Below are 115,343 nucleotides of genomic sequence, written 5' to 3' on the forward strand. Positions count from 1 at the left end.
AAACGAATCGCTGCAGCAGCTTAACAAACTGAAAAGGATGCAGAAAACCGATGAAGATCCCGATTATCACCTGCAGAACATGGTAGCCGACAATGCGGCTCCTGATGCGGAAGACATTCAGATCCTTCTTCAGAAAGCCATACACTCACTGCCCGAAAAGCAGAAATTGGTTTTTACGATGAGGTATTATGATGACCTGCCGTATGAGGAATTATCGAAGATATTGGATATGTCTGTCGGCACACTTAAGACAAACTATCACTATGCAAAGCAGAAGGTAGAAGATTTTATAAAACAGAATTACAACGAGAATCCGTAAAGCGGAAATCTCAGAACAGAAGTAGAAAATGAAAGATTTTGATATAGAAAAACTGGAGCGTAAGAACATTTACCGGACACCCGACAATTTCTTTGCGGATGTGCAGGCCAATGTATTGCGTGAAGCGGCGCCTGCTCCCCAGGCGAAAGTAATAAGTCTCAACTGGGCTTATGCAGCGGCAGCAGCGGTTGCTACAATATTTGGAGTGACCTTCATGATGAACCAGGATGAGGCAGAACCACAGATAGTGCAAAACGATCAGCAAGTATCACCCCCGCCATCTGCACCTATTATTGAAGAAACCGTACCGGAAGCAACCCTTGCTTACCAAACATTTGAAGAAGATTTAACTTCAGTGGAAACAGATAATCAAAAAGATGTAGCGGCTCCGACAATGATAGCCGCGAAACAGAAAAGCGAAAAGATTGAAGTGGCGAAAAGCACCGCGGTAAGCCCGGAAGTTCAGGTAGACCAGATTTTAGCCAACATTTCAATGGCAGAACTCGCAGATCTGGGGAAAAATGCAGAGCAGGATGTATATCTCGATTTGTATTATTAAAATGAAAACAGAAATGAAAAAGAGGTTATTAACACTCGCAGCCATAGCCATCGTAACATTGGGTAGCGCACAGGAACTGAGATATGACTGGAAAACAATGAAGCCAGAGCAGCGCAAAGAACTCATCCAACAGATGAAGCCTGAGCAGCGAATGATGCTTCTGAAGCAGTTTCGCGAGAATATGATGATCTCAGAACTGGAGGTTCCGCAAGATGATCAGGCAGAGTTCAAGAACCTTTATTCAGAATATCAGGAAAAGCAAAATGCCATAAAAAGCAAGTTCAAACCGGCCGAAGATTATGATAAGATGAGTGATGATGAAGCCCGGAAACAGGTAAATGAAAGTTTCGAGATCGGCCAGCAGCTTTTAGACAACCGCAGGCAATACGCAGAAAAATTCATGAAAGTCATCAAGCCACAGCAGGTACTGCAGATGTTCCAGACAGAAGGCAAGATGCGGACAAAAATATTAGACAAAAAAGACGGGCAACAGAGCCCGCAGCGCAGGCGACCATAATAGTTTATTTTTTTAATGTTTGAGCGACCTCTACAATTTATTTTGCAGAGGTCGTTCTTTTTTATGGCGATCCGCTTGCAGCCGCATTTTCCCGCGCTGGCGGCCGGGCTATCCACTGCAACTCCTCGGCGCAGACTGGCGTCCGCCCCTGCGGGGTTTCCGTTTCTATCCCTATCGCGGTACACCGCAATTAATCAACAAATTCCAGCAAAAAAACACTAAATTTGCGCACTATTCTCCTATTTTAAATGAAAAACATACGAAACTTCTGCATCATCGCACATATAGACCATGGAAAGTCCACGCTCGCTGACCGTCTGCTCGAATATACCGGCACCGTAACGCAGCGCGAACTTCAGTCTCAGACCCTAGATGATATGGACCTCGAGAAAGAACGCGGAATCACCATCAAATCTCACGCGATCCAGATGGATTACGAACTCGATGGCGAAAAATATATTCTGAACCTTATCGATACACCGGGACATGTAGATTTCTCTTACGAAGTGTCGCGCTCCATCGCGGCCTGTGAAGGTGCGCTTCTCATTGTGGATGCCGCGCAAAGCATTCAGGCACAGACGATAAGCAATCTTTATCTTGCGCTTGAAAATGACCTTACGATTATACCGATTCTTAATAAAATCGATCTTCCTTCGGCAAACCCTGAGGAAGTAACGGATGAGATCATGAACCTTATCGGATGTGATTATGAAGACGTACTTCGCGTTTCAGGCAAGACCGGCGAAGGCGTTCACGATCTTTTAGAACAGATCGTAAAGCGGATTCCTGCCCCACAGGGCGATCCTGATGCACCGCTACAGGCTTTGGTTTTTGACTCGGTGTACAATCCGTTCCGCGGCATTGAGGCTTATTTCAAAGTGGTGAATGGCAGCATCAAAAAAGGTCAGCGTATCAAATTTATGGCAACAGAAAAGATGTACGAAGCCGATGAGGTAGGTACATTGAAACTGAAACAGGCTCCAAAAACCGAAATAAAGACCGGCGACGTAGGTTACATCATTTCCGGCATCAAAGATGCGCGTGAAGTAAAGGTAGGAGATACCATTACGAGTTTTGAGAATGGCGCGCCAAGCCCCATCGAAGGATTTGAAGAAGTAAAACCAATGGTTTTCGCGGGCATTTATCCGATTGAATCTGAGGATTTTGAGGAACTCCGTTTTTCACTCGAGAAACTTCGTCTGAATGACGCATCACTTGTTTTCGAACCGGAATCTTCGGCCGCACTTGGTTTCGGCTTCCGTTGTGGTTTCCTCGGCATGCTGCACATGGAAATCGTGCAGGAAAGACTTGACCGTGAGTTCGATATGAATGTAATCACCACTGTGCCAAACGTTTCCTATCACGGCTACTCCAAACGGGAGCCTGAAACACCGATCCTGATCAACAATCCATCCGAAATGATGGATCCAACCACGATGGATCGGGTAGAGGAACCATTCATCAAGGCGTCGATCATCACGAAATCCGATTTCGTAGGTCCGGTGATGACCCTCTGCATTGAAAAGCGCGGCGAAATTGTAACTCAGAATTATCTCACTGCCGACCGTGTAGAAATGGTCTTCAACATGCCTTTGGCGGAAGTTGTGTTCGACTTTTATGACCGCCTGAAATCAATTTCAAAAGGATATGCCTCATTCGATTACCATCCGATCGGTTTCCGCGCGTCCAAATTGGTGAAGATGGACATCCTGATCAACGGTGACATGGTAGATGCGCTTTCCTCGCTTATTCACGAGAGCAATGCGTACTATATAGGTAAAAGAATGTGTGAGAAGCTGCGTGAACTTATCCCGCGCCAGCAGTTTGACATTGCAGTACAGGCGGCTTTGGGAACGAAGGTTATTGCACGTGAAACCATTAAAGCCTTAAGAAAAGACGTCACGGCGAAGTGTTACGGCGGTGATATTTCACGTAAGCGTAAACTACTTGAGAAACAGAAAGAAGGAAAGAAAAAGATGAAGCAGATCGGCAGGGTAGAAGTGCCACAATCAGCGTTCATGGCAGTATTGAAGCTGAATGATTAAGATTATTTGGGCTCCTTTTCCACCCTCCACTCCCGCTTTTTTTCTCCTCGTTCCTCGGCGAAAAAGAGCTCCGTTCAGGGTGGGGCGCGGATTCATTTTTAAGAACATGATAATATATTACACATATTCCCGGTTTCGGCCGGGAATTTTTTATTTTCGTCAAAATTTACCGCAATGATCTACAGATTTTTGTTTCTAATAGTATTCTCAGCTCAGTTTTCAGCGCAGCAGAAATTTCCAACACCCTACGAGAAAGGAAACGGCAACCAAAGCGTTACTTACCTCGAAATGGTGAAATATTATGAACAACTCGATAAAAAATTTAAAAATATCTCCGTTCATAATTTTGGTCAGGACGATAATGGTGAACCCATAAAAGTGGTGGTCTTTAATCCAAATAAAAAGAAAAACACACCTTCAATCCTTATCAACAACGGGATCCACCCCGGAGAACCCGACGGAATCGACGCGACTATGATGTTGATGAGAGACTTGGCTACCGGTAAAATTTCATCAGGAGGATTACAGATTGCTGCTGTGCAGGCTTACAATATATCGGGGATGCTACGCCGCGGAAAGTATAGTCGTGCCAACCAGAACGGACCGGAAGAATACGGTTTCCGTGGCAACGCGCGAAACTTCGATCTGAACCGTGATTTCATTAAAAACGATACCGAAAACGCTAAAGCTTTCCAACAGATTTTCCATCATTACAAGCCGGTTTACTTCATCGACAATCATGTTAGCAATGGTGCTGATTACCAGTATCTATTTACCTATATTTCGACGAACAAAGAGCGTTTAGGCAAGAAACTGGGCGATTATTTCAACCAGAAAATGCAGCCGGAAATCCTGCAAAACATCGAAAAAAACAGCGTACTGTCAACACCTTACGTAAATATCCACGGTGATTCTCCAGATGATGGTTTTCCCGCATTTATGGATTCGCCACGCTATGCGACCGGCTATACAACCTTGTTCAATACGCTCGGAACTGTGGCCGAAACGCACATGCTGAAGCCGTATCCTGAACGGGTTCGTGCGACTTATGACTATATTTTAGCTTCGATTAATTATGTTGCACAAAACACAGCAGAAATTCAACAGTTGATGTCTTCAAGTTTGGTTGAATTAAAACCCGGAAACAAGTACTCAATCCAATGGAAACTCGATAGTGCTCAGTTTCAGCTTCTTGATTTCAAAGGGTATGAAGCCGGCAAAAGACCTAGCGAAGTCTCTGGAAAACCGCGGCTTTACTATGACCGCACTAAACCTTTCAGCCGCAAAGTGAAGTTCTTTGACAGCTATAGATCAACTAAAGACATTACAATCCCCAAATATTACGTGGTACCAAAATCAGAGCGAAAAGTCCTGGAACACCTAAGACGGAACCGGATTCAAATGAAAGAACTCGGGCGTGATTCCGCAGCAACGGTAGAAATGTATCGGATTGTGGACTTTAAGACAGTAAATAATCCGTACGAAGGCCACTATCTGCATTATGAAACTACCGTAAGACCGGAAACTAAAAACGTTAACCTGACGAAAGGCGATTTCCTTATTCATACCACTCAGCCGGGCGTTAAATATCTGCTCGAAACCCTGGAACCCGAAGCGACGGATTCGTTCTTCAACTGGAATTTCTTTGACGCTGTTTTAGGCCAGAAAGAATATTATTCAGATTATGTTTTTGAGGATACAGCGGCCGAACTGTTACGGACCAATACCGCTTTGAGGACTGCTTTCGAACTGCAGAAAACCGCCGATGCGGCTTTTGCGAAAGACGGCGACAGGCAATTGGAATGGATCTACCGAAACTCATCGTATTATGAGGGTACAGTCAGTTTATATCCGATTTTCCGAATTTTATAATACTTTCCAAAACCAAAAAACCCTTTCAGTCCACAAGAACCGGAAGGGTTATTTATTTTAAATGGCAGATTATTATCTTGGCAATCCTTTTCTCAGTGCATATTCTGCTCTTTCCACGGCAATTTTCTCTTTCCAGTCCATATAACGTTTTTTGAATCTCGCCTTCATGAAATTGTCGAAATTCCGCTGTACCGTAAGATTCCATAGAGAATGCGCTTTCACTGCAAAAGATTTGTCCCAAGCACGGAGGGAAATAGAGAAACTGCCGTCCAGATACTTCATCCAGTGCCACCAGCCGGTTGGCATGAAGAGTGTATCACCGTGCTCGAGGAAACATTCTACGCCTTCTACTCCTTCAAGCGCGGGAAACTTTTCGAAATCGGGATCCGAAATATTGTAATCTTCCAGCGCATAAGTAGCGTACGGAATTCGGTATAGACGCTCTTTCCATTTGTAATCGAACAGCAGGATATGTTTGCGGCCGTTAAAATGCGTGTGGAAGATATGCGCCATATCGATGTCATAATGCAGGAATGTCTCCGAGCCTTTCCCGCCAAAAAACATATTGGGATATTTGTCCAGAAAGCCGCCCATCAGCTCTTTTGGTGCCAGATAATCTTCCAGAAGTTTTGGTGCAGATTTTATCGGATCGAACAGAAAAATGCGCAAATCCGTGGGTTCGCGCTGTATAAGATCAACATAATCGCCGAATTTCATTTTTGCCGCTGCCGAATTGATAGGTGCAGACGGATCAGCTTTTGAGGAATCGTAGAGTGGAACTTCCACATCACCCACAACCTCCTTCATGTACTCCAAAGTCCATTTTTGGTAGGCCGGCCAGTTTTTTGCCATGTTGCGGATGACCACAGGTTTACGCGGCTTTAGGTACTTGTCGCGGAAGTCTTCCTGCGAAATGTCTTCTACCACATCAATCGGAGTTAAATGAAGTCCCATAATTTTATTTTGCTTAAACAAATTTAATAAAAAACATTCCTTCGAGTCTAAATTTCACGTGCAGATCCCGCACTAATAAGCCGGATTGTAACAATTGATGCCGCACCTTTACTAATACTTAAAAATAGTCCTAATGAAACAAGTTCTGCTCTTCTTTTTTGGTTTAATGATGTCAATTGCCGCAAACGCGCAAACCACGGTTTCCGGTAAGATTACCGATGCCGATGGTCAGCCGGTTCCCAGCGCCAGTGTCACAATAGAAGAGCCGGGAAAAGACGCAATCATGGCGTTTTCTATCTCTAACGCAAAAGGTGAATATAAGGTCACTTTCACGTCCGCCGGCGAAACCGTGGACCTTAAAATTAAAGCATTTAACCAAAAGCCGGTATTCAGAAATATTAAAAATCAGAACCAAACGCTCAATTTCAGTCTTGAATCTGACGCGACAGAAATTCAGGAAGTAAAGCTGAAAACCCGCATGATTACAAAGAAAGGTGACACGATCACTTATGATTTAAAGGCTTTTGAAAGCAAGGCAGACCGTACGCTGGCGGATGTCTTAAAGAAAATTCCGGGCATTGAGGTGAATGGTGACGGTTCTGTACTTTATCAGGGTGAACCGATCAATAAATTTTATGTGAACGGAAAAGACCTGATGGAAGGCGGCTACGGCACGGTGAACAATTCTTTACCTAAAGATGCCGTTCAGAAAGTGGAAGTCCTTGAAAACCATCAGCCGGTAAAGATCCTGCAGGATAAAGTGCCCTCTGAAAACGCAGGTTTAAATGTGGTTTTAAAGAAATCTGTTACCATGACGGGCCGCGGCGAAGTAGGGCTTGGCATGGATCCGCTGCTTTGGAATGTAAAACTCACACCGATGTTTTTCGGACAGAAAAACCAGTGGGTGGTGAATTATAAAGCCAATAATAACGGTGAAAGTGTCGAAAAAGAAGGCAATCTTTTGGGCTTCGGAAACCGCTGGGAGGGCAGGAGAGGCCAGGCCGGCCAAAAAAGCTGGCTGAATGTGGAAACCGCCGCCACGCCGGATATTCCGGAGAAACGTTACCTGATGAACAATGTACATTTCTTTTCTGCAAATGTGCTCACTACACCATTCAAAAGCAAAGAATGGGAACTGAAAGCCAGCGCCAGCTATACAAACAACGCTATCGAACGCAGCGACCGCAATACGGATACTTACGAAGCCGGTTCTACCACGGTGCCGAACGGCGGAATTTACATCTCGGAAAGCGCAAATAACTTCTACACCAACGCCACAAAAGGTGAATTGATCGTGACCAAAAATGCGAAGAAGGGCTTCTTTAAAAACACCACCACCTGGAACGGCTACTGGAATGAAACGAATGCCGCAATCGATAATGTTTTGCCGGTTTTCGGGACTGATAATGTCAATTATATCTCCGGTGACCAGTTCCTGAATTCACCATCAGGAGTTTTTCAGAACTCACTCAGCACCATTTTGCCGTGGAAGGAAAAACTCTTCAACGTGATGAGCTATATCAGCTACCAGAAAGACCGTCAGACCCTGGATATTCTGCCCGGCAGCTACGTAAATTCTACGGGTAATTTTCCTGCGGCGGCGCTTTATGACCGTTTGAGACAAAACGCATCTTCAGAAAGTTTCAATGCAAATCATTCTGCATCCGTAGGTTTCAGTTACAAAAAATGGACTTTCACTCCGGAACTGGGATTGAATTTAAGCTTCAATAAATTACAGTCGAATCTTGCCGGCGCAAACGGATCTGCATTTACCGATTTTGGAATTGATTACCGCAATGATAATGAATGGAACGAAGTGATTCCATACACTCAGGTAGGTGTGAATTTTAAATCAAACCGTCTTAATCTGAGCATGAATCTTCCGCTGAATTTCTATGACATCACTTATCAGGACAATTTCCGCAACTCCTATCAGGAAACCAGAAAGGCGGTGCTGGAGCCAAACCTTTTTGCGACCCTGGATTTTGCGTCATTCTTCAAGATTTGGGCTTTTGCAGGCCAGTCTTATGATTTTGGCAACTTTGGGTCTTTTTATGAGGGCCAGATTTTCACTTCCCCGGTTTCACTTCGCGAACGTTACAACCGGATGCCGGAAAACCTGAACCGAAATATCGGTACTCGCCTTGAATACCGCAATCCGCTGAACAATCTGTTTTTCAATGTGCGTTACGGCTACAATACCAACCGCAGAAATCTCATCGAGCAGTTTAGCGGAGATGCATTTAATTCAACACTCAGTTTGATTGAGCTCGAAAATACCACTTCATCACAGACAGAAAGTGCTGAAATTGGTAAATATTTCCCGAAGTTCAAGACTAATGCGTCCCTGAACTTTTCAAATACCGATTCGAACGGATTTTCTTATTTTAATGCGTTGCAGGAATCTAAAGTGAGCCGTCAGAATTTCGGATTTAAGTTTAATAACACCTATTTTTCATTCTTAAGTGTAGACTATAACATCTCGATGAACTGGTCTGCGCAGAAAAATGCGAGCCAGAATCGCGTGACGAAAAGTTCAGGCTGGAACCACAACCTGGCCGCTTATATTTACCCAATTGAAAATCACACCATAGGATTTTTCTGGGACGAACTGCACACCAGCGTACGCGAGCAGAACTTCAGCAATGCCTTCTTTGATCTTTCGTACCAGTACACTTGGGCAAAGAAGAAGATCGATTTTGAAGTGAAGTGGCTGAATATCGCCAATACAGATGTCTTCGAGCGAATCAGCTACGACCCAACACTTTTATTGACCTCGGTAAACAGTGTCCGAATCCGCCCGAGCCAGGTGATGTTTACGGTTAAATTTAATTTTAAATAAAATGAAAAAGATTACCGCACTGTTTTTATTGTTCGGGCTGATGGTTTCGGCACAGAACAACAGAGTGATTTACGAATATACATTCCGGCCCGATTCTTCGAAGACCGACAGTCTGAAAACCGAATGGATGTATCTTGACATCTCTAAGAACGGTTCGAAATATTACAGTAAAAAAGCCTTCGAAAACGATTCTATTGTCGCCGAAAGCATTAAAAAACAAATGGCATCCGGCAGCCGAAACATAGCCGTCTCACGCCAGCGCAACGGCATCGAGATCAGTTATGAAGTGGAGAAGCTGTATCCCGGATATCAAACTTTTCTCACTGCGTCCATTGGCAATGACAGCTATAAAGTTGCCGAAGACAGAACACCTGTTTGGAAAATTCAGCCTGAAAAGAAAAAAATCGGGGAGTTCATGGCTCAGAAAGCGGTGACCGATTTTGCCGGCAGAAGTTGGGAAGCGTGGTTCACGCCCGATGTTCCTATTCAGGACGGTCCTTACAAATTTTCGGGATTGCCGGGTTTAATTGTTTCTGTAGCAGACCGCAGCGGCAGCCACAGCATTGAATTGAAAGGTCTAAAGAAAATAACGCAAACTTCCTCCACCGAAGTTGACACGCAGGGTCGCGATTTACCGTTTACTCGGCGCAAACCCATTGAAGTAAACCGTAAACAATATGCCCAAAAGCTTAAGCAGTACGAAAACGATCCCGTACAGGGAATGCGCGAACTTCTTGCGAGACCGAATTCGAAGGTGAAAATCAATATGAACGGCAAGGAAATTTCAGATCCTGCCGAGATTCTGCGCACAATGGAACGAAACGCGCGCGAAGAAATAGCCCGCAACAACAATAAGATAGAATTGGAACCTTAAAAAAATAAATCCCACCTTTTGGCGGGATTTATTATTAATAATCTGAAGTATCAGCACTTGGGCCGTAACTTGGCGGCACCGGAATGTTCTTTAGCCGGTAATAGACGCCGAGCTGGGCTCGGTGATGGGTGATCTGGTCTAATGCGTGGCGCATCGCGCTGTATTTGGTAAAATCTGCCAGGATTTGTTCCCCCATAGACATACTCCACTTTCCGTCAAGTTCTGCTTCCTGCATTGCTTTGAACACAGTTTTGGTCTTGCTGTAATCTTCCTCAAATTTTTGCTGAAGTTCTTCTTTGGTGTCCAAAAAGGTAGGCTTGTAATCTCCGGCAGAAAAATCGAGGTTTTCGGTTTTCATGATGATTTCAGGCCAGCCGAAAATCTCGGCGATGTGCGTGGCGAGCGGCATCATTTTCATGCTTTTTTCGTGTGGTGCATAGTCATTCAGGCTGTCGTCGTACAATTCAAAAAACTGTTTGGTAATCTGGTACTCATTTTCAAATTCTTTTCTGAGGTTAGGTAAAGTTTCCATCGGTTTTTAAAATTTTGTATAAAGTTACGCAAGCGCACAATTCTGCAATAAAATTTTAACATTAAAATATCCTTTAAAACTGTAACAATTATTTCAGCTTCTTTACTAATCATTAAAATATTAAATATGAAAAAGTTTTTCGCCCTGTTTCTGCTTACGGCCTTCATGGCAGTAAACGCACAGGAAACTGCCAACAGGTTTTTCTACGAACTTTCTTACAAACCGCGAAAAGATTCGGCCAAAGTAGAGAAAGTGATGATGATTCTGGATGTGACAAAAGACAAATCCATTTACCGGGATTATACTATGGTAGCGCAGGATTCTATCCTTAAAATACAGTTTGAGCAGATGATGAAATCGGGCGTGTACAAAGATTTTTCGAAAATGGTTACAATGCCAAAATTTTCGGAAAAGGTGTACAAATTCTATCCTGATATGAAAATTCAGTACGTGGAGCGCATCTCAAGCGGCTTCACGCCGGTGAACATCGGGTATGATGATGAATCAAAAATGAACTGGAATATATCTGCCGAAAAGGCGAAGATCGGAAGTTATAATACCCAAAAAGCGACCACCGAATTTGGCGGGCGACAGTGGGTAGCGTGGTTTGCAGCAGATATTCCGCTTCAGGACGGACCTTACAAGTTTCACGGTTTGCCTGGCCTGATCGTAAAGGTAGAAGATGCAGAAAAAAATTATTCGTGGGAATTGAAAGGTAACCGCAAAGTGCCGAACTTTTCTGAAACGACGTATATGGAAACCATCGCTCCCGGTGGAAATGGTGGAAAAGTGCAGGTAGTTTCACGCGAGAAATTCGAAAAAACCTTTGCAGATTACAAAAAAGACCCGTTCGCCTCGATGCGTCCGATGCTGAAGCCGGAAATGCTTTCTCAGAAAATGCCGGGTAGCGATGCTACAATCGGTGAAACATTGAAGCAGCAGGAAAAAATGGTGAAAGAATTTTATGGGGCGAACAGTAACCCAATAGAAATCACTATGCCGCTGGTAAAACCTAAGAAATAACATTCACTACACTAACTTATATTTGGAAACCTTAAGGCCTTTGGCTTAAAGGTTTTTTTGTAAGTCTTAAGAGAGAACTTTCCTTATTTAGATTAAATTTAAATAACGTATATTTGTGCTGAAAATTTTTAGAGTTGAGAAAATTAAAATCAGATAAGTTGTGCTGCTTTCCCAAATCAGAAATTGGCAGAATAGTAGGTTACCAAAATGACGACCTGAACATGCCCAACAAGATAATAGAAATGGGTTTATTGCCGGACACGGTTTTCAGGATTCTGTATCAGGCACCGTTCCGCGGACCGCTTTACGTAGAGTTTGGCGATGAAAAAAGCCGAATCGCTTTGCGCGAAGAAGAAGCGAGATTCATTATCGTAGAAACAGCGGTGTAGAAGACAAGGTGAAGTTGGGTATAAATAAGAGGAGGTGAAGATGCAGAACGTATCAAAAAGCAAACAGATTTTATTGGTCGGAAATCCCAATGTGGGAAAATCCACTATTTTCAACCTGCTGTGCAACAGACAGCAAAAAACCGGAAACTACGCCGGTGTCACGGTAGCGAGCCATTCGGGTACCTACGAATATCAGGGTGAAACCGTTGAAGTTATCGATTTACCCGGCTCTTACAGCATTTATCCGGGCTCCGAAGACGAAGCCATTTTTTCAAAATTTCTTATTGATGAACAGCAGAACTATGCCGGCGTGGTGTACATTCTGGAAGCACTGAGCATCAAACGCGGGCTTTTGCTTTTCCAGCAAATCCAGGATCTTGGGATTCCGGTTCTGGTAGTGGTCAATCAAATAGATCAGGCCGAAAGACGCGGAATTAATATTGACGTCAATACCCTGTCAGCCGCGCTTGGCGTTCCTGTGCTACAGTCGAATGCGAAGAAAAATCTTGGTATTGAAGATATTCGCGGCGCCGTTTTTAATAATAGTTTTAAAGTTTCTGAGAATATCACATTTGAAATTCCCGTAGAACAGAAAGGGCTGGTATTTAAGATACTTCAGGAAACCAAAGAAAACAATCAGTACCGGATCTGGACACTGCTTGCTTCTGAAACCTACCTTGGCAAGCTCGAAAGCGTACACGAGCAACTGAACGCCGATGAGGTAAAATGTCTGGTCCCCAAAAGACTTCAGACGCAGGAAACCGTTCGGAGATACCAGAATATTGACCGGATCATTGGCAAAGTGATCGCCAAAAAACCTCAGTTTAAAGAACTTCTTACCGAAAAACTCGATAAAATATTGGTGCACCAGTTTTGGGGATACATCGTTTTTGGTTTGGTACTGCTGATGATTTTTCAAAGTGTCTTCTGGCTCGCGGAATATCCGATGAACTGGATTGCGGACGCTTTCTTCTGGCTGTCTACATTTGTCGGAACACATATGCCCGGAGGTCCGCTCAACTCCCTGATAGCGAACGGAATAATTCCCGGAATCGGTGGAATAGCGATGTTCGCGCCCCAAATTGGTATACTCCTTTATTTTCTCTACTTACTCGAAGATTCCGGCTACATGGCGCGTGTCATTTTCCTGATGGACCGCTTCCTGAAACCTTTCGGGCTGAATGGGAAAAGTATCGTCCCACTTGTTTCCGGTACCGCGTGTGCCATTCCGGCGGTGATGTCTACCCGGAACATTGAAAATGTGAAAGAAAGACTCATCACCATTCTGGTAACGCCGTTTATGACCTGTTCTGCACGGCTGCCGGTTTACAGCATCATTATTTCACTTGTAATCCCAGACGGATCTTTTGGCGGTATCAGTTACAAGGCATTGACGCTGATGGCGATGTACTTTCTGGGCTTCTTTGCTGCGCTTGCTACTGCACTCTTACTTAAGACAATCATTAAGAATAAATCCAAATCTTTCCTCGTAATGGATTTACCGGCGTATAAAACACCGCTTTTCGGTTACGATTTTAAACTGGTCTTGGGTAAAGTCTGGGAGTTTATCACGGGTGCGGGTAAAATAATCTTCTTTTTCAGTATCATCATTTGGCTTTTCAGCTACTTTGGACCAAAAACTGAAACAGATCAGTATGTCGCAACGGACGTGAAATTAGAAAACTCCTATCTGGCAAAGATGGGTAAGGCTATAGAACCGGCAATAGCACCACTGGGATATGACTGGAAGATGGGCGTCGGCGTACTGACGAGTTTTGTAGCGCGCGAGGTGTTCGTAGGCACGCTTTCTACGCTTTACAGCCTTGACGAGGAAGCACCCGAAGACCGGATTATCGATAAGATGCGGAACGATGTAAAGCCAAATGGCCAGAAAGTCTTCAGCTTCGCGACCGGAATTTCTATCCTGGTGTTTTATGCCTTTGCGATGCAGTGCGCATCTACACTAGCGGTGGTTTACAAAGAGACTAAATCATGGAAATGGACGGTGGCGCAGCTATTCGGGATGACAGGTTTGGCGTACGTGGCGGCACTGTTTGCCTTTCAAATTCTTCAATAATGGAAAATTCAGCACTTATTCAATATTTAATTGTTGCACTCCTCGTGGGTTTCGCGGTGTGGTATCTCATCCGGATTCTGCGCAAAACCTTTTCACCGGGCAAATTTAAGAATGGTAAGCCAGGCTGTGATTCAGACTGTGGCTGCGGATGATGTCATCCACTGGCTTCGTTTGTCAATAGCTTCCAATACTGGTTTAATTTTAAACCTTCAGTTTAAGGGTTTTCAGTCATTTACCGCCATCTTAATTTTCCGTAAATTTGCCGCATCAAAAAAAAAGGTAAACACTTGTTTAATTTGTATTTAAGAAAGTATGGCTCTAATTAAAAGTATTTCCGGAATCCGCGGAACCATCGGTGGAAAAGTTGATGACAACCTGACGCCGATTGATATTGTAAAATTCACATCCGCTTTCGGATACTGGCTCCAAAAAACAGAAAACCGCAAAGATTTAACACTTGTAATCGGGCGTGATGCCAGGATTTCAGGTAAGATGGTCAACTCGCTTGTTACCGCCACTTTGCAGGGTTTGGGGATCAATGTTATCGATCTCGGACTTTCTACCACGCCAACCGTGGAGGTGATGGTGCCAGAACTTAATACTGATGGCGGCATAATTCTTACGGCGTCACACAACCCGAAACAATGGAATGCCTTGAAACTGCTCAACCGAAAAGGTGAGTTTATCAGCGGAGAAGACGGCACAGAAGTTCTTAAAATTGCCGAAACTGCCGACTTTAATTTTGCTGAAGTGGATGAACTCGGAACTTACACTACGCAGGAAGACGGTTTTGACATCCACATCCAGAAAATTCTGGATTTGCCGATGGTAGATGCTGAAGCCATCAAACAGAAAAAATTTAAAATAGTAGTAGACGCGGTGAATTCTACGGGTGGAATCGCCGTACCGATGCTTCTCGAAAAACTCGGTTGCGAAGTGGTAGAACTCTATTGCGAACCAAACGGTCATTTTCCACACAATCCGGAGCCTTTAAAGGAACATCTGGGAGATATTTGTGAGCTCGTGAAGAGTGAAAAAGCTGATATGGGAATTGTAGTAGATCCTGATGTAGACCGTCTTGCCCTCGTGGATGAAAACGGTGATCTGTTCGGCGAAGAATACACACTGGTGGCGGTTGCCGATTATATCCTGAAAAATAAGCCTGGCGTTGCAGTTTCGAATCTTTCTTCGAGTCGTGCTCTTCGCGATGTAGCCACAAGACACGAATCTACTTATTTTGCGAGTGCAGTAGGCGAGGTGAACGTGGTAAATGTAATGAAAGAAAAAAACGCGGTGATCGGAGGAGAAGGAAACGGTGGAATTATCTATCCTGAACTGCACTACGGGCGTGATTCACTGGTTGGGATTGCCTTGTTCCTGAGTCATCTGGCGCTTGAAAACAAGACGGTTTCTGAGTTGCGGGCAAGCTATCCGGATTATTTCATGGGGAAAAAGAAAATCGAGCTTACGCCGGATATTGATGTAGACGGAATTTTAATAAAGATGAAAGATTTGTATCCAAATGATAAGGTTTCTATTGTAGACGGTGTAAAAATTGATTTCAAGGAGAACTGGGTTCATTTAAGAAAATCGAATACTGAGCCGATTATCCGGATCTACACGGAAGCGTTTTCACAGACCGAAGCGGATGGTCTGGGAGATGAGATGATACTTAAAATTAAAAGTCTGCAATAAAAATGCGGATTACTGATGTGCAATTCCGCCGGATTTGCGAACTTTAGTAAAATTATTTTTTAAATATCATTATTAAATGCGTCAGATGGTTGATTAAAACACATAAAGGCGCGAAACTGGATTTAAAACCGCACAAATTTTATTAAAAAGTTTTTTCGGGGTTTGTAAGTAAAATTCAAACATTGGAAATAACACTGAGAAAATATATTGGAAGAATTTTTTGAAAACGAGCTTGTTAAGAAGTTCGAAGAAATGGTGGAAAACAATGATGAACTCTACTTCGAAACTGAAGAGTACGAGGAAATCATCATTCACTACCTTGAAATGGGCGACATTACCTTTGCGGAAATGGCGACCAATTTTGCAATGAAGTTGCACCCCAATTCACTGGAACTGAAGATAAAGAAATTCGAGGTTTATCTGGAACTGGAAAATTATGCGCCTGCAAAGGAACTTATGATGGAGTTGAAGGAAGCTTCAATGGAAAGCACTGATTTTCTTGTGTGCTGCGCAAAATATTATTCTAATCTTGGAAACCCGCGCCGGGCAATTGAATATTGCGAAAAAGCGCTGGAACTGGAAGAAGAAGAAAATTTCCTGCACAATTTCATCGCTGATGAGTTTGTGAACCTTGAAGATCCTTTTAATGCGCTGAAACACTATAAATTGGCACTCACATTCGATCAGCAGGACGAATATTCGCTGGAGAACATTATGTTTTGCTACAATCAGCTCAAACGTACGGATGAAGCCATCGAATTCTTGAACGGTTATCTTGATAAATTCGCCTTTTCGGAAACCGCATGGTATGAATACGGACAGTTTTATTTCAACCGCAAGAACTACGATGAAGCGATCCGTGGTTTCGATTATCTGCTCGCAATCAATCCGCAATCCGTGGGCGTTTATGCCAACAAAGCTGCGTGCTATGAAGCGATGGGCGAGTGGCTGAAAGCGGTAGAGGTTTATGAGGAAATGCTGGTGCTTGAATATACCAAATCTTTTACCTACTACAAGATTGGTCTGTGTTATAAGGAGAACAAGCAGCTTGCGCTGGCTCTGCAGGCTTTCCAGAAATCTTTGCGGGACGATCCTCAGTTCTATCTTTCGATGATGGAGCAATCTTACATTTATGAAGAGATGGGCGGCATGAAAGAGGCGCTGCACTTTGCGCGTGAAGCGGTACTGATGAATGATTCAAACCTCGATTACCAAAAGAGGCTGGCTTATTTATATATCGATTCCGGCCGTTTTGATGAGAGTTTGGTTGCGCTGAAGAAACTGGTAGATACAGAACCAACGCGTTTTTACAACTGGTATGCGTATGCAGAAGTTTTAATGCTTACGGGCGATTTTGATGAAGCTGTCGTTGTGTTGAATAATGCCACAAAGCTCCATAACCGTGCAGAAATCTTCTATCAGCTGAGCAACTGCTATTTCCATATAAACAATCCCAAAAGCGGCCGTTCAGCACTTGCGAAAGCCCTTAAGCTGGATCCGCAGCTACTGGAAGATATGAAACAGAAGTATCCTTTCCTGCGTGAAGAAGTTGAACGCGAAAAGACTAAGAAGAAATAAAGCAAATAAAAAACCCTGTCAGTTTCGACAGGGTTTTTTGTGAGTAATGATAGTTTAAACGCTTTGCTTTTTCTTCGCAGGTTCGCCTACAAGGCCGTCACGGTTTTCATTTACAGTGAGGACCAGCGTTCCGCCTTCTGCAAGCTGTTTGTTTACCAGCATTTCGGCAAGCAAATCTTCGATATATTTCTGGATGGCACGCTTCAGCGGTCTTGCGCCGAAATCTTTATCCCAGCCTTTCTCTGCAATGAAGTCTTTCGCATCCTGCGTAAGCTCAACCTTATAGTTAAGTTTTTCAAGTCTTTGATACAACTTATTAAGTTCAAGATCGATAATTTTCGAAATATGATCTTTTTCAAGATTGTTGAATATCACGATATCATCGATACGGTTCAAAAATTCTGGCGCAAAAGCTTTCTTCAATGCATTTTCTATCGTGCTTCTCGCACGTGCATCGCTGGTGGACTTTTTGGCAGATGTACCGAAACCTACACCATCACCGAAATCTTTAAGGTCACGTGTACCGATATTCGACGTAAGGATAATGATCGTATTTCTGAAATCAATCTTTCTACCGAGTGAATCTGTGACGAAACCTTCATCTAAGATCTGAAGCAGGATATTAAATACATCCGGATGCGCTTTCTCGATCTCATCTAAAAGCACCACTGCATAAGGCTTTCTGCGAATCGCTTCGGTTAGCTGGCCACCTTCTTCATAACCTACATATCCCGGAGGCGCACCTACGAGCCTTGACACTGCAAATTTTTCCATGTATTCGCTCATATCGATTCTAATGAGTGCTTCATCGGAATCAAATAATTCGCGCGCCATCACTTTTGCAAGTTCGGTTTTACCTACACCGGTAGTTCCAAGGAAAATGAAGGTTCCGATTGGTCGGTTCGGATCTTTAAGGCCCGCACGGTTTCGCTGTATGGCTTTCACCACTTTCCGCACCGCTTCTTCCTGACCGATGACTTTTCCGTTCATCATTTCATCCATATTCGAAAGTTTGTCGAGCTCATTTTTGCCCACTTTCGTCACCGGAATTCCGCTCATCATAGACACTACTTCTGCCACGCTTTCTTCCGTTACTTCCTCTTTTTTTTCCTTTACATTTTTATCCCAGTTTTCCTGCGCGATGTTCAGTTCTATCTGTAACCTTTCTTCCTCATCTTTCAGTTTTCTTGCTTCAAGGTAATCCTGACGTTTTACCGCTTTCTGCTTTTGATCTTTAATGAGTTCAATCTGTTTTTCATGCTCAATGATTTCAGTCGGAACTTTCATGTTCTTGATGTAGACACGGGATCCGGCCTCATCCATCGCGTCGATCGCTTTATCCGGTAAAAAACGGTCTGTGATATATCTCGCCGTGAGATTTACACAGGCATTGATGGCTTCGTCGGTATACGTTACATTGTGGTGATCTTCGTATTTGTCTTTAATCTGATTGAGTATCTGCACGGTCTCCTCCACCGAAGTAGGTTCTACCATCACTTTTTGGAAACGTCTCTCCAGCGCGCCGTCTTTCTCGATGTACTGGCGATATTCATCCAGCGTTGTAGCACCGATGCATTGAATCTCGCCGCGTGCGAGCGCAGGTTTGAACATATTTGAGGCATCAAGGCTTCCGGTAGAACTGCCGGCACCCACGATGGTGTGAAGCTCGTCTATAAATAAGATCACATCGCGGTTTTTCTCAAGTTCTGTCATGATGGCTTTCATGCGTTCCTCAAACTGTCCGCGGTATTTTGTACCGGCAACAAGACTCGCCAGATCAAGTGTGATGACACGTTTTCCGTAAAGAACACGTGAAACCTTTTTCTGCTGGATTCGTAAAGCCAAACCTTCTGCAATAGCAGATTTACCAACTCCCGGTTCACCGATTAAGAGTGGATTGTTCTTTTTTCTTCGCGACAGGATCTGTGAAACACGTTCAATCTCTTTTTCACGGCCGATAACGGGATCAAGTTTCCCGTCTTTTGCAAGAGAGGTAAGGTCACGCCCAAAATTATCGAGGGTGGGCGTCTTGCTTTTACCAGATCCGATGTTTCCGGTAGGTTTACGCATTTGGCTGTATTCTTCGCGCTCTTCATCATCGTCATAGGCGCTCATTTTTGGGTCCTGACCTGAGTTTTTCAGCAGCAATCTGTATTCTGCAGTTACGCGCTCATAATCAATGTCATAAGAACTTAAAATGCTAGTAGTAGGGTCGTCTGCTTTATAAAGCATACCCAAAAGCAGGTGTACTGTGTTGATCTCTGAACTTTGGTATTGTCTGCACTCCAGTTCAGAACGTTTCACGGCTTGGTCAGCCATTTTAGTAAATGAAATCTTCCCTGTATCAGCTGCAAACGGATTGATTCCTGCGGCTGACATATTTTCTATTTTTCGGCGGATCTGCGTAAGATCTGCGCCTAAACTTTGCAGAATTTCCTTTGCGGAATTCTCGGTTTTTATCATGCCCAGCAGAAAGTGTTCGGTATTAAGGAACTCGCTTTGTAAGCGTTTTGCCTCGCTTTTACTTTGCTGGAAGACCTGATCTAAACCGTTTGAAAATTTATGGTCCATATAATTGCTCAATATTTGTGAAAAATTTAGTGAAAATCACTCTTGATTTCCAGTGCCAATCAAAGTTACAAATACTTGACCAAAATCATTTAATGACGTATTGGCAGGAAAAAGTTTTCGCATCTCATTGAAAATATGTAGGTTTGTGCCCTTTTAATTTACATTTATGACCCCGGAAATTACAAATTTTGTTGGCTATGGCGCTTCGCTTTTTATCGTGCTGAGTTTTGTACTTAAAGATATTACCAAAATCCGCATTGTGAACCTTATCGGCTGCATCCTGTTTGTAGTTTATGGTGTTTTCAGCGACTATCTTTGGCCAATCATTATTCCGAATGCCATTTTGTGCTTTATCCAGGTGTACCATCTGCTGAAGAAATCATAAGACCGAAATGAAAGTTGTAGTCTCTGCGTTCAGCAATCTGTATACCGATCAAAGGATCGAGAAAGTGTGCGATACACTGTGCAATGCAGGCTACAAGGTGATCTTAATCGGTAATGATTATGGAGGTAGCGGCGAGATCAGCCGGCCATATCCGGTGAAAATCATTAAACAAAAATCTTTATCGCTTAGACTTGCCTATCCGGAATTTAACTGGAAGCTCTTTTTTGAATTAAAGAAACACGTTGACAGCGAAACCATCTTTCTCGCAAATGATCTCGATGCACTTTTGCCGAATTATTTAGTTTCAAAATCATTAAAAATACCTCTGGTTTTCGACAGCCACGAGATTTTCACCGAAATGCCCGCTATTCAGGGCCGTTTTACACAGAAAGTCTGGCGCCAACTGGAATCTTTCCTGCTGCCGAAAATTGAGTATATGATGACCGAAAGCGAGAGTTATGCGCAGTGGTTTTCGGAAAAATATGGTGTGAATCCTGTCGTCATCCGAAATATTCCGAAAAAATTAAAGCAACCCGAAACATTCCCCGAAAATCAGCCGAAAATCGTGTTGTATCAGGGAGCTATCAATCAGTCGCGCGGAATTAGGCAGGCAATCTTAGCCATGAAACATCTTGAAGGTGTGATCTTTAAAATTGCCGGTGACGGACCTAAAATTAATGAATATAAAGCGTTGGTTATCAGTGAAAATCTATCAAACAAAGTAAAATTTTTAGGCAAGCTGATTCCTACAGAACTCCGAAAAGTGACTCGAACAGCAGATGTAGCCGTAAGTCTTGAAGAAAACGGTGGTGTGAGTTATCTCTACTCGCTGCCGAATAAAGTTGCCGACTGCATTCAGGCGCGCGTACCCTTGGTTATGATTAATTTTCCTGAGATGATGCGCGTTTACAGTGATTTTAAAATTGGAGAAATCGTACAAAACCACGAACCTGAAACGATTGCCGCTGCAATAAAAACCATTCTTCAAAACGGACGTGCCCATTACCAACCCGAACTTGAGCGTGCCGCCGCTGAACTTTGCTGGGAAAACGAGGAAGACAAAATCACAGATTTGTTCGCAAAAGTAACTGCCGAAAATTTCTAAAACCGAAATCGTTATCTTTGTGCAAATTGAAGCGAGCAGATGACAATCAAGGAAAAACAGCAGGAAATTGTAGAAGAATTCGCCTTTCTGGAAGATTGGGAACAGAAATACGAGTACATAATCGATCTCGGAAAAGAGCTGAAAGGTTTGCCCGAAGACCGGAAAACCGATTCAAATCTTATCAAAGGATGCCAGTCTCAGGTATGGATTGATGCCGATTTCCGCGACGGAAAGCTATATTTCGATGCCGATTCAGACGGTATTTTGCCTAAAGGCATTGTTTCGCTGCTCGTTTCCATCTACAGCGGACACAGCACACAGGAAATCCTGGATTCTGATTTTGATTTTATCTCTGAAATTGGTCTGCAGGAATTTTTATCGCCATCACGGGCCAACGGCCTTATGGCGATGACCAAGCAAATAAAGTTCTATGCCGTGGCTTTCCAACTGAAAAAATGACGACCATCTTAGCTTACCGTTTCTCAGCGTTTGGTGACGTGGCCATGACGGTGCCCGTTTTCACAGAATTTCTGGAACAGAATCCTCACGTACAGATCGTTTTTCTCTCTCGCGCTAACTTTCGGGATCTTTTCACGGGATTGCCCAACTTTATATTTAAAGGCGTCGACATCAACGATTATAAAGGTTTTCTGGGAATGCGGAAGCTCGCAAAAGAGCTTAATGCCGAATTCACACCTGATTACGTTGCGGATTTTCACGATGTGATCCGAACGAAGATTTTGAGTCGCGCCTTCCGCCGCAAAGGCTTTCCCGTGCATATAATCGACAAGGGCAAAGACGCGAAAGATCATCTCACAGACATTTGGAACATCGAAAAAGGGCCGCTGAAACCTAACACCGAGCGGTATGCCGATGTTTTCCGTAAAATGGGTTTTACCGTTGAGCTTTCGCACACCTACCGAACTCTGTCGGACAACAAAGCCGGAATTGGTTTCGCGCCTTTCGCGCAGCATACGGGTAAAATGTTACCGCTCGAGAAATCATTTGAACTCGCCAGATTGCTTGCACAAAAAGACAAAGTTTATTTTTTTGGAGGTGGCAGTACGGAGATTGAAGTACTCGATAAATGGGTTTCGCAAATCCCAAATTCCGTGAATATGGCCGGAAAACTATCGTTAACCGAAGAGCTCGACCAAATTGCCCGTCTGAAAGTAATGATTTCGATGGATTCCGCGAATATGCATTTAGCAAGTTTAGTAGGTACGCGCTGTATCTCCGTGTGGGGTTCCACTCATCCCTATGCGGGTTTTTTGGGGTACGGACAGGCGGAGGCAGATGTGGTGCAGGTAAAGGACCTTACTTGCCGGCCATGTTCGGTCTTCGGAGATAAACCCTGCTATCGTGGGGACTGGGCGTGTCTGCATGAGATTGATATTCAGCAGATAACCTCGAAAATTTAAAATTAATCCCTAAATTCTTTTTAGAGGAATTTGTCGCCTTTTTTAATGCTTTTCAAATCGTGGATGTATTCTTTGATGCGCTGGTCATTCTTACGCGGGCAGATTAGCAGAGCCTTATCAGTATCCACAATGATGTAATCTTTAAGTCCGTCGATTATTGCTGCTTTATTCTTGTTTTTAATCTGTATAATGTTGCCCTGCGTGTGATAGGTCAACACATTTTTGGACTGAATTGCGTTCTTATTCTCGTCCTTTTTAGAGTTTTCAAAAACTGAAGTCCAGGTGCCAAGGTCACTCCAACCCAAATCTGCGGGTATTACATAAACATTTTGGGCCTTCTCTAGAATTCCGTTATCAATGGATATTTTTGCAACTTTCGGGTAAATGGTTTCGATGCATGTTGCTTCCTCATCCGTATTGTATTCACAACTGATAAACTGCTGCGACATGTCTTGCAGATACTCTTCAAATGCGGCTAAAATCGATTTTGTGTTCCAGATAAAAATGCCTGCATTCCATAGAAAATCACCACTTTCGAGGAAACTTTCTGCAATTTCGAGATCAGGTTTTTCGGTAAAGGTTTTTACTTTAAAATAATCTGAATTCTCTGTTTCGAGGAACTGAATATAGCCGAAGCCGGTATCCGGACGAGTTGGTGTGATACCAAGCGTGATGAGAAAATCGTTTTGGGATGCCAGATTGAAAGCCAATTCCACCTTTTCAAGAAATGTTTTTTCTTTAAGGATCAAATGATCTGCGGGCAGCACGATCATATTAGCATTCGGGTTTTTGGCTGCAATTTTCTTCGCCATGTAAATATTACATGCTGCCGTGTTTTTCATCATCGGTTCACCTACAATATTCGCCTGATTAATCTCCGGCAGCTGTTGTTCGGTGAGCGAAACATATTCGCTGTTAGTGATGACGTAGATGTTTTCTGCCGGTACGATCTGGCTGATACGGTCATAGGTCTGCTGTATCATGGTTCGGCCGGTGCCTAAAATGTCCTGAAACTGTTTGGGGTATTTTTGTGTACTCAGAGGCCAGAATCTGCTGCCGATTCCTCCGGCCATTATCACGCAGTAATTATTTGATTGGGACATATTTAACTGATTTTTTCTACCCTCGCCAACGGCCTGAAAATATACTTTTTCGTGTTTTCGAGGTTGGTGCAAAGATAGTTCTTTTTCCGCTTTCCATCGAGGGAGTACCGTTCATTGCGGTAGATGAATAGGTCACCATCAGCCAAATCTTCGATGTATAAACTCTCGTCTTCGCAATCTTCTATGTGGAAATATTTTACAAGGTCCGGGCTGGACATAAAGTTAGCTTTCGGCGCTTTGGCAAATTTTAATATGATGGGCTTCAGATCATTGGCATACACCGAAATGCTGCCCACAAGCATCATTCGGAACGTTTGCTTCCACTCCTGGCCGTGCGGCGAAATGCGGTAACCGAATTCCTGAAATGCAAGAAGGTGCGCCAGTTCGTGCGTGAGGACAAAGAAGAAAAGTTCAGGTTGTAGGGTGCCGTTCACCGTAATCTGATGTGAACCGTCCGGCATTTTCCGGTAATCCCCAAGCTTTGATTGTCGCTTGCGCGTAATTTTGATGTGAATAATGTGCTCACCAAACCAGGTTTTCAGAAAAGGCAGCGTGCCTTCAGGCAAAAACCTTTCAAGATTAGTGATCGACATTCAATGATTATTTAAAGACTTAAAGGTATCCCTGCATAAAAATTAAGCAGTTTCAGGCTGAAAAGATAGTTGTATTTTGCCTGAGCTACAGATCCCTGCGCATTGGCATAATTGTTTCGGGCTGCATTAAGGTCATACACGGTAGAACGGCCTGCTGCAAAGCTTTTCTCGGCAAAATTGAGTGCAAGTTCCGCACTGCGTTCAGCCTCACGGGCCGCTGAAAAAGCCGCGAAATTACTTTCGGCGTCAAACTGCGCCTGCTGAACATTCTGCAGCACCTGCTGCCGCTGCTGCCGGAAGGTCGTTTTTGCAATATCTTCGTTTATTTTAGCCTGCTCCACTTGCAGTTTTGTAATTCCTTTGTTGAAAATCGGGATGTTGGCCGATAACCCGAGCTGCTGCCCGAAATTATCTTTGTACTGCTTGAAAAAGCCACTTTCACGAATTGGGTTTCCATTGATGTCGGCACCTGCGTAATTGGTTACCAATGAATTAAAATACGATGTCCCAATACCCGCGCTGGCACTTACCACCGGCCAGAATGCAGTTTCGGTAACTTGGGTTTGTGCCTCCGCGGCCTGTACTCGGCTCTCAGCCGCTTTTATTTGAGGTTGGTTTTCGTATGCTTTTTCAATGATATTTTCAGCTGTGAAAAGTGGCGCTCCCAGTGTATCGTCCACCGGAACATCCTGAATGTCAAAGTTTTTGTATTCTTCGAGCTGAAGTAGCATTGCCAGTGCAAAAAGACTTCTGTTTGTATTGATGCGCGCTGTTTCCACGTTCTGTTTTTCACGCGCGAGTGCTGCTTCTGCTTCAGCTAATACCGTTCGGGCAGTTGTTCCGACGTCGGTGGTGATCTTTGCACGCTGATAAAGTCTTTCTGCATTTTCGAGCGCGCTGGCCGAAATCTTGGCGATCTCACGGTTGAGAAGCACAGACAGATATTGCTGCGCAATCTGAAGCGAGATATCGTTTTTTATTCTTTCGGTATCGTATTTTGTAGCCGCGACTTCAAATTCCGTACGGCGGATATTTTTTTCAAGACGTCCGTTATTGAAAAGAAGGATGTCTGCGCCCACGCTTGCATTGTTGTTGAAATTATCATTCCGGTCCGTGGTCCCAAAAATATCTCGGCCCTGACCAAAACTAGCGCTGTTGCTGATGTTTCCGGAAACTGATGGTAAATATTCGCGCTTCGCAATTTCGAGCGATTTATCCTGGATCCGCGTGTTTAAAGTATTCTGAATTACGGTCAGATTATTCTCCAACGCATAATTTACACATTCCTGCAGCGTCCATTTTTTCTGCGAAAAAGCGGTGACAGAGAACAAAACCAGTAAAACTGCAGCAGATTTCTTCATTATTAATTTTAATTAATAAGACGGCAATTTTTTTTAAATGTTACACGTTGGCTTTCAGTTCGCTGATCCGCGAAACAATCGGCATAGAAAAGATACCGCTCTTTTGAAGGAACAGTTCATAAAATACAATTGACTTTTCAGCAAAACCGGGCGTTTCCTCTTCCTTAAATTTAAAGTAAAAAAGGTGCCCAAGAAGTTCGTAAAAAGCAACTTGGTGTGCGGGCTCTTTCGCTTCGATGAGTCCAGTGATTTTCGCCGTGTCTTTTTCGGCAAGCTTTTCAAAAGTCATCTTGAACGTGTCATTCATATTTGTATCAAAGATGCGCTGAAGTTCTGTGGAGTCGCCGTCATTTTTGCCGCCCAGAATCATTTTGCCTAAAAATTCAGAAAACTGTTTTACGATTCTTATGATGTAATCTTTGTCGTGGATCATGGGTTTATTTAAATGGGTTCAAAGGGTTCAATGTTCAAGTTGTTAAAAGGGTTTGATTGTTCAAAAATAATTAGAACTAAAATTATTTAAGCAAAGAAAATATACGCCAAAATAACCGAAGTGATGATGCCCACGAGGTCCGCAAGTAACATGGCCGTGACGGTGTAGCGTGTGTTTCTGATACCCACCGCGCCGAAATATACCGCGATGACGTAGAATGTAGTATCGGAACTTCCCTGGAGCACCGCTGCCAGCCTGCCCTGGAAACTGTCGGCACCAAAGGTCTGCATCGTATCCACCATCATCCCGCGTGCGCCTGATCCGGACAGCGGTTTGATGAGCGCCGTAGGTAAACCATCCACAAATCTGGTGTCAAAGCCGGCAACCGCAGCAAACCATTTCATTCCATCAATCAGCACATCAAAAACGCCGGAAGTCCGCAGCAATGAGATGGCGATCAACATCCCAACCAGATACGGAATGATTTTCACACAAGTCCAGAACCCTTCTTTCGCGCCCTCGATAAAGGCGTCGAACACATTTATTTTTTTATAAACACCGCCCAGAACAATCGCAAAGAAAATCAGCAAGATAATTCCGTTGCTGAGGAGCATAGAGAAATTATCAATGCCTTCTTTAGATAAATTTACCAGGTAAACGACTAATAACCCGACGATTGCGGAGATGCCGCCAACGTAAGCAATTACCGCCGGCTGAAGCAAATTGATCTTTTGATAAAGCGAAACGATGATCATCGCGGCCATCGTGGCCGCAAAAGTGGCGATCATGCACGGCAGGAAAATGTCTGTAGGCGTTTCTGAACCCATCGATGCCCGAATTGCAATGATAGAAACCGGAATCAGTGTGAGACCGCCGGCATGAAGGCACAGAAACATGATCTGCGAGTTGCTGGCGCGGTCTTTATCAACGTTAAGTGTCTGCAGACTTTCCATCGCTTTCAATCCGAAAGGCGTCGCAGCGTTATCAAGACCAAGGAGGTTCGCTGAAAAATTCAGCAGCATATGCCCGAATGACGGATGATTTTTCGGAATCTCGGGGAAAAGGCGCGAAAAAAACGGCTGGATCATCCGCGACAGCAGATTGATGCCACCGGCTTTTTCAGCAATGCTCATAAAGCCCATAAACAGCGTCATGATACCGATAAGACCTAGACATATCTTCACAGCGGTTTCCGAAGTGCCGATCACACCGTCGCTGCCCTGTACGCGGTAAACGTTCACGTTGCTTGTCGCGGAATCTTTGCGGTAATGAATCCGGTTTTCCTCGGTTTCGGGTTTTAGCAACAATGTTTTTTGCACATTGGTAGAGAGTTCGCCTGTAGTTTTGGTCGCAATCTGAATGGTGTCACCGCTTTTGCCGACCACCATATCATTGTAAATCGCTTTGTAATGATCAGAGAATAAATATTTGAAACTTGCTACCAGAATGGCCACAATAATAAAGGCACTCCATATTCTGCTTAAAACCATCGAAAAAAATTTTGTTAAAAGTAATCAAAAACTTGCTTCCAAAATATTTTGAATCTAAGCGAATGTGCGGGTAACTTTAAAACAACCGAAGCTGCTGCGCGCGGGTTCCGGTGAAATTTTCGGCATTCAGAACGGGCATTTCCCGGTCCGCAAAATACTTGCGCTCTGCAAGAGCGAAAGTGTTGCGGATGAGTTTGGCGATGTTTCCTTCACCTTTGTAGCGCTCATGAAATCTTTTTTCGCCTAGGTTTCCGCCGTGCATCGAACGGATGAGATTCAGCACTTTCTGTGCGCGGTCAGGGAAATGAGCGTTGATCCAGTTCACAAAAACCGGTTCCACCGTGTCGTTCAGCCTTACAATGACGTAGCTGAAACTTTTCGCACCAGCGTCTGCAACGGCTTTTACAATCGGGAGACTTTCATCACTCGTAAGACCGGGAATTACCGGCGCTACCATCACACCAACGGGAATTCCGTTCTGCGACAGGGTTTCAATGGCTTTAAGTTTATTATTTACAGAAGAAGTGCGCGGTTCCATTTTCCGTCTGATTTCTTCATTAATGGTGGGAATGCTGAAGGAAACTGACACGAGATCTTGTTCGGCCAATGATTTTAAAATGTCGAGATCGCGCAATACCAACGCATTTTTGGTGAGAATGGAAACAGGATGACGGTAATCTAGACAAAGCTGAAGCAGCTTACGGGTGATTTCAAATTTACGCTCGGCAGGTTGGTAGCAATCTGTATTGCCGGACAGCGAAATCGTTTTTGGCATGTAGCCTTTTTTCCGGAAAAATTTCTCCAAAAGTTCGGGCGCGTTTTTCTTGACCATAATCTTGCGTTCAAAGTCAACTCCCGCAGAGTAACCCCAGAACTCATGCGTCGGCCGCGCGAAACAATAGGAGCAGCCGTGCTCGCAACCCTGATACGGATTGAGTGAATAATCCATCCGCATATCCGGGCTGTTTACCGCATTTACTATGGTTTTAGGAAAAACTTCGGTAAAAGTGACCTTTAGAGATTCAGGCTCCTCATCTTCAGGTTCCCAGCTGAAACGGTCGAAACGGTTGTGTTCGTTCCGCTGCGCGCCCTGTCCTTTGATAAAGTTTTTGTCCATATTTATTCAACGGTAAAACCGCATTTTTAGCTCGCCAGCATTAAATATTTAAACAAAAAAAATCCTGTCTTCAAATGAACACAGGAAAGAAAATGTATAATTTTTCAGAGTTATTGCATGGCATACAGCTCTACGCCGTGGTGATCATCATAGGAACCGTCATCAAAATGGCGGTGATAATCTCCGTAATACGCTTTATAATCTGTATCTTTTTTATTCAAGAATAACTTAAAACCATATACTCCCAATCCAACAAGCAAGCCCAAACTGCTTGCAACTAAAATTCCGGTTTCTCTTTTCATAATAATATAGTTAGAACAAAAAGATTTTAGCAAAATGCGTACCTTAAAATCTAAATCAAAGTTTAAAGTTTGTTAATATTAAAGGTTTAGGGTACCGACTGATTATAATTTAATAAATTTGAAAAAAACAGATTTTTAATGAAAGCGAACGGACTTATCTTGACCGGTGCTGTTTTTCTTGCAGCCTGCTCACCTCAAAAAATGACACAAAACCGCATCTATCCCGAAACAAAGAAAATTGCCCACACCGATGAATATTTCGGCCAGAAAGTAGAGGATCCGTACCGCTGGCTCGAAGATGACCGGGCAGAAGCTACCAAAGACTGGGTGCAGCGTGAGGTAGCTTTTACCAATAATTATCTGGAGCAGATCCCGTTTCGCGAAGAAATCCGTTCGCAGCTAAAAAATATTTGGAATTACGAGAAGATTGGCGCACCTTTCAAGGAAGGAAACTATACCTATTTCTACAAGAATGATGGCCTTCAGGCACAATCTGTACTCTACAGGACCGATAAAAACGGGAAGACGGAGGTGTTTTTAGATCCAAATAAATTTTCAGAAAAAGGAACAACGTCCCTCGCAGGTATTTCATTCAACAAAAAAGGCAATTTGCTTACCTATTCTATTTCAGAAGGCGGCAGCGACTGGAACAAAATCATCATCATGGATGCCGAAACCAAGCACATCATCGATGAGACCATTAAAGACGTGAAATTCTCAGGCGTTTCGTGGTCCGGCGATGAAGGTTTTTATTATTCAAGCTACGACAAACCTACCGGCAGCGAACTTTCAGCAAAAACAGATACGCACAAGGTGTATTTCCATAAGCTCGGTACCAAACAGTCTCAGGACAGGCTTGTGATCGGTGGCGACAGTTTCAAGCGCCGCTACATGGGTGTTGGTGTGTCTGATGACCAGCGTTACGAGATTCTCAGCGCGTCTGAAGCGACTAACGGAAATGAGCTTTATATTAAAGATTTAAAAAATAAGTCAGATTTTATCCCCATCCAGAAAGGGTATAGCCACAACACCGATTTCATAGATTCAAAAGGTGATATCATCTACGCCCTCACAGACCGCGATGCGCCGAATATGCGTTTGGTGAAGTTCGACATCAAAAATCCTTCGGTGTGGACGGACGTGATTCCGGAGTCTGAAGAAGTGCTCAGCGTTTCCACAGGAGGCGGATACATCTTTGCCAAATACATGAAAGATGCAGTGACTTCTGTCCGCCAAATGGATTATGACGGAAAACTCGTCCGCACCATCGAACTTCCGGGTGTTGGTACAGCGTCTGGATTTAGCGGAAAAGACGGTGACAAGGATCTTTATTTCTCTTACACGAATTACATTACGCCGGGAACAATTTATAAATACAATTTGGAAAGCGGTAAATCTGAAATTTACCAGAAACCGAACGTAAAATTCAGTGCTGAAGATTATGTCTCAGAACAGGTTTTTTACACATCAAAAGACGGCACGAAGATCCCGATGATGATCAATTACAAAAAAGGGATCAAGCTTGACGGTAAAAACCCGACCATCCTTTATTCTTACGGTGGTTTCAATATCAGCCTGCAGCCAGGTTTCTCGGTTGTGAATGCTATCTGGATGGAAAATGGTGGAATCTACGCCGTGCCGAACATCCGCGGTGGTGGCGAATACGGCAAAAAATGGCACGATGCGGGTACGAAAATGCAGAAGAAAAATGTATTTGATGACTTCATCGCAGCCGGTGAATATCTGCAGCAAAAAGGATATACTTCTCCTGAGTACATGGCGCTTTCCGGCCGATCGAATGGTGGTCTGCTCGTAGGAGCTACGATGACGATGCGTCCGGATCTGGCTAAAGTTGCCTTCCCGGGTGTAGGCGTTCTGGATATGCTGAGGTATAACAAATTTACGGCGGGTGCAGGCTGGAGCTACGATTACGGAACTGCCGAGGACAGCCGCGAAATGTTCGATTATCTGAAATCTTACTCGCCTGTACACAATGTGAGAAAAGGAGTTTGCTATCCTTCGACGATGATCATCACCAGCGATCATGATGACCGTGTAGTTCCCGCGCATTCATTCAAGTTTGGGGCTGAACTTCAGGAAAAACAGTCGTGCAGCAATCCGGTGCTGGTTAGAATTGAGGTAAATGCCGGCCATGGCGCAGGGCGCAGTACCGAGCAGGTAATCGGAGAAAATGCTGATCTTTTAAGTTTTGCGCTCTATGAAATGGGCTTTAAGACTTTGAAGAAATAAATATGTTGTCATAATTAAAAGCTTTCCGGCTTTAGTCGGGAAGCTTTTTTGTTGCGATGCTTATCAACCTCATGTGTTTGTCTAAACTTTTAAAAGCAATTCATTAAATATTTAATCCCAAATCTAATCGTTATTTTTGTGCCATTGTAGATTTTTAGATGTCAGATATAATTAAACTTTTGCCCGATCACGTTGCGAACCAGATTGCCGCCGGCGAAGTGGTGCAGCGGCCTGCCTCCATTGTAAAAGAACTGATGGAGAACGCCATCGATGCGCACGCCACGAAGATTGAGCTTATCATCCGTGATGCAGGTAAAAACCTTATTCAGGTGGTAGATAACGGCAGCGGCATGAGCGACACCGATGCGCGTCTGGCATTTGAGCGTCATGCAACCTCAAAGATTCACTGCACTGAGGATATTTTCCGGATATCAACCAAAGGTTTCCGCGGCGAAGCATTAGCTTCAATTGCTGCGGTAGCACAGGTTGAGCTCCGCACCAAAACCGCAGAATCACTTACGGGCACCAATATCTACATCGAAGGCGGCGGTTTTCAGTTTCAGGAACCTATACAGACGGCTGTTGGATCTAATTTTTTAGTCAAAAACCTTTTTTATAATGTACCTGCACGCCGCAAATTCCTTAAAAATAACAATGTTGAATTCCGGCATATCATTGATGAATTCCAGCGTGTTGCGCTCGCGCATGAAAACGTAGATTTCGAACTGTTCCATAACGATGACTTGATTTTCAGATTACGCAAATCGGGATTGCTACAACGGATCGTGGAGATTTTCGGACGGAAACTGCATCCGCTTCTTGTGCCGATTAAGGAAGATTTAGGTTGGGTGAAACTCAGCGGATTTGCCGCCAAACCCGAAGGTGCCAAGAAAGTCCGTGGTGAGCAGTTTTTCTTCGTGAATGGCCGCTATTTCCGCAGTCCGTATTATAATAAAGCTGTTCAGGAAGCTTTTGAGGGACTTCTGTTGCCTGGTTATATTCCGACTTTTTTCCTTTTTCTGGAACTCGATCCGGAGAAGGTGGACGTCAATATTCATCCACAAAAAACTGAAGTAAAATTTGAGGATGAAAACCTGATCTTTGCGTTGCTGCGTTCCACCATTAAGAAAGCTTTAGGCATTTACAACGTGGCGCCTAGCCTTGATTTTGAGAAAGATATGAGTCTTGAAGCCTTTGTGCAGCAAAAAAATGGAAGCAGCGCCATTTTCCGCGCGCCGGAAATAACGGTTGACAGAGATTATAATCCTTTTCTTGAGGAGCGCATTGTGCCGAGCGAGCAGGCCGCACTGCTAGAAATGTATCAGCCAACTGCTTCTGCAGAACCCTCAAAAATCAATCTTTTTGAAGAAGAAGATTTTGATGAGGACCTTATGCGCTTGCCCAATGGATACTGGCTTTACAATAAGAACGGCAAGACGCTGATGCTCGATTTGGGACGGATGCACCGGTTGGTCGTCTCGGAACGCAACCAAAAATTCACTAAGAATACCGAGCGGCACACGTTGCTGTTTTCACTGGAGTATCACATGAACGAAACCGAGAAAAATAAGTTCCGTTCGATAAAGAAGTTTCTGCCCGCGCTGGGTTTTGAAATGATAATTGCCAATGACAATGTGCTGCGGATAGATGCCGTACCGGAAGGCCTTAAGGAATCTCAGGTGATGAAATTTATGGAGCAACTCTTTGAGATTCTGGAGTACAGGACGGAAGACGAATTCATGCAGTTCTACCAAAACCAATGGAACAAAATTCACAGCAAATCGCGATTTGATTTCCTGTACAAAGCAGATGCTGAGCAGCTTATCAAAGACTTTTCGGCGCTCGGTTTTCCGGAGTATCTACCGTCTGGAAAGCGTTGCTATATAGAACTTCCGCTGGATGACCTTAAAAATAAATTTTAAAAAATGTTCAACACCATACCGCCGCTTACCCGCAATATCATCATACTGAATGTTGTAGTCTTTTTGCTCGTGCAGCTTTTGCAAAACGATCAGCTTACGATGAACTTGGCGGCCTTTTATCCGTTTTCGCCTTATTTCCATTCGTGGCAAGTCATTACACACATGTTTATGCACGGAAGCTTTTTTCATATTCTGTTTAATATGATGACGCTTTTCAGTTTCGGACCGGTGCTGGAGCAGGTTTTGGGCGACAAAAAATATTTGCTCCTTTATTTCCTTAGTGGTTTGGGTGCATTTATCCTCTTTAATCTCTGGAATTTCATTGAAATTGAACAAATAAAGTCTTCACTTACCGCGTTTGGCTTTGATCTGGACGGGTTTTTGTCCGGCGAAAGCGTCTCTTTTCCCGGCAACGCGGCTGCAGTGGCTGAACAGCAAGTGCTCGTAAATTCATTGCGAAACATCATCACCATCCCGATGGTGGGCGCGTCTGGCGCAATTTTCGGGGTCATCGCGGCATTCGCTACGCTTTATCCGGATGCGAAAATCGGGTTGATGTTCATTCCGGTTCCTATCAAAGTAAAGTATTTGCTTCCCATCGTCATCATTGTCTCCGTTTACCTCGGAGTGTCTGGCAACGTAGGTGGAATCGCGCATTTGGCGCACGTTGGTGGAGCGTTGGTAGGTTTTATATTGGCGAGGATCTGGCGAAAGCATTTGTACAGGTTCAATTAACCCGTGACCGTGAAAATCATCCGATCTTTACTCGTTCTTGCCCACGTTTTTGTGCTCACGCTGCTGGCCGGCGCGACACTTAATTCTGTAGTTTCCCCGCAAACTTTTCCCTGGCTCAATATTCTGTCGCTTACTTTTCCGGCGCTAATGATTGTCAATGCAATACTGATTATCATTTGGATCGTATTGCGCAAAAAGCGCGCAATCTTGTTTATTGCGCTTACGCTGTTGATGATAAATCCTATCCGGCGGTGGGTGAATTTTAGTCCTGAAAGCTTAGAGAAAGCCAACCTGAAAGTGCTGACAATGAACATAAAAGGCGGGAAATATGGGCGCGAAGAAGTATACAATTATTTAAAGGACAGCGGTGCGGATGTTATTTTCGCACAGGAATATGCCAGTGAGTTCAATGTGCCCGGATATCCACACCGGACGAATACCTATTATATTACTGCTTTGAATTCCCGAACCGAACTGATTCATCATGAAAAGATTCCGACGACACAGAATGGCGAAGCGTTTTTTGCGGATATTAAAATCAACGGAAAGATGATCCGCTTTATCAATGTATACCTGAATCCTTTCATGTTTGAAAAATCAAAGGTGAAGCCGGCGGACGACCTGAACAAGAACAAACAGAAACTCCGCTACATCGCTGCGACCCTGATTCCGACTTTCAAAGCGCATCAAAGTGAAGTTGAAATCATTAAAAACACCATCAAAAAATCGCCTTATCCGGTGATTTTGGCTGGTGACTTTAATTCCGTCCCGAATTCTTACGAATATTATCAACTGTCAGACGGACTTCAAGACGCGTTTGTGGAAGTCGGCCGCGGCACATCGACGAGTTTTCACGATTACAAAGTACCGATCCGCATTGATTATATTTTCTGTTCACCTGAAATTATTCCCGTTTCTTACCGTGTGGACCGGCGAAAAAAACTGTCTGATCATTACCCGGTGATTGCGGAATTTAAAATTGAATAATATGAAATATCTACTCTTATTCCTTTTGGTTTTAAATATTTCCTGTGGTGATAAAAAGCTCGCCGAGCAGCAAACTGAGCGCGAAATTTCGGAGGCTGCTCCGTATGACACCATTGCGGTAGACTCGTTTTCAACGGGCGCTACGTCAGTTGATATTGCTGCACAGATCCGAAGATCATCATTAAAATATCAGGATTCATTAAATAAGGCAAAGAACGAGGCTGCGCATGCCGAACAGCTTAAAAAAGCTAAGGAAGCAGAAGCCAAATCAGCAGAGAAAAAGAAGGCGGCGCAAAATGAAACTAAAACAGAGCAGAAAAACGAAGAGCAAAAACAACCTTAAATAGTGGAAATCAATGTTTTAAACGGATGTGTTTTAAGGAAGATTTTGAATTATGCTTAATGGATAGATGAACATATCATCGAAATCATTCATCGCGTTAATGATTTGAAAGTGAGAGAATTCCCGCAGATTTTGAACTGTAATTTCCGCTTCTTTTATTTTTTTAGTCTTTAAAAGATGCTGGCGCTGCACGCCATTGAGCAGGAAAGTAGAAGGCGTGTACCATGTTTTACCCTTTTTAAACAGTAAGTTCGAGAACGAAGTATCGGTGATACGATTGTTTTTTACAATGATTATCTCATCACTTTTTGCCTCGCGCCGCATGTTTTCGAGGGTTGTCCGGTCGGCGAATTTAAAAGCATAATCGTACAGATTATTTTCCACAAGACGCACAGAGTGCAGTTCCGAAATCGCGTAAGGAATTAGCTGAGTCTGTAAAACCTTTTCAAAATCGTAAACGATCCGAAGCTTGAACAGCCCTTCGCCATCATGATGAAGGTCCCTGTAAATTTTCGAAATATCTATTGGGTTTTCTTTCCCAAAATGCTCGAATGTGCGGATCACGCGCTGCTGGTGCAGGTCGGGCAGGTGAAGTTTGCGGTCTTCAACCCTGATGCTTTCAATAAATTGGGACATAAATCTTGTTTTTCATCTCTTCGTATTCATCGGCCAATTTACTTAAATGTGTGATGCCGCCACCACTTTTAAAAAACATTTTTTCGTCCTGCAGTTCGATGAAGCGGATCATCACGCAGGAATCGAGGTTTTTCCCGTCGAAATAGCCGCAAACGCCCGTGTAGAATCCTCGCTTATGGTTTTCAGCTTCGAGGATAATCTCTAAAGTTTTCTTTTTCGGCGCGCCTAAAATTGATCCTGCCGGTAAAAGCGTGCGCATGATACTGCCAACTTTTCCCCGAAATTCCGGTTTCAGTGTTCCTGAAATCTCAGAACTCATCGCATAGAGATTTTTTTTGTTGGTTTTTATAAGATCAATGCGCTGGAATTCATCTACACGAACGCCATCTGAAACCATGCTGAGGTCATTCCGAAGCAAATCGACCACGGTGTAATGTTCCGCCTGCTCTTTGGGGTCTTTTCTCAGAAGTTCAGCCCCATTTTCTACCGCTGCATCGATCGTTCCCTTCATCGGGTGCGTTTTAATCTTATTCCCGTCTGTTTCCACAAAGGTCTCAGGTGAGAAGAATACAAACTTTCCAGGGTAAAATACTTTGTATTTGACTTCTGCACGCGCAAATATCTCTTCCGCAGAAAGGTTGGTTTCAATTTCTGTGCTGCAGGTATAATTTGCGAGGTAGCTGTAGCCTTCTTTCAGGTGTTTCTGTATATGTTGAAAGCCCTTTTCATAATCTTCAAGACTTGCCAGGTTTGATTTGAATTTAAAGTTTCGCGCCAAATCAAGTCGTGGTTTGGGTGTTTTAATGTATTCAAAGTCAATCATTAAGCCTGAAAATAGCAATTCATCTTCACGAAATATTTCAATATTTTCAACCTCAAAATCAATGATATAGAAAAACGGAATCTGCTGTTGTGACAGTTGATCCATTTTATCGAATTGAGCATGTGCAGCGGGAAACATCGGCACAAAAATACTGAAAACGCGGCCAGCACGAAATTGTACTTCTGCTTTTATACTTAAAGTCCTATTTTTGCGCATGCAAAATTCTAAAAGGCCCGACAACGGCCTGTCTTACACACTTCGCACAGCATTCAGCTATTGGAACCGCACGCTCCTGTATCAGCTGATGTTCAGTTTTTGGTATTTCCTGCTTTTTTTCGTGGGCTACTGGTATCTTTTGCAGCATTTTGGTTTATGGGACCTTTTTATGGAACACAAAGAATTGGTTCAGACCGATATTGCAGCATTCAACAAAAAAGTGGAAGAGATCTCACGTTTGCCTCAGGCGCGTAATTTCGGACTTGCATTTCTGTTTCTGATGGCGCTTATCAATCCGCTGGCGGTGGGGTTGTATGCCATTTACCGTAAGATTGATCTTAAGGAAAAAATCAATTTTACAGATGTGTTCGCAGGTTATCAGGGATTTGCTTTCTTCAATTTTTTTGCGTTCCACCTTTTTTGGATTATCATTTTCACTTATGCGAACGCGCTTCTGCTACTGGGAATAGTGTGGTATTTTGTAACACTGTTCAGTATTCCGCTTATGTTTTTCATGCAAATTCGGGCTTTTGAAGGGATTTCTCTGACGTTCAAAGTTTTGAAGAAAAATTTCGCGGTTATTTTCATCTCTATGGCGGTGGCGCTCATCTTCGGACTGAGCGGGTTCCTGCTGTGCGGTTTTGGGATATTCTTCACTTTCCCGTTCATACATGCGATGATCTACACGCTTTACCGACAATATTTCAATGAAGTGAAGTAACTGTTGTTTTTTTTAAATGTGATATTCTCCTTTTTACTTTAAATTTGAGTTACATTAAAAAAACTAAACTTATGAGCACATTTCAGGAATTCAGCGAGACAAACCGATCCAAGAACTGGAGCGATATCATTTCTCACGCGTTCGATCTTTATAAGGGAATCTTTCTGTACGGTATATTGGCGATGATTATATATTTCGGCGTATCGATGGTGCTGCAGCCGGTCACCGGTTTCAGTTCACAGACACTTTCAGATGAAATAATAAGCGCCGACGGAGATTTTGGTGACATAGATGTATGGTCTGTACCCGGTTTCCGGCTTTACTACGGACTTTCGGGAATATTGAGTCTGTTGCTTGCACCGCTTTATGTAGGAATTTTATACCTCGCAAACCGCTACCATTATAACCAACCGCTGCGCGTGAATGACCTGTTCATCGGCTACCGCCAAAATTTTGTAAACATCGTGATTTACACCTTAATAAGTACGGTGATCATGGCCATTTCGTTTGCGTTATGTTTTCTTCCGGCATTTTTTGTGATGCCTTTGTTCCTGTTGGGTTATCCCATCCTGTTGTTTGAGAATGCAAGCTTCACGGATGCGATCAGCAAATCATTTAAAATCGCAAAAGACAATTACGGTACATTTTTGTTGGTATCCTTCATCGGATTCTTAATCAGCATTGCGGGTATTTTGCTCTGCGGAATTGGCGTTATAGCATCATTTCCGTTTTATATGACAGTGATGTATGCGGCGTATTGCGCATTCTGCGGCGCTCCAAGACAATTGGGCCTTAATGCCTGATGATATTGGCTTCATATTTTCATTAGGGCGAGCATTAATAAAAATTAAAGAAAACCAATGCCAAATAAAAAAGAACAGATCAGCGAGGTAAAAATCAAACAGATCTTCCTGCTCGCGGTCATCCTGATTTTGGCGGGTTTGATCTGTTATAATCTTTCTCTGTTTATTCCGTCGCTGCTCGGCGCGATCACACTATACATCATATCCCGCAAATACAATCTGTATCTGCAGGAAGAACGCGAATGGAAACCATGGCAGGCATCGGCAGTCATCATTTTTGCGACGCTCGTTATCCTTATTCTGCCGGTATATTTCATCGCAGATTTACTGCTGGAGAAACTCGGAAATGCGTCGGTATACATGCAGAAATTCAATGTTTTTGTAGATAAGATTCACGATTTCGTTTATGCCAAAACCAAAGTGGATTTGCTGAGCAAAGAAAACCTTGATAAACTGAAAGATTCTGTCGGTAAATATTCCACATCGGCGCTGAGCGGTACTTTCAATACACTTACCGTCGTGCTGTCGATGTATTTTATCCTCTATTTCATGCTCGAAAGACCGCGATTTTTCGAAAAGTTGGTAAAAAGTTCAGCCCCTTTGAAAAAATCGAATGTCAATCTTTTGGGTGATAAATTCAGGAATATGGTGATTGCAAACGCTATCGGAATACCGGTGGTTGCGCTGGGTCAGGGAATCGTAGCATTGATCGGTTATTTTATTTTCGATGCGCCAAGTCCGGTTCTTTTATTTGCACTTACCGCAGTGACGTCGATGATCCCGATTGTGGGCGGCGCAATCGTTTTTGTACCGGTCTGCATTTTCATGATCGCCGAGGGTAATTTAGGCCCGGGACTGGGTTTAGCGGCCTATTGCCTGATTGCTGTAGGACTTACTGACAATCTTTTACGCTTTACACTTTTGAAACGGCTCGAAAACATTCATCCTCTGAACACCGTTTTCGGCATCATTGCCGGGATGAATATCTTTGGGTTTATGGGTCTTATTTTCGGGCCGATAATGGTTTCCATCACTGTAATGCTGATTCAGGTTTACCGCGATGAGTTTTCGGATGAAGACAATGAACTCATTATGCCTGAACCAAAAGAAATTGAAGAAAAAATAGACCTAACTATCTGATGATGGACATGATGAATCCGCAGATCCTGGAGGAAATCTGCATCCAGAAAATGCCTTTTGGCAAGTATAAAGACGTTGTAATCGCCGATATTCCGGTGCATTACCTGGAGTGGATGCACCGCCAGGGAATGCCAAAAGGTAAGCTGGGCATGCAGCTGAGTACGATTTATGAGATTAAAGTAAACGGGTTGATGGATTTGCTTATCCCTATTCGCGGAAAGGTGAATTATGGCACTTCAAAAAATAAGGTTTATAAGTTTTAGATCTAAATTTCATTCCCGCAACAATAACCTTAATCCCAACTGATTAAGTTCCAAAGAATCAGTTCTGAATTATTGATCACGCCTTCAGCGCAGCGATTTCGTCCCTCAATTTAGCTGCTTTTATAAAATCAAGATTCCGCGCAGCCGCTTCCATTGCTTTTTGTTTTTCTGCAATCAGAACGGTGGCATCTTTGCCAAAATTGGCTTTATCTTCGGCAACCTGTTTAAGGATTTCCTTTTGCGTGTATTTAGGATCCGGAAAATCTTTGCTGCGGCCAACCAAAACTTCGGAAATTTTCTTGTTTAAAGAGGTCGGAACCAATCCGTTCTTCTCATTATACTCCATCTGTTTCTGACGTCTGTAGTTGGTTTCATCAATCGCGCGCTGCATGGAACCGGTCATTTTATCAGCGTAAAGTATGGCTTTTCCGTTCACATTTCTTGCCGCACGCCCAATCGTTTGAACTAATGAGCGGCGTGAACGCAACATTCCTTCCTTATCAGCATCCAAAATCGCAACCAGTGAAACTTCAGGTAAATCGAGACCCTCACGGAGAAGGTTGACGCCCACCAACACATCAAAAAGCCCTACACGAAGATCCTGCATAATCTGGATTCGCTCCAGCGTTTCCACATCGGAGTGAATGTATCTCGTGCGGATGCCAAACCGTGTGAAATATTTGGTCAGTTCCTCGGCCATTTTTTTGGTTAAAGTGGTCACCAAAACCCTTTCGTCCAGTTCCGTACGCTTTTGGATCTCCTCGATGAGGTCATCAATCTGATTGATCGTCGGTCTGATGTCGATAACGGGATCCAAAAGTCCGGTCGGCCGTATGATCTGTTCTACATATTCGCCGCCACTTTTTTCAAGTTCATAGTCTGCCGGCGTGGCTGAGACATAAATCACCTGATTTTGCATCGCCTCAAACTCCTCAAATTTCAGCGGACGGTTATCCATGGCGGCGGGAAGCCGGAAACCGTGTTCTACCAACACTTCTTTACGGCTGCGGTCTCCGCCGTACATTGCGTGGACCTGCGGCACCGTAACGTGACTTTCATCAATCACCATTAGGAAATCCTTCGGAAAATAATCTAACAAACAGAAAGGTCTGGTACCGGGCAATCTGCGGTCAAAATAACGCGAATAGTTTTCAATTCCGCTGCAGTAGCCGAGTTCTTTCATCATTTCGAGGTCAAGTTCGGTTCTTTCCTGCAGTCGTTTTGCTTCAAATGGTTTTTCAATCGAATTAAAAAAGTCGACCTGCTTCACCATATCGTCCTGAATCTCCCGGATGGCGCTGTGCTGGGTTTCTTTCGAGGTCACAAAAAGGTTGGCGGGATAGATATTCATTTCGTCAAACTCCGACATCACATTTCCGGTAAGCGGATTGAAACTGTGGATTTTCTCTATTTCGTCACCGAAAAACTGCACGCGCACCGCATTATCAGCATATGCCGGATACACATCGATCACGTCGCCTTTCACCCTGAAAGTACCGCGTGTAAACTCATTTAATGTCCTTGCATACAGTGCATTGACTAATTTGTGTAAAAAATCTGTCCGTGTAATCTTGCTGCTTTTCTTCAGCTCGATTAAAGATTTATTGAATTCTGTCGGGTTACCGATACCATAGATACAGGAAACCGAGGCTACGATTAGTACATCACGTCTGCCCGAAAGCAAACTCGCAGAGGCCGAAAGTCTTAGTTTCTCAACTTCTTCATTGATGGATAAATCTTTTTCAATGTAGGTATTTGTGGACGCGATAAATGCCTCGGGCTGGTAATAATCATAGTAGCTCACAAAGTACTCTACCGCATTTTCGGGGAAGAATTCTTTGAATTCCATAAAAAGCTGGGCAGCAAGCGTCTTGTTATGAGCCAAAACCAAAGTAGGTTTTTGAACTTCATTCACAACATTAGCTACAGTAAAGGTTTTACCCGAACCGGTAACGCCGAGTAATGTTTGATATTTTTCGCCGATTTCAAGACCTTTCACCAGTTTCTCAATGGCTTGTGGCTGGTCACCGGTGGGTTTGAATTCAGATTTTAATTTAAATTTCATAATATATCTCAAGAAAGAACAAATATTCTTCCAATCTGCAAAAATACAAAAATTGGTGCCGAATAACTGTACCACTTTCATTATCAGCACGAAAAAGTATAATTGCGTCTTGTTCATATTTAAAGAAATAACTTAAACTTTCCAGATGTTTCACGGAACAATTATTGCATTCCGAAGGGCAAAAAATTATATCATGATTACTTATTTATTGAAAGTATTACCTGTTTGCGGTCTCGTTTTTCTAAGTTCTTGTGGTGGTACCAACCACAATTCCTATCAGGAACCTAAAACGCAGCCAAACGGAACCCTGAGCAATCCCGAAACCGCCGCTAAAAATTCACCGGAATATCAGCCTGCATTTGAAGGTCAGACGCGCATTGCCGGCGTGAAAACCAATACACCTTACAAAGTGGAAGTAATCAATTCAAGCCTTGAAAAGCCGTGGGGTATGACCACATTGCCGGATGGCCGTTTGCTGATCACTTCAAAAACCGGTTACATGAGTATCGTTTCAGCTGACGGACAGAACGTAATGAAAGTTGAAGGTTTGCCTAAAGTGGATTCAAAAGGGCAGGGCGGACTCCTCGACGTGGCGCTGGACCCGAATTTTGCATCAAACCGAATGATCTACTGGTCCTTTTCTGAACCTGTTTCCGGTGGAAATCATACTGCTGTTGCGAAAGGAAAACTTTCAATGGACGAAAAAAATATCGAGAATGCAACCGTAATTTTCCGCGCCACACCTACTTATGATGGCGATAAACATTTTGGCAGCCGCCTCGTATTCGATCGTGACGGACATCTTTTTGTAAGTACCGGTGAACGGTCAGATATGGAAATGCGGCCGTATGCTCAGCGTCAGGATGCGTATTTAGGTAAAGTTCTTAAGATCACTACCGATGGTAAACCTGCGCCTGGTAATCCAAAAATTTCAGGCTGGAAACCGGAGATTTACGCGACGGGGATTCGTAATCCTCAAGGGTTGGCGCTCGATCATAAAGGCCAGCTTTGGGACGGGGAGATGGGGCCGAAAGGTGGCGATGAAATCAACCTGATTCAACCTGGAAAGAATTATGGTTGGGGCGATGTAACCTACGGCATAGAGTACAGCGGAAAAAAAATCAATAATGGAACCACACAGAAGGCGGGCACTGAGCAGCCAGTGTATTATTGGGATCCTTCGATTTCAATGAGTGGAATGGATTTCTACAAAGGAAACATCGATGAATGGAAGAATAATCTGATGGTGGGTTGCCTGAGCGGACAGAAAATTATCCGACTCGTCATTGAGAATAATAAAGTAGTAGGCGAAGAATGGCTAATGACTGATCAGAATGACAGGATCCGCGATGTGCACAGTGCTAAAGACGGAAACCTGTATGCTATCTCAGACAGTGGTAAACTTTACAGAATTAAGAAAAACTAAGCGCCACTATTTTTTAAGATAAACCAAATTTCCACTATAGTCACCGCCAGGATCTGAAAGGATTTTGGCGGTTTTTATTTTTACCAAAAGCTTCTCGATAAAAAAACTGCTCTCGAAAAACTGACGGTGAATGCCCGGCAAAAGTTCCATGAAAAGCTGCATTCCAATCTCATTGTTATGCAGGTCCATTTGTCTTTCCAGTGGCTCATTCGGAAATAGTTCTTCGTGCAGATCGGTAAGTTTTTTACAGAAACTCAGCGCTTTTTCAGGCGATGTGATCTTGCAGCAGTACATCATGATAAGGCAGCACCAAAGTGCATGGCGAAACGCATTCCCGACGCCATTAGTTGAACTGGTCTTTGGGAAAAACTTCTGTGCCAGTACAAAGCTCCTCAGCGTAGCGTAAGTCGCAAGTATAGTGAGTAACGGATTAGGAAGGCACAACTTGAGAATCCGCAGCAACTTGGTGAAGCTCAGGGTTTTCAGAGTATTGTAAAAAACGCGTAAAGTTTTTCTCATAAAGAAATCTCTCCTTTAGAAAAGGAGAGACTGTAAATTTTAATGGTTTGTTAGTGAACCAAAAGCCGCACGGTTTTCGATACCTTTTCTTTGATTTCTGTTCGTTTTACAATGAAATCTACGAAACCTTTTTCCTGAAGGAATTCAGATGTCTGGAAACCTTCCGGCAGATCTTTACCAATCGTTTCACGGATCACCCTCGGTCCCGCAAATCCGATCAGCGCGCCCGGCTCAGCCATGATGATGTCTGCGGTCATCGCGAAGGAAGCCGTGATTCCGCCGAAAGTTGGATCGCACAGATACGCGACGTAAAGCAAGCCTGCTTCTGAAAGTTGGGCAAGTTTTGCCTGAACTTTGGCAAGCTGCATCAGCGAGTAAGTGGCTTCCTGCATACGCGCACCACCAGATTGGCAAATGATCATGTACGGAAGTTTATTGGCAATACAGTAATCTACTGCGCGGCGAATTTTTTCGCCCATCACCGAGCCGAGAGACCCGCCGATAAATGCAAAATCCATACACGAAATCACTATTTTTTCGCCGTTCACCGTTCCTACAGCATTTCGTATAGAATCTGTGAGTTTCGTTTTGGTTTTCACCTCCTTCAGACGGTCTGTGTAAGATTTGGTGTCTTTAAAGTTCAGCATATCAACGCTCTCTACATTAGCGTCGAGCTCTGTGTACTTGTTGTCATCAAAAAGGATTGAGAAAAATTCGCGGCTTCCAATCCTTACATGGAATCCGTCTTCAGGCGAAACATAGTTGTTTGCTTTCAGTTCCTCATGCTCGATGATCTTGCCTGTCGGTGTCTGGTGCCAGAGCCCACGCGGGACATCTTTTTTGTCCTCTGTTGAAGTGGTTATGTTTTTAGCTTTTCTTTTAAACCAGTCAAATGCCATTCGTATAATTTTAGGTTTTCAGGTTCCAGATTTAAATTTAAAAACGGCAACTTTTGCAGCTTAAATTTAATTCAGAAACTTAAAAAGTATATTTTAAAGTGTATTTACGTTGTTCAGATCCTCAAAAGCCTGAACCAGTCTCGTCATGAAAGTTTCTTCGCCTTTTCTTACCCAAACCCTTGGGTCATAGAACTTTTTGTTCGGTTTATCGTCACCGTCAGGATTCCCGATCTGACTTTTGAGGTACTCGATATTTCCGGTCATGTAATCTCTGATTCCTTCGGTATAAGCAAACTGAAGATCAGTATCAATATTCATTTTAATGGCACCATAGCCAATGGCTTCACGAATTTCTTCAACAGTAGAGCCCGATCCGCCATGGAAAACAAAGTTTACCGGCTTATCTGATGTTACGAATTTTTCCTGAACATATTTCTGTGAATTATCGAGAATCTTAGGAGTAAGTTTCACATTACCAGGCTTGTACACGCCGTGAACATTACCGAAAGCTGCCGCGATGGTAAAATTCGGAGATATTGCATTCAGTCTTTCATAGGCATAAGCCACCTCGTCAGGCTGCGTATAAAGTTTAGATGAATCCACACCGGAGTTGTCTACGCCGTCTTCTTCTCCACCAGTTACACCGAGTTCGATCTCAAGCGTCATGCCCATTTTGGCCATTCTTTCGAAATATTTGCAAGAAATATCAAGGTTTTCCTCAATCGGTTCTTCAGACAAATCAAGCATGTGTGATGAATAGAGCGATTTTCCTGTTTGAGCATAGAATTCTTCGTTCGCGTCCATCAAACCGTCAATCCATGGTAAAAGTTTTTTTGCGCAGTGATCTGTATGCAAAATCACAGTTGCGCCATACGCTTCGGCTAAAGTATGGATATGTTTAGCACCCGCAACCGCACCCGCAATTGCTGCTTTCTGGCCATCGTTGCTAAGGCCTTTTCCTGCATTGTAAGCCGCGCCACCATTAGAAAACTGAATGATGACAGGTGAGTTCAGCTTCGCGGCCGTTTCCAGAACCGCGTTCACATTACTTGAACCGATTACATTTACCGCCGGAAGAGCGAAATTGTTTTGCTTCGCATATTCGAAGATTTCGGTCACTAAATCGCCTGTGGCAACACCTGCCGGGAAACGTCTGCTCATAATTTGTTTTTTTAGGAATAATTGTACTTAAAAAAGGTCTGTAAAGTTAAGAATTTTATGCTAAAGCTTTAGTTTCTCTTGTCCTTGCCCCAAAGCAGTTTTTGCCGAATGGTTTCGTAAAAACTCAGGTCTTTCGGGTGTATCAGCAAAATCTCGAATCGGGCTTTACGAAGCACGATTTCTACGTCGGTCTGCATATGAACCAGCCTCGAATCCAAAGACAGCGAGTATTGCGGAACACGGCTTTCAACCTTCAGGCGGATTTCCACATCATCATTCACGATAAGCGGACGCACATTCAGGTTGTGCGGTGCTATCGGCGTGATGACAAAAGTATTATTGTTCGGTGTAATGATGGGTCCGCCGCAACTCAGCGAGTAGGCCGTAGAACCTGTTGGTGTAGAAATAATGACACCATCGCCCCAAAAAATATTCAGAAATTCACCGTCGATATAAGAATCTACCGTGATCATCGCGGTGGTTTCCTTGCGTGAGATCGTGATGTCATTCAGTGCAAACGGAAAAAACATCGATTTCCCCGGCGAAATGATTTCGATTACTGAACGCCGGCTAACGTTTACATTGCCTTTTATGATATCATCGAGTTTAAGGAAAACTTCTTCCTTTGTAAAACTCGAAAGAAATCCGAGACGACCGGTGTTCACACCAACGACAGGTATCTCGAGATCCTGCACGAAAAGAAGTGAATTTACGATGGTTCCGTCACCACCGAAGGTAAAAAACCAGTCCACTTTCTGTTCCTGAAGATCTTCCTTCCGCGAAAAAGTTTCGAAGATCTTCGAAAATTCCATCGCACTCGCCATTTCTTCGAACAAAATAGACTGTATGCCGCGTTTTTCAAGCTCAGACACAAATCTGCTCAGGTATAGAAAGGTGTCCAGATCACTTTTTTGAGAATAGATCGCTGCCTTCATGCGCTTAAAATTGAAGATATTTCCCTAAGAAACCAAATCTGTCTTTCAGTAGGTCTTCTTTTTCATCATCATAGAATTTTTGCACAACGCTGTAGCCGTACCGCTCGAAGGTTTCATCTATCGAGCTGGTGTTTTCGGCATTGAATTTTAAAGTAATCTGAATATAATCATCACTCACCGCGCTGATGAAGCAGCCGTAAATCTTTCCGTTGTTCGATTCTACAATTCGGCAAACTTCAGACAAAGAATAGTGCCGCCCGCTCGTCTGAACGATCATCACCGCGCCATTTTCCGAGAAAAGTGGATACTTTGAAAATTCATTGAAAATATCGTCACACGATAGGTAACCCAAATATTTTTCAGTTGTATTGATGACCGGAACTACATTGGAATTAAACGTGTGAAAAAGCTTTATAGAATCAAGCAGATTGCTGTCTTCAGTGATCGCAAATTTTTCATAATGAATGGCTAATGAGGCTAAAGTGCCGTCCGGGCTTTCCTCCAGAAACGGTTGACTCAGTGCACCCTGATAGATGCCTTTTTTCTTGATGAAGACGTGTGAATAGCCAAATTCTTTTGCGACTTCATTAGCTTCCTCTATAGAATCGCCCGTGTTGAAGGCGGGGTAATCTTTGGAAATGTAGTCTGTAATAAACATTAGGCTAATTTAGGAAATATTAAAAAAAGAAAAAGCGGGTAATATTTAAAAATAATTACGCTTGGCAACCTATTTTGAGCTGTTTTACTTTTTTAATGCTGTCACGCTCGATTTTTGTCTTAAAAATATCAGTCCGGCCAGGATAATCAGCGCGCCGATGCATTGCAATAAAGTAAGTGTCTCGCCATCTATTACGCCCCAGATTATGGCGACCACGGGCATCAGCAAGGTCACGGTAGATGCGAAAAGCGGTGTGGAAATATTTAAAAGTCTGTAATTCAGCATCATCGCCAGGCCTGTGCCGAAAATGGAGAGTAAACTCACAAAGCCGAGACCTGCCCAAAGATTGACGTCATTTTTAAAATCATTAAAAAAGCCAGCGAAAACAAGTGAGACAGCTGATGGAATGATCAACACAAATGAAAATACAAATGCTGAAAGGATTTTCGCGGGAATATTGCCGAGTTTTGATTTCACTGTGGTGGTGCTGATTGCGTAGCAAAACGTGGCAAGCAATAGCAATAAAATAGGAATGAGTTTGAATTCGCCGCCCTCACCGCCCGAAAATGCCAGGATGCACGCGCCCGTAAAACTGATCATCACGCCGATGATTTGTCGTTTTGTCGTCTCAAATTTCCATACTAATGCTCCAACAACGATTACAAAGATGGGCATCATAGAATTAATGATGCCAGCGATACTACTGCTGATGGCGGTTTCGGCGATTGGGAAAAGGAACATCGGAATGAAATTTCCGGTCACTGCAGCCAGAATAAGCCATTTCAGATGTTTGCGCGGGAATTTCTTGATATTCAGAACGGCAACCGGAAGCAACAATAAGCCCGCGATCAGAACACGTAATGCGCCAACCTCGTATGGATTGAAGTGCTCCAGCGATTTTTTGATGAGTATAAATGAAGAACCCCAAATGACAGAGAGGACCACCAGTAAAATCCATTTTTCTTTTTCAGGATTCATTGTTCTGTTTTAAAATTTTTAAAAATTCGTGTTTTGAAATCATTTTTGCGCCCAGGCTCTCAAGATGGTCTGAATGTACCTGGCAATCAATAAGTTCGATATTCGGATCATTTAGTGCAAAATTCAGGAAACCGGCTTTGGAGGCGTTGCTCACTTTCGAAAACATACTTTCACCGCAAAAAACACGTCCGATCTGGATCCCATAAAATCCACCGACCAAGTCTTCATCTTGCCACACTTCAAAACTTTTCGCGTAACCGAATTTATGCAGGATACTGAATGACCTGATGAGTTCTTCGGAAATCCACGTGCCCTCCTGATCTTTACGGTAAACGCTTTGGCACTGTCGCATCACCTCTTCAAAACACTTGTTTTGTGTAAATACAAACTGCGCGGAATTTAGGATTTTCCGCATAGATTTGCTGACTTTCACTTCAGACGGAAACAGCACAAACCGCGGGTCAGGGCACCACCAAAGAATTTCTTCACCTTCATTGAACCACGGAAACAGCCCCAGCTGATACGCAAAAAGGAGCCGCTCAGGTGACAAATCGCCGCCAATTGCCATTAAGCCACTTTCAGAATCTAAAAGTTCAGGGTCCGGAAACGAAATTTCGTCGGCACTGAGGTAAATCATAGGCTCAAATTTAAAAATCCTGCTTTCTGAAAGCAGGATTTTGTTTTATCTGTCAGCCAAAAATTAGAATGGCAAATCATCATCATCTTCCGCGAAAACGTCTGTTCCCGCTGAAGGTGTGCTCTGTGAAGCGTTTTGCTGAGGTCTGGCCTGTACAGGTTCATTCTCGAAACCACCTTCTGCAAGTTTCTCCACTCTCCAACCAACGATTGAGTTGAAATATTTCACTTCATTTTGTGGAGAAGTCCACTCGCGGCCACGAATATTGATGCTTACTTTCACTTTATCGCCCTCGCTGTAGTTATTCAGAAGGTCTGCTTTGTCCTGCAAAAATTCCACGCTTATCGGCTGTGGATACTGCTCTTCAGTAAGGATGATCATTTCTCTTTTCTGAAAACCGCTCGCAAATGTCTGTACGTCAGTTATTTTCTTTATTGTTCCCTGTAGTTCCATTGTCTTATATTATTAAAATGTAAAAGTAATAAATTAAAGGAGTAAAAGAAATGGCAGGCCTGAAAAAATTAGAAATAAAAAAAATTCGAAATTTCTTTTGCACCAAATGTAAAAAGTCTATATATTTGCACTCACCAAAAAAAAAGAAAAGAAGTTCTTAATTAATGCGGATGTGGTGTAATTGGTAGCCACGCCAGACTTAGGATCTGGTGCCGTGAGGCGTGGGGGTTCGAGTCCCTTCATCCGCACTATATTGCGAAAATAGCTCAGCTGGTAGAGCACGACCTTGCCAAGGTCGGGGTCGCGGGTTCGAATCCCGTTTTTCGCTCAGATTTATCTACCTGCCTTGGTGGTGGAACTGGTAGACACGCAGGACTTAAAATCCTGTATCCGCAAGGATGTACGGGTTCAAGTCCCGTCCGAGGTACTTAAAAAAAACGCTGAAATTTTTTCCAGCGTTTTTTTTGTGCTTTATGGCGGTGTTTTTCGGCTCTTCTGAAACAAAAGGGAACACGATTGCACAATATTTGTTGTTACAGCAAAAAAATAAATTATGCAACCGAAACCAATGCTTACGCTAAGCCAGGTACTGGCCAAACTCGCCGCAAAAGACGTGACGCGCGAATTCTGTATGAATGAGGCGGGTGAAATGAAACTGATGGATAATGGCGAAACTTATCAGCCACAAGATTTAAAAATACTGCGCTCATACCGCTTTGAGGCGGACAGTAGCCCTGAAGACAATGCTGTGCTTTATGTAGCTCAGGCTACAGACGGAAATATTGGGATTATTATCGATTCTTACGGTGCGCAAAGTAATTATGAAGGTGCCGACTTTGATAATTTTATCCGTGAAATCCCTGTGGAGGAGGACGAAAGGTATAATTTTGATAACTAAAATAAAAAAAATCCGGTTTTCTTAATCGGATTTTTTTCTGAACAGATTTTTGAGTCCTTTGGTTTTCCCGGAGACTTTTTCTTTTGTATCCTGCACTTTTTCTGAAACCGCTTCCTTGCTTTTCTTCAGGTCGTCCTTGTTTTCTTCGAGCGCGTTTTTCGTATTCTGAACGGTGTTTTTCATGGCCTGCTCGGTTTTTTCGGCATTGTTGCCGAGCAGCGTTTTCTTCAGACCTTGTTCAATGCCCTTCCAGAACATATTAAAGAATGATTTGGTTTGGTCCCGAACCACGTTTTCTACCTGTACCGACTCCGGATATTTCCCTGAATCTGACCGCACGAATATATTCGCTACCGCACTTAAAAGTTTGTTTTTTTCACCGTCTTCTTTCAGCAGTGCGACTTTCAGGTCGTGATGTTTAAGATTTAATGTGCCGTCAAGGCCATTGTAATTCCCTTTAAAATTAAAAATCAAATCGGAAATCAATCCCGTTGCGCGCACTTTCAGATAAGGTTCGATGAACGGATTCACCCGTGATGCCGGCAGGTCCGCTACGTTTCCTGCGATGGAGAACGCGTCAGTTTTATTCAAAACATCAAAATTCCATTTTACATTCATCGGTGAGGCGTTCATAAACCGGCAGTTTATCGTGATTAAAACCTGCGTCGGTTTTCCCTTCATCTTGCCGGAATTTATGTTTTTCACGTTCATATTGAAGTTTCCGAACGTAAGTTTTCCCGGCCCATCGCTCTTTTTCGTGTCTTCTTCATACTCGAGCACCGAATTTTTCACCTCCAGATTCTGTACATACATCGGCAGTTTCATATTTCGAAGTAATGAAGAGTACAATAATTTTTCGGTCAGGTCATCTTTTGGAATCTTACTGCGGAAAATGTTGGCATTCACCCCGTTTAAAGTGATTTGTGAAGCGTCCATAAATTTATTTTCAGACAGAAAATCCCACGTTCCGCTTGCTGAAACCTGCTTTACTTTAATATCATACAAGTCTTTTTCGGCGGGAATTCGGCGGATGAACTGTGCGCGTGAAAGCTTGGGCGTTGCGGCAAAATTCGACATCTGTACGGATTTGTTAGTGAATTTGAACCGGTCACCTTTAATATTATAGAACTCTGTATTGTAAACAAAGTGCTGCGTTGTAACATCGTAGGCACCGAATTTAAATGGAAAACGGTTTTTTACCGTCGAAGAATTCATTTCAATATTCCTGATATTGGCATTTAAAGACCTGAAATCAACCGGTGATTTTCCGTCATCGATGATGATGTTGCTGTTGCGTAGTGCTACATTGCCGATTTTCAGCGGAAACTGTATGCCGGAATATCCGTTCTTTTTGTCTTGATTTTTAGCGGTTAATATTTTTCCCTTCACCGAATTTACAAGCACATTGCCGACATCGAGTTTAAGTTTTTGTTCGATGAATTTCAGTTCATTTATTTTTACTTGAATCCTTTCCGCATCAAGGTCCATTACGGTTTTCGAACGGTTGGCAGAAACCGGACTCAGACGGATATTTCTTACGTCCGCAGATTTCGGGTTTAAAGCTAACGCTGCGAGCGTGATATTTTGATTTTCGGAAACGAAGCTGATTTGCCGTCCCGCCACACTGAAATCTGCATACTCGAATGGCAGCGTAGACTTTGAAGTCTCGCTGTTCATTAGAAACTTATTGATGTTGACGTTGAGGTTTCCTGCGCTCAGTTTTGGTGTGCCATTGGGCTGCAGAACGCTGATTTTTGCATTTTTAAACTGAACATCTTCCATATTTACCGTAAGGTTGAAATTTTTCTTTTTCGCGACGGCTTTAGAGTTTGTGGTGAAAATCTGAAGGTCAGGACTGTCGAAATTTGCATTGCTCAAAGCAATTTTCTCTTCGCTAAGTGCGATATCTTTGAAAGTCATTTCAGCAGCCTTGAAACGGTAAAGATTTTTTTGGTTTGGATGCGTTCGGGCAAAATTTGGGAATGAAATAAGCGGCGTCACAGCGAAATTCCTCACGCTCATTTTAGCATTTTCCGTAGTGATTGTTTCCGCCGTTATTGCGTAAACTTCCGTTGGACTGAAAAAAAACTCTTTTCCACGTATGTCGTAACGGTCGAAGATAAGCGGCAGCATTCGTTCGACGCTTTCCTCGCTCATCTGTATGTTTTCTACATTCAGCGCAAGATCTTTTACCGAAATAAACTTTTGGCCGGAATGCCGGGTCACTGCAATATTTCCGTTTTGGATATTTAAGTTTTCAATGGAGACCGGATTTCGCTTTTTACCTGTTTTATCGTCGACAGGTTTCGCAAGTCTTATCTGCAAATCCGGATTGACAAGCAAAAGGTTATCTGAACTGATAACTTTTTTGAAAAGTGCGCTGTAGATGCCCAGGCGGCTGATTGAAAGGGTATCGACCTTTCCTTTAATCCCGATGACATTGAGGTCAGCGCTTTTTTTGTTTTCGATTTCTACTTCGGTCGCAAGAATATCACCGCTGAAAAGGTCGACGTTGAGCGACTTATAGGCTATCTGGTAATCCGATTTTTTTTTAATGTAACCCCCAAGATTATTTCGGAGCCAGAAATTAGCACCAAAATTGATGATTAGCGTAATAAGAACTATTACCGCGAGGATTATGGAAGCAAGCCGAAAGTATTTTTTTTTCATCAGCTTGCTGATTAAAATACTATGCCAACGTCTCTTTTGGCTTTGTAATCGAAATTTCCACTACATAACCCTCATGTGCTCTCACATTGATGAAATTTCCGCCCTCAAAACTTAAATACTGGCCTTTGATCCCTCTCAGGATCCCTCCTACCTCCGGATTTTTGTCAAGGGTGCAGGACGAAATTTTTTCCGGCGCTTCATAAGGATAGTCAAGACGCTGCATTTCGCGCTCCATCGTATAAAAATTCTGAAAATTTTCGGGAAAATGATGTTTTATGCGTTCGCGGAAATCCACCAGATCGAGATCGTCCTCGAAATCGTCTTCGAGCATCTTTTTCCAGTTGGTTTTGTCGGCGATATGTTCTTTCAGCGCAACTTCGATCATTCCGGCTTCGTATCGGTTCGTTGTTTTGGCAATCGGAAGTGCGAATGTAGCACCTTGGTCGATCCAGCGCGTCGGCAGTTGTGATTCACGCGTGACGCCAACTTTTACTTCGCCTGTATAAGCCAGATACACGATGTGCGGCGCCAGCTGAATTTGCTGTTCAACCTCCAGATCCCGCTCCCCGATGCCGAGATGCGCAGTAGAAAGTTCAGGCCGGATGATGGTGTCGCTGGCGTAGGGACTTTCGAAAAAGCAGCGTTTGCAGAAGCCCATGCGGTATATTTTTTCGTCGCTGCGGCACGATACACACTCATATCCAACATGTTTTATCGTTAGGTTTTTTCCTATAACCTGATTCAGGTTGATGAGGTCATGTGAAAGATTTAGGAAATATTGTATCGGTTTTCCGTTCTGCGTGAACATCTTTAGGAGTTGGCCGCTAAACTGCATAACATTATTGTTTCAGTAAAAATAATGATTTGCTTTTAATTAAATTTGTCTGTCACAAAAAACAGTAGATGAATTATCTGATCACCGGCGGCAGCGGTTTCATAGGGTCGCATTTAGTAGAGTGTCTTTTACATAGCGGACATTCTGTCATTAATGTTGACAACTTTGATGATTTTTATAATTATCGAATCAAAATCCGCAACACACTGGAGTCTGTGGGTAAAAGTTTCGAATTCCCGTTTAATGAAAAGGAACATGATATTCAGAAACTCATTTTCGAAACCGAATCAGACCGCTACCGGCTTTATTATCAGGACATTCGCGATGCTGAAGGACTTGGGAAGATTTTCCGGAAACATAAAATAGATATGGTAGTACATCTGGCGGCACTAGCCGGTGTAAGACCATCAATCGAACAGCCCGGCAGATATGGTGAGGTCAATGTAAACGGAAGTATAAATCTGTGGGAAATCTGTGCTGAATTTAATGTAAATAAAGTGATATGCGCTTCAAGCTCAAGCGTTTACGGAAATAATGAAAAAATTCCCTTTACCGAAACGGATTCTGTGGATCAGCCGGTTTCACCTTACGCTGCCACTAAGAGATCTGCCGAAATTTTAGGTCATGTTTATCATCATCTTTATCATATAGATATGATTCATCTTAGATTCTTCACAGTTTACGGTCCGCGGCAAAGACCTGATCTTGCAATTCATAAGTTCGCAAAACTCATAAGCAGCAGAGAGTCAGTACCATTTTTTGGGGACGGCACTACAGCGCGGGATTATACTTATATAGATGACATCATTGCCGGAGTGACTGGCGCAATGCATTATCTGGAGCGCAATACCGGTGTTTATGAGATCGTTAACCTGGGGGAGAGCCGCATGGTCTCTTTAAATGAAATGCTTTCTACCATTGAGGAAAATCTGAGCATCAATGCGAAAAGAGAGTTGCTTCCGATGCAGCCTGGCGATGTGTTGCGAACCAATGCAGATATCGCCAAAGCACGCGCACTTTTCCACTATCGGCCGACCACAGATTTCCATTTTGGCATAAAAAAGTTTGTGGAATGGTTTTTGAGAAACGGATCGTGAAAAATTAATAAAAACCACGCAAATATTATTGGAAATCAGCGACAAAAACTTTTTTATGTCGCGTATTTTTTTACTTTTGCAAAAAATTATTTGATATGTATTGGACATTAGAACTGGCTTCATACCTGAGCGATGCGCCCTGGCCGATGACCAAAGCGGAATTGATTGATTATGCAATCCGCACAGGTGCACCTATGGAAGTGGTGGAAAATCTTCAGGCGATTGAAGACGAGGGTGAAATCTATGAATCCATAGAAGAAGTATGGAGTGATTACCCTACCGATGACGATTTCCTCTGGAATGAAGACGAATACTAAATTTTCTCAGGGCTTTAGGCAATTACTATAGCCCTATTTTATTAACATGAGGCACTGCGGTGCCACCATTTTTGCCAGGTTTGGCAGACACAAAGCGACAGACATATGGGTTTTATAGATACAGTTCTGAAAGGTTTTCTCGGCGATAAGAATGCAACTGACCTTAAAGAAGTAAAAAAAGTTGTTCAAAAGATAAAGCTGGTTGAACCAAAGATTCAGGAACTTACCGATGACGGGTTACGTGGAAAGACGGCAGAATTCAAAGAAAAAATTAAGACAGCTACAGCTTCCATCGCCACTCAGATTGAGCAGGTACAGGAGCAGATTAAGAATTCTTCCAATGTAGATGAGAAAGAAGAACTGTTCACGAAGGTTGAACAACTCAAGAAAGATTCATATCAGATCGAAGAAAAGATTTTAAATGAGATTCTTCCTGAGGCTTTTGCATTGGTGAAAGAAACCTCAAGAAGACTTGCTCAGAACGGCGAGATCCGAGTAAGTGCAACCGAACTTGACCGTGAACTTGCGGCAACTAAAGATTTCGTCGTACTGGAGGGTGAGACCGCTGTTTGGAAGAACAAATGGGATGCTGCCGGGACTCCGGTAGTTTGGGATATGGTTCATTATGATGTTCAGTTCATCGGTGGAGTAGTGCTGCACAGCGGAAAAATTGCCGAAATGGCTACCGGTGAAGGTAAAACGCTTGTCGGAACTTTACCTATTTATCTTAATGCACTTACCGGCCGTGGGGTTCACGTAGTAACCGTGAATGACTACCTAGCTAAACGTGACTCCGCATGGATGGGTCCACTATATCAGTTCCACGGCATGACGATCGACTGTATTGACCGTCATCAACCTAATTCTGATGCACGCCGAAAAGCATATCAGTGCAGCATCACCTATGGAACCAATAACGAATTTGGGTTCGATTACCTGCGGGACAATATGGTGACTTCACCTACAGAACTCGTTCAGGGTGAGCTGAATTTTGCAATTGTGGATGAGGTAGACTCCGTTTTGGTAGATGATGCGCGTACACCGCTTATTATTTCAGGTCCGGTTCCTCAGGGAGACCGTCAGGAATATGATGTGCTGAAGCCTTCTGTAGACAGAATTGTAGAAATCCAGAAGAAAACAGTATCTGCTATATTTAATGAGGCCAAAAAATTAATCGCGAACGGAAACACCAAAGAAGGTGGTTTCAAATTACTTCAGGCGTATCGCGGTTTACCAAAATCACGTCCTCTGATCAAATTTCTTTCTGAAAGCGGAAACAAAGCACTTCTTCAGAAAACCGAAGGCCAATACATGGCCGACAACAACAAAGAAATGCCGAAGGTTGACAAAGATCTATACTTTGTAATCGACGAAAAAAATAACCAAATCGACCTTACCGACAGAGGTGTGGAATATATGTCAGCAGGCAACGAAGACAAAGATTTCTTCGTCCTTAATGACATCGCCACCGAAATCGCTGAACTGGAGGCTAAAAATTTAACTAAAGAAGAAGAATTTGAAGCTAAGGAAAAACTTTTCAGCGATTTTGCCGTAAAATCTGAACGCGTACATACATTAAGCCAGCTTCTGAAAGCTTATACACTCTTCGAAAAAGACGATGAGTATGTGGTGATCGACGGAGAGGTGAAAATTGTAGATGAGCAGACGGGCCGTATCATGGAAGGTCGAAGATATTCTGATGGTTTACATCAGGCTATTGAAGCGAAGGAGAATGTGAAGATAGAAGCTGCGACGCAGACTTTCGCTACGATCACACTTCAGAACTACTTCCGTATGTACAACAAGCTTGCGGGTATGACGGGTACTGCGGAAACAGAAGCAAGCGAACTTTGGCAGATTTACAAACTTGATGTAGTGGTAATTCCGACCAACAAGCCGATTATCCGTGATGACAGACAGGATTTGGTTTTCAAAACCAACCGTGAAAAATATAACGCTGTAATTGAGGAAATTGAAAGGCTTACAGCTGCCGGAAGACCGGTTCTTGTAGGAACTACCTCGGTTGAAATTTCGCAGTTGCTTTCCAGAGCTTTACAGTTAAGAAAGATTCAGCATAACGTACTGAACGCGAAACTCCATGCAAAGGAAGCGGAAATCGTAGCAATGGCCGGTGGACCTGGCGTTGTGACAATCGCAACCAACATGGCAGGACGTGGTACAGACATCAAGCTTCAGGGCGAGGTGAAAGCCAACGGTGGTCTGGCGATCATCGGTACTGAAAGACACGATTCCCGTCGTGTTGACCGTCAGCTTCGTGGTAGAGCTGGAAGACAGGGAGACCCAGGTAGTTCGCAGTTTTACGTGTCGCTTGAAGATAATTTGATGCGTCTTTTCGGTTCCGAAAGAATTGCGAAAATGATGGACAGAATGGGTCATAAGGAAGGCGAGGTCATCCAGCACAGCATGATTTCTAAATCCATTGAGCGCGCGCAGAAAAAAGTAGAAGAGAACAACTTCGGGATCCGTAAGAGACTTTTGGAGTATGATGATGTGATGAACAAGCAGCGCGACGTGATCTACAAGCGAAGAAAGAATGCACTTTTTGGTGATCATCTTAAATATGACATCTCCAATATGATCTTTGATGTGTCACAATCCATCGTTACAAAGACAAAACTGGAGAACGACTACAAAGAGTTTGAATATGAGATCATCAAACATTTCACCATGGAAGCGCCGGTTTCTGAAAACGACTTTAAGACAAAACAGGTTCCGGAACTTGCAAACATCGTATTCAAGGCAGCTACAGAAGATTACCGGATGAAACTGGATCTGTTGAAAGAAAAATCGTTCCCGATCATTGAGAATGTATACCAAAATCAGGGATCACTCTTCAAGATGATTCAGGTACCGTTTTCAGACGGAATAAAGACGATGACCGTGGTTACAGACCTGAAAGAAGCATTCGAAACTAAATGTGAATCGCTGATTAACGATTTCGAGAAAAATATTTCATTGGCGATCATTGACGAAAACTGGAAACTTCACCTCAGAGAAATGGACGACCTGAGACGTTCTTCACAAGGTGCCGTTTATGAGCAAAAAGATCCTTTGGTTATTTACAAGCAAGAGTCTTTCTACCTCTTCAGCGAAATGGTAGAAAAAGTGAATAAGGAAATTGTTTCGTTCCTTTACAAAGGCGAAATTCCCGCGTAAATTCAGTACATAACGACTAATTTAAACGACTTCATCATGCATTGCATGGTGAAGTTTTTTTAAACATAATATGAATTTTTCGTATTTTTAGCGTCTTAATAATTATTGGATGGCATTAGTAGATTTGTCGAAGCAAGTAGCATTAGGCGTTGATATTGGCGGTACAAACACCAAATTCGGCATCGTAAACCATCGTGGCGAAATCCTTGAGAAAGGGAGGATGCGCACGGACAGTTTCGAACATCCCGAAGACTTTATCGAAGCGCTGTATGAGGCTGTAAGCCCTCATCTTGCGAAACATTCCAGCCAAAAGCAATTTGACGGCATTGGCGTGGGTGCTCCGAATGCCAATTATTATAGAGGAACGATCGAGCAGGCACCGAATCTCCGTTGGAAAGGTGTCATTCCATTTGCTGAACTGATAACGAAAAAGTTCGGTGTTCCTTGCAAGATGACTAATGACGCCAACGCAGCGGCTTACGGCGAAATGATGTTTGGAGCGGCGCGCGGCATGAAAGATTTCATCATGATGACCTTGGGAACCGGTGTGGGCAGTGGAATAATCTCTGGCGGAAAACTTATCTACGGTCACGATGGTTTTGCCGGTGAACTCGGACATACGATCGTAAAACCGGGTGGCCGGAAACATTGGAGTACTGGTTCTGAAGGTTCTTTGGAAGCGTATGCTTCTGCAACCGGAATCGCGATCACTGCCAAAAAGATGCGCGCAGAATTCCCCGATTCAATGCTGAATGATTATCCGGAGGAGGCAATCAATTCAAAAGTAGTACACGAATGTGCGAAAAAGGGTGATCCTACGGCAATTGAGGTCTTTAGATATACTGGCCAGAAGCTCGGTGAGGCATTGGCTAATTTTGTCATGTTTTCTTCACCGGAAGCCATCTTGCTGTTTGGTGGCGTGATCAAGGCAGGAGATTTCATACTAAAACCTACAAAACTGCACATGGAGCGCAACCTGTTGCCTATTTTCCGTAATAAAGTAAGGCTCGTGTTCAGCGAACTGGACGAAGCGGATGCCGCGATCCTGGGTGCAAGTGCTTTGGTTTGGGAAAAGTAGAGACTTAAAAATAACAAATGAACATCATTAAGATGTTCATTTTTGTTTCTGAATCATGGAAGTACCCGCTGCCATCGGAAAAAAGAACAATTTTTAAAATTTTAAGTATAGATAACCGTTATCACAGTATGAAAAACATTTTAGTATTTTTGATGTCATTAATTCTGACCTCATGTAACGGTCAGGAGGCGAAAAAACCTTTAAATAGAACCCCGAAAATGGATAAAGACAATTTGCAATATATCACCTTTGGTGGCGGATGCTTCTGGTGCGTGGAAAGCTGCTTTAATATGCTGAAAGGTGTAGATGCAGCGGTATCCGGCTACTCTGGCGGCCACAAAGCGAATCCCGCCTACGAAGAAGTTTGCACCGGCGAGACCGGCCATGCTGAAGTGGTGGAAATAGCCTACGACCCTAAAATAATTTCTTACGAACAATTGATGGACGTATTTTTCTTTCTTCACGATCCTACGCAACTGAACCGTCAGGGAAATGATATCGGAACGCAGTACCGCTCCGTGATTTTCTATAAAGATGAGACTGAAAAAGAGAAAGCTGAAGCTGCGATGAAAGCCTCTGAGGCCTCCGGAAGATGGAATGGTAAATATGTAACTGAAATCACAAAGTTTGAGAAGTTCTGGCCGGCGGAACAGTATCACCAGGGTTATTATAACGCAAACCCGAATCAGCCTTACTGCAGCGCGGTGGTTGGTCCGAAAATCGCCAAATTCAAAAAACATTACGGCGAACTTGGCATGCTGGAACCGGAAAATGAACAATAAAAAACAGCGGAGAATTTTCTCCGCTTTATTTTTGTCTGAAAATCGTGTAACCGGCTTCCGTAGGATGATCCTGAACAAAATCGTCGGGATCTTCTTTTTTGATTAACTGATAAATCATTAAATCACCTGCCGCAGCACCTGAAAATACAATTCCGAAAACGAGTAGAATAAGATTTCCAGTGAATAAACTGATGATTCCCGGAATAATACCCAATACAATGAATGGAGCCAGTAAAGCGATGATATAATGCCGGATTTTCAGAGGTTCTTTGCAATGGCAATAAGGTGTGAGCATTTTCCACAGAATTCCGAATTTTACAGATTTAAGACCCTTTCGCGCATACATAGCAAAAAAAATACCGTGGATTAATTCGTGAATTATGATTCCTATAATCATCCCGACAAGAGGTGAAAATAAATTCACAAAAATATGATCGCTGTCGAATAAATTACCGGAAAAACTGTTCTGCCATATGATGAAAAATGGCACTGCAAAGATTACAGTAAATAATACGAGAAATTTAATTGAAACCAGATTGGCTTTCATCAAATCAATAATTTTATCTTCCTTTTCAAAGTTTTCGAAATACATATATTTTTTTTCTTATTCAAATATAGATCAATTTCGTTCATAAAAAAACCCACCAAAAGACTTCGGTGGGCTGAATAATTGTTGAAAATTAATTATTTCACTAACGTCATTTCACTGATCAGGTGACCTGCTTTACCATATTTTTCGATGATCCAAAGAACCATTCTTACGTCAACGTTGATCGTTTTCTGCAGTTTCGGGTCGAAGATGATATCGCCGCTCAATGCTTCACTGTTTCCGTCGAATGCAAGACCTAAAAGGTGTCCGTTTCCATCAAGAATCGGCGAACCTGAGTTTCCACCTGTAATGTCGTTATCTGAAAGGAAATTTACAGGCATGAAACCTTTCTTGTCTTTGTACTGACCAAAATCTTTACGTTTTACCAAATCAAGGAAATCCTGCGGAAGATCAAATTCCTCATCTCCTTTTTTGTATTTGGCAACCATTCCGTTGATATCTGTGTAATAGTTGTTCTTTTGGTTGATTCCGAAATAATTTCTGTCGTTACGTACCGGCAAAGTCTGTACTGTACCTGTGGTAAGTCTCATCGTAGAGTTTGCATCCGGATAGAACGCTTTTTCCGGCTGAGATTTTCTTAAACCATCTAAAAATATGCGGCTGTTCTTAGCGAATGCCTCATCTACTTTTGCATATTTCTCGCCCGCAAGTTTCTGGTCGTTTACAAAACCGTTTGCAATTTTCATCATTGGATCTGCATCGATTTTCAGTCTGTCCGGGTTGTTAAGGAAATTCATTGCAGATTCTTTAGTCGCAAAAACCGAGGCGTAAGCTGTGTTTGAAAGCGTTTTGGCATCTACTGCCATCAAAGATGGTGATGCGTCTTCTTTTTTCACACGCTGCTGATAAAGTGCAACCATTGAATTCAGCATCTCGCCTTCAAGCTTGGTATTGAAACCATCGTACATTCTGTCGATTGCTTCAGTCACCTTAGGTTTCATTGCAGCTTGTCCTGCAGCATCCTGATCAGCATACGATTTCAGCATGGAGCCAAGTTGGTAAGCAATCATGATGTATTTTGCGTTACGCTGAAGCTGTGAAGAATAGTTACGCTCCACGTTTCGGCTTGAGAACTGCGTGTAATTGGCTTTTAAATCATTAAGAACGCTGCCGTACATCTTTTCGTTTTCCGGAAGAAGCGCCCACACGAGGAACTTGTCTTCTAGACGCTTTTTGTCAGCGATCGTACCGTTTTTATTTACCGCATCGATAGTTCCCTGACGGTTTTTCCAATAGTTTGCAACAGATGCATACTGTGAAGCATAGTCAAGCTTCGTGGCTTGGTCTGTGTCCATGTATTTTTTCATCACGTCCATCGCTACTTTCGACGCTTCCACCCAAGCCGGATAATCTTTCTGCACCATTTGCTCTATACCGAAAGAAGTAAGGTAACGGTTAGTACGGCCAGGGAAACCTACGATCATAGTAAAATCACCAGGCTGATAACCTTTAAGAGAAATCGGAAGTGCATGCTTAGGCTTCATTGGAACGTTGGTCGGCGAATATTCAGCTGGGTTTCCGTTTGCATCAGCATACACACGGAAAACAGAGAAATCTGCTGTATGACGTGGCCACTCCCAGTTATCGGTATCACCACCGAATTTACCTAGCGCGTTTGGAGGTGTTCCTACCAATCTTACATCTTTAAAATCTTGGTATACAAAGTAGTAGAATTCATTTCCGTTAAAGAAATCTCTTACAACCACGGTGTATTTTCCGTTTTCAGAGTTCTCTGTCTGGATTGCTTTATATTCTGCATCAATCACCGATTTTCTTTGCTCGGCAGTCATGTTGTTATTCAGTTTCGCATTGATGCGGCTTGTAGCATCATCCATTCTTACCAGAAAGCGAACTGAAAGTCCCGGTGCCGGAAGTTCTTCGCTTTTTTTCATTGCCCAGAAGCCGTTCGTAAGATGGTCTTTCTGAGGTGTTGAAAGTGCTGCGATCTGTCCGTATCCACAGTGGTGATTTGTAAAAAGTAATCCTTCTTTAGAAACCATTTCGGCAGTACATCCGCCGCCAAACTGCACGATGGCGTCTTTAAGGCTGGATTGATTTACAGAATATATCTCTTCAGGTGTGAGTTTCAACCCCTGTTTCTGAAGGTCTGTACCATTTAGTCTTTTGATCATGGTCATCAGCCACATACCCTCATCGGCTTTCAGCTGCAGAAAGCTCATCATAAAGGTGAGCAGTAAAAATACTTTTTTCATTGATAAATTATTTAATGAGGGCTAAATTAAGAAAAACCTTTTCAAATCTGCATTTTTGGCATAAAAAAATGGATGAACTTTCGCCCATCCATTAAGTTGTCATCTTTAAAGTATTACTTTTTGATAAGCTTGGTATTTTCTACCGCGCCACCGCCATAATAAACCTGAAGGATGTATGTTCCTTTTGCCAATGATGATACGTTGATCTGCTTGTCTGCTTTGAAAGACTGAACTTTTTTACCTGACATATCGATTACTGTAATGTTTTCGATTTTTCTGTCAGCAGATACAGTTACGATATCAGTTGCTGGGTTAGGATATACTTTAAGTGAAGATTTCACTGCGTTATCTGAAGTTCCAAGTGCAAGGTTACCGCTGAATTTCAGAATACCTGTAGAACCTGTAGGGCCGTCGCTGAACTGTCCTGCCCATCCTGTTGTAGGGTTAAGGAACTGAACTTTACCGCGCTGGCTGCCAGTGTCGATGCTCACCCAGGTAACACCTCCATCAGTTGAATAAGAAGAACCCATCCAGCTTGGATCACCTGAATTGATACCTGTAGAAACATAAGTGTTCGCAGTTCCCGGAACATAAGTGATGTCGCCAAAATACCAGGTACCTGTAGGTGACAGAGGATCCCAAGTTGCTCCAGCGTCATCAGATGAATAAAGACTTGCTGTGGTAGTTCCCGGTGAGTCTGCACCATCTACAGCGATCAGAAGACCGTTGTTTGCATCTTTGAATGCAAAAGCACCTGAAGATCCTGAAGTTGTAACACCACCAAAGTCAAGTACAGGGCTGAATGAAGCTGTCCAAGTTGCGCCTCTGTCTGTTGATCTAAGAATTCTACCGATGTCAGTTCCGATCCAGATGTTATCTCCTACTACTTCTTTTAGAGCTACATAACCGAAATCACCCAAAGCAGCTGGTCTTCCCGGTACTAATGTCCAGGTAGTACCGCCATTGCTGGTTTTGTACATTTCGAAGAAGCCACCTATTGGGTCACCGGCAGTCCATCCTTCGTTCGCATCCCAGAAATAGATCTGGTTACCGAATGAACCTGATGTATAACCAGACGTCTGCTGGGTCCAGTTTGCGCCACCGTTAGTTGTTTTCCAGATTCTGTTTGCATTGGTTCCTGCAGTATGCGGAGCAGTGATGATCCATGCAGTGTTGGCATCCAAAGCCGAAATATCAGAAATAAGTGCGTTGGAACCAGGTCCGGCAACAGTTGTTGCAGTCCAGGTAGCACCTCCGTCAGTTGTACGTGAAACAACTTTTGGATAAGTTCCAGCTCCTGATCCGTCGTAAGCGAATGTCCAAACAGTATTCGCGTCTACGATATCAATCTCGTCAACCCCAAAATTTGCGGGGAATTTTGTGCCTTGTGGCACCCAGGTTTGTGCCTGGGCAGCCATAGAAACTAGCGCTAAGCCAGTAAGTAAAAGTTTTTTCATAATCTTTTAAATTGAATGATTTTCGGTAAAATTATATAATTAAAGACTATTACGCAACTTATTTTATTATTTTTTCATCAAATATTCATATTTCATGTATAATGCGGAATTCGGCGGTTATCGCTGTAAAGCTCGATATAGCCTTAGTTTCCGCGTTTATACATTTCAGTATGTGGAATGTCGTCTTCTAAATATTTGTGTCCAGTATCTACAAAGCCAAATTCGCTGTAAAACTTTAAAAGATAATCCTGCGCTGAAATTCTGATACCGGCTGCACCAAAGCGTGTTTCGATTGCATCAAGTGCAATTCGAAGTAAGCTCCGGCCCAAATTCTTTCCGCGGAAATCCGGATGCGTCAGCACTCTTCCAATCGAGGCCTCCTCATATTTAAGTCCCGGCGCGAAAATGCGACAGTAGGCTGAAATTTTTCCTTCAGTTTTGCGCCAGATATGGACAGCAGCTTCATCATGGCCATCCGCGTCTAAATAATGACAGGTCTGCTCCACCACAAAGACCTCCTGGCGGACTTTCAAAATTTCATACAATTCGGAAGTGGAAAGCTCCGGGAACTCTTTAATCTTCCATACAGAACGCTGCATTAGCTGAAGTTTACTTTATTTTTCTGCAAAAACTCATTAGTGGTTGTTATGAGTTTTAATATGTCGTCTGTACCGGTTCGTTTTTCGGCTGAAGTGAGAAATATTTCTGGCAATTCTTCCCACGTTTCAAGTAACTCCTTTTTGTAATTTTCTACATTGTCGATGGCTGCATTGGGTTTCAACTTGTCGGCTTTTGTGAAAACGATCGAAAATGGAACGCCATTCTCGCCACACCAACCGATGAATTCCAAATCAATTTTCTGCGGAGTATGTCTTGAGTCTACCAGAACAAAAAGATTGACCAGGTTTTTCCGGTTAAGAATATAGTTAGTGATCAGTTTCTCGAAATCTTTCCGCATACTTTTTGACACACGTGCGTAGCCATAACCCGGTAAATCAGTCAGATACCAGTTTTCATTGATTAAAAAATGGTTGATTAACTGCGTTTTACCCGGGGTTTGAGATGTTTTTGCGAGGTCCTTATGGTTCAGCATTCCGTTGATAAGCGAGGATTTTCCTACGTTTGATCTGCCGATGAAGGCGTATTCGGGAAGTGTTGGTTCTGGACATTCCTGCCATTTCGAGCTGCTTTTTAAGAATTCAGCGGTTTTTATTATCATGGTATTTTATTACTTGTATTAAACAAAAAAGGAAGCAATCGCTTCCTTATTTTTTCTCATTCTGCTGAAGCCAGTCATACAAAATCTGGTTGAATTCTTCAGGTTTTTCCATCATTGCGGCATGTCCACACTTGTCAATCCAGTACAGGCTGGAATTCGGTAAAGATTTATGCATATCGTCAGCCACTTCCGGCGGCGTCACATTATCCTGTTTCCCCCAGATCAGGCAAACCGGTGCGGTGATTTTAGGCAAATCATTCAGCATGTTATGTTTGATTGCGCTTCGGGCCAGCATTACGGTCTTTATGCCTTTCATCCTGTCATTCACTACGCCGAAAACTTCGTCCACCAACTCATCTGTGGCTACTATCGGGTCATAGAAAACTTCTTCAGTTTTTTTTCGGATGTAGCTTTTGTCAGATTTCCGCGGGAAACTGTCGCCAAAAGTACGTTCGTAAAGCCCGGAACTTCCGGTCAGAACCAGGTTCTTAACAAGGTCGGGGCGCGCCAGCGTGAGGATGAGACCTATGTGGCCTCCCATAGAATTGCCGACGATGGTGGCGGGTTCAGTGCATTTTTCATCAATGAATTTAGCAACGTATTTCGCAATAGTTGTAAGATTCGTGTGCAGCACAGGCAAGTCGTAGATCGGGAGTACGGGTACCAGGACACGGTAACCTTTTTCCGAGAAGAATTTTACCGTCTTGTCAAAGTTACTTAAACCGCCCATAAGGCCATGCAGCAAAATCAGCGGATGCCCTTCTCCAGCCTCGATGAAAGAGAATTTTTTTTCTTTTTTCGTAATGAATCTCATAAAGTTGCTTCCTAAGCCTTGCAAAAATACAAATTAAAGACCATAAATTTTATGTCGTCAATTAATCATTGAAATATTATAAAAAAGTAGCCACTCCGGAATTTGGCTAAGCGAAAAATCCACTCGTTCCATGTTTGCCTTAAGTGCTTTGAATTCAATATTTTAAACCGTAAAGTAAAACTTATTAACATTAAGTCAAAAAGTGGGAAAAAGTGGGAGCTTTTAGAATTTTTTATATAAATTTGTCCCAAATGAAGAATTTCATCGGTACATATGAATGCAAAATAGACGATAAAGGCCGTCTTAAACTTCCATCCTCCCTGGTAAAACAGATGGAGAACTTTGGAAGTGCAACTTATGTGGTGAAACGTTCAGTTTTTCAATCATGTTTGGAAGTGTATCCGATGTCCGGTTGGGAAAAACTGATGGAAAAAATTAACAGGCTGAACCGCTTCCAGAAGAAAAACGCCGATTTTATCAGGCAGTTCACGGCAGGTTTGAAAATCTTGGAGCCTGACAATGCAGGAAGACTTCAGATTCCGAAAGACCTGATCAATTTTGCCTCACTTAGAAAAGAAATCGTCATCACAAGCGCGGGCGAACTCTTCGAAATTTGGGATAAAGACACTTATGAAAGTGTGATTGCGACCTCGGAAGAAGATTTTGCCAAACTTGCAGAAGATGTCATGGGCGACATTAGTTTCGCTGATGACCAAATATAGCTGTAAATACGACTTCTTTAAAAAAAATAAAAAGAATGTATCACAACCCGGTTTTGCTGACGAAAAGTGTGGATGATTTGGTGACGAATCCCGCTGGTACTTATGTGGACGTCACTTTCGGTGGTGGTGGCCATTCGGGAGAGATCCTGCGCAGGCTGACGCCGGAAGGTCGGCTTTATAGTTTTGATCAGGATTTGGATGCGCTAAAAAATACCATCGCAGACCAGCGGTTTACGCTCGTGAACCAAAATTTCCGTTTTTTAGAGAACTCCTTATTAATGTATGGGGTAAATCAGGTGGATGGTGTTTTGGCAGATCTTGGTGTTTCTTCACATCAGTTTGATGCAGCCGAACGCGGGTTTTCCACGCGGAGTGATGCTCCGCTGGATATGCGGATGAACGTGCAGCAATCGATTGATGCTAAAAAAGTCATTAATGAATATGAGGAGGAGCAGCTCGCTGACCTGTTTTATTATTATGGCGAACTGCGTGAAGCCCGCAAACTGGCTCGGGAGATCGTTCATCACCGTAAGCTAAATCCCATTAACACAACAGGCGAGCTAAAAAATCTGTTCAGTTATATTCCGCAATTTAAGCAGAACAAATTTTTTGCGCAGGTGTTTCAGGCTATCCGAATTGAAGTAAACCAGGAGCTTGAAGCGCTGAAAGAGATGCTGGTACAGGCTCACAGAATTTTGAAACCGGGCGGAAGACTTGTAGTGATATCTTATCATTCGCTTGAGGACCGGCTGGTAAAGCGTTTTCTGAAAAACGGCATGTTCGAAGGCGAGCCGTCACGTGATATTTATGGCAACTTCAGCAAAACATTTGAGCTTCTGCAAAGCAAGGCTTTCGTTCCGGATAACGACGAAATAGAACAGAATTCCCGTGCAAGAAGCGCGAAAATGCGTGTGGGAACTAAACTTTAAGATTTAATTTTAATATAAATTTTGGCTAAAAAAGGCACATACAAAGCCCCTAAGAGACTCACCTTCATTGATATTGTGAAGGGGAACTTCCTGAACCGCGATGAGGTGAAAATTCACTATCGCTATTTCCTGCTGGTTTTTGTCCTGCTGATGATTATGATCTATAGCAACCACCTCGTAAGCCAAAAGATAGAACTGGTAAATGACCTGAAGGAACAAACGGAGGAGTATAAATCCCGAAATGCCTACGCCCAAAGCAGGCTTATCAAGGTAAAACTAGAATCTGAATTAGGTAAAGAAATGGTGCAGGACTCACTGCTGTCTCTCGAAAACCATCCGCATAAACTTTTGATCAAACTCGACAGTACAGATGGCGATACAGAATGAATTCGAAGCTAAGCGCTCCAAAACATTGCGTTGGGGCTACCTCTTTGCGGCGGTGGCAATCATCGTATTTGTGGTTTTCCTCGCCAGGATTTTGGTTCTGCAGAATACCAATGTACAGGCGATCAAAGACGATTATATCAGCAAAAATTACCGTGAAGCAAAGCTCAAGGCTGCGCGCGGAAACCTTTACGCTGCAGACGGTTCTATCCTTGCAACTACGGTGATGCGATATGATGTGTATATCGATTTTAAAACTATTAAAGACACCGCTTACACCAATAATATCGGTCCACTTACAGATTCACTTTCCACAATGTTCGGAAAGCCAAGAAGCTATTTTCGTGACCGGCTCGATCAGCAGAGAAAAGCTCAAAATCAGTACTATTCACTAGTAAAAGGTCTTGATTTCGATGAATATGACCGCATCCGAAAATTCCCGATTTTCAAAAAAGGTAAAAATAAAGGAGGATTCATCGTTGACCGGAACTTCAAACGGGAACTTGCAACCACCCAAATCGGGGCAGGCACCATAGGCATGGACAATGGCGTTTCGCAATCTGGTCTTGAAGGCGCGTTTTCGAAATATCTCCGCGGCACAGACGGGACTCGGCTCGAACAGCGTGTGAACTCAAGCCAATGGAAACCTATCGATTATTGGAAAGTAAAAGAACCCGTTGACGGACAGGACGTTTATACAACAATCGATCTTCGAATTCAGGATATCGCCCATTCGGCGCTCGAAAAGCAACTCATCAATTTTGATGCAGATCATGGCTGCGTGCTCGTGATGGAAGTAGCGACAGGTAAAGTGAAAGCGATGGTAAATCTAAAGCGCACGGAGCCCGGAATGTACGTAGATTCTTACAATTATGCACTGAAAGACGCTACTGAACCTGGTTCTACATTTAAAACAGTTTCGCTTCTGGCGGCAATGGATGATGGTTTTATTGATGACAAAACTACTGTGAACGTGGGCAACGGCGTATGGACTTACGCAAAGCAGCGTATTTCCGACGGACATGGCGGTGGCGAATATGAGATTGCAGACGTCCTGGCGAAATCGAGTAACGTAGGTTCGGCAAAACTTATCACTCAATATTATGCGGATAAACCTCAGGTTTTCCTTGATCATCTCAAGCGTTGGAAAATGTTTGATAAAATGGACATTGAACTGCCGGGAATTACCAAACCTTACATCGTAACACCTGAAAATAAACGTTGGAATGCCGCTACCCTGGCATCACTGGCGTATGGCTATTCTTCGAGGTTTAATCTTCTGCAGCTTACCACTTTTTATAACGGGATCGCCAACAACGGAACGATGCTGAAGCCTTTGTTCATCGATAAGATTCTGAAAGACGGACAGCAGCTTTATGTCGCTAAACCGGAAGTAATGGTAAAAAAAATGGCTTCAAAAGAAGCGATTGCAATGATGACAGGTGCGCTGACAAAGGCGGTGGAGAAAGGAACGGCAAAAAGTATCTTCACACCAAACCTGAAAATGGCGGGTAAAACCGGAACCGCACGTTTTGAATACTGGAAACCGGGCCCTCCGAAATATCAGGCGAGTTTCGCCGGATTTTATCCTGCAGACAACCCGAAATATACGTGTATTGTCATGATCAATCAGCCGGACAATTCGAAAAGTTTTTACGGATCCACGGTTGCAGCGCCAGTATTTAAGGAAATAGCGGGTAAAACATTCCTGAAAACGCCACAGAATGTAGAGCCTGAGCTCCTTGTTGACAAAAAAGTGGATCTGAGCCGCATGGTTGCCCCAAATGTGAAAGTAGCCGTGCGAGGAAAGCAAATGCCCCGCGTCGTCGGACTTATCGGTAAAAATGTGATTCCACAGCTTGAAAATTTGGGCTATAGAGTTGATTATAAAGGCGTCGGAAGAATCATGGAGCAGTTTCCGCTTGAAGGAACTGTCATCAAGAAAGACCAGAAAATTTACCTCAGTTTACAGAATTAAAGCCCGCATACAGATATAATGACATTAGACCAATTAATATTACAGGTTCCGTATCTCGAGATCGTTGGTAAAACGGATCGGGAGATCACAGCGCTCGTTTCAGACAGTCGCCAGACCGGTCCGGCGACGTTGTATGTGGCAGTGCAAGGCACGCTTGCGGACGGACATGATTATATTAATGCAGCTGCAGATAAAGGCGCGGAGGCCATCGTCTGTGAAAAACTTCCGGGCGAAATCAATGCTGACGTGACGTACATCCTTGTGCAGGACAGCGCCAAGGCTTTGGGCAAACTTGCAGCTAATTTTTACGGAAATCCATCGGAGAAACTGAGTCTGATCGGCATCACCGGTACAAATGGAAAGACATCGGTCACCACGATGCTGTTTGATATTTTTAAAAATTTAGGCTTTAAATCCGTCCTTATCTCAACAGTAGAATATAGAATTGCGGACAAAATACTGCCATCTACACACACCACGCCGGATGTTATCACTTTAAATAAACTGCTTTCGCAGGCTGTAGATGCAGGCTGTGAATATGCATTTATGGAAGTTTCCTCGCACGGCATTCATCAGCGCAGAACGGAAGGTTTAAATTTTAAAGTCGCCGGTTTTACCAATATTTCACATGATCATCTAGATTATCACCATACTTTCAGCGAATATCTTAAAACCAAAAAACAGTTTTTCGATAACCTCTCGCCTGATGCTGTAGCCATCACCAATCTAGATGATAAAAACGGATCGGTAATGTTGCAAAATACGACGGCTAAAAAGAAATCCTATGCGCTGAAAACAATGGCAGATTATCATGGGAAAGTGATCGAGGCAGATTTTAATGGGATGCTGATGAACTTTCAGGGCAAGGAGTTCTGGACGACTTTTAGTGGGAAATTCAATGCATACAATCTTCTCCTGGCGTACGCCGTGGCGGTGGAATGCGGTTTCGATACGGAAGATGTGCTTAAAGCAATATCCACTTTAAGCCGTGTAAAAGGAAGGTTTGAAACACTGAAATCAGACGGCGGAATCTTTTTCGTCATCGATTATGCACATACGCCCGACGCACTCGACAATATTCTGGAATCCATCAACGAGATCCGAACAAAAAACGAAAGGTTAATTACTGTCTTCGGTTGTGGCGGTGACCGCGATCATGAAAAACGCCCCGAAATGGGCAAGATTGCCACCCGGAAATCTACACTTGCGATCATTACCTCAGACAATCCACGGACAGAAAAGCCTGAAGATATCATTAAAGAAATAGAAGCCGGTGTAGAACCGCAAAATTACAGCAAGTACACCTCTATTCCGGACCGAAGGGGCGCAATCAAGATGGCGATAAAATTCGCTGAGCCTAAAGATATCATCCTGGTTGCGGGAAAAGGCCACGAGAATTATCAGGAAATCAATGGCGAACGCGTTCATTTTGATGACAAAGAAACCGTGCTCGAACTCGCACGCATGATGTCCAAGTAAAATATTTAATAAAAACAAACCGATGTTATATTACCTCTACGAATATCTCACCAGCCACGGAATTCACGTTCCGGGACTCGGTATGTTCCGTTTCATCTCTTTTCGTGCAGGCATGGCAGTTTTGCTGTCGCTGGTGATCGCATTGGTGTTCGGTAAGAAAATCATCAATTTCCTGCGCCGCAAGCAGATGGGTGAGCAGGTAAGGGATTTGGGTCTTGATGGCCAGAAGCAGAAAGAAGGCACCCCGACGATGGGTGGTCTCATCATCATACTCGCAACACTCATTCCAGTGATTCTTTTCACGAGGGTTCTTAATATCTACATTGTATTGCTTATTATTTCTGTGATTTGGATGGGTGCAATTGGTTTTATAGATGATTATTTAAAGAAAATCAAGCAGAACAAAGACGGTCTCAGCGGTAAGTTCAAGATAATCGGGCAGGTTGGTTTGGGTCTGATCGTCGGTATCACGATGTTTTTCCATTCGGATATTACCGTGAAGAGAAAATATGCAGACGCTCGGGAAGTCAGCCGAAACAATGTGGAGAAAAATTTCCTTCCAACCGAGAAATCGACAGTTTCTACCGTGCCTTTTGTTAAAAATAATGAGTTCGACTACAGTGGATTGCTCTTTTGGATGTCTCCCCAGGAAGCCGAGGAATGGTCGTGGATTGTTTTTATCCCGTTCGTGATCTTTATCGTAACCGCGGTTTCGAACGGAGCCAACATTGCCGACGGAATCGATGGTTTGGCGGCCGGCGCAAGTGTGGTCATACTGCTTACGCTTGCATTCTTCGCCTACCTTTCCGGTAACATCATTTTTGCAGACTATCTGAATATTATGTTTCTGCCAAATATGGGCGAAACTACCATTTTTGCGCTTGCACTCGTGGGTGCAGTGATAGGTTTCTTCTGGTATAACACCTACCCGGCGCAGGTTTTCATGGGCGATACCGGAAGTTTGATGCTGGGCGGTGTCATCGCTGTGCTGGCTATCATCTTAAGAAAAGAACTGATGATCCCGGTGTTGTGCGGAATTTTCCTCATTGAGAATATTTCGGTGATGCTGCAGGTGGCCGTCTTCAAATACAGAAAAAGAAAATATGGGCTGGAGTATGCGCAGAACAACAGACTGTTCAAAATGGCGCCGCTCCATCACCATTACCAAAAAGAAGGTTACCACGAAAGCAAGATCGTGAACCGCATGATCATCATGGGGGTTTTGCTGGCAATTATCTGTCTGATAACGCTTAAAGTACGTTAAGCAACAAGAAGCAATAACGGTGGATAAAAAGGATAAAAATAAGATGAAGATTGTAGTTTTAGGCGGCGGAGAAAGCGGTTGTGGCGCGGCATATTTAGCTCAGAAGAAAGGGCTGGACGTTTTCCTGTCCGATAAAGGCACCATTAAAGAAAACTACAGGAAGTTTTTGGTGGAATCCGGAATCGAATTCGAAGAAGGAACACATGACGAAGAAAGACTCCTGGAAGCTGACTGGATCATCAAATCGCCGGGGATTCCCAAAAAAGCAGCAATCATGCATAAGATTCACCAAAAAGGCATTCGCGTTTCCTCCGAAATTGAATTTGCTGCTGAATTTACTGAGGCAAAAATCATTGCGATCACGGGTTCAAACGGAAAGACTACGACAACTTCGCTCATTTATCATATCCTGAAAAATGATGATTTGAAGGTAGGTTTAGGCGGAAATATCGGAAAAAGTTTTGCAAAACAGGTCGCGGATGAAAATTTCGACTATTATGTCCTCGAAGTAAGCTCTTTCCAGCTTGACGACGTGCAGAATTTCAGACCTTATATTTCATTGCTTTTAAATTTAAGCCAGGATCATCTCGATCAGTACAACTACAACTACGAAGAGTATGCGCTGGCGAAATTCAGGATAACTGAAAATCAGGAAAACGACAATTTCTTCATCTATAATAAAGATGATGAGATGAGCCAGAATCTTCTGCAGAAGCTCGAAATCAAGGCTAGGATGATTCCGTTTTCAATCAAGGAAAAAATGCGTGAAGGTGGTTATCTTACCAACCAAAAAATGGTGGTGAGGCTTGAAGATGAGTTTGCGATGGATATCTCGGAACTCTCGCTCGTCGGAAATCATAATGTAGCGAACAGCCTTGCTGCGTCGATCGCCGGAAAGATTCTGAATATCCGCAATGAAAGTATCCGCCATTCGCTGATGACTTTTCAGGCGGTGGAGCACCGTTTGGAGCAGGTTGCAGATTTTGGCGGCGTGAAATACATCAATGACAGCAAAGCCACAAACGTAAATGCCGCTTATTATGCGCTTGAAAGCATGAAGCAACCAACTGTCTGGATCGTTGGCGGCGTAGACAAAGGCAATGATTATGCTGAAATAGAAGACCTCGTAAAAAAGAAGGTGAAGGCAATCGTGTGTCTGGGTCTAGATAACCAGAAGATCATTGATTTCTTTAAAGATAAAAAAGAACTCATTTACAGTTCTTCGAGTATGGAAAAGGCCGTGGATATTGCCCATTCGCTGGCTCAGAAAGGTGATGCTGTGTTGCTTTCGCCGTGTTGTGCGAGTTTTGATCTTTTTGAGAACTATGAAGACCGCGGCAACCAGTTTAAAAATGAAGTATTAAAAATAGAAAAGGCCGCAAACTAAAGACATGCAGGAAAAAGAGAACAAATATGAACTGCTGAAAGGCGACAAAGTGCTGTGGAGCGTGATCCTGCTGATCTCGTTCTTCTCGGTGTTTCCCGTGTATTCGGCGAGTTCTAATTTGGAGTATATCGTAAACAGCGGAACCACGACTTCGCACCTCATCAAGCATGCGGGTTTCGTGGTCATGGGTCTTGCGATAATGCGGATGATGGGGTCTTTCAAATACGAATATCTCGGTAAACTCAGCAGCATCGGGCTGGTGGCCATGGTCGTGCTTTTGGGAGTCACGCTTTTTACCGGTCAAACCATTGACGGAGCGTCGGCTTCGCGATGGCTGAAAATTCCCGGCACGCCGATCTCGTTCCAGCCGTCTTCATTCGCGTATCTTTTCCTCATCATTTATCTGTGCCGTTACCTCACCAAAAAAATTAAAAGAGAGCGTCAGACCTGGGAAAACCTGCTGTTCATTTTCGGGCCGGTGCTGCTGGTTTTCGGACTTGTAGCTAAAGACAACGGTTCTACGGCTTTAATGATTTTAATAGTTTCACTAGCTGTAATGCTGATCGGTCAGCTCAATAAAAAGTACATTTTCGGTTTTGTCGGAATCTCCACGTTAGCTATTGCGGTTTTTATGTTTGTCGCATTAAAGACAGATTTAATTGAAAACAACCGTGTACATACCTGGATGAGCCGTGTGGAAGTTTTCATGAACTCAAAACAGCCTAACCAGATCGAAAGTGAAGTAGATAAAGCCAAAAATTATCAGGTAATGCAGGCGAAAGCCGCGATCGTACATGGCGGAATTGCCGGTATGGGTCCGGGTAAAAGCGCGCTGAAGCAAATGCTTCCGCAATCGGCCTCCGACTTTATTTTCGCAATCATCGTAGAAGAATATGGTTTTATCGGTGCATTCGTACTCATCGGATTATATTTAATAATGATCATCCGAATTGTAATGATCGCGAGTAAGATGCCGGCATTTTTCGGCAGCCTGCTCGTGCTGAGTTTAGGTATAATGATTTTCGTACAGCTCGCGGTTAATATAGCTGTAGCCGTAAACCTCATTCCGGTGACGGGTCAGCCATTGCCGTTAATAAGTTACGGTGGAACCTCGATGCTGGTAACTTACATCCAGCTCGGAATCATCCTTACCGTAAGTTCCAGAATACAGATTTACGATGAAGAAGGCATGGGCAAAAAGCAGAATATAGCAGAGATCAACGATATCGCATAAATTTTAAATTAAGGGGAAAAGCCGGAATTATGAACAGAAAACTGAAAATATTAGTGAGCGGCGGCGGAACAGGTGGACACATCTTTCCCGCGATTGCCATTGCTGACGAGCTCCGAAAAAGATTTCCGGATGCCGAGTTTCTGTTCATTGGCGCAAACGGCAAGATGGAAATGGAAAAGGTTCCGCAGGCAGGCTACCGGATTCTTGGCCTTAATATTTCGGGCTTTGACCGCGGAAATCTGCTTAAAAATGTCAATCTGCCATTTAAGATTGTATCCGCGCTGGTGAAGATGAGGCATATCATCAAGGTTTTCAAACCTGATTTTGCAATCGGAACCGGAGGATTTGCAAGTGGTCCGGCCCTGTTTGCAGCGGCGTTTTCGGGTGCACCCATTTTCCTGCAGGAGCAGAATTCGCTCCCGGGCAAAACGAATATGTTTTTGGCTAAAAAAGCCCACGCAGTATTCACAGCCTATCCAAACATGGAAAAGTTTTTCTCCGGAACCAAAACTTTATTCCTCGGAAATCCTATCAGAAATTCAATCGTGCAGGATTTTATTGATTCTGAAACTGCCAAAGAAAAACTAGGTTTGGATCCACACAAACTCACGATACTTTCGGTCGGAGGTTCATTGGGTTCACGTACGCTGAACAATGCCTGGAAAGCCAATCTTCAGAAAGTACTCGATAAAGATTATCAACTGATCTGGCAAACCGGAAAGACCGACTATCAAACGATATATCACGAAACCGAAAGCCGCCAGTGCCGTAATCTGCAAATCGCAGAATTCATCAGCAACATGCATCTTGCGTATTCGGCTGCTGATGTTATCGTTTCGCGCGCGGGTGCAATCTCGATTTCCGAACTGGCGATCGCCGGCAAAGCTGTGCTGTTGGTGCCGTTTCCGTATGCCGCGGAAGATCATCAGACGAAAAATGCGCAGACTTTGGTAGAGAAAAACGCCGCACGAATGGTAAAAGATTCAGAGATGGAGGCCAAATTTTGGTCAACGGTGACCGAAATTGCCGAAAATGAAAATCTACGCCGAGAAATGGCTGAGAACATCGCGTTTTTTGCAAAACCAAATGCTACAGAGCAAATAGTTGACGAAGTATTGTCATCACTACAAATTAGAGCTTAAGAACTGAAATGAAAACTTTAGAATCATACCAGAATTTTTACTTTGTCGGCATCGGCGGCATCGGCATGAGTGCACTGTCGCGCTATTTCCACGCGGCTGGCAACAGGGTTTTGGGCTATGATCGAACGGTAACAAAACTCACGGAAACACTGGTATCAGAAGGTATCACTATTTCTTTTGTGGATGAAATTGGTGATGATATTCGCGCGTTGAATCCTGAAAATACGTTGGTGATCTACACGCCGGCGATTAAAAAACTTGGCATTTTACATTATTTTAATGCTAATGGCTTCACAGTCCTTAAAAGAGCTAAAGTTTTAGGGCTGATAACAGAAAATACCGTCAGTATTGCCGTGGCCGGAACACACGGAAAGACTACTACATCTTCGCTGATGGCGCATTTGTGCAAAGTGGCTGATTTGCCGTTTTCTGCCTTCCTTGGTGGCATCGCTGAGAATTTTAAATCGAATTTCGCCTACAACGGAACCGAGATTTCGGTGATGGAAGCCGATGAATATGACCGAAGTTTTCTTCAGCTGTCGCCGGATTGGGCCGTGGTCACATCTATTGATGCAGATCATCTCGATATTTATGGCGATACGGCCACGATAGAACAGGGCTTCCGCGATTTTGCGGCGCTGGTGGAAAGTGACCGTCAGATTTTTGTACGGAAAGGCATCGATATCGGTCGGCCTGCCGTAACCTATGCGGTAAATGAGCCTGCAGATTATTACTCAGACAACATCCGCGAAGTTGGCGACAGGATTTCGTTTGATTTTCATTCGAAAAATTCCGCGCTGACCACTTTCGAATGGGAAATTCCGGGGATTCACAATGTAGAAAACGCTACGGCTGCTATCGCATTGCTCCAAACTTATGGCGTATCAACTGAAGTTTTGCAGCGTGGAATTTCCAGTTTTAAAGGCATAAAACGACGATATACAAAACACAGATTTGGCAACGGAAAAATCTACATCGACGATTATGCGCACCACCCAACGGAGCTGAACGCGGTGATTGGTTCGATAAAGACTTTCTATCCTGAGAAGAAACTTCTGGTGGTATTCCAGCCGCATCTTTTCAGCCGTACACGTGATTTTGCTGACGCTTTCGCCGATAGTCTGGAAGCTGCAGACGAACTTTTGCTGCTGGATATCTATCCGGCGCGTGAACTGCAGGAAAATTACCAGGGAGTGACATCAAACTGGCTGGCGGAAAGGATCAAGATTAAAGAAAAACAGGTGGTCAGCCTCGCCGAAACATTTGAAAAAATAAAAGAAAAAGATTTCGACGTGCTGCTTACAGTGGGCGCCGGAAACATAGATACGCTGTATGATGAGATAGTAAACTGGCAGGGTAGTCTGTCTAAAGTTGACGCAAACGGATGAAAAAGAAGTTCAGAATATTAAAGATATTGATCACCGTAATCATCTTCGGATTTTTGCTGAGCTTTTCATTGAAGAGATTCAACAGCAAACCGATGGAAAAAGTTGCGGTAAATCTGATCAAAACCTCGCAGCCCGTGTATTTCATCGATGAGAAAGACGTGCGCGAAATCGTGCGGAAATCTAATCCTTCCGGCATCGTAGGTGAGATCAATATTCCGGAACTCGAGAAGAAACTCAACAGTTTGCCGGCTGTGGACAGCGCTAATGTATATTTAAATCTGAACGGAAACCTGAATTTGGACATCAAACAGAAGGTTCCGGCCTTCAGACTCACCAAAGGTGATGAGGATTTCTATGTGGATGAGAACGGTGTGGAGTTTCCGATATCGAAAAACTACTCCTTTCCGTGCATGCTTGTTACCGGTAATGTGCCGCGCGAAGACTATACAAGTATTGCAGAACTGGTGCAGACCATTGATAAAGACCCATTCGGAAAAAAGTTTTTCATCGGGATATCAAAAGAAAAAGGCGGTTATAATCTGCTGACAAGCCAGGGCAACTATAAGGTTGAGATTGGTGACCTTGATAATATTCCTTTGAAAGTGAAAGGTTTTAAAGCATTTGTAGAAAAGTTTTTGGTTTATCAGCAACCTGAAAAATACACGAGGGTTTCGGTAAAATACAGTAACCAAATTGTAACGACGCTGAACCCACACTTTGCGGAAAACGACAGCATCCTGAAAGTGGGCAACCGCGAACTTGCAAAGATTCCGGTGCAGCCTGCAGCGAATTCAGGCCGGGAAAAAAAGCCGGAAAGCAGCGCTTCAAAAGCGAAGGAAAAGAAATCGAACACATGATGAATAAAATTTAAATAATTAAAAAAAATCAAATCGGCATAAAATGGAAAATCACGAGTATTCAGTAGGCCTCGACATCGGTACCACAAAGATTGTGGCCATCGTCGGGCGCCGAAACACACACGGTAAAATAGATGTGCTGGGTGTGGGCACAGCAAGAAGTCTTGGGGTTCACAAAGGTATTGTGAACAATATTTCGCAGACAATTCAGTCAATCAGGGCAGCTGTGATGCAGGCACAGACCAGTTCTGGGGTAGAGATCCGCAAAGTCACTGTAGGTATCGCGGGCAAACATATCCGTTCGCTGCAGCATTCCGACTATATCATGCGCGAAAACCCAGACCAGTACATCACAGAAGACGACATCGAGAAACTGAAAGAGCAGGTAAAAAAGTTGGTCATGCTCCCGGGCGAAGAAATAATTCACGTGCTTCCGCAGGAATATAAGATAGATTCGGAAGGTGAAATTCACGAACCTATCGGCATGCACGGAAAGCGTTTGGAAGCTAACTTTCACGTGGTGGTAGGCCAAATGGGCAGCATTCGGAATATTGCGCGCTGCGTAAAAGAAGCAGGTCTCGAGATGGAAGCACTGACTCTGGAGCCGCTTGCGTCATCGGAGGCTGTTTTAACCAAAGAAGAAAAAGAAGCCGGCGTGGCCATTGTAGATATTGGCGGCGGTACTACTGATATCGCCATCTTTAAAGACAACATTATCCGTCACACCTGTGTGATTCCATACGGTGGCGGTATCATCACCGAAGATATTAAAGAAGGATGCTCGATCATTGAAGCGCATGCTGAGCAACTGAAAGTAAAATTCGGCTCTGCGGTGCCAGAACTTGAAAGAGACAGCACTTTCGTTACCATTCCGGGACTTCATGGCCGTCCGGATAAAGAGATTTCATTGAAGACCCTTGCGCAGGTAGTGAACGCGCGCGTGGAAGAAATCCTGGAGATGGTAAACACAGAACTGAAAGCCTACGGAGCCTTTGAACAGAAGAAAAAACTGATCGCCGGCATCGTGCTTACAGGTGGTGGTTCAAACCTGAAGAATCTGCGTCAGCTGGCAAATTACACCACAGGTTTCGACAGCCGCATCGGTTTTGCCAATGAGTACATCGCCAATGATAAAAACCAGTCGCTGAAAGGTCCTGAATTCGCCACATCCATCGGGCTTTTGATGGAAAGTTTAAAGATCCGCGACAAAAAACCGGGCAGCGTGCCGGAACAGGAAATGGAGGTTACCCCCCAAGCCGCAGCAGAAACTTCAGCAGAAGTATTGGAAAATTCCGCAGAAGAGACACAGGAGAAATCGCCGGCCGAGAAGCGCCGCAAGAAGCTGACGATTGGCGAAAAGATCATGGAAAGCGTGAAAAAATTCTTTGAGGAGGTAGAATAAATTAAGAAACATCTGATGAATGATAATTGATTTCATCACCATCAATCATTATCAAAAAAAAATTAAGTTATGGAAAACATGAATACCGCAGGATTCTCCTTTGATTTACCAAAAGGCAATTCTTCAATTATAAAAGTGATCGGTGTAGGGGGCGGCGGAAACAATGCGCTGAAACACATGTACGAGCGTGGTATCCACGGCGTAGATTTCGTGATCTGCAACACAGATGCGCAGACTTTGGATAACAACCCGGTGGCCAACAAAGTGCAGCTGGGCGTTACCATCACCGAAGGTCTGGGCGCAGGTGCCGATCCGGAAGTGGGCGAAAAAGCAGCAATAGAAAGTATAGAAGACATTAAGGCCGCGATGGGCCAGAATACGAAAATGGTGTTTATTACTGCCGGAATGGGCGGTGGAACCGGTACCGGTGCGGCACCTGTGATCGCAAAAGTGGCGAAAGACATGGGAATTCTCACCGTGGGAATCGTTACCGTACCGTTCAGCTTCGAGGGTAAAAGACGTCTGGAACAGGCAGAATTAGGTCTTGATAAATTAAGAAACAATGTAGACTCACTGATTGTCATTAATAATGACAAACTTCGCCAGCAGTACGGAAATCTTGGTTTCAAATCTGGTTTTTCCAAGGCCGATGAGGTGCTTACGAATGCCGCAAAAGGTATGGCTGAAGTTATTACCGGTTATTTCGATGTAAATATTGACTTCCGTGATGCCAAATCTGTATTGGCGAATTCCGGAACTGCACTGATGTCAAACGGTATCGCCTCAGGCGAAAACAAAGCCGAAGAAGCGGTGAAAAAAGCGCTGGATTCTCCTTTGCTTAATGACAACAAGATTACCGGTGCACGCAACGTGCTTCTTCTCATCCGCAGTGGTTCTGAGGAAGTGACGATGGACGAAATAGGCGTGATCATGGATCACATCCAGAAAGAGGCCGGCAACACAGCTGACATTATTTTCGGTGTGGGTACTGATGAAGAATTGGGCGATGCAGTGAGCGTATTGGTGATTGCGACTGGTTTTGCGAAAGAGCACGAAAAACATTCAGGTATTTCAGAGAAAATAAAGATTTCCCTGTCTGATACTATTTCACCTAAAGGTCATCAGGAATCTCCGTTCAACTACCGCGACAGCCGTGAAGAAATGAAACGCGAAGAACGCAAAGGACTTTTTGTTCTGGATGATGAAGATGATGCTCCGGCACCAAACTCAGGTTCAAGAACGCCGGAAGCGCGCGCTACTTCAGGAAAGGCGCAATCCTCGGAGGCACAGTTTTTCAGCCTGACGGAGACAGAACTTCCGGAGCAAACTTTCAACCTGAATACGCCGGAGCGCCCTGTGGACCTGTTTTCATTTGACCAGACTAATGATTTTCCGGAATCTCAGGCAATCACGTTTGAATTCGATACAAAGCCGGCAGACGATGAGGCAGACTTCTTTAAAGTAGAAGAGAAAAACGAAATCAATTTTTTCGTAAACGAACCGACTGATGAGCCGAAAGCTGAAATTGCACAGCCGAAAGCACAAGCCAGCGTGCAGCCGGTTCCCGCTTCTGAAGCTATCGTAGAAAAGACAGAAGAGAAAAGCGCTGAAGTAGAGAAATTCGAGATTGAGGACGATTTTACGTTTATCACCAAGCCCGCATCAAGCGAAAAGGTGACTGAAAGAAGAAATAAACTTAAAGAATTTAATTCCCGCTACCAGACCGCTGAAGCCGACAATGATTTCGAAAAAATACCGGCTTTCCGCCGGAAAAACATTTCGATTGAGGGCAGCAAACCATCTGAGCAGCGCATCAGCAGCTTCTTGAGCGATGAAAACGGAAGAGTGCAGGTACGTGAAAACAGATTCCTGAATAAAGATGTAGACTAAAAATTTCGGTGGATATTCACACCATCGAAATCTATTTATTTAAAACTTAGAATTATGAGTTTAGAAGATACCATAAGCGATGCGATAAAAACCGCGATGCGTGAGAAAGATAAAGTTGCGTTAGACTCTTTAAGAGCCGTGAAAGCGCAGATCCTTCTTCTTAAAACCGAAGCCAAAGGTGCCGAAGTAAGCGCAGAGCAGGAAATCGCTATTCTTCAGCGTATGATCAAGCAGCGCAAAGATTCAATGGAGCAGTTCACCGCACAGAACAGAAGCGACTTGGCGGATGTGGAAGCGGCACAGATGAAAGTGATTGAGCAATATTTGCCGAAACAGCTGACCTCAGAGGAACTGGAAGTGGAAATCGCAAAGATTATCGCTGACACCGGCGCTGCGGACATGAAAGATTTAGGAAAAGTTATGGGCACAGCCAGCAAAACTTTGGCGGGAAAAAGCGACGGTAAGTCGATTTCCGAAATGGCCAAAAGACTGCTTTCCTAAGGTGCACAGACTGCGGTGATTGCTTTTTGCTCAGATATCCGCAGTTATTTTATTTGGATATCCAACCTTTGCATATCGATTTGATTTGAAGTCCCGCGACAATTGTTGTCCGGGGCTTTTTTGTCTTCAGAAACATAAATTCCGATGATAAAAAATTACATTTTGACAAAACTCACCACCATAGCTTTGCTGTACAGTTTACCCGCAAATTCCCAAGTCCTGATCCATCACACACCGCAGTGGTTTGGCCCAAATGCCAATCCCGTCCCCGAATTTACCGCAGCGGTGATTCCGGCCGAAACGAAAATCTCCCGCCTACAAACGACCCGAAACAGAATACTTTATCCAGTACACACGCGGCACCCAGCATTTTCTTTATCATCAGATGATGGCGGCTGCTTCTTTCAGCCTTAAAACTTTAACTCCCGATTTTGCCAACTGATAGGACGGCGCATCTCCGCACTGGACTGCCGGTAAATATTTGACATAAAATTTCGTAAATTTGTGGAATAATTTAATTTTAATTTTTAAAGTTTTCAGATATGTATCCAGAAGAATTAGTATTGCCAATGAAGGCTGAACTTACAGATAAAGGATTTGCGGATCTCCGTACACCGCAGGAAGTTGCGGAAGCGATTGGCAAAAGCGGAACCACGCTTGTAGTGGTGAATTCGGTTTGCGGTTGCGCGGCCGGTGCGGCACGTCCGGGAGTTGTTTTTTCACTTACAGGTGACAAAAAACCCGATAATTTGGTAACTGTTTTCGCAGGTTTCGATAAAGATGCCGTTGCAGAAGCACGTAGATTTATGGCGCCTTTTCCACCGAGCTCTCCCAGTGTAGCCCTTTTCAAAGATGGCGAGTTGGTTCACATGCTCGAAAGACATCACATTGAAGGAAATCCGGCAGGAGCAATCGCTGCGAACCTCCAGGCCGCTTACGACGAGTATTGCTAACTATCACTTTAGTTCAAAATAAAATTCCGCTTTTCAGGCGGAATTTTTTTATTTGAGCCAAACCGGAGCTTTTGGTCAAAAACATTATATTTGTGACTGATGGCAACGAAAACACTTTTTAATACGGTAGTAAACTGGTTCATACGGCAAAGGATTGATCAGATTGAGAATTTCATCAAAAATCCGATCGAAACACAAAAGGGTGTACTTTTTTCCCAACTTTACCACGCCGAGAATACCGATTACGGTAAGATTCACGGCTTCAGTTCGATATCAGATTACGAAGATTTCCAACGGAATGTTCCTGTGGTTACGTATGAAGATTTCGAGCCGTTTATCGAGAAGGCGCGCCGTGGTGCACCCGATGTTTTCTGGCCGGGATATATCCGGAAATTCGCGAAATCATCCGGAACCACCAATGCTAAAAGCAAGTTCATTCCTATTTCCGAAGAATGTCTGGAAGACTGCCATTTCAAAGCCGGAAAAGACCTGCTATCTATTTATGCCAACAATCATCCTGAAAATACGCTGTTTTTGAATAAAAATCTGAGGCTGGGGGGAAGCTCAGAACTGTACGAAGATTTCAATACCAAATTTGGTGACCTGTCAGCAATAATGATCGAAAACCTGCCGTTTTGGGTAGAAATCACCACGACGCCAAGCAAAAAAGTCTCGCTGATGTCTGAGTGGGAAAGCAAACTGAAAGCGATAGTCACCGAGGTGAAAAATGAAGATGTAGGCAGCATCACCGGCGTCCCGAGTTGGATGATGGTGTTGCTTCAGCGCACTTTGAAGGAAACCGGCCATGCAACGATTTCGGAACTTTGGCCTAATCTCGAAGTCTTTTTCCACGGCGGAATCAGTTTTAAGCCTTACAAAGAGCAGTACCGTAAGTTGATTGGCAAAGACATCAATTACTACGAGATTTACAATGCTTCTGAAGGTTTCTTTGCGATACAGGACCGTCACGGAAGCGATGAGATGTTGCTGATGCTCGATTACGGAATTTTCTATGAGTTCATCCCGATGGACACTTTCCATTCGCCAAACCGACAGGCAATACCGTTGGAAGAAGTGGAACTGGGCAAAAATTATGCGCTCGTGATTACTACAAACAGTGGTTTATGGCGCTATCTGATTGGTGATACGGTGAAATTTACCTCGCTCTCGCCTTTCCGAATCAGGATTTCAGGACGTACAAAGCATTATATCAACGCTTTCGGAGAAGAACTGATGATTGATAATGTGGAAAACGCGTTGGCAAAAGCTTGTGATGCGACTGGAGCTACCGTAACCGATTTCACCGGCGCGCCCGTCTTCATGAAAGAAGGCGAAAGTGGCGCACATGAATGGATATTTGAGTTTTCCCAAAATCCTTCAGACCTTGAACAGTTTACTGATGTTTTTGACGATACTTTAAAGTCATTAAACTCTGATTATGAGGCAAAACGCTACAACAACATGACGTTGAAAAGACCCGTTGTTCACGTGGCGAAACCAGATTTGTTTTATAACTGGATGTCTTCCCGCGGAAAGCTTGGCGGGCAGAATAAAGTTCCGCGACTGAGCAACGACCGCGAGTATATCGAGCCGCTACTTGAACTGAACGCGTAAAATCAGCGAACAGTATCTCTTTTTTTGGCGCGTAAATCTTCCCGAACGTTGTCTGCAGCTTCATCAAGTTTTTCCCCGGCAACATTCAGCTTTTCTTTGGCAGTATTTACCGTGTTCTGGATGGTGGCAGAATCAAGCGCGGAGGTTTTTTCCGTCTCAATGGTCTTTACGGAAGTAGTTCCGTCCGGATTTTCAATCGTTTCCGTTTTCGTTTCGGTCTGTGAGCAGCTGGCCATGATGAAGCCTATTGCAGCCATAATTCCGTATTTTTTCATGTTGAAGTTTATTTACTGATTTATTTAAATAAAGCTTCAACAAATACATTACCATTTTGATTTTAAAAGAATTGAAACTAGTTTTTTAAATATTCAAAATACCTTTTCAGCACCGCTGCGTTCTCTATTTCCTGCGTGTCCACTTCCAGGATTTTTGGTTTTTCATCATGCCTGAAAAAATTGTCAAGCACACGCGAGAGTGTATCTTCATCCTCAACCCTCGTGTAACCGAAACCAAAATGCTTAGCTATAAATTCCGCATTTTTATGATGACGCGTCAGGATAAATTCATCCAAAGCGTTCGTAGATTCCGGACCGGGAATGATTTTAAATATGTCACCGCCGCCATTATTGAACAGGATGATCCGTGTGTATGGCGGAATGTAAGCATTCCACAAACCATTGATGTCGTAGAGGAAACTCACATCGCCGGTTACAAGTACGGTTTGGTTTGTATTGCGCATCGCATATCCCATCGCGGTGGAAGTAGAACCGTCAATGCCGCTCGTTCCGCGGTTACAGTGAATGTTTTTTGAATTAAATTCAAACAGTTGCGCGTATCTGATTGCCGAAGAATTGCTGAAATGCAGATTGATATCTGCCGGCAGTTTTCCGGCTAAAACTTCGAAGAATTTAAAATCTGAGAAAGGCACTTTGAGGCAATATTCGTCATGACGTACGTCCTGTTTATTGCGCAGAACATCCCAAAGATTAAAATAAGCTTGTGGTTCCGGAGTGATTTGGCTTAGAAGTTTAGCAAAGAAAACTTCAGGACGTGTTTCTAATTTCTGAGTTAAAGCGAAGAAAGTATCTGGTTGCCAAACTTCGTGGATGTGCCAATGGTTTTTAAGTTTTGCCTTGCGCAGAAACTGCTTTATTTTCTTTGAAACCACATTTTGCCCGATTGTTATTAAGAGATCCGGTGCAAAATGCCTGAAATCATCTTCAGTAAAATTAAAAATATACCTGTCGATATGCCCGAAGAATTTTGGATGATGAAGATTCGAGGTGACTTCGGTAAATATAACGGCGCTGTGGTTTTTCACCAGTTGGGAAAGCTGCATTTCAAGTTCTTCACTGTGTTCGCGCGTCCCGACGAGTATCATTACGCGTTTCGAAGAATTCCAGTCGGAAAGCAGTGTAGGTGAAAGGTCGAACTTCTTTTTTGCAAAGGTTTTTTCTACGGAAGGAAAAAGCGGCAGTTCCGAAACAAGTTCGTACAAAGGTTCCTGCAAAGGAATATTGATATGTACAGGACCCTGCTTTTCGATACAGATTTCAATCGCTTTCTTGATTCGGGCAAAATTTTCTTCATCGGCGTTTTCTTCATCGTCTTCCAATAATTGAAAGTCACCGTAAGAATGTTGCTGGAAAAGGTCTTTCTGGCGAATTGTCTGCCCATCGAAAATATCCACAAAATCCGCAGGCCGGTCTGCTGTAAGCAACAAAAGTGGAATATTTGAATAAAAACCTTCCGTCACCGCCGGATAATAATTTGCTGCAGCTGACCCGCTTGTACACGTCACTGCGACTGGTTTTTTCTCACTTTTGGCCATGCCGAGACCTACAAACCCCGCGCTTCTTTCGTCCACAATGCTGTAACAGTTCAGTTCGTCGGTTTCCGAAAAATGGATGGCGAGCGGTGCGTTACGAGAGCCCGGCGAGATGACGATATTATAAATTCCGTATTCTTTCAAAAGGTGCGTCAGGATCTGGATGCTTCGCTTAGAAGAGTATTGTTTCATGTTTGGATGTGGACTGTATGCAAATTTAAAGATAATATTATGTAGCAAAGAGCAGGCGAAAGATATAAAGCAAAAAATCCTAATTTAGCGGGACAATTTTTAATCCAAACAAAATGAAACAGATTCCCAGTGTGGATTTGCGTGATTTCCTTTCGGGTGACCCGGAACGCAAGCAAAAATTTGTAAATGAAATCGGAAAAGCATACGAAGAAATCGGCTTTGTTGCCCTGAAAGGTCACTTTCTGGACGAAGAGTTGGTGGATGAACTCTACAGCGAAGTGAAGAATTTTTTCGACCTTCCTGTAGAGACTAAGCAGAAGTACGAGATCCCCGGAATCGGTGGCCAGCGCGGCTATGTAGGCTTTGGTAAAGAAACCGCAAAAGGCTTTAAAAAAGGTGATTTGAAGGAGTTTTGGCATTTTGGTCAATACCTCGAAGACGGTTCCAAATACGCCTCGGTGTATCCTGATAACGTAGAGGTTGCGGAAGTTCCTAAATTCAACGATGTTGGAAGACAGGCCTATAAAATGCTCGAGAAAACCGGTGTTTACGTGTTACGGGCTTTGGCCTTGCACCTTGGTTTGGATGAATTTTACTTCGACAAATATGTGGGCGAAGGCAATTCTATTTTAAGACCGATCCATTATCCACCAATTACCGAAGAGCCTGATAATGCGGTTCGTGCAGCTGCACATGGCGATATCAACCTGATTACGCTTCTTATGGGCGCACAGGGACGAGGGCTTCAGGTTATGAACCACGACGGTGAATGGATTGATGCAATTGCAGAGCCCGATGAACTGATGATTAACGTTGGGGATATGCTCTCCCGACACACCAACAATAAACTGAAATCTACCATCCATCAGGTGGTGAATCCACCAAGAGAACTGTGGGGAACTTCACGTTATTCCATTCCCTTCTTTATGCATCCGGTGAGCGAAATGCCGCTGAACGCTTTAGAAGGAACCTATGACGAAAACAATCCGAAATTGTATCCGGATACGACTGCAGGTGAATTCCTTCACGAAAGATTGGTGGAACTTGGATTGATCAAATAAATTCTATTAAATATTAAATTAAAGCGGGCAGATTTTTCTGTCCGTGTTTTTGTGCTAAATATTCAGTTTAGCATTTCATTTGTAAATTTGTCGGATGGAAATTTTAGATGTAATGATTATCGGCGCAGGTCCAATTGGTTTGAACTGCGCTCTGGAAGCAGAAAAAAACGGTTTAACATATATCATTATTGAAAAAGGCACCATCGTCAATTCACTCTACCATTATCCGCTTTACATGCGGTTTTTCTCCACGGCCGAAAAACTCGAAATTGCTGAAATTCCGTTTATCACCACTTCACCAAAGCCCGGCAGACAGGATGCATTGGAATATTACCAGGGAATTGCGCGACAAAAAGAACTTAAAATCAACCTTTACGAGAAAGTTTTAAAAGTTTCAAAAAATCAGGTCTTCGAAATTGAAACTTCAAAAGCAAAATATCTTGCAAAACACGTCATAATCGCCACCGGATTTTATGATATCCCGAATCTGCTGAATATTCCCGGCGAAAATTTACACAAAGTAAAACACTATTACACCGAGCCTTATCCTTACGCTAACCAGAAAATTGTGGTCATCGGCGCGAGCAATTCCGCTGTGGATGCGGCGCTGGAAACGTATCGAAAGGGAGCGGTGGTCACCATGATCATTAAGAATTCGGAAATTTCAAAGTCGGTTAAATACTGGGTGAAGCCCGATATCGAAAACCGCATCGCAGAAGGAAGCATCAATGCATATTTTAATTCAGAAGTAACTGAGATCAAAGAATCAACGGTCATTTTCAAAGATAAATTGGGCAATATCCACGAGATCGAAAACGATTTTGTTTTGGCGATGACGGGCTATCTTCCCGATTTCGAATTTCTTCAAAATTCTGGCATCGAATTAAAAGGTGACAAACTCATCCCGGCCTACAACACGCAAACCATGGAAACTAATGTTGAGAGCCTGTACCTGGCCGGCGTTGTCTGTGGCGGTAAAGACACGCACCTTTGGTTCATCGAAAATTCGCGGATTCACGCGGAAATTATTATGAACCATGTGGCTAACCTCAAATAGATATTTTCAGTTTATTTTTGTATTTTTATAACGCATTTTGAGGCATTGTAAGAAGGGAAGATGATTTTCCTGAAATTGCATTTGTTCGCCTGTTAATTCTCACTAAACCCTTTACTGAAAATCGTTACAGAAGGTTGAACCGTAGTTGAACTGTACCAAAGTCATGTCAAAGCCATATCAAAGGCACGGCCCTGGTAGGGATGCTGTTGTCCGTGTGTATTTGTTGCTGGCTTAAGCATTGCTGTGAAATATCATCTATTCAGTTTAAGAAAATTTCGGAGTCCTTTCAAATCTTTCGTAACTTTAACTACCTAAAAATCAAATGCCGGTCATTTCCTTTTTAGCATATCATTAAATAATTAAAACTATATATTATGAGTGCTAATACAAAAGATCTACGCAATGTAGTGCTGCTCGGACATTCCGACAGTGGCAAAACTACGCTGATTGAAACAATGCTTTACGAGGGCGGGGCGATTAAGCGCCGTGGCTCCGTCGAAGGACAGAATACGGTGAGCGACCATACAGACCTGGAACACGAAAAAGGCAAAACCATCTTCTCCCACCAGATGTTCGTGAACTGGAAAAACAACAAAATTAACATTATCGATACCCCCGGATTTGACGATTTCGTTGGCGAAGTCGTTTCTTCGTTAAAGGTGGCCGATACCGCGATCATCGTGCTCAATGCCGCCAACGGAGTAGAAGTAGGGACTGAGTTGGTCTGGGAATATGTTGAAAAATACCAGACGCCCGCCATCTTCGTCATCAACCAGATGGATCATCCGAAAGCAGACTTCGAACGCACGCTGGAACAGGCAAAGGAAAGATTCGGAAATAAACTCGTTCCGCTTCAGTATCCTTACAATTCAGGCGCTAATTTCAATGCAATTATTGATGCTCTCAGAATGGTGATGTATGAATTCCCCGCAAATGGCGGCAAACCTGAGAAAAAACCGATTCCCGAAAGCGAAATGGCGCGCGCCAACGAAATGCACAACGCCTTGGTGGAAATCGCTGCAGAAAACGAGGAAGGTTTAATGGAAAAATATTTCGAGGAAGGCAATCTTTCGGAAGAAGAACTTGCAAAAGGAATTACCATCGCATTGGCAAAACAGCAGTTCTTCCCGGTGTTTGTAACGAGCGGACTGAAAGATATGGGCAGCGGCAGGCTGATGGGTTTCATTGATGACATTGCGCCGTCACCAGCCGACAGACCGGCCCGCAGACTCGAAAACGGCGAAGAGATTTCTTACGACCCGAATGATAAAACTACCCTGTTCATTTATAAAACACTTTCTGAACCGCAGGTCGGGATGGTTTCTTACTTTAAAGTATTAAGCGGGAAACTAAAACCAGGCGATGAATTGGTGAACGCCAACAACGGCGAAACCGAACGCATATCCCAGATCTTCGTGGCGGAAGGTAAAGACCGGATTCCTGTGGATGAGCTGGTAGCCGGTGACCTGGGCGTTACCGTGAAACTTAAATTCGGCCATTCAAACAATACCTTAAATTCAAAAGGACTCGAGCGTAAAGTGCGACCGATGGAATTCCCGGAAAGCCGTATCCGCAAAGCGGTTTCAGCAGATTCTACCGCTGATATGGAAAAACTCGTCACTGCACTCCATAAAATCGAAGAAGAAGACCCTACGCTGAAAGTGGAGCAGTCTGCCGAACTCAAGCAGACCATTCTTCACGGGCAGGGACAGCTGCATCTGGATCTCGTGAAACAGCGCCTCCAAAAAGAATTTGGCGTGAAGATGAATTTCAATAATCCTAAAATCCCTTACCGCGAAACCATCACCGGCCACGCGGATGCCGATTACCGCCACAAAAAACAGTCGGGCGGCTCAGGTCAGTTTGGCGAAATCCATATGCGGGTTGAGAATTTCTACGACGACATGCCCGAACCTACCGGCGTGAACATCCGGCAGAAAGACATCGAAGATCTGCCATGGGGCGGCAAACTCGCGTTTTACTGGTGCATAGTGGGCGGCGCGATTGATAACCGTTATATCGGTGCCATCAAGAAAGGCATTATGCAGCAGATGAAAGAAGGTCCGCTTACGGGTTCGCATTGCCAAAACGTGCGCGTTACGGTGTACGATGGCAAAATGCACAGTGTGGATTCAAACGATATTTCATTCCAGCTGGCGGCTTCTGGTGCTTTCCGCGAAGGGTTCCATAAAGCCAAACCGCAGTTGCTCGAACCGGTCTATTCGGTTGAAATCCTTTGTCCGGATGAAGATACCGGCGATGTAATGGGCGATCTGCAGACGCGCCGCGCGATGATTTCGGGTATGGATTCCGAAGGGCACTACCAGAAAATAATGGCGGAAGTTCCGCTGGCCGAAATGCACGATTACGGTTCCACCTTACGTTCCATTACCGGCGGCCGCGCCAAGTTCACGATGAAGTTTTCGGAATATCAGTTGGTGCCGCCAAATGTTCAGCAGGAGTTGGTGAAATCGCACGCGCATTTGCAGGAGGCTTAATTCTTTTTCAAATCATCCCGCGTCATTGCGAGCGCAACGAAGTGAAGCGTGGCAACCCAAGCTTCTTGAAAATACTTTTAAATTATGGGGTTGCTTCGTCGCTTCCTTCGGTCGCTTCTCGTAATGACGTTGATGATTAAAAGACAGCCTGCGGTTTCCGCGGGCTGTTTTATTTTAAATCAGCGAAGCGTTTGGGTTGTTTTGAGATCCGTTTAGGTGAAACGATGAAAGTTTTGGGTTCCCTGGCTAATCGATTAGGTTCCGGGCTTAAAGTTTTGGGTGTTGCGTCTAAAAATTTGGCTTGAAGACCTAATGCTTTGGATAAAAGACCTAAAGTTTTGGTAAAATGAGCAAATGAACGATTAAGGTTGGGATTATGGAGGCGCGAAGTCTCTCGACTTTGCTCACGGGGATCATAAATTACCAGATGATGCTACACTTTTTATTTTTCTGAAAAAGAATATCTCGTACAACTTCAACTGTCGTAACGTTTTGAGATAATTTCTTTAAGTTTTGACTTGTTGATGCCACCTCCAACTTGCGATATATCTCCAATTTCTTCCAAAGCGTTTATAACATTGTGTTCTATAAGTGTTTTTCCAATGATGGTTTCAAAACTGTCTTTAACACGTTTGTATCTAAAAAACACTTTTGGATTCGGAGATAATTTAGACTTCATCATTTCAATTTTTTTCTCAAAATAAAATGGCACCGTAGATTCGATCAATTTTTTGTAACCAGTTTTTCCAAGCGTTCTATAGCTTAAGCAGGTATCTGTCTGATTTAAAGCAAAAGGTGATATATCGATAATCAATAAACCGATTTTATTACACATATTGATAAAGTCCTGTTTATCGTCTATAGAGATGCGCAGTGCATCTTCCAGGTCGCTTTTAAAGAAAAATTGTGAAAAATTTGTTGCAGGATTATAAATGTAATTCCTTTTGTTGCCCCAGAGCGGTGCTTCGGCGATCATAATATAATTTACCTTGTCTATCTCATCAAGATTTTTCAACCAAATATTTTTTATTTTGTCAAAAGAGGTTTGCAGATAAAGCAGGTCATTTTTAAAATTTGTACCATAACCCTTTTTCTGATAAAATGATTTGATTATTTGTTCCATTGTGCAGTAATCGAAAACTTCCTTGGAATCAATTTCCATTCTTTCAGCTTCACTATGGCTTAAATAAAGTTTTTTCCCTAACGAGGTTAACCAGTAAACTGTTGGGCCAAAGTAATCTGAAAAAGCGTAGGGTAGCTCTTCTTCATCCAAGATTTCAAGAATACCTTTTAACCACTCAATATATTCTTTATTGTTTCCGATACATTGTTTGAGAAAATCTTTATGCTCCTCGATAAACAGTTCAGCCAGTTGACTTATACTGGGCTCAATTCTATTTAAAGAAATATCAAATTTGTGTTGGATCCACTTTGAGACAATTACTTCTCTATCTGTTTCCAAGATAAAGCTGCATCTCCAGGAAAGACCTGACGGCGACAAAGATGGAATTATTTTCAGTTTTCCATAGCCTTTTTCATGCAAAGCAGCTGCAATGAAAAGCACTCTCTGCATATTGAACATGTATAAATTGGAACTCATTTCACTGAAATTTTTTAGCGGTAGTTGTTAAAGATCTGTGCGGAGATAGTATTAAATCCAAAATAGAAATTGGTTTACAAATTCGGAAAAATAATGGTAAAAATCCGCTCAGCAAAGCCGAACGGATTTTTATATTACTCCGTTAACCTATTTTTCAAATCCATTTCAGCGCCAAGAATTCTTTCAACTTCAATTGCTGTCGGATTCAGAATTTTGTAGAATATAATATGTTTATTCGCCAGGAAACCATAAAACTCAGGATTTATTTCGGTGTAGTTTTTTCCGATATTAGGATTTTCAGCAATGAGTTGGCAAAAGTCAATTAAGTCTCCGTAATATTTATCTGCCTGTTTTTCTGACCAAAATTCAAAAGTATATTCATAAATTTTAGAGAGGTCCCCAACTGCTTTATTGGTCAGGTAATATTTAGCCATTACTTTTCAATCTGGTTTTCAAAGCCTGGAGATGTTTTTTCGGATTAAAATCTTCGGCAATTCCGCTGTCTATTCCCTCCTGAATTGCGTTTTTTAGGATTTGAATTTTGTTTTCTTCCTCTTCCAAAAGTCTTAATCCGGCACGGATCACTTCACTTGCGTTTTTATATCTTCCCTGAGTCACTTTTGCGTCAACAAAATCCTCAAAATAATCTCCTAAGGAAACAGATGTATTTCTTCCCATTTTTGTTGGATTTAAATTTAATAAATCAAAGTTACCAAAAATTGGTAATATCACGACGACCAATAAAATATATCCGCTCAGCATCGCCGAGTGGATTTCATTATTTTAAGCCTCCTCCAGCTTCACCGTAAAGTGCCGCAGGATATCAGATTCCCAGGTGATGTTGTAGCCTTTTTGGATTTCTTCGCGGCGGTCGTACACATTTTTGATGGCGACGGCGATATAATCCATGTGGTTGTTTGTATAGGTTCGGCGCGGGATGGCGAGCCTCACGAGTTCGAGTTTCGGGTAACGGTTTTCGCGGGTTCCGGGATCGCGGTCGGCGAGTAAAGTCCCGATTTCTACCGTGCGGATGCCAGCTTCTTTGTAAATCTCGTTGGCCAAAGTCTGCGCCGGATATTCTTCACGCGGAATGTTGGGCAAGAATTTCAGCGAATCTACAAACACGGCATGTCCTCCAATTGGTTTCTGAATTGGGATACCAAATTCGATCAGTTTGTTACCTAAATATTCCACCTGCGAAATGCGGCTTTCGAGGTATTCAAATTCGGTAGCTTCGTTCAAACCTACCGCAAGCGCCGCCATGTCGCGGCCTGCCATACCACCGTACGTGATGAAACCTTCGTAAATAATGGTAAAATTAGAAGCGGTGTTGAATACATTTTCGTCATTCAGGGCGATAAATCCCCCAATGTTTACAAGGCCGTCTTTCTTCGAACTCATCGTCATGCCGATACCATAAGAAAATACCTCTTTAGCGATTTCTTTGATGGTTCGGTTTTCCTGCCCGGCTTCTCTCTGTTTAATGAAATAGGCATTTTCGGCAAAACGAGCGGAATCAAAATAAATCGGTATCCCGTAGCGGTCCGAAAGTTCTTTTACAGCCCGCACATTCTCCAGAGAAACAGGTTGCCCGCCCGAAGAATTACACGTAATCGTAATCAAACAGAACGGAATTTTTTCTTTCGGATAGGTTTTGTAAACCTCTTCAAGTTTTTCAAGGTCGATGTTTCCTTTGAACGGGTACAGGTTTTCAATATCGAAAGCTTCATCGATGGTACAGTCAATCGCATGGGCTTTTCTAAATTCGATATGACCTTTGGTGGTATCAAAATGCGAGTTCCCAGGCACGATGTCACCTTCTTTTACCAAGACCGAAAACAGAATGTTTTCGGCCGCACGTCCCTGATGGGTGGGCAGCAAATATTTATAACCGGTGAGCCGCTGAACGGTTGTATGAAGCTCATCAAAACTTTTCGATCCTGCATAACTTTCGTCACCGGTCATCAGCGCGCTCCACTGCTGGTCGCTCATTGCGCCGGTTCCGGAATCGGTTAGAAGGTCTATATAAACCTGTGAAGATTTTAAATTAAATAAATTATAATTGGCGTCTTTCAGCCATTGCTCTCTTTCTTCGGGAGTGGATTGGCGGATTTCTTCCACCATTTTTATACGGTAAGGTTCTGCGTATGGGAGTTTCATTACGTTTAAGTTTAAGGTTGAGGTTTAGCGGGGAAGATATCTTGAGATCAAAATCTTAATCTCAAACTTAAACTCAGATTCATTCTGGTGCTTTGAAAACATTGTCATCCGAATGGAAACCTGCTACGCCGCCGCTAACAGCAAACTTCATCGCCTGCGCTGCCGTTACGTTTTCGAGAACAACAAGATTTTCTGCGCGTACAAACACTACCCACCCAGACACCGCATAAGAATGCGGCAGGTAAACCGATACATATTCGGGAAAACCTACGGATGAAAGGTCGCTTTGGGTAAGGAAGCCGATGCGCCAAACTTCCGGCTCATCGGTGGTTTTAATAAGAACCGGTTGGTTGAATTTCTTCTTATCGCCCACAAAAGACGTCATTACATCTTTTAATGAAGTATAAATGAACTTAATACCGGGTGTGTGCTCGAGCAGGTAATCAAAACTGTCTACCACCACGCGTCCGATGATGAACTTGTTGCCAAGATAACCAATCAGCGCGGTGCCGAGGACCACGATCATGAAGGTAATGCCAGGATAAAGCCTTTCGGAAACTGCCGGTATGATGTTATCGATACTCGAGACGATATACCAGATAATCCAGATGGTTACGGCAAACGGACCGATGATGAGCAAACCCTGAAAAAACGACTTTGCAAGGGTGTTGAGAAACTGTTCGGCGCGTTCGCGGTTCATGTAGAAGGAATAATTTAGATGGGTAAAAATACTGTTTTTCAGTGTACGGGCATATTAAAAATTTTAGCCGTGAATCGATTCTTTCTTACCGTAAGATTTGATGATTTCGGCTTCGTAATCCAGCCATTCTTCCCATCTGGAATTCACTGCTTCGGGATTGCCGAGCTGCCTTGCAAAACCGATGAAAGCCGTGTAATGATTGGCTTCAGAGATCATCAGGTCTCTGTAAAACACCTTCAGTTCCTCATCTTTAATGTTTTCTGTCAGAACTTTAAAACGTTCGCAGCTGCGGGCTTCGATCATTGCGGCGAAAAGCATTCGGTCGATAATTCTTTCGTCGCGTGTACCGCCGTGACGGATAAATTTAATGAGTTCACCCACATAATCGTCTTTGCGTTCCCGGCCGAATTCGTAACCCCGTTTTTTAATGATTTCATGCACCATCTGGAAATGTTCGAGTTCTTCCTGCGCGATCTTGATGAGTTCTGTGATGATTTCAGGATATTCCGGAAGCATTGTGATGAGCGTGATTGCATTGGTTGTTGCTTTTTGTTCGCACCAGGCGTGATCTGTAAGTATTTCTTCGAGATTTCCTTCTGCGATGTTAGCCCAGCGCGGGTCGGTCAATAATTTCAGTTTAAACATTTTAAGTCAGGTTTTAGGCACAAATTTAAAGATAATATTAACGCCGGATTTGTAGACAAGTTGGTTTGCCTGTTGCGGATTTCGTAACCAAAGTGCTACCGTGGCATAAATATTGAAACAAAGATTCTACAAACATTAAATAAATAAATTATGAACACGCAATTATTATCAGCAAAGCTCGAAAAATTTGGAATTTTTGTTCTTACATTTTTCTTTAGTGTAATGGCTTTCGCCCAAACCGGTACAAACCCAGATCTGAACGTAGATGTTACCACTACTAAAACTACGACAACTGAGGAATGGTTTACGAACCCGATTTACTGGGTGATTGGAGCCCTGTTGCTTATCATCCTTATCGCAGTGGTAGCGCGCGGTAACCGCAGAGCAGACGTATAATTGCTGCAAAGATTAGAACCGTCTCAGGAAACTGAGGCGGTTTTTTTGCGTAAAAACGCGAGGATTTTCCAGCTCCACGCATCGAATTTTTTTAGCGCGACCGCGATTGCGAAAGCCAAAGCTACATTGATGAGGTAAATTAAAATCATCAAAACCCACCACGGCATTGAATCCTGCAACGGAACTGCGATAAAATAAACCAAGGACGAAGAAATTCCCTGCGCAAAATAAAAGAATATCGCATTCTTACCGATAAATGTGACAATGGATTCTTTGCTGATTTTCAATCGGTTGTACAAAACGAAAAGTGTAACCAGCGAGAAAGATGACCAAAAGATGTAAAGCAATTTCGGCGGAAATTTCGCTTTGTTCATGCGCATTAAAAGCTCTTTGCCTTCAGTCAAAAATATAAATGCAAGAATTAAAATCAGGGTTCCGTAGAGAAGAGGAACTGTTTTAGTTGGAATCTTTTTTCCTTTCAGTTTATTCGCCATCAGGAAAATTCCCAAATAAAAAGCAACATAACTTACCTGACCAGTCGGGTAATAATGGGGGAACACATTAAATAGAAGTGTGAGGCCGAAACACAGCGTGATGAACCAATTGATATGTTTTGGGAAAAAGCGGATGATCAAAACGCCGAAAACTGTCAGGATAAAATACACTTTGAGGTACCAGAAACTTCCCATAACTACAGGGAAAGTGTCTGCGTTTGTGTATTGATGCAGATACCAGTTGCCAAGATTCTGCCACTGGGGAACATCTGAAATGCTTTGCGGGACGTACTTAGAACCAAACGTGGAATAGAAATCCTGCATCCAGGCGAGTCCGAAAACGTTTAGCCCCAAAACTTTAAAGAGGTAATCCAAAAAGAAAAGCAGCGTCACGAAAATCATGAAAGTGATTTGCAGCTTCAACAAGCGGTAGAGGGTTTTTTCGACATTTCCGCCGGAGGTTAGTCCGCTCAGGGCATAGAAAAGCGGTACATCGATTAAAAGTGAGAGCACGCGCAATTCTGTCGGCACATAAAACTGTCCGGACCAGAACACGGTATGTATAAAGATGATTGAAAGCGTGGCGAAGCCTTTGGCAAAATCAATATAGAGATCTCTTTTCATGTAAATTGAATTGATCAAATTTAATTAAAAATTGGTCTTAGCGGCGATGTAGCGAACTTAAATTCAGGGATAAAGACGTTATTTTGAAGAATTTACCGCATAATCTATTTCCAATGATTTGTAAATCAGAAATATTTCTTATTTTTGCACCTCGAATTAACTAACAAAACTTATAAACAATGTTTGCAATTGTAGAAATAGCAGGGCTTCAATACAAAGTTGAGCAAGACCAAAAGTTGTTTGTAAACCGTTTGAAAGGAGATAAAGGAGGAAAAGTTTCTTTCGATAAAGTTCTTCTTACTGTGAACGGTTCTACAACAATCGGCGCCCCAGCTGTAAGCGGTATCACGGTAGATGCCGAAATCCTTGACCACGTAAAAGCTGACAAAGTAATCATCTTCAAGAAAAAAAGAAGAAAAGGTTACGAGAAAAAAAACGGTCACAGACAGTCTTTAACTCAGATCGTTATCACCGGTATCACTGGTTTCGATAACAAGAAAGAGAAAAAAGCAGCAGCTCCGAAAGCTAAAAAAGCAGCAGCTACTGAGCCTGCAGCAACAGAAACTCAAAACAGCGAAAGCGCTGAATAATTTTAAACCAAAAAACCTTAAAATAAAATGGCACACAAAAAAGGAGTTGGTAGTTCCAAAAACGGTAGAGAATCTCATTCCAAGAGACTTGGTGTAAAGATTTTCGGAGGTCAGGACGCTATTGCCGGCAACATCATCGTGAGACAAAGAGGTACGCAACACCACCCGGGTGAAAACGTGGGTATGGGTAAAGACCACACACTTCACGCTTTGGTAGACGGAAAAGTAGTTTTCAGAAAGAAAGCAAACAACAGATCTTTCGTATCTATTGAACCAAACGCATAATTATTACTGCGTCCCGAGTAAAATCGGATCATAAACTAAAATCCCCGTTTCAGATGAAGCGGGGATTTTCATATGTAAATGTTTTCTTTATTTGTTCAGGAAGGCATCCCAACCCTGAGCATTCAGCGCAATCAGTTCATTGCTGCCACGCGCTACCAGGAAGTTTCCCTGCTCCAAATCTACGGTGTGACCGATAATGCTGAAATCCGGATGATTTCTGATTTTTTCAAAATCTTCCGGCGAGATTGTAAACAGCAGCTCGAAATCTTCACCACCATTCAATGCGCACATCACAGGATTTAAATTCAGTTCCTCCGCCGTAGAAATCGTCAGCGAATCCATTGGGATTTTATCTTCGTACAATCGGAAACCCACTTTGCTTTGGTCAGACAAATGCAGAATCTCCGAAGAAAGACCATCCGAAATATCAATCATAGAAGTTGGCTTTACACCGAGTTCCTCCAAAGTTTTCTTGATATCTGTGCGGGCTTCAGGTTTAAGCTGGCGTTCCAGGATATAATCATAACCTTCCATTTCAGGCTGCATATTTGGATTGGCTAAATATACAGAGTGCTCACGCTCCAGAATCTGCAAACCTAAATAGGCGCCGCCCAAATCTCCCGTTACAACAAGTAAATCATTGACCTTCGCGGTACTTCTTTTCACGATTTTATCTGAATCTTCCAGGCCCATTGCGGTGATGCTCATCACCAAACCGGATGTCGAACTCGTGGTGTCGCCACCTACAAGATCCACATTATAACGTTTGCAGGCCAAAGCGATACCTTCATAAATCTCCTCCAAAGCTTCTACTGGAAAACGGTTTGAAACTGCCAGCGAAACCAGGATCTGCGTTGGTGTAGCATTCATTGCAGCTATATCACTGAGATTCACCACCACTGCTTTGTAACCCAAATGTTTCAACGGCACATAACCCAGGTTAAAATGAACACCTTCTGCAAGCACGTCAGTAGTTACGACCAGTTTTTTCCCCTGGGCATCAATCACCGCGCAGTCGTCACCGATCGAAAGTTCCGTAGAAGCATTCGCAAAACCAAAGTTTTCGGTTAAATGTTTAATGAGTCCGAATTCACCGTATTTCGAAATGGGAGTGAGTTCGGTATTTTTATCTTGGAGCATACTTTTATAGTTTATTGATCTGCGTTTTTGCGCCACGCGAAAGTTCCCTGTTTGTGGAACGCTTCCACATTTTCAGCTTTAAAAGGCAGTTCACGCAGGTCTTCACGCGTCAGCACCTTCGTATTTTCACTTCTGAATTCGTTCATCACTTCCTGGATATCATCCGGCGGCGAAGTAGATTTTCTAAGCATCATATCAATCCAAACGCCGGTTGCTTCGCTGGTTGCGCAGTGCGTACCGTCGGGCAGATAAAATTTATGAAGAAAGCGGTAGATGCTCGCATCTTCACTCATCCCGGAGATTTCAGCTGACACAAAAACGGTTTGATCCGCGTAGATTTCCTTGAAAAACGAATACCTTTCATGCAGGATAACCGGGCCAATTCCCCAGCGGCTCAGTTCTTTAAGTCCCATGTGATGGGTGTTCATGAAAGCCATGCGCGTCTGCGCGCAATAGGCCACGTACGATGAGTTCGCCAGATGTTTGTTCGCGTCGATGTCGCTCCAGCGCACTTCGAATTTATGATGATATATTGACATTTTAATATTTTTTTAGGTTTGGGCAATCCCGCGGCGGCAGCTGGCGCTACCGCCGCGGTCGGGCTTTCCGTTTCAATCTGCGGGCGGCTGGCGCCGCCCGCAGGATTTCCACTGCAATCCCTATTGCGGGTTCGGTTATAATCCCACAATTACGGCACAAAATTAAGCATTAATGATGGGGTAGAAAAACTGTATTTTTGCACTCAGCAAAGGTGATCCGGCGCGGTTTTTTAAGTATGGCAAAGAAGAAAATTATAATCATCGGTGGCGGCGCGGCAGGTTTTTTCTGCGCAGCGAACCTCGATGAAAGCAAATACGACGTGCTCATTCTGGAGCAGAATTCTGATGTTTTGCAGAAAGTGAAGATTTCGGGTGGCGGACGCTGCAATGTTTCACACGCATGCTTTGATCCTCGGGAACTTGTCGGCTTTTATCCGCGCGGCAATAAGGAACTGCTGAGTGTATTCCACAAATTCCAGCCGGGTGACACGATGGATTGGTTTGAGACGCGTGGAGTAGCTTTAAAAATAGAAAATGACAATCGTATTTTCCCCGAAAGCAATTCCTCGCAAACGATCATCGACGCGATGACAAAGGAAGTAAGCCGCAAAAAATTTGAAGTAAAGACGCAAGCCGTGGTTTCTGCTATTGAAAAGACGGGTGAAAAATTTATGGTAAAATCCGGAGCTGGCGATTTCACTGCCGATTATCTCATTTACTGCACGGGAAGTTCGCCGAAATCTTTAAAACTCATTCAGACTTTAGGCCATAAAATTGTCGAGCCTGTTCCGTCATTATTCACATTTAACATTAAAAATGAAACTTTGAAGGATTTGATGGGAACCAGTTTTCCGCATGCTGAAGTTTCAATTCCAGCCTTAAAGGCAGAGGAATCCGGGCCGATGCTGATCACGCATTGGGGACTTTCGGGGCCGGCTATTTTGAAGATTTCTGCCTGGAAAGCCCGCGAGTTGGCTGCGGTGAAATATCAGTTTGAAATCTTTGTCAATTTCCTGGGCATTTCCCGAGACGAAGTTTTAGATCTGTTAAAAGACTACCGGACCCAAAATCCAAAGAAGACAATCGGCGCTTCGAAAATATTCAATATCACCACCAGATTCTGGCACCGCATTCTGTGGTTGTCGAAAGTGAATTTAGATAAAAATATATCCACTTTAACGACAAAAGAAGTCGAAATAATCGTCACGAACCTCTGCGAAAACGTTATGAAAGTCACCGGAAAGTCTACTTATAAGGACGAATTCGTGACTGCGGGCGGCGTGGATCTAAAGGAAATCAACTTTAAGAATATGTCTTCCAAAATTGTAGATGGTCTGTATGTGGCGGGCGAAGTTATTAATATTGACGCAGTTACGGGCGGTTTCAATTTCCAGGCATGCTGGAGTGAGGCGTGGCTAATGGCGCAGGATTTGAATGCATAATTATCTGAAAAAAGTATTTTTCATTTAGGTCTATTTCCTAAATTTGAGTAAATATTAAAAATGAAAAATCTATATTCCATATTTATTGTTTCCCTGGTGCTGCTGATGGTGTCGTGCCAAAGCCGCGTGGTAAGCGTGCAGAAGCCATTCAACAAGAATTCGCTTGAGCTCTACAAACGCTACAGTTTTCAGTTGCAGGATGCAAGTAATATCAGGATGCAGGTCCTTCGCGTAGATGCGGAAAACGTGTACGGAAAAAATAATGATGACGAGCAGATTGTCATCAATGCCTCGGAAATCCGCGAGGTGAAGAAAACCGACCTTTTTTCATCGGTTGCTGTTGCTCTGGCCGCCGTGGCCGCGGTGATTTTCGTGCCGATATAGTCTTTACTTAATTAATATAAAAAAAGGAACCAACTCTCAGAGAAGGTTCCTTTTTTATTTAAATATTTTACCCACGATATTACCGATTTCCATGAAGTCATCGGCATTGCTGATGTCCCTCGAGAGTTTGCCGTACTCTTCCTTGGCATTGCGCGATGGGAAAACCAGCAGGTAATTTCGGCTCGAAAAGTGCGTGTTCAGGTAAGCGGGCACATTCTGCATCTGGGGGAGATAAGAAACCATGCCGCGACGCGCCATGAAGAGCACAAAAGCGTCATCATCTTTCATTTTCTTGAAGACTTTTGGCATCTCTGCCCAATTGCTGAAAACATAAAATGCCGCCTCGATATTGACTTTCTTTTGAATCCGTTCGAGCACTTTTATCGTCTTGTCTTCGCCGAAGAACTCGATTTTTGCACCGGTGCTGCGGGAAATATTCCAAATTTTTAGTAATGAATGAAAGAAACCAGCTTCGAGATGTGCATTATCTGGAAAAACCACCATATATCGTCGGACCGTGGCGATTGGTTGCACGGCATGATACACCAGCGTATTTACGCTAGTGTTCCGCAGATACCCATTGTAGAGGTTATAAACTAAGCTTGTAGAAAAGCCTTTATCAGCGTCTACAGCGAGGATGAGATCCGAAATTTTATGTTCTTTAATAGCATTGCTGATACCGCGCTGCACGTCACTGTCGAATCTTTTTAGCGGCGTGATCTCTACATCTGCGGAAGCACCTATCTTCGACGATTCTTCCAGCAGTTTCACCGCCTTCTTCTCTAAAGATTCATCGGTTTCATCGTCGATGACATTGATCGCGTACAGGTCTTTCGTGTTGTTCTTGGATTTCAGCAGCAACGATAAGTTTGTAATGGGTTCCACGGTAGCGCTGTAGTTTAGCGCCAGCAACAGCCGTTCGTTGTGCGAATCTGTGGCAGCCATCGTATTTTCATTGTCAGTTTCCAGAATTGCCTGTGCGTTTTTCTGTGTGACAAAGGACGAAACGGTGCACGAAACCAGAATCAGCAATATACTTCCGTTCAGAATGCTTTCATTTAAAAGTCGGATGGGTTCGCCAGCGTCAGTCTCCCCGATAATGATGTTATAACCTACAAGCACGGCTGCGAGCGTTGCCGCAGCGGACGCGGAACTTAGTCCAAAAATAATCCCGCTTTCTGCTTTTGTGAATTTAAAAGCGCGCGCTGTGGCTTTTGCGGCGAGATATTTCCCACCGATGGAAACAGAGATCATTACTGCGGCCACCTTTAACGTTTCTAAATCATTAAAGAAAACTTTCACATCGATGAGCATACCGACACTGATTAGGAAAAAGGGGATGAAAATCGCGTTTCCCACAAAATCAATCCTGTTCATCAGCGATGAAGACCTCGGGATGAGCCCATTTAAAGCCAAACCAGCCAGAAATGCACCAATGATAGCTTCTACACCGGCAAGTTCGGCGAGTAATGAGGCAAGATAAATCATTACCAATACGAAAATATATTGTGAGATCCGGTCATCTACTTTCTTGAAAAACCACCGTCCTACAATCGGAAATCCGAAAAGTACGATTAATGCAAATGCCACAATTCCAACAGACATTCTGGTCCAAAAAGCCGAGTTCACTTCGCCAGTCGTCATCCCGACAACTATCGCGAGCACCAAAAGTGCGAGCACATCGGTAATCATGGTTCCGCCAACCGTAGATGTCACAGCGGCGTTCCGTGTAATGCCGAGTTTACTTACAATCGGGTATGAAATAAGTGTATGTGAGGAAAAAAGACTTGAAAATAGAAATGTAGTAAGCCAGTTGAACCCCAGTATATAATGTCCGGCAAGAATTCCGAAGGCAAACGGAAAGAGGAAAGTGAAGGCACCGAAACCTAAACTTTTCCACTTATTCTTTTTAAATTCTGCCAGATCGATTTCGAGACCGGCCAGAAACATGATGTAAAGTAATCCAGTGGTTCCCGTCACCACGATGCTGGCGTCCCGAGTAAGGATGTTGAAGCCGAAAGGTCCTACCGCGGCACCGGCGATGATAAGCCCGAGTAGGTGTGGAACTTTAATCTTGTTTAAAAGCAGCGGCGCAAACAGAATGATAATTAGAACTACCAGGAATTTGAGTACGGGATCTTCAAACGGCAATGTGAAATGTGAAAAATCCATAGATTAATTTTTGGCTTTTTCGAGTTCTACCGAGAATTTTGCAACACAATTGTCTTTACCGGTCAGCTCGCGGCTGCCTTTGAGGCGCGATGAGGCAAGATCCACTAAGGCGAGCGTTATCTTTGAGCGCGACGCGGCTGTGGCACTGTCGGTGGAGGAAAGTGTAAGATCTGTGCCGCTGATGTTTCCGGTGAAATGGCGTTCGCCGCCGGTTTTATTGGTGATTTTTAAACCATTAGGTGAAAATTCCCAGATGTCGTTTCTTGTGTCACCCACCACATGTTCGCTACACGAAGATTCTGTACAGATCATCTTTCCGCTCCATTTACCCATGATTTCTTCCGGCCAAACGGCTTCCGCGGGCATTTTTTCGGCAGTATGTTCGAGGCTGTCGCGCAGTGAGAGCAATTGCTGATAATCTGCTTCTTTTGCCAGAAATTCCTGCTCTTTCAGCGAAAGTGCCTGCTCTCTTTGGGCCAAGTTATCTTCTTTATTTGTATCTGTACAGCTGGCAAACGCCGCGGCTGTCAGTATGTAGATAATTAAATTTTTCATGTCCGATCGGTTAGATGCATTTAAAAATAACAAAAAAAGCCCAGACTGGAAAACCTGGACTTGTTTGGATCATTAACAAGGAAGGAGGAATTTATTCGTTCATGCGCGCGATTACATTGATTCCACCCTTGGTTTTGTCGCCAATCTTGCACAAAATTTCGGTATCAACCGGAAGGAAGACATCCATCCGGGAGCCGAACTTGATGAATCCGAACTCGTGTCCTGCTTTGGCCTGATCGCCCTCGTTACAGTAAAAAACGATGCGTCGCGCTACGTAACCTGCGATTTGGCGAAAGACTATTTTATGATTGGTCTTGCTTTCTACAGCCACAGTGGTGCGTTCGTTATCAGTAGAAGATTTTTCATGCCAAGCTACGAGATATTTTCCGGGATGATACTTTTTATAGATAACCTGTCCCGACACCGGATAACGGCAGATATGCACATTAAGCGGTGACATGAAAATAGAAATCTGGATGGCTTTATCATGCAGAAACTCGCCTTCAAATACTTCTTTTATCATCACCACTTTACCATCTACAGGCGCGATGACATTTTCTTTGTGATCGAGAATATCACGGTTTGGAACGCGGAAAAACCAGAAGACAAGTCCGTAAAGAATAAGGATAGGTACAATAATCAAAAGCGACCACTGTTCAAGGTAATAGACCGACAGAAAGGCGACGATTGCGAATACGATGCTCGCCACGACGATTGTTCCAGTGGACTCTTTGTGTAATTTCATCTGTATGCTAAATAAGATTTTCTAAAACAAAATACAAATATACGACAGGCACACAGATAATAAAACTGTCGAGCCGATCCAGGATTCCGCCATGACCCGGAATAATCTTCCCGGAATCTTTCACGCCAAAAGTGCGCTTCAGCTGACTTTCAACTAAATCTCCCAGCGGCGCAAATACAGCTACCAAAAGCCCAACAATCATCCAGTTTCCACGCAGGTCCGGATGGTACTGTTCGATAAAGAATCCAGCAACCATGGTTAATATCACACCGCCGGCAAATCCTTCCCAAGTTTTTTTGGGCGAAATTTTGGGCGCCATTTTATGTTTTCCGAAAAATTTTCCGGTAAAAAATGCAAAACTGTCACTGCTCCAGATCAGTACAAACAGAAAGAATACTTCGAGCGAAAAATCAGTGGAAGTAAACTGCGGTAAAGCCAGCGCAAAACTGAAAGGAATTGCTGTGTATATGATGGTGAAAATGAGTTTGCCATTGTCATAATAAAGTTCTTTTGAGAACCTGAATAAAGTGACAACGGCAATCACGATTAATGACAGAGCGAGAAATTCGGAGAGGCTATAATTATAATAAAAACCCTGATTAAAAAAGCGGTTGGAGAAGCGGTAAAATACAAATACGATTATGGGGAAAACAACCCATTTTTCCCAGCTTTTTGGGTCAAACTTCATTATTTTCACACATTCCCACGCGCCGGCAAAGAGAAAAAAGGTGATGAGTCCGTAATAGAGATGCTGTTGCTGCACGAGACCTGGTGAGAGCCCGTTGATAAGTTTTGCGCCAAGCGGAGTGGTGCACAGTATCACGAGCAAACCATAGATGGCACCGCCAAACAGCCGTTGTAGTAGATTTTTATCCAAAAGTTTTCTGGGTTAGAATTTGCGAATCAGACTTCAGAAAGCCTTAATCTTCGAGCAAAAGTAAGAAAAGTTTTGTATTGTCCTTATTCGGCGTGTCAAGTTTGGAATTGCTGCCGCTGATTGAGGTAAGATTCCGGATGTTTCCGTCACGTTTTATCTTGCTCATCGCGTCATTCAGATTGGTGACAATCTGCGAGACATTGGCCATGATAATGATCTTCGAAGGAAGGCGTGAAGAATGATAATGCAGAATATTGTGATGCGAGAGCATGATGCGTCCGTCAAAAGCAATTAGATATTCGCAGGTAATCAGTGCACAGTCATTGAAGAGCTCGAGTTCTGTGGTGTAAGGAACATTCACCACATCAAGGAAGTTCTTTAAATCGTGATCCCAGCAGAATACAGATTTTACATCCTCGATCTTAAGTATTTTGTTTAATGTCTGCAGCGCTTCGGCTTCGTCCGCACAATAATTAAAAATTCCGCCGGAGTGGGTGAAAAGCTGAGCGAATTTGTAATCCAAATCAGCGTTTTTCAATTGGTCTCCCAGTTTTACCAAATCCTGTTCCTCATCCTCAGTGGGTTGATTCAGAATTTTTCCGACAATTTTTTTAAAATTAAAGAGACTCAATTTCCTGCTGGTTTGCTGTTATTATTACAAAAATAGAAAATTATTGCATTAAATTTAATAAGAAGAGAAATATCCTGACGACAATCTGAAAACTGCTACCAGGATATTTTATTTAATTGTTAAATCTGTGTTCCAGATTCCGGAGCCTGCACTACGTCAGGCGTTTCGTTCTCAATTACTTGTGTATTTGAAACCGGTCTTTCCGTAAGTTCCGGATCCCAGGCGCGCTGACCGAAAATTTCTTCCAGATCTTCGCGGAATATCACTTCTTTCTCGAGCAATTTTGCGGCTAATGCATCCAGTTTGTCCCGGTTTTCCGCGAGAATGTTGATGGCACGCTGATATTGGGTTTCGATGATCTTTGAAATCTCTTCGTCAATCATCTTCGCCGTCTGGTCAGAATAAGGTTTCCCAAAACTGTATTCAGATTGGCCTGAACTGTCGTAATATGAAATGTTCCCCAATTTATCGTTAAGACCGTAGATCGTAACCATTGCCTGCGCCTGTTTCGTCACTCTTTCAAGGTCTGAAAGCGCTCCCGTGGAGATGTTACCAAAAGTTACCTGCTCGGCTGCTCTACCGCCTAAAGTGGCGCAAAGTTCATCGTACATCTGTTCGGTTGTCGTAAGCTGACGCTCCTCCGGTAAGTACCAAGCCGCACCCAGTGAACGGCCGCGGGGAACGATAGTTACCTTCAGCAAAGGTGCTGCGTGCTCTACCAGCCAGGAAATAGTGGCATGCCCAGCTTCGTGATAAGCAACTCTGCGTTTTTCTGATGGTTTGATGGCTTTATTCTTCTTCTCGAGCCCGCCGATTATTCGGTCTACGGCATCGAGGAAGTCTTGCTTAGTCACAGATTCATGTCCGTTTCGGGCTGCGATAAGTGCAGCTTCATTACAGACATTCGCGATATCAGCGCCGCTGAACCCTGGCGTTTGCTTAGCCAAAAATTCGCGGTCGATGTTATCATCCAGTTTAATTTTAGCCAGGTGAACATCAAATATTTCTTTACGTTCATGCAGTTCGGGTAAATCCACATAGATCGAACGGTCAAATCTTCCCGCACGCATCAAAGCTTTGTCTAGGATATCTGCACGGTTGGTCGCGGCCATCACGATAACGTTGGTATCGGTTCCGAAACCATCCATTTCCGTAAGAAGCTGGTTAAGTGTGTTCTCACGCTCATCATTGCCACCGGTGAAATTTCCTTTACCTCTGGCACGACCGATAGCGTCAATTTCATCAATGAATATAATCGCAGGAGATTTAAGTTTTGCCTGTGCAAAAAGGTCACGCACCCGTGATGCTCCTACACCTACGAACATTTCCACGAAATCTGAACCTGACAGCGAGAAGAAAGGTACTTTCGCTTCGCCGGCTACAGCTTTTGCAAGCAGGGTTTTACCGGTGCCCGGAGGGCCAACAAGTAGAACACCCTTCGGGATCTTACCACCAAGTTTCGTGTATTTATCGGAATTTTTAAGGAAATCTACTACTTCCTGCACTTCTTCTTTCGCTCCTTCAAGACCGGCTACATCTTTAAATGTAATTTGAATCTTATCTTTTTCGTCAAACAGTTTCGCGCGCGATTTCCCAATTGAGAAAATCTGTCCGCCCGGGCTGTTGCCACCACCGCCCATCATTCGGCGAAAGATCACGAAATAGAAAAGTGCCATGATACCGATCCAGAACAAGGCGGTGAAAAGCAGTTCTGTCATCGGGTTTTTACCGATTCCATAATCTTTCTTGGTAGGGAGCGCAGGATTATCTGCTTTTATCTTGTCAAATTTTTCGAGGAAAAGCTGAAGGTCACCAAAACTCAGCGTATAATCGGGTTTCGGTGCAAAATCAAAAGATGAAAACGGGCTGCGCTCCGTCGCTGGCTGCTTGCTGGCTTTTTCGGCTTTGGCAGCTTTTGTAAGGAAAACGTCAGCTTTTTCGGTGTCTTTATAGATCAGTACATCCTCGATTTTTCCCTGCTGAAGCAAGGTGTAGAAACCTTCTTCATCCAGCGTGTTCGCGCCGGAATCGCTGTTCATGTTCGTAAAGAAAATGAGCAATATTGCCGTTATTATAATCGGGAAAAACCAGTTAAAGCCTTTATTTTTATTCATATTTTTCTATAAAAATTTTGACGAAAAAGGATTCCGTCAAATGCAATTAATTATTTTCAATTTTTGTGATCACCGCGTCGCCCCAAAGCTCCTCGATGTCATAATATTCCCTGGTTTGTCTTTGGAAGACGTGCACTACTACTGAAACGTAATCGAGCAGGACCCACAGAGAATTTTCGGTACCTTCTACATGCCAGGGCCGATCCTGCAGTTCATTTCGAACCTTTTTTTCAATATTTCCTGAGATGGCAGAAACCTGAGTATTAGAGTTTCCCGTACAGATGATAAAAGTTTGTGCTACGGAGTTTTCAATTTTTGAAAGATCGAAGATCATGATGTCTTCTCCTTTGGTATCTTGTATTGCTTCTACAATTTTATTGGTAAGCTGTTGTTTGTCAATGTTTTTATTCATTAAAAATTTAATATAGTCTGCAAATTTATTGTTTTTTTATTTAATTTGAGTCACCTTTGCGGCACACTACGTCTTAAAGTTTTCATAATGCCAAGGCCTGTTTTTCTTAAAGAATGCAAATCTACTAACGACGAAATCATAAAATTGATTACGGCATCGCAAAATGATGTCTGCGCAGTTTATACACTCTATCAAACAGCAGGTCGCGGGCAATTTGGCAATACCTGGTATATGCCGCGGGACCAAAACCTCGCGTTCTCGATTGCTGTATCTACAAGATACTTTACGAATCTGCAGCAGTTCGTCAATTTCCGTACCGCGCTGCTCACACGGGATTTAATAGCCAAAATGACCGCTGCACACGTTGAAATAAAGTGGCCAAATGACTTGATTATCAAAAGTAAAAAGATTGCCGGCCTGCTTACCGAAAAGATTAAAGTAGATTCTGAGGAATATTTTATTATCGGGATTGGCGTAAATATTCTTCAGGATGAATTTCCAGGGTTGGGAAAAGCCGGTTCAATATTTACTCAAACAGGCCAAAAGCTTGATCCACATGCATTTGCAGAAACATTATATGCGGAACTGAACCAGAATTTGCGCTGTAGTTTTTCAGTTGAAAATTTGATGAACAGTTTGAATTTAAACCTTTTCAGAAAAAACGAAGTGTCGGTATTTGAAACCGGCGGTACGAGACAAAATGGCATAATCCGGAATGTGGATGCGGACGGATTTCTTTGGGTAGAACTTGAAAACGACGGTTTACAGCGCTTTTTTCACAAAGAAATAGAGTTGCTCTACTGATTGGCTCTTTTAAAATAAAGATAAAGTGCCACCGGCCCGAAAACGAGATTCGGCAGCCACATCGCCAGCAATGGTGGAATAGTTTGGTTCTTTGAAACCACTTTTAGAGCTTCAAACGAAAACACAAACAGAAATGCAAGCGAAATCCCGATGGCTAAGTTAGCGCCAAGGCCGCCGCGCTTTTTCTGCGAGGCGAGTGAAAGACCCAAAAACGTAAGGATAATCACCGAAACAGGCATCGACGTTCTTTGGTGCAACTCATTCAGGTAATTTCCCAGATTTGCATTTCCTTTTTCCTTTTCACGATCGATAAAGCTAATGAGTTCTGGCGTTGTTTTGTTCTGACCCAATAAGACGCCTGGGAAAAGCTCCTCCGGCGGATGGCCGAAAGCTTTCGTCATTACGTCACCGTTACCCAGTTTTTCAGTATCGTTTGTGCGTACGGTCTTCTCCAGATAATTATTCAGTACAAAATGTTGCTTTTTATCATCCCAATTGAATTCATTGGCGATGATCTGGTAGGTCAGTTTCCGGTTTTTATCGAATTTCTGATACATGAAGCCGGATCCGCGCCTTTCTTTTTGGTTGTAGCTTTTGATGAAGATGTATTCAGTTTTCGAAAGCTGTGCCGCAACTTCCACATTTCCAATATATTCCTCACGGGACTTGGCTGAATAGGTATAAGGTTCGAGTTCGTTTTTCTTCACATTGGCGCGCGGAAGCACGAAATGGTTCAAAAGCAGCGCAACACCGGCGATGAAAGTGGACGTGATCAGATAAGGACGCGCAAACCGGTGAAAACTCGCGCCTGAACTGATGATGGCCACAATCTCCGTGTTATTGGCCATCCGCGAGGTAAAGAAAATTACGGATATGAAGACCAGGATCGACATGAAGGTAATGATAAGATTCACAATCCAATACGGATAAAATTCGATCAAAAACTCAGTCACAGAGAAACCATTCGATTCTATTCGCGGAGCTTTGGCCTGAACATCAATGATAAGTACGATCAACGTCAGCAGCCCGAGCATAAATGCAAAAGTGCCGAGGTATTTCTTGATGATATGTAAATCAATGATTTTCATTCAAAAAACCTTAGAGTCGCTGTTTAAGTACCGGAACTACAGAATCTTTCCATTCGTAAAAATCTCCGGCTATGATATGCTGACGCGCCACACGAACCAAATCTAGGTAAAAAGCGAGGTTGTGAACCGACGCGATTTGCTTTGAGAGATATTCTTTCGAAACGAACAGATGCCGAACGTACGCTTTTGAATATTCAGAATCCACATAACTGGTGCCGAACTCGTCGAGCGGTGAAAAATCGTCTTTCCACTTCTCGTTTTTCATATTCATCACTCCTTTCCAGGTGAAAAGCATTGCGTTTCTGGCGTTGCGGGTTGGCATTACACAATCCATCATATCAATTCCGAGACCTATTGATTCCAAAATATTCCATGGAGTTCCTACGCCCATCAGATAGCGCGGCTTGTCTTTTGGCAGGATGTCTGTCACTTCATCTGTGATGCGGTACATTTCTTCCTCAGGTTCTCCCACGGAAAGTCCACCGATTGCGTTGCCTTCTGCATTTTGTTCTGAAATGAATTCGGCTGAGATTTTACGCAGGTCAGAATACGTAGAACCCTGCACGATCGGAAAAAGCCGTTGCTTGTGTCCGTAGATTTCCGGGTTTTCTTCAGTCCATTCAATGCAGCGTCTGAGCCAGCGATGCGTCATTTCCATCGAGGTTTTGGCTAAATTGTACTCACAAGGATAAGGCGTACATTCATCAAAAGCCATAAATATATCTGCGCCGATCTGTCTTTGGATCTCCATCGATTTTTCGGGTGAGATGAAATGCGTGCTGCCGTCAATGTGCGATTTGAATCTCACGCCTTCTTCGTTCAGTTTCCTCGATTTTGAAAGTGAAAAAACCTGGTAACCACCGGAATCAGTAAGGATCGGTAAATCCCAGTTCATGAACTTGTGCAAGCCGCCTGCCGCCTGCATTACATCCATTTTAGGTCTAAGATTCAGGTGATAGGTATTTCCAAGTATGATCTGTGCTTTGATGTCATCGCGCAATTCGCGTTGATGTACTGTTTTTACAGAAGCTACGGTGCCCACAGGCATGAAGATCGGGGTCTGAATGGTACCGTGATCGGTAGTGATGAGGCCGGCGCGCGCCTTGCCGGTGGTGGTTTTATCTATTTTGAAGAATGGGTCTGTCATATTATTTTTCGAGTACAGTAGTCGTGTTGTTTTCTTTAATTTTTTTTCTGATGTATTCGGCGGCTTTTGGGTCTTTGTCCAAAATTATCTCCTGCGCATCATCTAATATTTTATCGAGTTCGCCGGTGGCGAGGTAATATTCATAACTTTCATTGAAGTCGGCGGCCTTTATTTTTTGCTCTTTCAGTACGAAACGGGCCGCGTTTTCGGTATTTGTTCCGGGAATGTAGTTGTTGAGTTGATCCGTCAGCGCCAGTTCGGCGATGATCTCAGCCATCTGGTCTTTAGGCAATAGCTTTTTTGGAGGCTGAACCAATTCGGAACAGCTCATCAGAAAAAACATTAAGAATAAATAATGAAAAAGCTTCATAATTTGCCCAGCCATGATTTAAGTTTAAGGTTTAAAACGCCAAAAACCGCTTCGTGAATGATTCCGCCATGCATTTTGCTCGCGCCGAGTTCGCGGTTTGTAAAGATGATCGGCACTTCCACGATCTGAAAACCTTTTTTGTACGCGCGGTATTTCATTTCAATCTGAAAACCGTAACCTTTAAGTTTAATATCATCCAAACCGATATTTTCCAATACACGTCTGGAGAAACACACGAAACCCGCCGTAGTGTCATGCACCGGAATACCGAGGATAAAACGCACATATTTCGAAGCAAAATAAGACAGCAGTACGCGACCCATCGGCCAGTTCACTACATTTACCCCTTTTGAATATCGGGAACCGACGCTCATATCGGCATTCAGGCAAGCTTCAAACAACCGTGGAAGATCCTTTGGGTTATGTGAAAAATCCGCATCCATCTCAAAAACATAGTCGAAACCGTGTTCTAATGCCCAACGGAATCCGTGCAGATACGCTTTACCGAGCCCGTCCTTTACCTGGCGGACACTGAGGTGAAGCCTTTCGGGATAAACCGCCTGCAGTTCCTGTACGATCTTTGCGGTGCCATCCGGAGAAGAATCGTCTACCACTAAAATATCAAATTCCATTTCCAGCGAAAAAACGGCCGAAATGATCTGCGCGATGTTTTCTTTTTCGTTGTAGGTCGGGATTATAACCAGTTTCTTCATCCGTGTAAATAATTTGCAAAGATAATCTTTTCCCGCTTTGCTGATGTTGCCACTGAAGCTTG

Annotated in this window: 110 protein-coding genes and 3 tRNA genes (1 of these 113 only partly in view); 62 read left to right on the forward strand and 51 right to left on the reverse strand. The window is 43.4% G+C overall.

Translation table 11 applies throughout. The features are described from left to right. The 5 genes from H9628_RS02725 to H9628_RS02745 all read left to right on the forward strand — a co-directional run. Nucleotides 1–319: the 3' portion of an RNA polymerase sigma factor gene (locus tag H9628_RS02725; RefSeq protein WP_251832579.1), read on the forward strand. Its footprint begins 239 nt before the window's first position; 319 of the gene's 558 nt are visible here — the last part of the coding sequence; its start codon lies beyond the left edge, outside the window; the stop codon is at nt 317–319. 28 nt (nt 320–347) lie between these two features. Next, nucleotides 348–878, forward strand: a complete 531-nt coding sequence (locus H9628_RS02730) for a hypothetical protein (RefSeq protein ID WP_251832580.1) — start codon at nt 348–350, stop codon at nt 876–878. A gap of 13 nt (nt 879–891) precedes the next feature. Further along, nucleotides 892–1,395 (forward strand): hypothetical protein, encoded by a 504-nt coding sequence (locus H9628_RS02735; RefSeq protein ID WP_251832581.1) that lies wholly within the window; start codon nt 892–894, stop codon nt 1,393–1,395. 248 nt (nt 1,396–1,643) lie between these two features. Beyond that, nucleotides 1,644–3,440, forward strand: coding sequence for a translation elongation factor 4 (lepA, locus tag H9628_RS02740; RefSeq protein ID WP_251832582.1), 1,797 nt, complete (start codon nt 1,644–1,646; stop codon nt 3,438–3,440). Between the two features lie 174 nt (nt 3,441–3,614). Next, on the forward strand, nt 3,615–5,312 hold the full coding sequence (locus tag H9628_RS02745) for a M14 family zinc carboxypeptidase (RefSeq protein WP_251832583.1): 1,698 nt from the start codon (nt 3,615–3,617) through the stop codon (nt 5,310–5,312). 72 nt (nt 5,313–5,384) lie between these two features. On the opposite strand, the gene H9628_RS02750 is transcribed toward H9628_RS02745, so the two are convergent. Further along, nucleotides 5,385–6,266 carry a cupin-like domain-containing protein gene (locus tag H9628_RS02750; protein WP_251832584.1) on the reverse strand — a complete coding sequence of 294 codons (882 nt, stop codon included), beginning with the start codon at nt 6,264–6,266 and terminating at the stop codon, nt 5,385–5,387. 133 nt (nt 6,267–6,399) lie between these two features. On the opposite strand from H9628_RS02750, the gene H9628_RS02755 reads away from it, so the two are divergent. Both H9628_RS02755 and H9628_RS02760 read left to right on the forward strand, forming a co-directional pair. Beyond that, nucleotides 6,400–9,108 (forward strand): carboxypeptidase regulatory-like domain-containing protein, encoded by a 2,709-nt coding sequence (locus H9628_RS02755; RefSeq protein WP_251832585.1) that lies wholly within the window; start codon nt 6,400–6,402, stop codon nt 9,106–9,108. Between the two features lies 1 nt (nt 9,109). After that, nucleotides 9,110–9,982 carry a GLPGLI family protein gene (locus H9628_RS02760; RefSeq protein ID WP_251832586.1) on the forward strand — a complete coding sequence of 291 codons (873 nt, stop codon included), beginning with the start codon at nt 9,110–9,112 and terminating at the stop codon, nt 9,980–9,982. A 34-nt stretch (nt 9,983–10,016) separates the two neighbouring features. Here the strand turns inward: H9628_RS02760 and H9628_RS02765 are convergent, their stop codons facing one another. Next, nucleotides 10,017–10,514: a DinB family protein gene (locus H9628_RS02765; protein WP_251832587.1), complete on the reverse strand. Its 498-nt coding sequence runs from the start codon at nt 10,512–10,514 to the stop codon at nt 10,017–10,019. Nucleotides 10,515–10,640: 126 nt separating this feature from the next. On the opposite strand from H9628_RS02765, the gene H9628_RS02770 reads away from it, so the two are divergent. The 6 genes from H9628_RS02770 to H9628_RS02795 all read left to right on the forward strand — a co-directional run bounded on the left by H9628_RS02770 (nt 10,641) and on the right by H9628_RS02795 (nt 17,276). Continuing rightward, nucleotides 10,641–11,537: a GLPGLI family protein gene (locus tag H9628_RS02770; RefSeq protein ID WP_251832588.1), complete on the forward strand. Its 897-nt coding sequence runs from the start codon at nt 10,641–10,643 to the stop codon at nt 11,535–11,537. Nucleotides 11,538–11,671: 134 nt separating this feature from the next. Further along, nucleotides 11,672–11,926: a FeoA family protein gene (locus tag H9628_RS02775; RefSeq protein ID WP_251832589.1), complete on the forward strand. Its 255-nt coding sequence runs from the start codon at nt 11,672–11,674 to the stop codon at nt 11,924–11,926. Between the two features lie 40 nt (nt 11,927–11,966). After that, on the forward strand, nt 11,967–14,003 hold the full coding sequence (feoB, locus tag H9628_RS02780; RefSeq protein WP_251832590.1) for a ferrous iron transport protein B: 2,037 nt from the start codon (nt 11,967–11,969) through the stop codon (nt 14,001–14,003). Beyond that, on the forward strand, nt 14,003–14,155 hold the full coding sequence (locus tag H9628_RS02785) for a hypothetical protein (RefSeq protein WP_251832591.1): 153 nt from the start codon (nt 14,003–14,005) through the stop codon (nt 14,153–14,155). Before feoB ends, H9628_RS02785 begins: the two co-directional genes overlap by 1 nt. A gap of 160 nt (nt 14,156–14,315) precedes the next feature. Then, entirely contained in the window at nt 14,316–15,698 is a 1,383-nt protein-coding gene (glmM, locus tag H9628_RS02790) for a phosphoglucosamine mutase (protein WP_251832592.1), read from the forward strand. A 207-nt stretch (nt 15,699–15,905) separates the two neighbouring features. Beyond that, complete coding sequence (locus H9628_RS02795; protein ID WP_251832593.1) at nt 15,906–17,276, forward strand: tetratricopeptide repeat protein; 1,371 nt, start codon at nt 15,906–15,908, stop codon at nt 17,274–17,276. A gap of 54 nt (nt 17,277–17,330) precedes the next feature. On the opposite strand, the gene H9628_RS02800 is transcribed toward H9628_RS02795, so the two are convergent. After that, the gene (locus tag H9628_RS02800; RefSeq protein WP_251832594.1) at nt 17,331–19,847 is read right to left on the reverse strand and encodes an ATP-dependent Clp protease ATP-binding subunit; all 2,517 of its coding nucleotides are present in this window, start codon (nt 19,845–19,847) and stop codon (nt 17,331–17,333) included. A 166-nt stretch (nt 19,848–20,013) separates the two neighbouring features. On the opposite strand from H9628_RS02800, the gene H9628_RS02805 reads away from it, so the two are divergent. The 4 genes from H9628_RS02805 to H9628_RS02820 are packed head-to-tail and all read left to right on the forward strand — an operon-like array spanning nt 20,014 to nt 22,758. Further along, entirely contained in the window at nt 20,014–20,232 is a 219-nt protein-coding gene (locus H9628_RS02805) for a uroporphyrinogen decarboxylase (RefSeq protein WP_251832595.1), read from the forward strand. 7 nt (nt 20,233–20,239) lie between these two features. Then, nucleotides 20,240–21,337, forward strand: a complete 1,098-nt coding sequence (locus H9628_RS02810; RefSeq protein ID WP_251832596.1) for a glycosyltransferase — start codon at nt 20,240–20,242, stop codon at nt 21,335–21,337. Nucleotides 21,338–21,376: 39 nt separating this feature from the next. Then, complete coding sequence (locus H9628_RS02815; RefSeq protein WP_251832597.1) at nt 21,377–21,796, forward strand: SufE family protein; 420 nt, start codon at nt 21,377–21,379, stop codon at nt 21,794–21,796. After that, nucleotides 21,793–22,758, forward strand: coding sequence for a glycosyltransferase family 9 protein (locus H9628_RS02820; RefSeq protein ID WP_251832598.1), 966 nt, complete (start codon nt 21,793–21,795; stop codon nt 22,756–22,758). The genes H9628_RS02815 and H9628_RS02820 overlap by 4 nt, the downstream gene beginning before the upstream one ends. A gap of 20 nt (nt 22,759–22,778) precedes the next feature. On the opposite strand, the gene H9628_RS02825 is transcribed toward H9628_RS02820, so the two are convergent. The 7 genes from H9628_RS02825 to H9628_RS02855 all read right to left on the reverse strand — a co-directional run bounded on the left by H9628_RS02825 (nt 22,779) and on the right by H9628_RS02855 (nt 29,157). Further along, nucleotides 22,779–23,861 carry a mannose-1-phosphate guanylyltransferase gene (locus H9628_RS02825; RefSeq protein ID WP_251832599.1) on the reverse strand — a complete coding sequence of 361 codons (1,083 nt, stop codon included), beginning with the start codon at nt 23,859–23,861 and terminating at the stop codon, nt 22,779–22,781. Nucleotides 23,862–23,863: 2 nt separating this feature from the next. Further along, a complete protein-coding gene (locus H9628_RS02830; protein ID WP_251832600.1) occupies nt 23,864–24,454 on the reverse strand; it encodes a SprT-like domain-containing protein in 591 nt (196 codons plus the stop codon). Nucleotides 24,455–24,465: 11 nt separating this feature from the next. Further along, a complete protein-coding gene (locus H9628_RS02835; RefSeq protein WP_251832601.1) occupies nt 24,466–25,815 on the reverse strand; it encodes a TolC family protein in 1,350 nt (449 codons plus the stop codon). 40 nt (nt 25,816–25,855) lie between these two features. Continuing rightward, entirely contained in the window at nt 25,856–26,248 is a 393-nt protein-coding gene (locus tag H9628_RS02840; RefSeq protein WP_251832602.1) for a hypothetical protein, read from the reverse strand. A gap of 86 nt (nt 26,249–26,334) precedes the next feature. Continuing rightward, entirely contained in the window at nt 26,335–27,738 is a 1,404-nt protein-coding gene (locus tag H9628_RS02845) for a nucleoside recognition domain-containing protein (RefSeq protein ID WP_251832603.1), read from the reverse strand. 76 nt (nt 27,739–27,814) lie between these two features. After that, a complete protein-coding gene (locus tag H9628_RS02850; protein WP_251832604.1) occupies nt 27,815–28,855 on the reverse strand; it encodes a PA0069 family radical SAM protein in 1,041 nt (346 codons plus the stop codon). 110 nt (nt 28,856–28,965) lie between these two features. Beyond that, nucleotides 28,966–29,157: a hypothetical protein gene (locus H9628_RS02855; protein WP_251832605.1), complete on the reverse strand. Its 192-nt coding sequence runs from the start codon at nt 29,155–29,157 to the stop codon at nt 28,966–28,968. Between the two features lie 138 nt (nt 29,158–29,295). Between H9628_RS02855 and H9628_RS02860 the strand changes: the two genes are divergently transcribed. The 5 genes from H9628_RS02860 to H9628_RS02880 all read left to right on the forward strand — a co-directional run bounded on the left by H9628_RS02860 (nt 29,296) and on the right by H9628_RS02880 (nt 35,394). Continuing rightward, the gene (locus H9628_RS02860) at nt 29,296–31,407 is read left to right on the forward strand and encodes a prolyl oligopeptidase family serine peptidase (protein WP_251832606.1); all 2,112 of its coding nucleotides are present in this window, start codon (nt 29,296–29,298) and stop codon (nt 31,405–31,407) included. Between the two features lie 158 nt (nt 31,408–31,565). Beyond that, on the forward strand, nt 31,566–33,329 hold the full coding sequence (gene mutL, locus H9628_RS02865; RefSeq protein WP_251832607.1) for a DNA mismatch repair endonuclease MutL: 1,764 nt from the start codon (nt 31,566–31,568) through the stop codon (nt 33,327–33,329). A gap of 3 nt (nt 33,330–33,332) precedes the next feature. After that, complete coding sequence (locus H9628_RS02870) at nt 33,333–34,064, forward strand: rhomboid family intramembrane serine protease (RefSeq protein WP_251832608.1); 732 nt, start codon at nt 33,333–33,335, stop codon at nt 34,062–34,064. A gap of 9 nt (nt 34,065–34,073) precedes the next feature. Then, on the forward strand, nt 34,074–35,051 hold the full coding sequence (locus H9628_RS02875) for an endonuclease/exonuclease/phosphatase family protein (RefSeq protein ID WP_251832609.1): 978 nt from the start codon (nt 34,074–34,076) through the stop codon (nt 35,049–35,051). Between the two features lies 1 nt (nt 35,052). Further along, nucleotides 35,053–35,394, forward strand: coding sequence for a hypothetical protein (locus tag H9628_RS02880; RefSeq protein ID WP_251832610.1), 342 nt, complete (start codon nt 35,053–35,055; stop codon nt 35,392–35,394). A 33-nt stretch (nt 35,395–35,427) separates the two neighbouring features. On the opposite strand, the gene H9628_RS02885 is transcribed toward H9628_RS02880, so the two are convergent. Together H9628_RS02885 and H9628_RS02890 are read right to left on the reverse strand one after the other, a co-directional pair. Beyond that, entirely contained in the window at nt 35,428–36,030 is a 603-nt protein-coding gene (locus tag H9628_RS02885) for an aminotransferase class IV (protein ID WP_251832611.1), read from the reverse strand. Then, complete coding sequence (locus tag H9628_RS02890) at nt 36,014–36,958, reverse strand: aminodeoxychorismate synthase component I (RefSeq protein WP_394368172.1); 945 nt, start codon at nt 36,956–36,958, stop codon at nt 36,014–36,016. The genes H9628_RS02885 and H9628_RS02890 overlap by 17 nt, the downstream gene beginning before the upstream one ends. Before the next feature lie 109 nt (nt 36,959–37,067). On the opposite strand from H9628_RS02890, the gene H9628_RS02895 reads away from it, so the two are divergent. The 4 genes from H9628_RS02895 (at nt 37,068) to H9628_RS02910 (ending at nt 39,996) form a co-directional block, all read left to right on the forward strand. Then, nucleotides 37,068–37,790, forward strand: a complete 723-nt coding sequence (locus tag H9628_RS02895) for a DUF2189 domain-containing protein (protein ID WP_251832613.1) — start codon at nt 37,068–37,070, stop codon at nt 37,788–37,790. Between the two features lie 71 nt (nt 37,791–37,861). After that, entirely contained in the window at nt 37,862–38,593 is a 732-nt protein-coding gene (locus H9628_RS02900; RefSeq protein WP_251832614.1) for a beta-carotene 15,15'-monooxygenase, read from the forward strand. A gap of 57 nt (nt 38,594–38,650) precedes the next feature. Next, a complete protein-coding gene (locus H9628_RS02905) occupies nt 38,651–39,733 on the forward strand; it encodes an AI-2E family transporter (RefSeq protein ID WP_251832615.1) in 1,083 nt (360 codons plus the stop codon). A gap of 11 nt (nt 39,734–39,744) precedes the next feature. Next, nucleotides 39,745–39,996, forward strand: coding sequence for a DUF3820 family protein (locus H9628_RS02910; protein ID WP_251832914.1), 252 nt, complete (start codon nt 39,745–39,747; stop codon nt 39,994–39,996). A gap of 76 nt (nt 39,997–40,072) precedes the next feature. On the opposite strand, the gene uvrB is transcribed toward H9628_RS02910, so the two are convergent. Further along, nucleotides 40,073–42,061, reverse strand: a complete 1,989-nt coding sequence (gene uvrB / locus H9628_RS02915) for an excinuclease ABC subunit UvrB (protein ID WP_251832616.1) — start codon at nt 42,059–42,061, stop codon at nt 40,073–40,075. Nucleotides 42,062–42,254: 193 nt separating this feature from the next. Between uvrB and H9628_RS02920 the strand changes: the two genes are divergently transcribed. After that, on the forward strand, nt 42,255–43,487 hold the full coding sequence (locus H9628_RS02920) for a PQQ-dependent sugar dehydrogenase (protein ID WP_251832617.1): 1,233 nt from the start codon (nt 42,255–42,257) through the stop codon (nt 43,485–43,487). A 6-nt stretch (nt 43,488–43,493) separates the two neighbouring features. Here the strand turns inward: H9628_RS02920 and H9628_RS02925 are convergent, their stop codons facing one another. The 8 genes from H9628_RS02925 to H9628_RS02960 form a co-directional block, all read right to left on the reverse strand. After that, on the reverse strand, nt 43,494–44,006 hold the full coding sequence (locus tag H9628_RS02925; RefSeq protein WP_251832618.1) for a DUF6973 domain-containing protein: 513 nt from the start codon (nt 44,004–44,006) through the stop codon (nt 43,494–43,496). 50 nt (nt 44,007–44,056) lie between these two features. Continuing rightward, nucleotides 44,057–44,905: an acetyl-CoA carboxylase, carboxyltransferase subunit beta gene (accD, locus tag H9628_RS02930; protein WP_251832619.1), complete on the reverse strand. Its 849-nt coding sequence runs from the start codon at nt 44,903–44,905 to the stop codon at nt 44,057–44,059. A 93-nt stretch (nt 44,906–44,998) separates the two neighbouring features. After that, complete coding sequence (gene fbaA / locus H9628_RS02935) at nt 44,999–46,066, reverse strand: class II fructose-bisphosphate aldolase (RefSeq protein ID WP_251832620.1); 1,068 nt, start codon at nt 46,064–46,066, stop codon at nt 44,999–45,001. Between the two features lie 68 nt (nt 46,067–46,134). Further along, nucleotides 46,135–47,001 (reverse strand): NAD kinase, encoded by an 867-nt coding sequence (locus H9628_RS02940; RefSeq protein WP_251832621.1) that lies wholly within the window; start codon nt 46,999–47,001, stop codon nt 46,135–46,137. Between the two features lie 4 nt (nt 47,002–47,005). Beyond that, nucleotides 47,006–47,659 (reverse strand): CBS domain-containing protein, encoded by a 654-nt coding sequence (locus H9628_RS02945; RefSeq protein WP_251832622.1) that lies wholly within the window; start codon nt 47,657–47,659, stop codon nt 47,006–47,008. An 84-nt stretch (nt 47,660–47,743) separates the two neighbouring features. Next, on the reverse strand, nt 47,744–48,637 hold the full coding sequence (locus H9628_RS02950) for a DMT family transporter (RefSeq protein ID WP_251832623.1): 894 nt from the start codon (nt 48,635–48,637) through the stop codon (nt 47,744–47,746). Next, nucleotides 48,627–49,274, reverse strand: a complete 648-nt coding sequence (aat, locus tag H9628_RS02955) for a leucyl/phenylalanyl-tRNA--protein transferase (RefSeq protein WP_251832624.1) — start codon at nt 49,272–49,274, stop codon at nt 48,627–48,629. The genes H9628_RS02950 and aat overlap by 11 nt, the downstream gene beginning before the upstream one ends. A 63-nt stretch (nt 49,275–49,337) precedes the next feature. After that, nucleotides 49,338–49,727: a DUF3127 domain-containing protein gene (locus H9628_RS02960; RefSeq protein ID WP_251832625.1), complete on the reverse strand. Its 390-nt coding sequence runs from the start codon at nt 49,725–49,727 to the stop codon at nt 49,338–49,340. Between the two features lie 166 nt (nt 49,728–49,893). Between H9628_RS02960 and H9628_RS02965 the strand changes: the two genes are divergently transcribed. The 4 genes from H9628_RS02965 to H9628_RS02980 all read left to right on the forward strand — a co-directional run bounded on the left by H9628_RS02965 (nt 49,894) and on the right by H9628_RS02980 (nt 50,625). Further along, nucleotides 49,894–49,975: transfer RNA gene (locus H9628_RS02965), tRNA-Leu, on the forward strand. 7 nt (nt 49,976–49,982) lie between these two features. Beyond that, nucleotides 49,983–50,055, forward strand: a tRNA-Gly gene (locus tag H9628_RS02970). Nucleotides 50,056–50,070: 15 nt separating this feature from the next. After that, nucleotides 50,071–50,154, forward strand: a tRNA-Leu gene (locus H9628_RS02975). Nucleotides 50,155–50,280: 126 nt separating this feature from the next. Beyond that, the gene (locus H9628_RS02980; RefSeq protein WP_251832626.1) at nt 50,281–50,625 is read left to right on the forward strand and encodes a hypothetical protein; all 345 of its coding nucleotides are present in this window, start codon (nt 50,281–50,283) and stop codon (nt 50,623–50,625) included. A gap of 21 nt (nt 50,626–50,646) precedes the next feature. On the opposite strand, the gene H9628_RS02985 is transcribed toward H9628_RS02980, so the two are convergent. Both H9628_RS02985 and H9628_RS02990 read right to left on the reverse strand, forming a co-directional pair. After that, nucleotides 50,647–53,295 (reverse strand): AsmA family protein, encoded by a 2,649-nt coding sequence (locus tag H9628_RS02985; RefSeq protein WP_251832627.1) that lies wholly within the window; start codon nt 53,293–53,295, stop codon nt 50,647–50,649. Between the two features lie 19 nt (nt 53,296–53,314). Next, nucleotides 53,315–54,130, reverse strand: a complete 816-nt coding sequence (locus H9628_RS02990; protein WP_251832628.1) for a DUF2797 domain-containing protein — start codon at nt 54,128–54,130, stop codon at nt 53,315–53,317. 68 nt (nt 54,131–54,198) lie between these two features. Between H9628_RS02990 and H9628_RS02995 the strand changes: the two genes are divergently transcribed. From H9628_RS02995 to msrA, 5 genes are all read left to right on the forward strand, one after another. Then, nucleotides 54,199–55,227 (forward strand): GDP-mannose 4,6-dehydratase, encoded by a 1,029-nt coding sequence (locus H9628_RS02995; RefSeq protein WP_251832629.1) that lies wholly within the window; start codon nt 54,199–54,201, stop codon nt 55,225–55,227. A gap of 95 nt (nt 55,228–55,322) precedes the next feature. Continuing rightward, nucleotides 55,323–55,544: a DUF2795 domain-containing protein gene (locus H9628_RS03000; protein ID WP_015807225.1), complete on the forward strand. Its 222-nt coding sequence runs from the start codon at nt 55,323–55,325 to the stop codon at nt 55,542–55,544. A 105-nt stretch (nt 55,545–55,649) separates the two neighbouring features. Then, nucleotides 55,650–58,721 carry a preprotein translocase subunit SecA gene (secA, locus tag H9628_RS03005; protein WP_251832630.1) on the forward strand — a complete coding sequence of 1,024 codons (3,072 nt, stop codon included), beginning with the start codon at nt 55,650–55,652 and terminating at the stop codon, nt 58,719–58,721. 109 nt (nt 58,722–58,830) lie between these two features. Beyond that, entirely contained in the window at nt 58,831–59,799 is a 969-nt protein-coding gene (locus tag H9628_RS03010) for an ROK family protein (protein ID WP_251832631.1), read from the forward strand. A 128-nt stretch (nt 59,800–59,927) separates the two neighbouring features. Next, nucleotides 59,928–60,581: a peptide-methionine (S)-S-oxide reductase MsrA gene (msrA, locus tag H9628_RS03015; protein WP_251832632.1), complete on the forward strand. Its 654-nt coding sequence runs from the start codon at nt 59,928–59,930 to the stop codon at nt 60,579–60,581. A gap of 25 nt (nt 60,582–60,606) precedes the next feature. Here msrA and H9628_RS03020 read toward each other — a convergent pair whose 3' ends face one another. From H9628_RS03020 to H9628_RS03045, 6 genes are all read right to left on the reverse strand, one after another. Beyond that, complete coding sequence (locus H9628_RS03020) at nt 60,607–61,173, reverse strand: DUF3267 domain-containing protein (RefSeq protein ID WP_251832633.1); 567 nt, start codon at nt 61,171–61,173, stop codon at nt 60,607–60,609. Between the two features lie 92 nt (nt 61,174–61,265). Continuing rightward, the gene (locus H9628_RS03025) at nt 61,266–63,404 is read right to left on the reverse strand and encodes a S46 family peptidase (protein WP_251832634.1); all 2,139 of its coding nucleotides are present in this window, start codon (nt 63,402–63,404) and stop codon (nt 61,266–61,268) included. 113 nt (nt 63,405–63,517) lie between these two features. Next, nucleotides 63,518–64,861 (reverse strand): T9SS type A sorting domain-containing protein, encoded by a 1,344-nt coding sequence (locus H9628_RS03030; RefSeq protein ID WP_251832635.1) that lies wholly within the window; start codon nt 64,859–64,861, stop codon nt 63,518–63,520. Nucleotides 64,862–65,004: 143 nt separating this feature from the next. Next, a complete protein-coding gene (locus H9628_RS03035) occupies nt 65,005–65,460 on the reverse strand; it encodes a GNAT family N-acetyltransferase (protein ID WP_251832636.1) in 456 nt (151 codons plus the stop codon). Continuing rightward, nucleotides 65,460–66,080, reverse strand: a complete 621-nt coding sequence (yihA, locus tag H9628_RS03040) for a ribosome biogenesis GTP-binding protein YihA/YsxC (protein ID WP_251832637.1) — start codon at nt 66,078–66,080, stop codon at nt 65,460–65,462. The genes H9628_RS03035 and yihA overlap by 1 nt, the downstream gene beginning before the upstream one ends. Before the next feature lie 46 nt (nt 66,081–66,126). Beyond that, the gene (locus H9628_RS03045) at nt 66,127–66,894 is read right to left on the reverse strand and encodes an alpha/beta fold hydrolase (protein ID WP_251832638.1); all 768 of its coding nucleotides are present in this window, start codon (nt 66,892–66,894) and stop codon (nt 66,127–66,129) included. A gap of 251 nt (nt 66,895–67,145) precedes the next feature. On the opposite strand from H9628_RS03045, the gene mraZ reads away from it, so the two are divergent. The 17 genes from mraZ to H9628_RS03130 all read left to right on the forward strand — a co-directional run bounded on the left by mraZ (nt 67,146) and on the right by H9628_RS03130 (nt 86,018). After that, nucleotides 67,146–67,616, forward strand: coding sequence for a division/cell wall cluster transcriptional repressor MraZ (gene mraZ, locus H9628_RS03050; protein ID WP_251832639.1), 471 nt, complete (start codon nt 67,146–67,148; stop codon nt 67,614–67,616). 35 nt (nt 67,617–67,651) lie between these two features. Beyond that, the gene (gene rsmH, locus H9628_RS03055) at nt 67,652–68,545 is read left to right on the forward strand and encodes a 16S rRNA (cytosine(1402)-N(4))-methyltransferase RsmH (protein ID WP_251832640.1); all 894 of its coding nucleotides are present in this window, start codon (nt 67,652–67,654) and stop codon (nt 68,543–68,545) included. 21 nt (nt 68,546–68,566) lie between these two features. Continuing rightward, complete coding sequence (locus H9628_RS03060; protein WP_251832641.1) at nt 68,567–68,932, forward strand: FtsL-like putative cell division protein; 366 nt, start codon at nt 68,567–68,569, stop codon at nt 68,930–68,932. Beyond that, nucleotides 68,916–70,907 (forward strand): penicillin-binding transpeptidase domain-containing protein, encoded by a 1,992-nt coding sequence (locus H9628_RS03065; RefSeq protein WP_251832642.1) that lies wholly within the window; start codon nt 68,916–68,918, stop codon nt 70,905–70,907. Before H9628_RS03060 ends, H9628_RS03065 begins: the two co-directional genes overlap by 17 nt. Nucleotides 70,908–70,925: 18 nt before the next feature. Beyond that, complete coding sequence (locus tag H9628_RS03070) at nt 70,926–72,386, forward strand: UDP-N-acetylmuramoyl-L-alanyl-D-glutamate--2,6-diaminopimelate ligase (protein ID WP_251832643.1); 1,461 nt, start codon at nt 70,926–70,928, stop codon at nt 72,384–72,386. A 22-nt stretch (nt 72,387–72,408) separates the two neighbouring features. After that, nucleotides 72,409–73,650 (forward strand): phospho-N-acetylmuramoyl-pentapeptide-transferase, encoded by a 1,242-nt coding sequence (gene mraY / locus H9628_RS03075; RefSeq protein WP_251832644.1) that lies wholly within the window; start codon nt 72,409–72,411, stop codon nt 73,648–73,650. Between the two features lie 43 nt (nt 73,651–73,693). After that, nucleotides 73,694–75,037 carry a UDP-N-acetylmuramoyl-L-alanine--D-glutamate ligase gene (gene murD / locus H9628_RS03080; protein ID WP_251832645.1) on the forward strand — a complete coding sequence of 448 codons (1,344 nt, stop codon included), beginning with the start codon at nt 73,694–73,696 and terminating at the stop codon, nt 75,035–75,037. A gap of 4 nt (nt 75,038–75,041) precedes the next feature. Continuing rightward, nucleotides 75,042–76,271: an FtsW/RodA/SpoVE family cell cycle protein gene (locus H9628_RS03085; RefSeq protein ID WP_251832646.1), complete on the forward strand. Its 1,230-nt coding sequence runs from the start codon at nt 75,042–75,044 to the stop codon at nt 76,269–76,271. Between the two features lie 29 nt (nt 76,272–76,300). Continuing rightward, on the forward strand, nt 76,301–77,413 hold the full coding sequence (gene murG, locus H9628_RS03090) for an undecaprenyldiphospho-muramoylpentapeptide beta-N-acetylglucosaminyltransferase (RefSeq protein ID WP_251832647.1): 1,113 nt from the start codon (nt 76,301–76,303) through the stop codon (nt 77,411–77,413). Between the two features lie 8 nt (nt 77,414–77,421). Beyond that, nucleotides 77,422–78,801 carry a UDP-N-acetylmuramate--L-alanine ligase gene (gene murC / locus H9628_RS03095; protein ID WP_251832648.1) on the forward strand — a complete coding sequence of 460 codons (1,380 nt, stop codon included), beginning with the start codon at nt 77,422–77,424 and terminating at the stop codon, nt 78,799–78,801. After that, on the forward strand, nt 78,798–79,658 hold the full coding sequence (locus H9628_RS03100) for a cell division protein FtsQ/DivIB (protein WP_251832649.1): 861 nt from the start codon (nt 78,798–78,800) through the stop codon (nt 79,656–79,658). The genes murC and H9628_RS03100 overlap by 4 nt, the downstream gene beginning before the upstream one ends. Nucleotides 79,659–79,701: 43 nt before the next feature. After that, nucleotides 79,702–81,060 carry a cell division protein FtsA gene (ftsA, locus tag H9628_RS03105; protein WP_251832650.1) on the forward strand — a complete coding sequence of 453 codons (1,359 nt, stop codon included), beginning with the start codon at nt 79,702–79,704 and terminating at the stop codon, nt 81,058–81,060. Between the two features lie 69 nt (nt 81,061–81,129). Next, nucleotides 81,130–82,950: a cell division protein FtsZ gene (gene ftsZ / locus H9628_RS03110; protein ID WP_251832651.1), complete on the forward strand. Its 1,821-nt coding sequence runs from the start codon at nt 81,130–81,132 to the stop codon at nt 82,948–82,950. A gap of 54 nt (nt 82,951–83,004) precedes the next feature. Next, entirely contained in the window at nt 83,005–83,451 is a 447-nt protein-coding gene (locus tag H9628_RS03115; RefSeq protein WP_251832652.1) for a GatB/YqeY domain-containing protein, read from the forward strand. Between the two features lie 162 nt (nt 83,452–83,613). Next, complete coding sequence (locus tag H9628_RS03120) at nt 83,614–83,865, forward strand: hypothetical protein (RefSeq protein ID WP_251832653.1); 252 nt, start codon at nt 83,614–83,616, stop codon at nt 83,863–83,865. A 128-nt stretch (nt 83,866–83,993) separates the two neighbouring features. Next, on the forward strand, nt 83,994–84,404 hold the full coding sequence (locus H9628_RS03125; RefSeq protein WP_251832654.1) for a BrxA/BrxB family bacilliredoxin: 411 nt from the start codon (nt 83,994–83,996) through the stop codon (nt 84,402–84,404). A 99-nt stretch (nt 84,405–84,503) separates the two neighbouring features. Next, the gene (locus H9628_RS03130; RefSeq protein ID WP_251832655.1) at nt 84,504–86,018 is read left to right on the forward strand and encodes a GH3 auxin-responsive promoter family protein; all 1,515 of its coding nucleotides are present in this window, start codon (nt 84,504–84,506) and stop codon (nt 86,016–86,018) included. 2 nt (nt 86,019–86,020) lie between these two features. Here the strand turns inward: H9628_RS03130 and H9628_RS03135 are convergent, their stop codons facing one another. Together H9628_RS03135 and menD are read right to left on the reverse strand one after the other, a co-directional pair. After that, entirely contained in the window at nt 86,021–86,293 is a 273-nt protein-coding gene (locus tag H9628_RS03135) for a hypothetical protein (protein ID WP_251832656.1), read from the reverse strand. Between the two features lie 77 nt (nt 86,294–86,370). Continuing rightward, on the reverse strand, nt 86,371–88,038 hold the full coding sequence (gene menD, locus H9628_RS03140) for a 2-succinyl-5-enolpyruvyl-6-hydroxy-3-cyclohexene-1-carboxylic-acid synthase (protein ID WP_251832657.1): 1,668 nt from the start codon (nt 88,036–88,038) through the stop codon (nt 86,371–86,373). A gap of 113 nt (nt 88,039–88,151) precedes the next feature. On the opposite strand from menD, the gene H9628_RS03145 reads away from it, so the two are divergent. The 3 genes from H9628_RS03145 to H9628_RS03155 all read left to right on the forward strand — a co-directional run bounded on the left by H9628_RS03145 (nt 88,152) and on the right by H9628_RS03155 (nt 92,654). Beyond that, nucleotides 88,152–89,099: an isopenicillin N synthase family dioxygenase gene (locus H9628_RS03145; protein WP_251832658.1), complete on the forward strand. Its 948-nt coding sequence runs from the start codon at nt 88,152–88,154 to the stop codon at nt 89,097–89,099. A gap of 94 nt (nt 89,100–89,193) precedes the next feature. After that, on the forward strand, nt 89,194–90,156 hold the full coding sequence (locus H9628_RS03150; protein ID WP_251832659.1) for a YpdA family putative bacillithiol disulfide reductase: 963 nt from the start codon (nt 89,194–89,196) through the stop codon (nt 90,154–90,156). A 374-nt stretch (nt 90,157–90,530) separates the two neighbouring features. Further along, complete coding sequence (locus H9628_RS03155) at nt 90,531–92,654, forward strand: elongation factor G (RefSeq protein ID WP_251832660.1); 2,124 nt, start codon at nt 90,531–90,533, stop codon at nt 92,652–92,654. A 475-nt stretch (nt 92,655–93,129) separates the two neighbouring features. Here the strand turns inward: H9628_RS03155 and H9628_RS03160 are convergent, their stop codons facing one another. The 6 genes from H9628_RS03160 to miaE form a co-directional block, all read right to left on the reverse strand. After that, complete coding sequence (locus tag H9628_RS03160; protein WP_251832661.1) at nt 93,130–94,254, reverse strand: hypothetical protein; 1,125 nt, start codon at nt 94,252–94,254, stop codon at nt 93,130–93,132. A gap of 134 nt (nt 94,255–94,388) precedes the next feature. Further along, nucleotides 94,389–94,688, reverse strand: coding sequence for a type II toxin-antitoxin system RelE/ParE family toxin (locus H9628_RS03165; RefSeq protein ID WP_251832662.1), 300 nt, complete (start codon nt 94,686–94,688; stop codon nt 94,389–94,391). Further along, on the reverse strand, nt 94,681–94,932 hold the full coding sequence (locus H9628_RS03170; protein ID WP_251832663.1) for a type II toxin-antitoxin system ParD family antitoxin: 252 nt from the start codon (nt 94,930–94,932) through the stop codon (nt 94,681–94,683). The genes H9628_RS03165 and H9628_RS03170 overlap by 8 nt, the downstream gene beginning before the upstream one ends. Nucleotides 94,933–95,037: 105 nt before the next feature. Further along, on the reverse strand, nt 95,038–96,414 hold the full coding sequence (locus H9628_RS03175; RefSeq protein WP_251832664.1) for a tryptophanase: 1,377 nt from the start codon (nt 96,412–96,414) through the stop codon (nt 95,038–95,040). 79 nt (nt 96,415–96,493) lie between these two features. Then, entirely contained in the window at nt 96,494–97,114 is a 621-nt protein-coding gene (locus tag H9628_RS03180) for a DUF502 domain-containing protein (RefSeq protein ID WP_251832665.1), read from the reverse strand. A 63-nt stretch (nt 97,115–97,177) separates the two neighbouring features. Further along, on the reverse strand, nt 97,178–97,759 hold the full coding sequence (gene miaE, locus H9628_RS03185; RefSeq protein ID WP_251832666.1) for a tRNA-(ms[2]io[6]A)-hydroxylase: 582 nt from the start codon (nt 97,757–97,759) through the stop codon (nt 97,178–97,180). 150 nt (nt 97,760–97,909) lie between these two features. Here miaE and H9628_RS03190 point away from each other — a divergent pair, with 150 nt between their 5' ends. Beyond that, nucleotides 97,910–98,155 (forward strand): hypothetical protein, encoded by a 246-nt coding sequence (locus H9628_RS03190; RefSeq protein ID WP_251832667.1) that lies wholly within the window; start codon nt 97,910–97,912, stop codon nt 98,153–98,155. A gap of 23 nt (nt 98,156–98,178) precedes the next feature. Here the strand turns inward: H9628_RS03190 and H9628_RS03195 are convergent, their stop codons facing one another. Further along, nucleotides 98,179–99,273, reverse strand: coding sequence for an acyltransferase family protein (locus tag H9628_RS03195; RefSeq protein WP_251832668.1), 1,095 nt, complete (start codon nt 99,271–99,273; stop codon nt 98,179–98,181). A gap of 179 nt (nt 99,274–99,452) precedes the next feature. On the opposite strand from H9628_RS03195, the gene rplU reads away from it, so the two are divergent. After that, nucleotides 99,453–99,863, forward strand: coding sequence for a 50S ribosomal protein L21 (rplU, locus tag H9628_RS03200; protein WP_251832669.1), 411 nt, complete (start codon nt 99,453–99,455; stop codon nt 99,861–99,863). A 27-nt stretch (nt 99,864–99,890) separates the two neighbouring features. Then, complete coding sequence (rpmA, locus tag H9628_RS03205; protein ID WP_251832670.1) at nt 99,891–100,148, forward strand: 50S ribosomal protein L27; 258 nt, start codon at nt 99,891–99,893, stop codon at nt 100,146–100,148. Between the two features lie 87 nt (nt 100,149–100,235). Here rpmA and thiL read toward each other — a convergent pair whose 3' ends face one another. Both thiL and H9628_RS03215 read right to left on the reverse strand, forming a co-directional pair. Beyond that, complete coding sequence (gene thiL, locus H9628_RS03210; RefSeq protein WP_251832671.1) at nt 100,236–101,288, reverse strand: thiamine-phosphate kinase; 1,053 nt, start codon at nt 101,286–101,288, stop codon at nt 100,236–100,238. An 11-nt stretch (nt 101,289–101,299) separates the two neighbouring features. After that, entirely contained in the window at nt 101,300–101,827 is a 528-nt protein-coding gene (locus H9628_RS03215; protein ID WP_251832672.1) for an acyl-CoA thioesterase, read from the reverse strand. A 236-nt stretch (nt 101,828–102,063) separates the two neighbouring features. Here H9628_RS03215 and H9628_RS03220 point away from each other — a divergent pair, with 236 nt between their 5' ends. Together H9628_RS03220 and H9628_RS03225 are read left to right on the forward strand one after the other, a co-directional pair. Further along, the gene (locus H9628_RS03220; protein WP_251832673.1) at nt 102,064–103,269 is read left to right on the forward strand and encodes a BaiN/RdsA family NAD(P)/FAD-dependent oxidoreductase; all 1,206 of its coding nucleotides are present in this window, start codon (nt 102,064–102,066) and stop codon (nt 103,267–103,269) included. A 60-nt stretch (nt 103,270–103,329) separates the two neighbouring features. Continuing rightward, nucleotides 103,330–103,653 carry a bacteriophage spanin2 family protein gene (locus tag H9628_RS03225; RefSeq protein WP_251832674.1) on the forward strand — a complete coding sequence of 108 codons (324 nt, stop codon included), beginning with the start codon at nt 103,330–103,332 and terminating at the stop codon, nt 103,651–103,653. A gap of 54 nt (nt 103,654–103,707) precedes the next feature. On the opposite strand, the gene H9628_RS03230 is transcribed toward H9628_RS03225, so the two are convergent. From H9628_RS03230 to rsfS, 7 genes are all read right to left on the reverse strand, one after another. Continuing rightward, on the reverse strand, nt 103,708–105,825 hold the full coding sequence (locus H9628_RS03230; protein WP_251832675.1) for a cation:proton antiporter: 2,118 nt from the start codon (nt 105,823–105,825) through the stop codon (nt 103,708–103,710). A gap of 3 nt (nt 105,826–105,828) precedes the next feature. Further along, nucleotides 105,829–106,380: a hypothetical protein gene (locus H9628_RS03235; protein ID WP_251832676.1), complete on the reverse strand. Its 552-nt coding sequence runs from the start codon at nt 106,378–106,380 to the stop codon at nt 105,829–105,831. Between the two features lie 91 nt (nt 106,381–106,471). After that, nucleotides 106,472–107,125 carry a phosphatidylserine decarboxylase family protein gene (locus tag H9628_RS03240; protein ID WP_251832677.1) on the reverse strand — a complete coding sequence of 218 codons (654 nt, stop codon included), beginning with the start codon at nt 107,123–107,125 and terminating at the stop codon, nt 106,472–106,474. A gap of 7 nt (nt 107,126–107,132) precedes the next feature. Further along, the gene (locus H9628_RS03245; RefSeq protein WP_251832678.1) at nt 107,133–108,002 is read right to left on the reverse strand and encodes a phosphatidate cytidylyltransferase; all 870 of its coding nucleotides are present in this window, start codon (nt 108,000–108,002) and stop codon (nt 107,133–107,135) included. A gap of 43 nt (nt 108,003–108,045) precedes the next feature. Next, on the reverse strand, nt 108,046–108,633 hold the full coding sequence (locus H9628_RS03250) for an LUD domain-containing protein (RefSeq protein ID WP_251832679.1): 588 nt from the start codon (nt 108,631–108,633) through the stop codon (nt 108,046–108,048). A 119-nt stretch (nt 108,634–108,752) separates the two neighbouring features. Beyond that, nucleotides 108,753–110,747, reverse strand: coding sequence for an ATP-dependent zinc metalloprotease FtsH (ftsH, locus tag H9628_RS03255; RefSeq protein WP_251832680.1), 1,995 nt, complete (start codon nt 110,745–110,747; stop codon nt 108,753–108,755). Nucleotides 110,748–110,793: 46 nt separating this feature from the next. Further along, on the reverse strand, nt 110,794–111,159 hold the full coding sequence (rsfS, locus tag H9628_RS03260) for a ribosome silencing factor (protein WP_251832681.1): 366 nt from the start codon (nt 111,157–111,159) through the stop codon (nt 110,794–110,796). 87 nt (nt 111,160–111,246) lie between these two features. Here rsfS and H9628_RS03265 point away from each other — a divergent pair, with 87 nt between their 5' ends. Next, nucleotides 111,247–111,963 (forward strand): biotin--[acetyl-CoA-carboxylase] ligase, encoded by a 717-nt coding sequence (locus tag H9628_RS03265; protein WP_251832682.1) that lies wholly within the window; start codon nt 111,247–111,249, stop codon nt 111,961–111,963. On the opposite strand, the gene H9628_RS03270 is transcribed toward H9628_RS03265, so the two are convergent. Genes H9628_RS03270 through H9628_RS03285 form a run of 4 tightly spaced genes read right to left on the reverse strand, consistent with a single transcriptional unit; the run spans nt 111,957 to nt 115,281 of the window. Next, complete coding sequence (locus tag H9628_RS03270) at nt 111,957–113,051, reverse strand: LptF/LptG family permease (RefSeq protein ID WP_251832683.1); 1,095 nt, start codon at nt 113,049–113,051, stop codon at nt 111,957–111,959. The two genes, H9628_RS03265 and H9628_RS03270, sit on opposite strands and share 7 nt — an antisense overlap. A gap of 10 nt (nt 113,052–113,061) precedes the next feature. Further along, entirely contained in the window at nt 113,062–114,198 is a 1,137-nt protein-coding gene (tgt, locus tag H9628_RS03275; protein ID WP_251832684.1) for a tRNA guanosine(34) transglycosylase Tgt, read from the reverse strand. A 1-nt stretch (nt 114,199) separates the two neighbouring features. Further along, entirely contained in the window at nt 114,200–114,568 is a 369-nt protein-coding gene (locus tag H9628_RS03280; RefSeq protein ID WP_251832685.1) for a DUF4296 domain-containing protein, read from the reverse strand. Continuing rightward, on the reverse strand, nt 114,565–115,281 hold the full coding sequence (locus H9628_RS03285; RefSeq protein ID WP_251832686.1) for a polyprenol monophosphomannose synthase: 717 nt from the start codon (nt 115,279–115,281) through the stop codon (nt 114,565–114,567). The genes H9628_RS03280 and H9628_RS03285 overlap by 4 nt, the downstream gene beginning before the upstream one ends. Between the last annotated feature and the right edge of the window lie 62 nt (nt 115,282–115,343).

The sequence above is a fragment of the Kaistella pullorum genome, from assembly GCF_014837035.1.
Taxonomy (GTDB): domain Bacteria; phylum Bacteroidota; class Bacteroidia; order Flavobacteriales; family Weeksellaceae; genus Kaistella; species Kaistella rhinocerotis.

Bases quoted from the DNA above. Each gene is read 5' to 3' on its own strand.
- H9628_RS02730 (WP_251832580.1), top strand. From the start codon at position 348: ATGAAAGATTTTGATATAGAAAAACTGGAGCGTAAGAACATTTACCGG.
- H9628_RS02735 (WP_251832581.1), top strand. From the start codon at position 892: ATGAAAAAGAGGTTATTAACACTCGCAGCCATAGCCATCGTAACATTG.
- lepA (WP_251832582.1), top strand. From the start codon at position 1,644: ATGAAAAACATACGAAACTTCTGCATCATCGCACATATAGACCATGGA.
- H9628_RS02745 (WP_251832583.1), top strand. From the start codon at position 3,615: ATGATCTACAGATTTTTGTTTCTAATAGTATTCTCAGCTCAGTTTTCA.
- H9628_RS02750 (WP_251832584.1), bottom strand. From the start codon at position 6,266: ATGGGACTTCATTTAACTCCGATTGATGTGGTAGAAGACATTTCGCAG.
- H9628_RS02755 (WP_251832585.1), top strand. From the start codon at position 6,400: ATGAAACAAGTTCTGCTCTTCTTTTTTGGTTTAATGATGTCAATTGCC.
- H9628_RS02760 (WP_251832586.1), top strand. From the start codon at position 9,110: ATGAAAAAGATTACCGCACTGTTTTTATTGTTCGGGCTGATGGTTTCG.
- H9628_RS02765 (WP_251832587.1), bottom strand. From the start codon at position 10,514: ATGGAAACTTTACCTAACCTCAGAAAAGAATTTGAAAATGAGTACCAG.
- H9628_RS02770 (WP_251832588.1), top strand. From the start codon at position 10,641: ATGAAAAAGTTTTTCGCCCTGTTTCTGCTTACGGCCTTCATGGCAGTA.
- feoB (WP_251832590.1), top strand. From the start codon at position 11,967: ATGCAGAACGTATCAAAAAGCAAACAGATTTTATTGGTCGGAAATCCC.
- H9628_RS02785 (WP_251832591.1), top strand. From the start codon at position 14,003: ATGGAAAATTCAGCACTTATTCAATATTTAATTGTTGCACTCCTCGTG.
- glmM (WP_251832592.1), top strand. From the start codon at position 14,316: ATGGCTCTAATTAAAAGTATTTCCGGAATCCGCGGAACCATCGGTGGA.
- H9628_RS02800 (WP_251832594.1), bottom strand. From the start codon at position 19,847: ATGGACCATAAATTTTCAAACGGTTTAGATCAGGTCTTCCAGCAAAGT.
- H9628_RS02805 (WP_251832595.1), top strand. From the start codon at position 20,014: ATGACCCCGGAAATTACAAATTTTGTTGGCTATGGCGCTTCGCTTTTT.
- H9628_RS02810 (WP_251832596.1), top strand. From the start codon at position 20,240: ATGAAAGTTGTAGTCTCTGCGTTCAGCAATCTGTATACCGATCAAAGG.
- H9628_RS02815 (WP_251832597.1), top strand. From the start codon at position 21,377: ATGACAATCAAGGAAAAACAGCAGGAAATTGTAGAAGAATTCGCCTTT.
- H9628_RS02820 (WP_251832598.1), top strand. From the start codon at position 21,793: ATGACGACCATCTTAGCTTACCGTTTCTCAGCGTTTGGTGACGTGGCC.
- H9628_RS02825 (WP_251832599.1), bottom strand. From the start codon at position 23,861: ATGTCCCAATCAAATAATTACTGCGTGATAATGGCCGGAGGAATCGGC.
- H9628_RS02830 (WP_251832600.1), bottom strand. From the start codon at position 24,454: ATGTCGATCACTAATCTTGAAAGGTTTTTGCCTGAAGGCACGCTGCCT.
- H9628_RS02835 (WP_251832601.1), bottom strand. From the start codon at position 25,815: ATGAAGAAATCTGCTGCAGTTTTACTGGTTTTGTTCTCTGTCACCGCT.
- H9628_RS02840 (WP_251832602.1), bottom strand. From the start codon at position 26,248: ATGATCCACGACAAAGATTACATCATAAGAATCGTAAAACAGTTTTCT.
- H9628_RS02845 (WP_251832603.1), bottom strand. From the start codon at position 27,738: ATGGTTTTAAGCAGAATATGGAGTGCCTTTATTATTGTGGCCATTCTG.
- H9628_RS02850 (WP_251832604.1), bottom strand. From the start codon at position 28,855: ATGGACAAAAACTTTATCAAAGGACAGGGCGCGCAGCGGAACGAACAC.
- H9628_RS02855 (WP_251832605.1), bottom strand. From the start codon at position 29,157: ATGAAAAGAGAAACCGGAATTTTAGTTGCAAGCAGTTTGGGCTTGCTT.
- H9628_RS02860 (WP_251832606.1), top strand. From the start codon at position 29,296: ATGAAAGCGAACGGACTTATCTTGACCGGTGCTGTTTTTCTTGCAGCC.
- mutL (WP_251832607.1), top strand. From the start codon at position 31,566: ATGTCAGATATAATTAAACTTTTGCCCGATCACGTTGCGAACCAGATT.
- H9628_RS02870 (WP_251832608.1), top strand. From the start codon at position 33,333: ATGTTCAACACCATACCGCCGCTTACCCGCAATATCATCATACTGAAT.
- H9628_RS02880 (WP_251832610.1), top strand. From the start codon at position 35,053: ATGAAATATCTACTCTTATTCCTTTTGGTTTTAAATATTTCCTGTGGT.
- H9628_RS02885 (WP_251832611.1), bottom strand. From the start codon at position 36,030: ATGTCCCAATTTATTGAAAGCATCAGGGTTGAAGACCGCAAACTTCAC.
- H9628_RS02890 (WP_394368172.1), bottom strand. From the start codon at position 36,958: ATGGATCAACTGTCACAACAGCAGATTCCGTTTTTCTATATCATTGAT.
- H9628_RS02895 (WP_251832613.1), top strand. From the start codon at position 37,068: ATGCAAAATTCTAAAAGGCCCGACAACGGCCTGTCTTACACACTTCGC.
- H9628_RS02900 (WP_251832614.1), top strand. From the start codon at position 37,862: ATGAGCACATTTCAGGAATTCAGCGAGACAAACCGATCCAAGAACTGG.
- H9628_RS02905 (WP_251832615.1), top strand. From the start codon at position 38,651: ATGCCAAATAAAAAAGAACAGATCAGCGAGGTAAAAATCAAACAGATC.
- H9628_RS02910 (WP_251832914.1), top strand. From the start codon at position 39,745: ATGAATCCGCAGATCCTGGAGGAAATCTGCATCCAGAAAATGCCTTTT.
- uvrB (WP_251832616.1), bottom strand. From the start codon at position 42,061: ATGAAATTTAAATTAAAATCTGAATTCAAACCCACCGGTGACCAGCCA.
- H9628_RS02920 (WP_251832617.1), top strand. From the start codon at position 42,255: ATGATTACTTATTTATTGAAAGTATTACCTGTTTGCGGTCTCGTTTTT.
- H9628_RS02925 (WP_251832618.1), bottom strand. From the start codon at position 44,006: ATGAGAAAAACTTTACGCGTTTTTTACAATACTCTGAAAACCCTGAGC.
- accD (WP_251832619.1), bottom strand. From the start codon at position 44,905: ATGGCATTTGACTGGTTTAAAAGAAAAGCTAAAAACATAACCACTTCA.
- fbaA (WP_251832620.1), bottom strand. From the start codon at position 46,066: ATGAGCAGACGTTTCCCGGCAGGTGTTGCCACAGGCGATTTAGTGACC.
- H9628_RS02940 (WP_251832621.1), bottom strand. From the start codon at position 47,001: ATGAAGGCAGCGATCTATTCTCAAAAAAGTGATCTGGACACCTTTCTA.
- H9628_RS02945 (WP_251832622.1), bottom strand. From the start codon at position 47,659: ATGTTTATTACAGACTACATTTCCAAAGATTACCCCGCCTTCAACACG.
- H9628_RS02950 (WP_251832623.1), bottom strand. From the start codon at position 48,637: ATGAATCCTGAAAAAGAAAAATGGATTTTACTGGTGGTCCTCTCTGTC.
- aat (WP_251832624.1), bottom strand. From the start codon at position 49,274: ATGATTTACCTCAGTGCCGACGAAATTTCGTTTCCGGACCCTGAACTT.
- H9628_RS02960 (WP_251832625.1), bottom strand. From the start codon at position 49,727: ATGGAACTACAGGGAACAATAAAGAAAATAACTGACGTACAGACATTT.
- H9628_RS02980 (WP_251832626.1), top strand. From the start codon at position 50,281: ATGCAACCGAAACCAATGCTTACGCTAAGCCAGGTACTGGCCAAACTC.
- H9628_RS02985 (WP_251832627.1), bottom strand. From the start codon at position 53,295: ATGAAAAAAAAATACTTTCGGCTTGCTTCCATAATCCTCGCGGTAATA.
- H9628_RS02990 (WP_251832628.1), bottom strand. From the start codon at position 54,130: ATGCAGTTTAGCGGCCAACTCCTAAAGATGTTCACGCAGAACGGAAAA.
- H9628_RS02995 (WP_251832629.1), top strand. From the start codon at position 54,199: ATGAATTATCTGATCACCGGCGGCAGCGGTTTCATAGGGTCGCATTTA.
- H9628_RS03000 (WP_015807225.1), top strand. From the start codon at position 55,323: ATGTATTGGACATTAGAACTGGCTTCATACCTGAGCGATGCGCCCTGG.
- secA (WP_251832630.1), top strand. From the start codon at position 55,650: ATGGGTTTTATAGATACAGTTCTGAAAGGTTTTCTCGGCGATAAGAAT.
- H9628_RS03010 (WP_251832631.1), top strand. From the start codon at position 58,831: ATGGCATTAGTAGATTTGTCGAAGCAAGTAGCATTAGGCGTTGATATT.
- msrA (WP_251832632.1), top strand. From the start codon at position 59,928: ATGAAAAACATTTTAGTATTTTTGATGTCATTAATTCTGACCTCATGT.
- H9628_RS03020 (WP_251832633.1), bottom strand. From the start codon at position 61,173: ATGTATTTCGAAAACTTTGAAAAGGAAGATAAAATTATTGATTTGATG.
- H9628_RS03025 (WP_251832634.1), bottom strand. From the start codon at position 63,404: ATGAAAAAAGTATTTTTACTGCTCACCTTTATGATGAGCTTTCTGCAG.
- H9628_RS03030 (WP_251832635.1), bottom strand. From the start codon at position 64,861: ATGAAAAAACTTTTACTTACTGGCTTAGCGCTAGTTTCTATGGCTGCC.
- H9628_RS03035 (WP_251832636.1), bottom strand. From the start codon at position 65,460: ATGCAGCGTTCTGTATGGAAGATTAAAGAGTTCCCGGAGCTTTCCACT.
- yihA (WP_251832637.1), bottom strand. From the start codon at position 66,080: ATGATAATAAAAACCGCTGAATTCTTAAAAAGCAGCTCGAAATGGCAG.
- H9628_RS03045 (WP_251832638.1), bottom strand. From the start codon at position 66,894: ATGAGATTCATTACGAAAAAAGAAAAAAAATTCTCTTTCATCGAGGCT.
- mraZ (WP_251832639.1), top strand. From the start codon at position 67,146: ATGAAGAATTTCATCGGTACATATGAATGCAAAATAGACGATAAAGGC.
- rsmH (WP_251832640.1), top strand. From the start codon at position 67,652: ATGTATCACAACCCGGTTTTGCTGACGAAAAGTGTGGATGATTTGGTG.
- H9628_RS03065 (WP_251832642.1), top strand. From the start codon at position 68,916: ATGGCGATACAGAATGAATTCGAAGCTAAGCGCTCCAAAACATTGCGT.
- H9628_RS03070 (WP_251832643.1), top strand. From the start codon at position 70,926: ATGACATTAGACCAATTAATATTACAGGTTCCGTATCTCGAGATCGTT.
- mraY (WP_251832644.1), top strand. From the start codon at position 72,409: ATGTTATATTACCTCTACGAATATCTCACCAGCCACGGAATTCACGTT.
- murD (WP_251832645.1), top strand. From the start codon at position 73,694: ATGAAGATTGTAGTTTTAGGCGGCGGAGAAAGCGGTTGTGGCGCGGCA.
- H9628_RS03085 (WP_251832646.1), top strand. From the start codon at position 75,042: ATGCAGGAAAAAGAGAACAAATATGAACTGCTGAAAGGCGACAAAGTG.
- murG (WP_251832647.1), top strand. From the start codon at position 76,301: ATGAACAGAAAACTGAAAATATTAGTGAGCGGCGGCGGAACAGGTGGA.
- murC (WP_251832648.1), top strand. From the start codon at position 77,422: ATGAAAACTTTAGAATCATACCAGAATTTTTACTTTGTCGGCATCGGC.
- H9628_RS03100 (WP_251832649.1), top strand. From the start codon at position 78,798: ATGAAAAAGAAGTTCAGAATATTAAAGATATTGATCACCGTAATCATC.
- ftsA (WP_251832650.1), top strand. From the start codon at position 79,702: ATGGAAAATCACGAGTATTCAGTAGGCCTCGACATCGGTACCACAAAG.
- ftsZ (WP_251832651.1), top strand. From the start codon at position 81,130: ATGGAAAACATGAATACCGCAGGATTCTCCTTTGATTTACCAAAAGGC.
- H9628_RS03115 (WP_251832652.1), top strand. From the start codon at position 83,005: ATGAGTTTAGAAGATACCATAAGCGATGCGATAAAAACCGCGATGCGT.
- H9628_RS03125 (WP_251832654.1), top strand. From the start codon at position 83,994: ATGTATCCAGAAGAATTAGTATTGCCAATGAAGGCTGAACTTACAGAT.
- H9628_RS03130 (WP_251832655.1), top strand. From the start codon at position 84,504: ATGGCAACGAAAACACTTTTTAATACGGTAGTAAACTGGTTCATACGG.
- H9628_RS03135 (WP_251832656.1), bottom strand. From the start codon at position 86,293: ATGAAAAAATACGGAATTATGGCTGCAATAGGCTTCATCATGGCCAGC.
- menD (WP_251832657.1), bottom strand. From the start codon at position 88,038: ATGAAACAATACTCTTCTAAGCGAAGCATCCAGATCCTGACGCACCTT.
- H9628_RS03145 (WP_251832658.1), top strand. From the start codon at position 88,152: ATGAAACAGATTCCCAGTGTGGATTTGCGTGATTTCCTTTCGGGTGAC.
- H9628_RS03150 (WP_251832659.1), top strand. From the start codon at position 89,194: ATGGAAATTTTAGATGTAATGATTATCGGCGCAGGTCCAATTGGTTTG.
- H9628_RS03155 (WP_251832660.1), top strand. From the start codon at position 90,531: ATGAGTGCTAATACAAAAGATCTACGCAATGTAGTGCTGCTCGGACAT.
- H9628_RS03160 (WP_251832661.1), bottom strand. From the start codon at position 94,254: ATGAGTTCCAATTTATACATGTTCAATATGCAGAGAGTGCTTTTCATT.
- H9628_RS03165 (WP_251832662.1), bottom strand. From the start codon at position 94,688: ATGGCTAAATATTACCTGACCAATAAAGCAGTTGGGGACCTCTCTAAA.
- H9628_RS03170 (WP_251832663.1), bottom strand. From the start codon at position 94,932: ATGGGAAGAAATACATCTGTTTCCTTAGGAGATTATTTTGAGGATTTT.
- H9628_RS03175 (WP_251832664.1), bottom strand. From the start codon at position 96,414: ATGAAACTCCCATACGCAGAACCTTACCGTATAAAAATGGTGGAAGAA.
- H9628_RS03180 (WP_251832665.1), bottom strand. From the start codon at position 97,114: ATGAACCGCGAACGCGCCGAACAGTTTCTCAACACCCTTGCAAAGTCG.
- miaE (WP_251832666.1), bottom strand. From the start codon at position 97,759: ATGTTTAAACTGAAATTATTGACCGACCCGCGCTGGGCTAACATCGCA.
- H9628_RS03190 (WP_251832667.1), top strand. From the start codon at position 97,910: ATGAACACGCAATTATTATCAGCAAAGCTCGAAAAATTTGGAATTTTT.
- H9628_RS03195 (WP_251832668.1), bottom strand. From the start codon at position 99,273: ATGAAAAGAGATCTCTATATTGATTTTGCCAAAGGCTTCGCCACGCTT.
- rplU (WP_251832669.1), top strand. From the start codon at position 99,453: ATGTTTGCAATTGTAGAAATAGCAGGGCTTCAATACAAAGTTGAGCAA.
- rpmA (WP_251832670.1), top strand. From the start codon at position 99,891: ATGGCACACAAAAAAGGAGTTGGTAGTTCCAAAAACGGTAGAGAATCT.
- thiL (WP_251832671.1), bottom strand. From the start codon at position 101,288: ATGCTCCAAGATAAAAATACCGAACTCACTCCCATTTCGAAATACGGT.
- H9628_RS03215 (WP_251832672.1), bottom strand. From the start codon at position 101,827: ATGTCAATATATCATCATAAATTCGAAGTGCGCTGGAGCGACATCGAC.
- H9628_RS03220 (WP_251832673.1), top strand. From the start codon at position 102,064: ATGGCAAAGAAGAAAATTATAATCATCGGTGGCGGCGCGGCAGGTTTT.
- H9628_RS03225 (WP_251832674.1), top strand. From the start codon at position 103,330: ATGAAAAATCTATATTCCATATTTATTGTTTCCCTGGTGCTGCTGATG.
- H9628_RS03230 (WP_251832675.1), bottom strand. From the start codon at position 105,825: ATGGATTTTTCACATTTCACATTGCCGTTTGAAGATCCCGTACTCAAA.
- H9628_RS03235 (WP_251832676.1), bottom strand. From the start codon at position 106,380: ATGAAAAATTTAATTATCTACATACTGACAGCCGCGGCGTTTGCCAGC.
- H9628_RS03240 (WP_251832677.1), bottom strand. From the start codon at position 107,125: ATGAAATTACACAAAGAGTCCACTGGAACAATCGTCGTGGCGAGCATC.
- ftsH (WP_251832680.1), bottom strand. From the start codon at position 110,747: ATGAATAAAAATAAAGGCTTTAACTGGTTTTTCCCGATTATAATAACG.
- rsfS (WP_251832681.1), bottom strand. From the start codon at position 111,159: ATGAATAAAAACATTGACAAACAACAGCTTACCAATAAAATTGTAGAA.
- H9628_RS03265 (WP_251832682.1), top strand. From the start codon at position 111,247: ATGCCAAGGCCTGTTTTTCTTAAAGAATGCAAATCTACTAACGACGAA.
- H9628_RS03270 (WP_251832683.1), bottom strand. From the start codon at position 113,051: ATGAAAATCATTGATTTACATATCATCAAGAAATACCTCGGCACTTTT.
- tgt (WP_251832684.1), bottom strand. From the start codon at position 114,198: ATGACAGACCCATTCTTCAAAATAGATAAAACCACCACCGGCAAGGCG.
- H9628_RS03280 (WP_251832685.1), bottom strand. From the start codon at position 114,568: ATGAAGCTTTTTCATTATTTATTCTTAATGTTTTTTCTGATGAGCTGT.
- H9628_RS03285 (WP_251832686.1), bottom strand. From the start codon at position 115,281: ATGAAGAAACTGGTTATAATCCCGACCTACAACGAAAAAGAAAACATC.